Source organism: Burkholderia territorii (assembly GCF_902833055.1).
Classification (GTDB): domain Bacteria; phylum Pseudomonadota; class Gammaproteobacteria; order Burkholderiales; family Burkholderiaceae; genus Burkholderia; species Burkholderia territorii.
Genome location: NZ_CADFEJ010000021.1, coordinates 1 through 89011, shown reverse-complemented (window position 1 = coordinate 89011; position 89011 = coordinate 1). Strand labels below are relative to the sequence as shown.

61 protein-coding genes are annotated in these 89011 nt (G+C 67.0%); 39 read left to right on the top strand and 22 right to left on the bottom strand.

What is annotated here, in order from left to right:
• Positions 1 to 5892 (top strand): autotransporter domain-containing protein (locus HW466_RS26430; RefSeq protein ID WP_176316114.1); only part of this gene is annotated, 5892 nt, incomplete at its 5' end.
• Between the two features lie 248 nt (positions 5893 to 6140).
• Here the strand turns inward: HW466_RS26430 and HW466_RS26425 are convergent.
• The gene (locus HW466_RS26425) at positions 6141 to 7154 is read right to left on the bottom strand and encodes a LacI family DNA-binding transcriptional regulator (protein ID WP_151003511.1); all 1014 of its coding nucleotides are present in this window, start codon (positions 7152 to 7154) and stop codon (positions 6141 to 6143) included.
• A 234-nt stretch (positions 7155 to 7388) separates the two neighbouring features.
• Between HW466_RS26425 and HW466_RS26420 the strand changes: the two genes are divergently transcribed.
• From HW466_RS26420 to HW466_RS26395, 6 genes are all read left to right on the top strand, one after another.
• Positions 7389 to 8543, top strand: coding sequence for an ABC transporter ATP-binding protein (locus tag HW466_RS26420; RefSeq protein WP_059769459.1), 1155 nt, complete (start codon positions 7389 to 7391; stop codon positions 8541 to 8543).
• A 61-nt stretch (positions 8544 to 8604) separates the two neighbouring features.
• Complete coding sequence (locus HW466_RS26415) at positions 8605 to 9843, top strand: ABC transporter substrate-binding protein (RefSeq protein ID WP_059502415.1); 1239 nt, start codon at positions 8605 to 8607, stop codon at positions 9841 to 9843.
• Positions 9844 to 9960: 117 nt separating this feature from the next.
• On the top strand, positions 9961 to 10878 hold the full coding sequence (locus HW466_RS26410) for a carbohydrate ABC transporter permease (RefSeq protein ID WP_151003514.1): 918 nt from the start codon (positions 9961 to 9963) through the stop codon (positions 10876 to 10878).
• 11 nt (positions 10879 to 10889) lie between these two features.
• Complete coding sequence (locus HW466_RS26405) at positions 10890 to 11741, top strand: carbohydrate ABC transporter permease (protein ID WP_059502410.1); 852 nt, start codon at positions 10890 to 10892, stop codon at positions 11739 to 11741.
• A 33-nt stretch (positions 11742 to 11774) separates the two neighbouring features.
• Positions 11775 to 13745 carry a beta-galactosidase gene (locus HW466_RS26400; protein ID WP_151003516.1) on the top strand — a complete coding sequence of 657 codons (1971 nt, stop codon included), beginning with the start codon at positions 11775 to 11777 and terminating at the stop codon, positions 13743 to 13745.
• A gap of 4 nt (positions 13746 to 13749) precedes the next feature.
• A complete protein-coding gene (locus HW466_RS26395; protein ID WP_151003518.1) occupies positions 13750 to 15048 on the top strand; it encodes a sugar efflux transporter in 1299 nt (432 codons plus the stop codon).
• Between the two features lie 44 nt (positions 15049 to 15092).
• Here HW466_RS26395 and HW466_RS26390 read toward each other — a convergent pair whose 3' ends face one another.
• On the bottom strand, positions 15093 to 16250 hold the full coding sequence (locus tag HW466_RS26390; RefSeq protein ID WP_059868148.1) for a glycoside hydrolase family 53 protein: 1158 nt from the start codon (positions 16248 to 16250) through the stop codon (positions 15093 to 15095).
• Positions 16251 to 16805: 555 nt separating this feature from the next.
• Here HW466_RS26390 and HW466_RS26385 point away from each other — a divergent pair.
• A complete protein-coding gene (locus HW466_RS26385; protein WP_059502406.1) occupies positions 16806 to 17084 on the top strand; it encodes a hypothetical protein in 279 nt (92 codons plus the stop codon).
• Between the two features lie 98 nt (positions 17085 to 17182).
• Positions 17183 to 18187 carry an SDR family oxidoreductase gene (locus tag HW466_RS26380; RefSeq protein WP_059868116.1) on the top strand — a complete coding sequence of 335 codons (1005 nt, stop codon included), beginning with the start codon at positions 17183 to 17185 and terminating at the stop codon, positions 18185 to 18187.
• Positions 18188 to 18327: 140 nt separating this feature from the next.
• On the opposite strand, the gene idi is transcribed toward HW466_RS26380, so the two are convergent.
• Together idi and dxs are read right to left on the bottom strand one after the other, a co-directional pair.
• Positions 18328 to 18906, bottom strand: coding sequence for an isopentenyl-diphosphate Delta-isomerase (gene idi, locus HW466_RS26375; protein WP_244138238.1), 579 nt, complete (start codon positions 18904 to 18906; stop codon positions 18328 to 18330).
• Entirely contained in the window at positions 18903 to 20885 is a 1983-nt protein-coding gene (gene dxs, locus HW466_RS26370; protein ID WP_151003520.1) for a 1-deoxy-D-xylulose-5-phosphate synthase, read from the bottom strand. The genes idi and dxs overlap by 4 nt, the downstream gene beginning before the upstream one ends.
• A gap of 650 nt (positions 20886 to 21535) precedes the next feature.
• Between dxs and HW466_RS26365 the strand changes: the two genes are divergently transcribed.
• From HW466_RS26365 to HW466_RS26340, 6 genes are all read left to right on the top strand, one after another.
• Entirely contained in the window at positions 21536 to 22423 is an 888-nt protein-coding gene (locus HW466_RS26365) for an SAM-dependent methyltransferase (RefSeq protein ID WP_230938182.1), read from the top strand.
• 52 nt (positions 22424 to 22475) lie between these two features.
• Entirely contained in the window at positions 22476 to 24509 is a 2034-nt protein-coding gene (locus HW466_RS26360) for a terpene synthase family protein (protein ID WP_151003522.1), read from the top strand.
• Between the two features lie 185 nt (positions 24510 to 24694).
• Positions 24695 to 25720 (top strand): Rieske 2Fe-2S domain-containing protein, encoded by a 1026-nt coding sequence (locus tag HW466_RS26355; RefSeq protein WP_239006100.1) that lies wholly within the window; start codon positions 24695 to 24697, stop codon positions 25718 to 25720.
• 63 nt (positions 25721 to 25783) lie between these two features.
• Positions 25784 to 27349 carry a prenyltransferase/squalene oxidase repeat-containing protein gene (locus HW466_RS26350; RefSeq protein ID WP_151003524.1) on the top strand — a complete coding sequence of 522 codons (1566 nt, stop codon included), beginning with the start codon at positions 25784 to 25786 and terminating at the stop codon, positions 27347 to 27349.
• Positions 27340 to 28713 carry a cytochrome P450 gene (locus HW466_RS26345; protein WP_151003526.1) on the top strand — a complete coding sequence of 458 codons (1374 nt, stop codon included), beginning with the start codon at positions 27340 to 27342 and terminating at the stop codon, positions 28711 to 28713. The genes HW466_RS26350 and HW466_RS26345 overlap by 10 nt, the downstream gene beginning before the upstream one ends.
• 50 nt (positions 28714 to 28763) lie before the next feature.
• Positions 28764 to 29738: a Rieske 2Fe-2S domain-containing protein gene (locus tag HW466_RS26340; RefSeq protein WP_151003532.1), complete on the top strand. Its 975-nt coding sequence runs from the start codon at positions 28764 to 28766 to the stop codon at positions 29736 to 29738.
• A gap of 114 nt (positions 29739 to 29852) precedes the next feature.
• Here HW466_RS26340 and HW466_RS26335 read toward each other — a convergent pair whose 3' ends face one another.
• Positions 29853 to 30941: an aldose epimerase family protein gene (locus tag HW466_RS26335; protein ID WP_151003528.1), complete on the bottom strand. Its 1089-nt coding sequence runs from the start codon at positions 30939 to 30941 to the stop codon at positions 29853 to 29855.
• Positions 30942 to 30966: 25 nt separating this feature from the next.
• The gene (locus tag HW466_RS26330; RefSeq protein ID WP_059451815.1) at positions 30967 to 32160 is read right to left on the bottom strand and encodes a XylR family transcriptional regulator; all 1194 of its coding nucleotides are present in this window, start codon (positions 32158 to 32160) and stop codon (positions 30967 to 30969) included.
• A gap of 265 nt (positions 32161 to 32425) precedes the next feature.
• Between HW466_RS26330 and xylA the strand changes: the two genes are divergently transcribed.
• The 5 genes from xylA to HW466_RS26305 all read left to right on the top strand — a co-directional run bounded on the left by xylA (position 32426) and on the right by HW466_RS26305 (position 39197).
• Entirely contained in the window at positions 32426 to 33748 is a 1323-nt protein-coding gene (gene xylA, locus HW466_RS26325; RefSeq protein WP_059502383.1) for a xylose isomerase, read from the top strand.
• A gap of 4 nt (positions 33749 to 33752) precedes the next feature.
• Positions 33753 to 35231, top strand: a complete 1479-nt coding sequence (gene xylB, locus HW466_RS26320; protein ID WP_174905898.1) for a xylulokinase — start codon at positions 33753 to 33755, stop codon at positions 35229 to 35231.
• A gap of 108 nt (positions 35232 to 35339) precedes the next feature.
• Positions 35340 to 36368, top strand: a complete 1029-nt coding sequence (gene xylF, locus HW466_RS26315; RefSeq protein ID WP_059502380.1) for a D-xylose ABC transporter substrate-binding protein — start codon at positions 35340 to 35342, stop codon at positions 36366 to 36368.
• A gap of 73 nt (positions 36369 to 36441) precedes the next feature.
• Positions 36442 to 38001, top strand: coding sequence for a D-xylose ABC transporter ATP-binding protein (gene xylG, locus HW466_RS26310; RefSeq protein WP_059799419.1), 1560 nt, complete (start codon positions 36442 to 36444; stop codon positions 37999 to 38001).
• Positions 37998 to 39197: a sugar ABC transporter permease gene (locus HW466_RS26305; RefSeq protein ID WP_059502378.1), complete on the top strand. Its 1200-nt coding sequence runs from the start codon at positions 37998 to 38000 to the stop codon at positions 39195 to 39197. Before xylG ends, HW466_RS26305 begins: the two co-directional genes overlap by 4 nt.
• Positions 39198 to 39206: 9 nt before the next feature.
• On the opposite strand, the gene HW466_RS26300 is transcribed toward HW466_RS26305, so the two are convergent.
• Positions 39207 to 40109 (bottom strand): LysR family transcriptional regulator, encoded by a 903-nt coding sequence (locus HW466_RS26300; protein ID WP_151004700.1) that lies wholly within the window; start codon positions 40107 to 40109, stop codon positions 39207 to 39209.
• 100 nt (positions 40110 to 40209) lie between these two features.
• Here HW466_RS26300 and HW466_RS26295 point away from each other — a divergent pair, with 100 nt between their 5' ends.
• The gene (locus tag HW466_RS26295; protein ID WP_151004697.1) at positions 40210 to 41085 is read left to right on the top strand and encodes an aldo/keto reductase family oxidoreductase; all 876 of its coding nucleotides are present in this window, start codon (positions 40210 to 40212) and stop codon (positions 41083 to 41085) included.
• A 39-nt stretch (positions 41086 to 41124) separates the two neighbouring features.
• Here the strand turns inward: HW466_RS26295 and HW466_RS26290 are convergent, their stop codons facing one another.
• The 10 genes from HW466_RS26290 to HW466_RS26245 all read right to left on the bottom strand — a co-directional run bounded on the left by HW466_RS26290 (position 41125) and on the right by HW466_RS26245 (position 52277).
• On the bottom strand, positions 41125 to 41295 hold the full coding sequence (locus HW466_RS26290) for a hypothetical protein (protein ID WP_162999306.1): 171 nt from the start codon (positions 41293 to 41295) through the stop codon (positions 41125 to 41127).
• A 59-nt stretch (positions 41296 to 41354) separates the two neighbouring features.
• On the bottom strand, positions 41355 to 42266 hold the full coding sequence (locus tag HW466_RS26285; RefSeq protein WP_151004695.1) for a DUF72 domain-containing protein: 912 nt from the start codon (positions 42264 to 42266) through the stop codon (positions 41355 to 41357).
• A 199-nt stretch (positions 42267 to 42465) separates the two neighbouring features.
• Positions 42466 to 44424 carry a phosphatase PAP2 family protein gene (locus tag HW466_RS26280; protein ID WP_059945919.1) on the bottom strand — a complete coding sequence of 653 codons (1959 nt, stop codon included), beginning with the start codon at positions 44422 to 44424 and terminating at the stop codon, positions 42466 to 42468.
• A 214-nt stretch (positions 44425 to 44638) separates the two neighbouring features.
• Positions 44639 to 46159: a GGDEF domain-containing protein gene (locus HW466_RS26275; protein ID WP_151004693.1), complete on the bottom strand. Its 1521-nt coding sequence runs from the start codon at positions 46157 to 46159 to the stop codon at positions 44639 to 44641.
• Between the two features lie 180 nt (positions 46160 to 46339).
• Positions 46340 to 47812, bottom strand: a complete 1473-nt coding sequence (locus HW466_RS26270; protein ID WP_176316113.1) for an NAD-dependent succinate-semialdehyde dehydrogenase — start codon at positions 47810 to 47812, stop codon at positions 46340 to 46342.
• A 108-nt stretch (positions 47813 to 47920) separates the two neighbouring features.
• Positions 47921 to 48412: an Lrp/AsnC family transcriptional regulator gene (locus tag HW466_RS26265; protein ID WP_006749694.1), complete on the bottom strand. Its 492-nt coding sequence runs from the start codon at positions 48410 to 48412 to the stop codon at positions 47921 to 47923.
• An 85-nt stretch (positions 48413 to 48497) separates the two neighbouring features.
• On the bottom strand, positions 48498 to 49898 hold the full coding sequence (locus HW466_RS26260; protein ID WP_151006694.1) for an aspartate aminotransferase family protein: 1401 nt from the start codon (positions 49896 to 49898) through the stop codon (positions 48498 to 48500).
• Between the two features lie 160 nt (positions 49899 to 50058).
• The gene (locus tag HW466_RS26255) at positions 50059 to 50985 is read right to left on the bottom strand and encodes a 2-hydroxyacid dehydrogenase (RefSeq protein ID WP_059502358.1); all 927 of its coding nucleotides are present in this window, start codon (positions 50983 to 50985) and stop codon (positions 50059 to 50061) included.
• A 10-nt stretch (positions 50986 to 50995) separates the two neighbouring features.
• Positions 50996 to 51856 (bottom strand): GNAT family N-acetyltransferase, encoded by an 861-nt coding sequence (locus HW466_RS26250; RefSeq protein WP_174905754.1) that lies wholly within the window; start codon positions 51854 to 51856, stop codon positions 50996 to 50998.
• 148 nt (positions 51857 to 52004) lie between these two features.
• On the bottom strand, positions 52005 to 52277 hold the full coding sequence (locus HW466_RS26245) for a hypothetical protein (RefSeq protein WP_155640110.1): 273 nt from the start codon (positions 52275 to 52277) through the stop codon (positions 52005 to 52007).
• A 45-nt stretch (positions 52278 to 52322) separates the two neighbouring features.
• Between HW466_RS26245 and HW466_RS26240 the strand changes: the two genes are divergently transcribed.
• The 11 genes from HW466_RS26240 (at position 52323) to HW466_RS26190 (ending at position 66278) form a co-directional block, all read left to right on the top strand.
• Entirely contained in the window at positions 52323 to 52991 is a 669-nt protein-coding gene (locus HW466_RS26240; protein ID WP_059791731.1) for a haloacid dehalogenase type II, read from the top strand.
• 769 nt (positions 52992 to 53760) lie between these two features.
• On the top strand, positions 53761 to 55344 hold the full coding sequence (locus HW466_RS26235) for an ABC transporter substrate-binding protein (RefSeq protein WP_151006310.1): 1584 nt from the start codon (positions 53761 to 53763) through the stop codon (positions 55342 to 55344).
• Positions 55345 to 55423: 79 nt separating this feature from the next.
• Positions 55424 to 56377: an ABC transporter permease gene (locus tag HW466_RS26230; protein ID WP_059848926.1), complete on the top strand. Its 954-nt coding sequence runs from the start codon at positions 55424 to 55426 to the stop codon at positions 56375 to 56377.
• A 30-nt stretch (positions 56378 to 56407) separates the two neighbouring features.
• On the top strand, positions 56408 to 57367 hold the full coding sequence (locus HW466_RS26225; protein WP_059502349.1) for an ABC transporter permease: 960 nt from the start codon (positions 56408 to 56410) through the stop codon (positions 57365 to 57367).
• Positions 57367 to 59238, top strand: coding sequence for an ABC transporter ATP-binding protein (locus tag HW466_RS26220; RefSeq protein WP_151006009.1), 1872 nt, complete (start codon positions 57367 to 57369; stop codon positions 59236 to 59238). Before HW466_RS26225 ends, HW466_RS26220 begins: the two co-directional genes overlap by 1 nt.
• Positions 59239 to 59438: 200 nt before the next feature.
• Positions 59439 to 60716, top strand: a complete 1278-nt coding sequence (locus tag HW466_RS26215; protein WP_151006008.1) for an NAD(P)/FAD-dependent oxidoreductase — start codon at positions 59439 to 59441, stop codon at positions 60714 to 60716.
• Between the two features lie 183 nt (positions 60717 to 60899).
• Positions 60900 to 61355, top strand: a complete 456-nt coding sequence (locus HW466_RS26210; RefSeq protein ID WP_060119999.1) for a helix-turn-helix domain-containing protein — start codon at positions 60900 to 60902, stop codon at positions 61353 to 61355.
• A 91-nt stretch (positions 61356 to 61446) separates the two neighbouring features.
• A complete protein-coding gene (locus HW466_RS26205) occupies positions 61447 to 62181 on the top strand; it encodes a cupin domain-containing protein (protein WP_151006007.1) in 735 nt (244 codons plus the stop codon).
• A gap of 2 nt (positions 62182 to 62183) precedes the next feature.
• Entirely contained in the window at positions 62184 to 63509 is a 1326-nt protein-coding gene (locus HW466_RS26200) for an NAD(P)/FAD-dependent oxidoreductase (RefSeq protein WP_059502341.1), read from the top strand.
• 61 nt (positions 63510 to 63570) lie between these two features.
• The gene (locus HW466_RS26195; protein ID WP_151003751.1) at positions 63571 to 65040 is read left to right on the top strand and encodes an aldehyde dehydrogenase family protein; all 1470 of its coding nucleotides are present in this window, start codon (positions 63571 to 63573) and stop codon (positions 65038 to 65040) included.
• 50 nt (positions 65041 to 65090) lie between these two features.
• A complete protein-coding gene (locus HW466_RS26190; protein WP_151003753.1) occupies positions 65091 to 66278 on the top strand; it encodes a M20 aminoacylase family protein in 1188 nt (395 codons plus the stop codon).
• An 80-nt stretch (positions 66279 to 66358) separates the two neighbouring features.
• On the opposite strand, the gene HW466_RS26185 is transcribed toward HW466_RS26190, so the two are convergent.
• Entirely contained in the window at positions 66359 to 68572 is a 2214-nt protein-coding gene (locus HW466_RS26185; RefSeq protein WP_151003755.1) for a LamG-like jellyroll fold domain-containing protein, read from the bottom strand.
• A gap of 647 nt (positions 68573 to 69219) precedes the next feature.
• Here HW466_RS26185 and HW466_RS26180 point away from each other — a divergent pair.
• Positions 69220 to 71406, top strand: coding sequence for a TonB-dependent siderophore receptor (locus HW466_RS26180; RefSeq protein WP_151003757.1), 2187 nt, complete (start codon positions 69220 to 69222; stop codon positions 71404 to 71406).
• Between the two features lie 24 nt (positions 71407 to 71430).
• Here HW466_RS26180 and HW466_RS26175 read toward each other — a convergent pair whose 3' ends face one another.
• Positions 71431 to 72255, bottom strand: a complete 825-nt coding sequence (locus tag HW466_RS26175) for a response regulator transcription factor (RefSeq protein WP_151003759.1) — start codon at positions 72253 to 72255, stop codon at positions 71431 to 71433.
• A 208-nt stretch (positions 72256 to 72463) separates the two neighbouring features.
• Between HW466_RS26175 and HW466_RS26170 the strand changes: the two genes are divergently transcribed.
• Together HW466_RS26170 and HW466_RS26165 are read left to right on the top strand one after the other, a co-directional pair.
• Positions 72464 to 72733: a hypothetical protein gene (locus HW466_RS26170; protein ID WP_151003761.1), complete on the top strand. Its 270-nt coding sequence runs from the start codon at positions 72464 to 72466 to the stop codon at positions 72731 to 72733.
• A gap of 590 nt (positions 72734 to 73323) precedes the next feature.
• Positions 73324 to 76938, top strand: coding sequence for a YadA-like family protein (locus HW466_RS26165; protein ID WP_151003763.1), 3615 nt, complete (start codon positions 73324 to 73326; stop codon positions 76936 to 76938).
• Positions 76939 to 77027: 89 nt separating this feature from the next.
• Here HW466_RS26165 and HW466_RS26160 read toward each other — a convergent pair whose 3' ends face one another.
• Positions 77028 to 78146, bottom strand: coding sequence for a helix-turn-helix domain-containing protein (locus HW466_RS26160; protein WP_151003765.1), 1119 nt, complete (start codon positions 78144 to 78146; stop codon positions 77028 to 77030).
• Between the two features lie 232 nt (positions 78147 to 78378).
• Here HW466_RS26160 and HW466_RS26155 point away from each other — a divergent pair, with 232 nt between their 5' ends.
• The gene (locus HW466_RS26155) at positions 78379 to 80460 is read left to right on the top strand and encodes a hypothetical protein (protein WP_151003766.1); all 2082 of its coding nucleotides are present in this window, start codon (positions 78379 to 78381) and stop codon (positions 80458 to 80460) included.
• 158 nt (positions 80461 to 80618) lie between these two features.
• Here HW466_RS26155 and HW466_RS26150 read toward each other — a convergent pair whose 3' ends face one another.
• Positions 80619 to 80918 carry a hypothetical protein gene (locus HW466_RS26150; protein ID WP_059769561.1) on the bottom strand — a complete coding sequence of 100 codons (300 nt, stop codon included), beginning with the start codon at positions 80916 to 80918 and terminating at the stop codon, positions 80619 to 80621.
• 507 nt (positions 80919 to 81425) lie between these two features.
• The gene (locus HW466_RS26145; protein WP_081053198.1) at positions 81426 to 81572 is read right to left on the bottom strand and encodes a DUF3096 domain-containing protein; all 147 of its coding nucleotides are present in this window, start codon (positions 81570 to 81572) and stop codon (positions 81426 to 81428) included.
• A 1005-nt stretch (positions 81573 to 82577) separates the two neighbouring features.
• Between HW466_RS26145 and HW466_RS26140 the strand changes: the two genes are divergently transcribed.
• The 3 genes from HW466_RS26140 to HW466_RS26130 form a co-directional block, all read left to right on the top strand.
• Positions 82578 to 83360, top strand: a complete 783-nt coding sequence (locus tag HW466_RS26140) for a response regulator transcription factor (RefSeq protein ID WP_151003768.1) — start codon at positions 82578 to 82580, stop codon at positions 83358 to 83360.
• Between the two features lie 41 nt (positions 83361 to 83401).
• Positions 83402 to 85762: a CHASE2 domain-containing protein gene (locus HW466_RS26135; protein ID WP_151003770.1), complete on the top strand. Its 2361-nt coding sequence runs from the start codon at positions 83402 to 83404 to the stop codon at positions 85760 to 85762.
• 502 nt (positions 85763 to 86264) lie between these two features.
• Positions 86265 to 89011 (top strand): ESPR-type extended signal peptide-containing protein (locus tag HW466_RS26130; protein WP_151003772.1); only part of this gene is annotated, 2747 nt, incomplete at its 3' end.

Below are 89011 nucleotides of genomic sequence, written 5' to 3'. Positions count from 1 at the left end.
ACGCTGGACGTGAGCGCGGCCACGACGCCGCAGGCGACCGGCACGCTGTCGGGTACAGCCGGTTCGACGGTGAACCTGGGCGGCAATACGCTGACGCTCGGCGGTTCGGGTAACGGCACGTTCGGTGGTACCGTCGGCGGCACGGGCGGGCTGACGCTGTCGGGCACCGGCACGGAAACGCTGACGGGGGCGAACACGTACACCGGCGCGACGACGATCAACAGCGGCACGCTGGCGATCGGCGCAGGCGGCAGCCTGTCGGCGAGCAGCCCGGTGAATCTGGCCGGTGCGGGGGCGACCTTCGACGTGAGCGGCGCGACCACGCCGCAGACGACCGGCACGCTGTCGGGTGTCGCGGGTTCGACGGTGAATCTTGGCGGCAACAATCTGACGCTGGGCGGCACGGGCAACGGCACGTACGGCGGCACGATTGCCGGCACGGGCGGCAGCCTGACGCTGTCGGGTACCGGCACGGAAACGCTGACGGGCAACAACACGTACACGGGCGGCACGAGCCTGAGCGGAGGCGGCACGCTGATCGCGGGGAGCAATACGGCGCTGGGCACGGGCGCGCTGACCACAAGCGGCGCAGGCGGCACGCTGGCCGCAAGCACGCCGGGCACGACGTTGACCAACGCGGTGAATCTCGGCAGCGGCTCGACGCTGACGGTTGGCGGTACGAACGATCTCGGCCTCGGCGGTGCGATCTCCGGCAGCGGCAATCTGGCGGTCAACGGGCCGGCAACGACAACGCTCACCGGCACGAACACCTACACGGGCAGCACGACGATCGGCGGCGGCAGCACGCTGGCGGTCGGTGCGGGCGGCACGCTGTCGTCGGGCAGCACGATCGACTTGTCCGGCACGGGCGCGACGCTCGACCTGAGCGCGGCCACGTCGCCGCAGACGACCGGTGCATTGTCGGGCGGCACGGGCACCAACGTGAACCTCGGCGGCAATACGCTGACGCTCGGTGGCGCGGCCAGTGGCACGTATGGAGGCGTGATCGGCGGGACGGGCGGGCTGACGCTGTCGGGCACCGGCACGGAGACGCTGACGGGCGCCAATACATACACCGGCGCGACGACGATCAACAGCGGCACGCTGGCGATCAGCGGCAACGGCAGCCTGTCGTCGAGCAGCCCGGTCAACCTGACGGCGTCCGGCGCGACACTCGACCTGAGCGGCGCCGCGTCTCCGCAATCGACGGGCGCAATCTCGGGCGTGGCGGGCTCGACCGTGAACCTCGGGAACAACAACCTGACGCTCGGCGGCTCGGGCAGCGGCACCTATGCGGGCAACATCGCCGGCACCGGCGGCGTGACGATGTCGGGCACGGGGACGGAAACGCTCACGGGCGCCAACACGTACACCGGCGCGACGACGATCAACAGCGGCACGCTCGCGATCGGCGCGGGCGGCAGCCTGTCCGCGACGACGCCGGTCAGCCTGACGGGTGCGGGCGCAACCTTCGACGTGAGCGGCGCGACCACGCCGCAGACGACTGGCACGTTGTCGGGCGTCGCCGGTTCGACGGTGAACCTGGGCGGCAACAACCTGACGCTGGGCGGCACCGGCAGCGGTACCTATGACGGCACGATCGCAGGCACGGGCGGTAGCCTGACGTTGTCCGGCACGGGCACCGAGACGTTGACCGGGACGAACACGTACACGGGCGGCACGAGCCTGACGGGCGGCGGCACGCTGATCGCGGGCAACGGATCGGCACTCGGCACGGGCGCGCTGACCACGAGCGGCGCGGGCGGCACGCTCGGCACCAGCGTAGCCGGCACGACGCTGAACAACGCGGTGGATCTCGGCGCGGGTTCGACGCTGACAGTGGGTGGTGCGAACAACCTGGGCCTCGGTGGCGCGATCACCGGCAGCGGCAACCTGGCGGTGAACGGCCCGTCGACGACGACGCTTTCCGGCACGAATACGTACACCGGCAACACGACGATCGGCAACGGCAGCACGCTGGCGGTCGGCGCGGGTGGCAGCCTGTCGGCGGGCAGCGCAGTCGATCTGGCCGGTGCCGGTGCGACGCTCGATCTGAGCGCCGCACCGGCGCCGCAGTCGACGGGTGAGTTGTCGGGCGTCGCCGGTTCGATCGTGAACCTCGGTGGCAATGCGTTGACGCTCGGCGGCACGGGCAGCGGCACGTACGGCGGCACGATTGCCGGCACGGGCGGTAGCCTGACGCTGTCGGGTACCGGCACCGAAACGCTGACGGGCAACAACACGTACACGGGCGGCACGAGCCTGACGGGCGGCGGCACGCTGATCGCGGGAAGCGGCTCCGCACTCGGCACCGGTGCGCTGACCACGAGCGGCGCGGGCGGCACGCTCGGTACGAGCGTGGCCGGCACGACGCTGACCAACGCGATCGATCTCGGCGCGGGTTCGACGCTGACGGTCGGCGGCGCGAACAATCTCGGCCTGGGCGGCACGATCTCCGGCAGCGGCAATCTGGCGGTGAATGGTCCGTCGACGACGACGCTCACGGGCACGAACACGTACAGCGGCAACACGACGATCGGCGGCGGCAGCACGCTGGCGGTCGGCGCGGGCGGCAGCCTGTCGTCGGGCAGCGCGATCGATCTGGCCGGTGCGGGCGCGACGCTGGACGTGAGCGCGGCCACGACGCCGCAGGCGACCGGCACGCTGTCGGGTACAGCCGGTTCGACGGTGAACCTGGGCGGCAATACGCTGACGCTCGGCGGTTCGGGTAACGGCACGTTCGGCGGTACCGTCGGCGGCACGGGCGGGCTGACGCTGTCGGGCACGGGGACGGAAACGCTGACGGGGGCGAACACGTACACCGGTGCGACGACGATCAACAGCGGCACGCTGGCAATCGGCGCAGGCGGCAGCCTGTCGGCGAGCAGCCCGGTGAATCTGGCCGGTGCCGGTGCGACCTTCGACGTGAGCGGCGCGACCACGCCGCAGACAACCGGCACGCTGTCGGGTGTCGCGGGTTCGACGGTGAACCTTGGCGGTAACAACCTGACGCTGGGCGGCACGGGCAACGGCACGTACGGCGGCACGATCGCCGGCACGGGCGGCAGCCTGACGCTGTCGGGCACGGGGACGGAAACGCTGACGGGCAACAACACGTACACGGGCGGCACGAGCCTGAGCGGAGGCGGCACGCTGATCGCGGGGAGCAATACGGCGCTGGGCACGGGCGCGTTGACCACAAGCGGCGCAGGCGGCACGCTGGCCGCAAGCACGCCGGGCACGATGTTGACCAACGCGGTGAATCTCGGCAACGGCTCGACGCTGACGGTTGGCGGTACGAACGACCTCGGCCTCGGCGGGCCGATCTCGGGCAGCGGCACGCTCGCGTTCAGCGGCCCGGCGAAGACGACGCTTTCCGGTGCCAACACCTACACCGGCGGCACCAGCATCACGGGCGGCGGCACGCTGATCGCCGGCACGCCGACGGCACTGGGCAGCGGCACGCTGAGCGTCGGCGGCAGCGGCGGCACGCTCGGGACGAGCGTGGCCGGCACGACGCTCGGCAATGCGGTGAACCTCGGCACGGGCTCGACGCTGACGGTCGGTGGCGCGAACAACCTTGGCCTGGGCGGCCCGATCTCGGGTGGCGGCAATCTGGCGGTGAACGGCCCGTCGACGACGACACTGACCGGTGCGAACACGTACACCGGCGGCACGACGATCGGCACCGGCAGCACGCTGGCGGTCGGCGGCAATGGCAGCCTGTCGGCCGGCAGTGCGCTGACGCTGGCCGGCAATGGCGCCACGCTCGACGTCAGCGGTGCGACGACGCCGCAGACGGCGAGCGCGTTGTCCGGTGCGGCCGGTTCGATCGTGAACCTGGGCGGCGGCACGCTGACCGTGGCCGGCCCAGCGGGTGGCACGTTCGGCGGCACGATCGCCGGCACCGGCGGTTTCGCGGTGCAGGGCGGCGGCACGCAGACGCTGACCGGCGCCAACACGTACACCGGCGGCACGACGATCGGCAGCGGCAGCACGCTTGCGCTGTCCGGCGCAGGCAGTCTCGCGCCGACGAGCCCGATGGTCCTCGCGGGCAGCGGCGCGACGTTGAACCTCGCGGGCTCCGCCGCGCCGCAGTCGATCGGCGCGCTGTCGGGCACGACGGGCTCGAACGTGAACCTCGGCAGCACGCCGCTGACGGTGAACACCGCGGGCACGAGCACGTTCGCAGGTACGTTGTCGGGCACCGGCCCGCTGACGCTTGCCGGTACGGGCGCGCAACTGTTGAGCGGCACGAACACGCTGTCCGGGCCGACGAACGTGACCGGCGGCACGCTCGCCGTCACGGGTTCGCTGGCCAGCTCGCCGGTGACGGTGGGCAACGGCGCGACCGTCACCGGAACCGGCACGATCGGCGGCCTCACGGTGGCGGGCGGCGGCACCGCATCGGTGTTGCAGCCCGGGCAACCGCTGAAGGTTGCAGGCAATGCGACGTTCCAGCCGGGCTCGACGCTGCAGGTCGGCGCCACGCCTCAACAAAGCGGCGGCCTCGACGTCAGCGGCTCGGCCGCGCTCAACGGCGGGACGGTGCAGGTCGTCGCGGCGAGCGGGCAATACCAGCCGGGCAAGCTCTACACGATCGTGAATGCAGGCGCGGGCGTGCAAGGGCAATTCAGCGCGGTGAATTCGACGTATGCATTCCTCACGCCAACGCTCCAGTACGACCCGTCGCATGTGTTGTTGTCGCTCGCGCCGAACGGCACGCCGTTCGCATCGGTTGCGACGACGCCTGACGGCCAGGCGGTGGCAGGCGCGGTCGGCACGCTCGGCGCAGGCAACCCGCTGTTCGACACGGTACTGACAGCCGATGCGCCGACCGCGAATCGCGCGTTCACGCAGTTGGCCGGCGATCTGTATCCGAGCACGCGCAGCGTGCTGCTGTCGGACAGCCGTTACGTGCGTGACGCAGTGCTCGATCGCGCACGCCTCGGCTCGCAACCGGGCGGTGCGTTGTGCGGCTGCGAGGCGCCCGTGTCGGCGGACGATCATGCGGCGTCGCTCGACCGGCGGCTTGCGTCGGAGAACGGCTGCACGCCGGCGAAGTCGTTCAAGCCGGCGGTGTGGGGCCGCATCTACGGTGCGCACAGCCGGTTCGACGGCGACGACGTCGCGTCGATCGATCGCAACCTGTACGGCTTCGTCGTCGGTACGGACGCGGAAGTCAGCAGCCACTGGCGCATCGGTATCGCGGGCGGCGCGTCGCGCAGCCAGCTCAATACCGACCAGAACGAATCGGCGAAGGTGAACGGCGAGACGATCGCGCTGTATGCCAGCGGCCGATACGACGCGTGGAACGTGCGCGGCGGCCTGGCGCAGTCGTGGTACCGCGTGCACAGCGAGCGCAATCCGTCGTTCGGCGGCTTCTCGGATCACGACACCGCCAGCTACGACGCGAACGCGACGCAGGTGTTCACCGAGATCGGCTATTCCACCGCGATCCGCAACGTTGCGCTCGAGCCGTTCGTCGGCCTCGCCTACGCGAGCGTGCATACCGGCGGCTTCAAGGAGAACGGTGGCGCGGCCGCGCTGCAGGGCGAATCGAACACGAGCGGGCTCGGCTTCTCGACGCTCGGCGTGCGGGCTTCGACCGATGTGGCGATCACGACGAAGGGCAAGGTCACCGCGTATGGCACGGTCGGCTGGCGGCATGCGTTCGGCAATACGCAGCCGGGTTCGACGCTGTCGTTCGCGAGCGGCGGCTCGCCGTTCAGCGTCGTCGGCGTGCCGGTCGCGCGGGATGCCGCGGTGCTCGAGATCGGCGTCGATGCGGCCGTGACGAAGAACCTGTCGGTCGGGCTGTCGTATAGCGGCCAGGTTGGCGGCAACGTCAGCGACCACGCGCTGTACGGCAACCTGTTGTGGAAGTTCTGAGCGCGGGCCGGCCGCTTGCGATGCGGTTTTCGTGAGCGGCCGGTTTGTTGATCGATGGCGCGGTAGTCGATCGATCCGTTCGTCACACGCGTTTCGTGATCCGAAGCGATCGAGGCGGCGCGTTTCAATTGATGCCGGGCATTACGCGCGAGCAGGTTTCTGCCACCGTTCCCGCGCATTTGTCATATCGATCGATTCGTTCGTTGCGGCCGCCGCATTCCCGGGTGGCCGCGAACGCGCAACGTACGTCAATCCGGCGCCACCGCCGTCGATTCCCGCACCACGAGCTCCGGCGCGCCGATCGTATGCACGGCCGCGGCCGGCTCGACGCCGTCGATCATGTCGAGCGTCAGTGCGATCGCTCGCGCGGCGATCTGCGACGTCGGGAACCGCACCGTCGTCAGCGCGGGGCGGAACTGGTGCGCGAGCTGGATATCGGTCATGCCGACCACCGACAGATCGGCAGGCACGCGCTGCCCGAGGTCGGCCGCGGCCTGCATCGCGCCGATCGCCATCAGGTCGTTGGTTGCGAACAGTGCGGTGAGGCCACGCTTCGCCCGCAACAGCGCGGCGGCCGCTTCGTAGCCGCCTTCGATCGAATCGTGCGTCGACACCGTCGTCAGCGCCTTCGCTGGATGGCCGCGTGCCGCGAGTTCGTCGGCGAACCCGCGCAGCCGCACCGACTGCGGGCCGCCCGAGCCTTTGCCGACGAGCGCGCCGAACCTGCGATGTCGCAGCCCGGAGAGGTGCGCGGCGGCCAGCGCGCCCGCGGCCGCGAAATCGACGGTGACGCACGGCAGCGTGCGCGACGCATGCACGTGTTCCCACATGCACAGCACGATCGATGCGCCATGGCGCGCGATGTCGGCGAGTTCGGTTTCCGTGAGATCCGTGTTCATCACGATCGCGCCGGCGGCGAGCGTACCGGCGATGCGCTCGAGGTAGTTGCGCGTAATCGCGGGATCGTCGTCGGTATTGGACACCAGCAGGTAATGGCCGCGCTTGCGCGCCTCGCGTTCGGCGGCCAGCACGAATTCCGGATAGAACGGGTTGGTGATGTTCGACAGCATCAACGCGAGCGTGGACGTGCGGCCCTCGGCGAGCGCCCGCGCGGTCAGGTTCGGCCGATAGCCGAGCTCGCGGATCGCCGCCATCACACGCTCGACGGTCGCCGGCTTCACCTTCTGCGGATTGCGCAGCACGTTCGAGACCGTCGCCGCGGTGACGTTCGCGCGCTGCGCGACTTGCGCGAGCGTCACCATGCACGGCCTCGGCACGGGCGGGCAAGGCTGCACGACGGCAGCGAAGCGGGGGAATGTCTGCTCATATTCTGGGAGTGCGTCCCACAAGTTGCACAGGGACAGCCGATACGCTAATTTCTCGACACATCAGATCAAGGAGACGACATGGTACGGCGAACCGGGACAACTGCACCATCAAAATTTAAGCGTTTAAATTTTGTGACCCGAAGCGCCTGACCAGGAGAGGAGAGCGCGATGACCGCCATTTCATTGAAGGACGTCTCGAAGCGCTACGGCGAGCACGCGCCGGTGCTGCGCGACGTGAACCTCGAGATCGCATCGCATGAATTCTGCGTGTTTCTCGGTCCGTCGGGCTGCGGCAAGTCCACGTTGCTGCGGATGATCGCCGGGCTCGAGGACGTGACCGAAGGCGAGCTGCGGATCGGCGGCGCGCGCATGAACGACACGCCGCCCGCCGAGCGCGGCGTCGCGATGGTGTTCCAGAGCTATGCGCTGTTTCCGCACATGACCGTGTTCGACAACATCGGTTTCGGCTTGCGCATCGCCGGCACGCCGAAGGACGAGATCCGGCGCCGCGTGACCGAGGCCGCGCGCGTGCTGCAGCTCGACGCGCTGCTCGATCGCAAGCCGAAGGCGTTGTCGGGCGGCCAGCGGCAGCGCGTCGCGATCGGCCGCGCGATCGTGCGCGAGCCGCGCGTGTTCCTGTTCGACGAGCCGCTGTCGAATCTCGACGCGACGCTGCGCGGTCAGACACGTGTCGAAATCGCGCGGCTGCACGCGCGCTTCACGCAGTCGAGCTCGGTCTACGTCACGCACGACCAGATCGAGGCGATGACCCTGGCCGACCGCATCGTGCTGCTGCACGCGGGCGACGACGTCGCGCGCTTCGGCAGCATCGCGCAGGCCGGTGCGCCGCTCGAGCTGTATCACCGGCCGGCCAACCGCTTCGTCGCGGGCTTCATCGGCTCGCCGAGGATGAACTTCCTGCCGGCCGTCGTCGAAGCGGGCGATGCGCACGGCTGCCGACTGCGGCTGGACGGCACCGGCGAAACGGTGACGCTGCGCGATCGCCCGTTGCCGCGCCACGTCGGCAGCGGCGCGCGCGTGACGCTCGGGATTCGTCCCGAGCATCTGACGGTTGCGGCGTCCGGCGATGCCGAGCATCCGGCGATCGTCCGCGACATCGTGCTCGTCGAGCAACTCGGCGAAGCCGCCTACGTGCATCTCGACCAGCCCGGCGGCATGCCGCTGCTCGCGAAGCTGCCGGGTCAGGCCGCGTTGCGGCGCGGCGAGCGACATGCGTTTCGCGTGCCGCCGTCGCGCTGTCACCTGTTCGACGAGGCCGGCATTGCGTTGCCGGCCATCCACGCCGAAGCGGCGTTCGCATAGCGGCGCAACGCCGACTTGCCGCGCGACGCGGCACCCATCACACCAATACCAGGAGACAACGATGAGACTTCGTGCGAGCCGACTGCTGCTTGCGTTGACCATTGCCGCCGCGTTCACCGCGCAGACGGCCGACGCGGGCACGCTCAAGGTGAACGTCGCCGCGCGCGGCAACCAGCGCGCGACGTGGCAAGCGGTGTTCGACCAGTTCCACAAGGCGAATCCCGACATCGACCTGAAGATCAGCTACGTCGGCGAGGAAGCGTACAAGGTGCAGATGTCCGGCTGGCTCGCGACCGATCCGCCCGACGTGCTGAGCTGGAACAACGGCGAGCGGCTCGCGTATTTCGCGAAGCGCGGGCTGATCGAGGACCTCAGCGCGGACTGGCAGAAGAACGGCTGGAACGACACGTATGCGGCCGTCAGGCAGTCGTCGACCTACGGCGGCAAGCTTTACAGTTTGCCGCTCGGCTACGACGCCTACGGGTTGTTCTACCGCAAGGACCTGTTCGAGAAGGCCGGCATTCACGGCGAGCCGACCGACTGGCCGCAGTTCCTGGATGCGTGCCGCAAGCTGAAGGCGGCCGGCATCGCGCCGATCGCGGTGGCCGCGCGCGATGCGTGGACGCTGGCCGCGTGGTTCGACTACCTCGACTTGCGGATCAACGGCTACGCATTCCACCAGAAGCTGATGGCGGGCGACGTCGCGTATACCGATCCGCGCGTGAGGGCCGTGTACGCGGCCTGGAAGAAGCTGATCGACGACAAGTATTTCATCGACAACGCGTTGTCCTACGACGTCGATTCGCTCAGTCCGCTGATCGTCAACGGCCAGGCCGCGATGACGCTGATGGGCACCTGGTATTCGGCCGGCCTGCTGAGCGCGACGCGCAACCCGATCAGCTTCTTCCGCTTTCCGGTGATCGACGCATCGGTGCCGCTTGCCGAGGATGGCCCGGTCAACGTGATGATCGTGCCGGCGAAGGCGCACAACAAGGCGGATGCACGGCGCCTGCTCGCGTTCATGGGGCAACCGGCGGTCAACGGCGAATTCGCGAAGGGGATGGGGCAACTGCCGTCGAACAACAAGGCGCCCGAACCGCAGGACCCGATCTCGAAGATCGGCTTCCGCACGCTCGCGACGACGCCGGGCGGCATCGCGCAGTTCTACGACCGCGACATGACGAAGGAAATGGCGGACGAAGGGATGAAGGCGATGCAGCAGTTCCTGTCCGACCCGACGCAGCTCGACGCGATCCTGCAGCGGCTCGAGCAGACGCGCAAGCGCATCTATCGGAAGTGATGCACCGCGCGCCGGGGCGGCGACAACGCCGGTCCGGCGCGTCGGCGTCGCCGTCGCGCCCGTTTCGTCAGTCACGTCCGTCACGTCTGTTTCGTCTGTTTCGTCGAAGGTCACCTCATGTCAACCAGCTTGTCCGAAAGCACCGCGCGCCGTGAAGCCGGCCCGCGGCGGCATGCGCGCGCGTCGCTCGCCCGCCGGCGCAACCGTGCGGCTCTGCTGTTCGTGCTGCCCGGGTTCGCGCTCTTCACCGTATTCGTGCTGTATCCGATCGTCAGCAGCATCTGGCTGAGCTTCCACCACTGGGACGGGATGACGCCGATGACCTATGCAGGGCTCGACAATTATCGCGAGCTGCTGCAGTCCGATACGTTCTACGTCGCGCTGAAGAACAACGTGCTGTGGCTCGTGCTGTTCCTCGCCGCACCGCCGCTCGGCCTCGCACTCGCGCTGTACCTGAACCAGAACGTGGTCGGGATCCGGCTCGTGAAGTCGCTGTTCTTCGCGCCGTTCGTGTTGCCGGGCGTCGTCGTCGGGCTGGTGTTCTCGTGGTTCTACGATCCGACGTTCGGGCTGCTGAAGCTGATCGTCGGGCACGGCATCCCGGTGCTCGGCGATCCGCGTTATGCGACCTACGGCGTGATCGCCGCCGCGCTGTGGCCGCAGATTCCGTTCTGCATGATCCTCTATCTGACCGGGCTCACCGGCATCAACGGCGAGATCGTCGAGGCGGCGCGGATGGAAGGCGCGCGCGGCTTCACGCTGCTGTGGCACGTGATCCTGCCGCAGTTGCGGCCCGCGACCTTCATGGCGGTCGTGCTGACCGTGATCGGCGCGCTGCGCAGTTTCGACCTGATCTCCGTGATGACGGGCGGCGGCCCGTTCGACAGCTCGACCGTGCTCGCTTACTTCATGGTCGACCAGGCGATCAAGTACTACCGCGAAGGCTATTCCGCCGCGATCGCGGTCGTGCTGTTCGCGATCATGCTCGTCTACATCGTGTGGCAGCTGCGCAAGCTGGTGCGCGTCGAATCATAAGGATCGCGAAAATGTATCCGATGCCCGTGTCCCGCTGGGGACGTCCCGCCCGTTGGCTGTACCGGCTGTCGCTGCCGTGCGCGCTCGCGCTGTGGCTCGTGCCGCTGCTCGCGGTACTCGTCACGTCGATCCGCTCGACCGACGAGATCATCGCCGGCCATTACTGGGACTGGCCGAAACAGTTTGCGCTGCTGGACAACTACGGCGCCGCACTCGCGCAGACGCCGATGCTGCATTACTTCGCGAACAGCGTCCTGATCACGGTGCCGTCCGTCGCCGCATCGATCCTGCTCGCGTCGCTCGCGGGGCACGCGCTCGCGAACTACCGGTTCCGCGGCAACCTCGTGCTGCTCGGGCTGTTCGTCGCCGGCAATTTCGTGCCGATCCAGATCCTGATGATCCCGGTGCGGCAGATCATGCTCGGCGTCGGCCTCTACAACACCGTGTGGGCGCTCGTGCTGTTCCATACCGCGTTCCAGACCGGCTTCTGCACGCTGTTCCTGCGCAACTTCATCCGCGAGCTGCCGTTCGAGCTGATCGAGGCCGCGCGCGTCGAAGGCGCGTCCGAGTGGGCGATCTACTGGCGCGTCGTGCTGCCGCTCGTGCGGCCGGCGCTCGCCGCACTCGCGATTCTCGTGTTCACGTTCGTGTGGAACGACTACTTCTGGGCGTTGTGCCTCACGCAAGGCGACGATGCGGCGCCGATCACGGTCGGCGTCGCCGCGCTCAAGGGGCAGTGGACGACCGCGTGGAACATCGTGTCGGCCGGCTCGGTGCTCGCCGCGCTGCCGTCGGTGCTGATGTTCTTCGCGATGCAGAAGCATTTCGTCGCGGGGCTCACGTTCGGCGCGACGAAAGGCTGATCCGTCCAATTCTCATTCTTCAAGGAATCCACGATGCATCTCGGCGTTTGCTACTACCCCGAACATTGGCCGCGCGAACAATGGGCTCGCGACGCGAAGCGGATGGCCGAACTGGGCCTGACCCGCGTGCGGATCGCCGAATTCGCATGGAGCCGGATGGAGCCGGAGCCGGGCCGCTACGACTGGGCGTGGCTCGACGAAGCGATCGACACGCTCGCCGGCCAGCAGCTGAAGATCGTGCTCGGCACGCCGACGGCCGCGCCGCCGAAATGGCTCGTCGATCGCCATCCGGAGATCCTGCCGGTCGGCGTGGACGGTGCCGTATGGCAGTTCGGGTCGCGCCGCCATTACGACATCGCGAGCCCCGTGTATCGCGAGCATTGCGTGCGCATCGCGGACGCGATGGCACGGCGCTACGGCACGCATCCGGCAGTCATCGCATGGCAGACCGACAACGAGCTCGGCTGTCACAACACGCTGCCGAGCTATACGCGTGCGGCGCTCGAAGGGTTTCGCGCGTGGCTCGCCGTGCGCTATGGCGACATCGATGCGCTGAATCGTGCATGGGGCAACGTGTTCTGGAGCATGGAGTATCGCGGTTTCGACGAGATCGAATTGCCGCGCCATACGCCGACCGATGCGAATCCCGCGCATCTGCTCGACTTCCGCCGCTATCAGTCGGACGAGGTCGCGCGGTTCCACGCCGTGCAGGTCGATGCGATCCGTCCGCACGCGCCGGGCCGCGACGTGCTGCACAACTTCATGGGCTTTTTTACCGAGTTCGATCACCATGCGTTTGCGCGCGGCGGGCTCGACGTCGCTGCGTGGGACAGCTATCCGGTCCCGCGCACCGAAGTGCTGCCGCTCGACGAAGCGGACAAGCGGCGCTGGGCTCGTACCGGCCACCCTGACGTTTCGGCGTTCTCGCACGACCTGTATCGCGGCATCGGCAACGGGCGGATGTGGGTGATGGAGCAACAGGCCGGGCCGGTGAACTGGGGGCCGTACAACCCGGTGCCGCACGCAGGCGCGGTGCGGCTGTGGACGTGGGAAGCGTTCGCGCATGGCGCGGAACTCGTGTCGTATTTCCGCTGGCGGCAGTATCCGCATGCGCAGGAGCAACTGCACTCGGGGCTGAATGCGCCAGACGACCGGCTGTCGCCCGGTGGCCATGAAGTCGCGCGCGTCGCGCGCGAACTCGCCGCGCTCGATGTCGAGCTCGCCACTGGCGCGTGCGGGCCGGCTCGCGTCGCGCTGCTGTTCGACTACGAGGCCGACTGGATGATCCGGATCCAGCCGCATGGCGCCGACTTCGACTACCAGCAGCACGTATTCGACTGGTATCGCGCGTTGCGCGAACTGGGGCTCGACGTCGACTTCATCGCGGCCGATGCCGACGTGTCGCGTTATGCATTCGTCGTCGTGCCGACGCTACCGGTCGTCACGGAGCGCGTCGTCGAGCAGGCCGCGCGCGGCGATGCGCACTGGCTGTTCGGGCCGCGCACCGGCTCGCGCACGGCGCAATTCGCGATTGAGCCGGGGCTTGCGCCCGGCAAGCTGCGCGACGTGCTGCCGGTGCGGATCGGCCAGGTCGAGTCGCTGCGGCCGTCGCTCACGCCGCGCGTCACGTTCGACGGCGTCGACGGCCGCGCGCTGAAATGGCGCGATCACATCGACATGGAATCGGCGAGCGGCGTCGACGTGCTCGCGGCATGCGACGACGGCGTGCCCGCGCTCGTGCGGCGCGGCCGCGTGACGATGGCGACCGCCTGCTTCGACCACGCGCTGTTGCGTGCGATCGTCGCCCGCTGCGCGCGCGACGCCGGACTGCCGGTGCACGCGTTGCCGGAAGGCGTGCGCTTGCGGCGGCGCGGGCGTGTCGTATTCGCGCTCAACTATGGCGACGCGCCGTGCACGCTGCCGGCGCCGGACGGTGCGCGCTTCGTGCTCGGCGGCCCGGAACTCGGCGCGGTCGACGTCGCCGCATGGGTCGAGCCGGACTGACGCGATGCAATCGCTGCGGTCGCTACAGTCGCATTTCGCGCGCCTCGCCGCGATCGCGCATTTCCTGCCGCTGTCCGGCGCGGCGCTGATGCTCGGCGTCGCGATGTCGTTTACGGCGCCGTACCTGTCGCTGTTCGGCGTGGAGGCGGCGGGGATGTCGCCGTTTCTCGCGGGCATCTTCATGACGCTGATCGCGGCGAGCGGCGTCGTCGCCAGCACGTGGGCAGGGCGCTGGTCGGATCGCCGAGACCGCCACCGGCCGTTGCTCGTCGTCTCGCTCGTGGCCGCCGCGCTCGGTTTCGCGCTGTTGTGCGTGCTGCGTGCGCACGGGCCGGTGATCGCCGCCGGCACGATCCTGCTCGGGGCGGGGGCCGTGTCGCTGTCGCAGATCTTCTCGTTTGCCCGCGCGGCGCTGCCGGTCGATGACGATGCGCAGCGCGAGCTGGCGTCGGCGGCGCTGCGCACGATGCTGTCGGTTGCCTGGGTGTTCGGCCCCGCGCTCGGCGCGCTGATCCTCGCGCAGACGGGTTTTACAGGGCTTTTTCTCGCGGCATCCGCGGGTTTCGTCGGATGCGCGGCGATCGTCGCGCGGATTCCGGAACCGGCGCGGCGGCCGCCGGCGGCGCATGTGCGCGCGGCGGAGCGCGCCGCGTCGCTGCCCGCCAGTACGCGTGCGGAGATCGTCGTCGCACCGCGTGCAAGCGTGTGGCGCACCCTCGTCGCGCTTACGCTGACGGGGCTCGCGGCGAACGCGACGATGATCGTGCTGCCGCTGTACATCGTGCGCGCGCTCGGCGGATCGCCGGGTAACGTATCGGCCGCGCTGGGTCTCGCCGCATTGCTCGAGATTCCGATGATGCTTTGGCTCGGCATCCGGTCGACGCGGCTCGACAAGGCGCGCTGGCTGACGGCGTGCGCGGCCGTGCATGCCGTGTATTTCGTCGGGCTCGCGACGGTGACGCGCGTGAACATGATCCTGCCGCTGCAACTGCTGAGCGCTTGCGTGGTCGCGATCACGTCGTGCCTCGGAATGACGCGAGTGTGCGACCTGATGCCGACGCGTCCCGGCACCGCGACCGCGATGTTCTTCAGCACCGCGCGCGTCGGCTCGATCGCATCGGGCGTGCTGTCCGGCGCGTGCGTCGATCTGTTCGGCTATCGCGCGACGTTCGCCGGGTGCTGCGTGCTTGCGCTCGTCGCGTTCGCGCTGCTCTGCATGGACGCGCGCGGCGAACGGGGCGGTGCGAGTGGCGCAGGCAGCCGGCCCGCATCGGGCCGCCGCCGCTTCGATGCACCGCACTGACGCGTGATGCGTCGGTGCGGTGATGGCGTGACATTACGAATGCGTCAGCGCTGGCGATACGCGTCGAGCGACGACAGCGCGTTGCCGTGGAAATCGAACAACGTGTTGTTGTCCCATTGATCGCCCGCACCGAGCTTCCAGCCGACACCCGGTGTCGGGATCCATTCCGGCTCCCACCAGAACACGCCCTTGCCGCGATTGCCCGGCACGCCCTTCACGATATCGACGACCGCCGCGAGGAATTGCGCCTGGCCGGCCGGCGACGGCGGGAACGCGGTCGAACCGGTGTTCGTCATCGCGTTCGGTTCCGAATCGCCGTCGCTGGTGGTCCACGGATACGCGGTTTCGACGACGATCAATTCCTTGTCGTAGCGCACCGCGAGGTCGTTCGCATTGTTGCGCAGGTCGTCGAGCGCGCCTTGCCATTGCGGGTAGTACGACAGGCCGATCACGTCGAACGCGACGCCGCGCTGCGTCGCACTGTCGAACCACCAGCGGCTTTTCGCGTTGTCGCCGCCGCTGTCGATGTGCAGCATCACCTTGATGCGCGGATCGACCGCCTTCACCGCGTCGCGCCCCGTCTTCAGCAGCTGCGCCAGGTTGTCCCACTGGTCGTAGCGGCCGAGCGGCCACAGCATGCCGCCCGTGATCTCGTTGCCGATCTGCACCCACTCGGGACGCACGCCGGCACGCTGCAATTGCCGGAGCACGTCGGTCGTGTAGGCCGACAGCAGCGCGCACGTATCGGCGAGATTCTTGCCGGCCCACGCGTGCGGCGGGTATTGCTTGCCCGGGTCGGCCCACCAGTCGCTGTAGTGGAAATCGATCAGGATGCGCATGCCGAGCGCCGCCGCGCGCTGCGCGAGCGCGACGACATGGGCCGCGTTGTTGTAGCCGGCCGCGGCGCTCTGGTTGGCCGGGAAGAAGTCCGGATTGCCGGGATCGTTCCAGACCTTGATGCGGATCGAATCGACGCCGTGCGCGTGCAGGATCTTCAGGCAGTCGCGCGGATGCCCGCGGTCGAAGTATTGCGCACCGTGCGCCTCGAGCTCCGGCAGGGTCGACACGTCGGCACCCATCGCGAACGGGGCACCCGCGGCGCGCGCGGTGCCTTGCGCGATGGCCGGCAACGTACCGGCCAGGTCGACGCATGCGAGCGCCGCGGTCGAGAGACTCCAGCGCAACATCGATCGTCTGTTCATCGTCATCCTCCAGTATCGGGCCCGGTCGATCGATCTCGGGATCGCGGGCTTCGTCGGTTTAAGCGCTTAAATTTCAGCCTCGGTTCGAGGCGGAATCGAGCGTAGCGCAGCCATGGATGCCGATGCAAAGAACATGTGCGTTGCTACTATCTGGCGAAGATTTCGTCGGGGTTGCCGTCAATGAAACGCCGAAGAACGCCGTCCCTCGTAGTCCATCGGAACCAACGCGCGAAGGCCGAGCGGGCGGGACGCCTGCACCGTTGCGTGGTTCGCGACGTTCTTCGAGAGGCCTTGCCATATCGCCATCGATAGCCGCAAGTGCTGTGCCGCACGCCTTTGTCGGCCTGTCGGTCTGCAGAGGGGGCGACGCACAGGAGCGATGCAGGATGCCGCCGAATTTGTAAATTCTGCAGCGGGCCGGTCGGACGAGGGCATGTGGGCGGTGCGCGAGCGGCGGCATGTTGCTTGCTGGAATCCGGGTTAGCCGCGGCTGTTTCGACGCGCGTTGCGTCAGCCTTCAGCCACGCGGCCAAACCGCAGCGCAGGGAGGGCAGCATGACGAAATCCAGCCAACCGAAGGACACCGCGCCGCACGTCGAGCCGCGCGAATCCGCCGCTTCGCCGGAGCGGCGCGGCCCGATTCCGGGCGAGCCACCCGGGCGCCCGGGTCACGCGCCGGGCGGCGGCGAACTCGACTCGATTCCGGACGACCAGGCGCGCAAGGTCGTACCCGACGATCCGCGCCAGACAGAGGCGCGCGATCCGGCCGGCAAACCGTGGCCCGAAGGGCACGACTCGCCCGACGATTCGGGCAACCGGCCGCGGCCGCTCTAGCCGGGCGGCGGGCGCCGACATCACGTGCCGCCCGTTCGTCTTCATCCGTACACGCAGAACCGGGCCCGCCCCGGTTCACACACGCACCGGAGCCATTCATGTCATCAGATGAAGTATCCGAATCACGCCGCAAATGGATGCAGGGCACGACGGCGAGCCTCGTCGCCGGCGTCGCGCTTCCGGCGGTCGCCCAGGCAGGCGGCGCGTCCGATGCCGGCGACACCGCACCGCACGATCCGCGCACGCTGTATCCGCACGCGCCGTTTCCCGAACAGCACCAGCCGTGGCCGGGTCTCGCCGGCCGCATGACGCCGCGCCCCGATCACGGCGAGCGCAGCTACCGCGGCAGCGGCCGCCTCGACGGCCGCAAGGCGCTCGTCACCGGCGGCGATTCCGGTATCGGCCGCGCGGCGGCGATCGCATTCGCACGAGAGGGCGCGGACGTTGCGATCGCCTACCTGCCGGACGAGGAGCCCGACGCGCGCGAAGTCGTGCAATACATTCGCAGCGCGGGCCGCAAGGCCGTGCCGCTACCCGTCGACATCCGCACCGAAGGCGCGTGTAACGGGCTCGTCGAGCAAGCGCTCGCCGGTCTGGGCGGATTGGACATCCTCGTGAACAACGCGGCGCGGCAGCACAGCCACGATTCGATTCTCGACATCAGTACCGAAGATTTCGACTGGACGTTGCGCACCAACCTGTACGCGCTGTTCTGGATCACGCGCGCGGCGATTCCGCACATGCCGCCCGGCTCGGCGATCGTCAACACGACGTCGGTGAACGCGTACGAGCCGTCCGTGAACCTGCTCGACTATGCAATGACGAAGGCCGCGATCGCGAACTTCACCAAAGGCCTCGCGAAGCAGATGATCCAGCGCGGGATCCGCGTGAACGGCGTCGCGCCCGGGCCGTTCTGGACGCCGTTGCAGGTGAGCGGCGGCCAGACCGAGAAGAACGTAGAGACGTTCGGCCAGCAGGTGCCGATGGGGCGGCCCGGACAGCCGGCCGAACTCGCGTGGATCTACGTCGAACTGGCGTCGTCGCGGGCCAGTTACGTGACCGGACAGATCTACGGCGCGTCGGGCGGCGGCGGGCAGCCGTAGCGCGTTGGCCGGTGTGTCGGTTCGCGCATCGGGCGGAGGCGGCTTCATCGGTGCGGTATACCGGCTCGCGTGGCGTGCGATGTTGCCAAGCGAATGGCGCCAGACACAGTGAAGTATCGTCCTGTCCGGCACATGCCGGCTTAGCGCCGGAAGGGTGCCGATCCCTCGACGCCCGCCGCGTTCGACCATGCGTCAAGGCCGTCCGTCCCGGCGCGTTGGACCATATGGCGAAACCAGACAGTAAATGCATGCGGCTCGCGATCGATCCATCGGAACAGCACCGACACTTCGACCCAGCGCCAATCTTCGGCTTCCTCAGGATCCGGCATGACGAGGCCGTCGTACCTGCCCGCGTGGATATGGACCCACTCGTGTTCGACCAGCCCGTTCGTCAACGATGCACGATAGCGCAACGTATCGACCTTCCGCAGTTCGCAGACGAATCTCATTTCCTCGTCGAGTCGGCGGCGGGTGGCGTCCGCGAGCGTTTCGCCGGGTCGCGGGTGCCCGCAACAGGTATTGCTCCATAGTCCGCCCGAGTGGTATTTGCCATGTGCCCGTCGTTGCAGCAGCAGACTTCCTGCCGCGTTGAACACGAAGATGGAAAACGCGCGGTGCAGCAAGCCGTCGCGATGCGCGCGCATCTTTCCGCACACGCCGACGGGATTGTCGTCCACATCGACCAGAATCAGTTGGTCGTCCATTTCGGGATCGCTCACGGTGCGGTGCCTGGATGGGCGCGCAGCGCGGTGCGATGCGCCGTCGCATGCTGTAACGAAGCCGTGTCGAATGAAGGCGCAGCCTCCGCTCGCATATCGCCGTCGTGCCACGTCGAGCCGGCCTCGACAAAGTGTTCGACCGACGCGCGAATGCCGGCCGCGTCAAGCCCGTGCATGCTGAGAAGCTTTGCTGGCTCGCCGTGCTCGATGAACGCGTCGGGTAATCCGAGTCTCAGCACCGGCCGCGAAAGCCGGAGATCGGCCAGCGCTTCGATGCATGCGGCGCCCGCCCCGCCGTGGAGACAACCCTCCTCGACGGTGACGAGCACGTCATGGGTGCGCGCGATCTCGCTCAGCCGTTTGATATCGATCGGTTTCACAAACCGCATGTCGACGACCGTCGCATCCAGTTCGTCGGCGGCTGCGAGGCTCGGCGCGACCATCGTTCCGAACGCAAGGAACGCGATGCGTCGGCCTGTCGACGCCGCGCTCGCACGCCGCATTACCGACACACCGACGGGCAACGCCGTCAGCTCGGCCTCGATCGTGGCGCCGGGACCGGTGCCGCGCGGATAACGCACCGCGCACGGCCCGGGATGGTGCAGTGCGGTGTGCAGCATCTGCCGGCATTCGTTCTCGTCGGAGGGCGCCATCACCACGAGATTCGGCACGCAGCGCAGGTAGGCCAGATCGAACGCGCCCATGTGCGTCGCACCGTCGGCGCCGACGATGCCGGCGCGATCGATCGCGAACGTGACGGGCAGGCGCTGCAGCGCGACATCGTGGATCAGCTGGTCGTAGCCGCGCTGAAGGAACGTCGAGTAGATCGCGACCACGGGACGCATGCCCTCCGCTGCGAGCCCCGCCGCGAACGTGACCGCATGCTGTTCGGCGATCGCGACGTCGAAGTAGCGCTCGGGAAAGCGACGTTCGAAGTCGACGAGCCCGGAACCGTCGCGCATCGCGGGCGTGATCGCGACGACGCGTTCGTCACGGGCCGCTTCGTCGCACAGCCAGTCGGAGAACACGCGTGCGTAGGTCGGCCGCCCGGGCTTGCCAGGTACGAGACCAACGGCGGGATCGAACTTTCCCGGGCCGTGATATCCGACGGGGTCGCGTTCCGCATGTGCATAGCCATGCCCTTTCTGCGTGACGACGTGCAGCAGATGCGGTCCGGGCACGCGCTTGAGATTCATGAGCGCATCGATCAACGCATGCACGTCGTGCCCGTCGATCGGCCCCGCATAGTTCAGCCCGAATTCCTCGAACAGCGTGGCCGGCGCGAGCCATCCCTTGACCTGGGTTTCCATCCGGTTCGCGAGCTGGCGCATCGGCGGCGCGAGATCCAGCACGTGCTGCATGTGCCGCTTCGCCTGCGTGCAAGTGCGACCGGCGGTCAGTCGGGCGAGCGCATGACGTAGCGCGCCCACGGGCGGCGAGATCGACATGTCGTTGTCGTTGAGCAGAACGATCAGCGGTAACTCTCCGGCAACGCCCGCGTTGTTGAGTGCCTCGAATGCCATGCCCGCCGACAGCGCGCCGTCGCCTATCACCGCGACGCAATGGCGTGTCTCGCCCTTCAGGCGCGCCGCATGCGCCATTCCGAGCGCGGCGGAAATGGACGTGCTCGAATGCGCTGTGCCGAACGCGTCGTATTCCGATTCGGCCCGACACGGAAAGCCCGAGATGCCGCCGTTCTGGCGGATGCCGGACATTGCGTCGCGGCGGCCGGTCAGAATCTTGTGCGGATACGACTGGTGGCCGACGTCCCAGACGATCCGGTCGTACGGGGTATCGAAAGCGTAATGCAGCGCGATCGCCACTTCGACGCTGCCGAGATTCGACGCCAGATGGCCGCCCGTCTTCGCCACGCTGTCGAGCACGAACGCGCGCAATTCGTCGGCGAGCGGCCGCAACGCGTTCGCCGGAAGCCGCCGGAGATCGGCGGGAAACCGTATGTCCTGCAGGGTAGTTTTCATGGTGTCCCCGGAACGCGACGAGACCGGTCGAAAGCGATTTCAATGACTTCGATAATTTCGAAAATCTAAATCAACGCCCGACCCGCCAGCCTTTTCGTTTCTTCTTCATTACACGCACTGTGCCTTGGGCGGCTTGTGGCTCGAATAAAAAACAATTCCTTGAAAATATCAACGCGCATGCATATAAATGACTTGCGCTGGACGATGCTGCGGGAATGATAGTCGCCGGTTATTTTAATTGCGAGGTTTAAATCAGCGGGGTCAAATCAACAATCGATTTTCCCTTCCCATAACAAAGGTTTCGCGTCTCAGGATCGGAGCGGCCGCTTCGCCGTACCGGTCGTGCCGGCGTGCGCCCGTCATTTGCGTCGAGGCCATGGAACGGTTCGTTCGATGGCCGGACGGCGGGAATTGCCTTGTTGTAGTTTCGAGAGCGAAAGCGGCCGAAAGCGGCCCGTAATGGACGGCACGATCGTGTCCGGCCGAGATTTTGTTTATTCCCGATTTATTTCATATCGGGTGCGTAACGGTTGCGCATTGTCATTTTTCGACGATTGGAATGAACGGGGAATAATATGGATCGGATCAGCGAACAGGCCATCACGGATACTCACGCGCGACGAAGCGTCCGGCGGTTGCCGATTCGTCAATTGCAGGGAAAATCGGTCAGTGATTATCAGCGCAAGATCGAGACGACTTACGAAGGCGATCCGGCGGACTGGCGCAAGGCGATCGGCGAATATCTGTTGTTTCAGTTCGGCGTATACGACGACCCGCGCTCGACACCGCCGATTTCGCTCGACGAGTCGGGCATCCGGTATTTCGAACGGCAATTGCATCTCGCCGGTTTCGACGAGCCCGACCACCCGTCCGTCGAGCGGATTCTCGACATCGGTTGCGGTTGGGGTTACATCCTGAAGTACCTGGCTGACCGCTTCCCGCATTGCATGCGACTCGATGGCGTCAACGTGAGCCGCGAGCAACTCGAATACTGTGCGCAGCTGCATGCGAAGCACGGCCTCGAGGACCGGATCAATCTGTATCAATGCAACGCGCAGGACGTCGACCTGCTGCCCGACGCTGCGACGCCGTACGACCTGGTGATCATTCGCGGCGTGATCTCGCACTTTCCGAACGCGCTGTACGAAAAGGCGATGAAGGCGCTGTATCCGCGTGTACGGCCGGGCGGCTCGGTGGTGATTTCGGACAATCTGTACAACGTCGCGCTCGACGACTACCGTTCCGACACGCCCGATGACGTCGACCGGATCGCATGCAAGCACCGCAAGACCCCCGACTATTTCGCGAAGGTGCTCACCGATGCCGGCTTCACGTTGCACGACATGCGCGTACTGCCGTCGAATATTGACGTCGCGCGCTGGCTGATGGACTCGAAGGCGAACATCGAAAAGCACTTCCCGCAGGGAGCGACCGGGACGCTCGAGGAATTGCGGGTGCTGGCGGAGAACTGGTCGGTCGCGCTGATCAAGAACAAGGTGTCGACCTACAGCGTGATCGTGACGCGGCCCGCGGCATAACCGACGGCGAACGCCGGATACTCATGACAGGCGATTCAATCGGGGAGCGGCTATGTCGGCCACGCAAAACGTCCTGACCTCCGGCGCGCTGCGCTTCGGGGACACGCTGCGCTTTCCGCCATTCGGATTCCGGGCGCGGCACCGTCGCCAGCCTGACGCCGACGCCCTGCTCGGGCGGGTCGATGCCGACGACTGGCCATACATCGTCGCGTTCTACCGCAGCGAGGAGGCCGCCGACGCGAACCGGCGGCATCTGCTGCCGCTGTTCGGGTCGCTGATCTGCCCAAGTGCGTCGGCCGAGCGCAGTTACTGGATCATGCGGCAGGTGGAACTGATCGCGGTGATGGACGATCACTTCACGCTGCCCGATGTCATCGACGACCCGGTTCAGCTGGCCGCATTGGGCGACGTCTATGGCCGCGCGGTGGACGGGGTCCGGCCGTCGGACGCGCATCCGCTCGCGCAACTGCTGCACGACACGGTGCGGCCGGTGCTCGCGATGCTCGCGCCGGACGCGTCGCTGCCGCACCGCCTGACGCGCGCAATTCACGACGTGATCGACTATCTGTCGCATCCGGTCGTTCACCGGATGGATGCACTCGGCTTCGACGAATACCTGCGCATACGGCGATGCGAAACCACTGCCGAGTGGTGCGCGCTGCTCGTCGAGTTCGGTATCGACGTGGACATGGCCGATGCGTTGGACGACAACGCGGATCTGCGCGAGGTACAGCGGGCGGCGGCCGATCTCATCGTGATCATCAACGATCTCGGGTCGTTCCGACGCGAGTTCTCGAACGACGACGCGCTGAACGGGATCTGGCTGCTGGTGCGTCAGCAACACCTGAGCGTGCAGCAGGCGCTCGACCGGTTCGCCGCGCTGGCCCGGGAGACGGAGGACAGGCTGCTGACCGCGCGCGACCGTGTGCTGGCGTCGCCGCTGGGCAGACGTGACGACGTGTGCCGATACATGGATGAACTCGTGTTTTTCTACGCGGGATGTGCGGAGTTTCATACGTTCTCCGAACGCTTCTTCGGCCGCGATTGCGCCCAGGCCTTTTATTCGGGCGAGGTGACGATCGAGCGGCTTCTGCTGCCGCAGGACATTGCCGGTTTTTCGACCCATGCCCAGTCTCTCGCCAAACCGAGGTGCGAAATGAGCTCGCTTCATGACGATGCTGCCCGGATCCATGTCATCGATGGCCATCATGCCGACCATTACCAGGACAGTATCGAGCGCGTCTATGCCGACCCGCCCGACGAATGGCGAAAGATCATCGGCGACGAGTTCTGGTTTCAGTACGGTGTGTTCGACGACAGGACGAGCCGGACCGGAACGCCGATGGACGCGTCCGGGCGGCGCCACATGGACCGCCAATTCGAACTTGCGGAGCAAAATGGCGCCGATCTGTCCGTCGGATCGGTACGGCGTGCGATCGATATCGGTTGCGGATGGGGGCCGGTGCTCAAATACATCGCCGAGCGATTTCCGGCGTGCACGCGCATCGATGCGGTAAACGTCAGCCCGGTGCAAATGGACTACGTGCGCAAGTCGGTCGAGCGCGACGGGCTGGCCGATCGCGTCAATCTGTATCTCTGCAATGCGAAGGATATCGGCGCGTTGCCCGAACCGGACGTGCCGTTCGATCTGGCGATTCTGCGCGGCAGCATCTGTCAGTTCACGCCGGAGGTGATGGAGGACACGATGGCCGCCTTGGCCGAGCGCATGCGCGCCGGCGGGACCGTGATCATCTCGGAGACGCTCTACAAGACCGATTTGGCGACCTACCGGCCGTTCATTCCCGACGAGGTCGATCGTGGCGCGGCCGGTCACCGCAAGACGCCGGAAGGGGTCCGGAAGGCGCTGGAAAGTCACGGATTCGCCGTCCTCGACGAAAGGATCCTTCCGACCAACGACGAGGTCGTGCGCTGGTACGCGATCCTGCGCGAAAACATCGAAGCGCATTATCCGTCGGCGCGCAGCGAGGTGTTCCAGCAGTTGCACGACATGTCGATCAGCTTGTCGGATGCACTGGAGAAGGACAAGGTATCGTCCGTCAGCTTCATCGCGCGGCGACTCACATGAGCGGCGCCGGGCAACCGTGCCACGCGGGATCGGTGCCGAGGGCGCCCACGGTCGTCGTGTCGCGACGGAGATCGTGCGGATCGTCGGCGGACGATCGTTCCGGATTCGCCGGATAGCACCGGAACACGCCGGGTGTGGTTCCGTTTCATCTCATCGAACGCTTACTGTCTGTCGGAGATTCCGTCATGAACATTCGGGACGTGCGCCCAGTCGCTTCGTTTACCGTTGCACGTACCGAGAACGATACCGACGCTTCACCTGTTCCGGTGATCAAGCCGCGCCGCCCGATGCCTTATCCGAATGGCTGGTTCGCGCTGTGTCATAGCGACGAACTCAAACGAGGCGATGTTCGTATCGCGCCGTTCATGGGGCATGAACTGGTCGTGTATCGAACTGCCCAGGGTGAAGCGCACGCCGTCGAGCCTTACTGCCCCCACTTGGGCGCGCACTTGGGACACGGTGGAAAAGTTGACGGAGAAGTGTTGGTGTGCCCGTTTCACGGGCTTGCGTTCGGCCCGGATGGAGGCTGTGTCCACGCGCCCAACGGCCGCCCTCCACATGCCGCGCTGACCAAATGGATAACCCGTGAGCGCAACCGTCTGGTCCTGGTCTGGCGCGACAGTGCCGGACGGCCGCCGAGCTGGGAAATACCGGAAGTGCTGGCAGGAAACGGATTCGGGTCACCCAGTCAGATTGTCGACACGCTCGATGGATACGCGCACGACCCCATCGAGAACAGCACCGACGTCGTGCATTTTGCGTATCTGCACGGGTTCACCGAGGTATCAATGGCCCACGAACTGCGCGAGTCGGCGATTGCGATCGACTTCAGCGCCCGATACCGCGGCGTGCCGCTCTCGATTCGTTTCGTCAACTACAGTCCGAACTGCCTGACAGCGACCGCGACTGCGCCGAGCCTTGGCGTCAGCATTTTCAGCACGATCTTCACCACGCCGACGGCGCCGTTGAAGTACGCAAGGAGAATATCGAATTCCGTGCGTGTCTCGCGGTTCTCGTCCTTGCCTGACTGGCTGCTCAAACCGGTCTATTCGATCCTGACGCCGCTCGCGGATCGCTGGATCATGGGAAATGCCCGACAAGATCACCCGATCTGGACGAATCGAAATTATCTGACCCATCCCAAGCTGATGGAGGGCGAAGCGTCAATGGCAGCGTTTCGACGTTGGATGAAACAATTCTATCCAGAGTGAATCGCCCCCCCGGGCCATCTTCACATCGACGGCGATACGACTCGGTAACTTGAGAACTCTGTCATGATCGACGAACGTTCCGAACCGGCTGGACAAGACCGTCTCGCGGACGAGCTTGTGTCGGAGCTCCGCGAGCTGGTCACCGGTTTGCCCGACGACGCACGGACGGCCGCGTCGGTCTACGAAACCGCGCTGGTCTTGTTTCATCAGCCCGCGACGGGTGATCGCCGAACGGTGCAGGACTGGCTGCGCGACGCGCAACACGCCGACGGCGGGTGGTGCGATCCGGGCTTTCCGAAGTTTCGCGTCGCGTCGACGCTGGCCGCGATGCTTGCGCTTCAACGAGCCGACAACCGGCGATACCACGCCGCGATCGATGCCGGATGCGCGTTCCTCGATCGGCAGGCTCCTTACTGGCGCACCGCGACGCTCGACGACATTCCGGTTGGGTTGGAGATCATCTGGCCACGCCTGCACGCAGAAGCGCAACGGGCCGGCTTGCGGTTTTCGTTGAGTCCGCCTGCGACGTTGAACGTCATCGGGCAGGCGCGCCTCGCGAAGCTGGGCGGTGCGGCAGCGTTGCCCGCCGGCCATCCGGCATTGCACTGCTGGGAAGCATGGGGAAGCGTGCCCGTCGCCGCGTCGCTCGGGCCGGAGGGTAGCCTTGCGATCAGCCCGTCGGCGACGGCGGCCTGGCTGCGGGCCGCTCACGACCATGGGCTGGCCCCCGCGTTGATGGAGCGCGCCGCGAATTACCTCCAGCAAGCATGGCGGGGAAGCGAGGCTGCGGTGCCCGGCGTGTTTCCCTACGTGTGGCCGCTCGACGTTTTCGAATGCGCGTACGTACTGTACTCGCTCGGCCTTGGCGGGTTGAACGCTCATCCCGCGCTGATCGAACCGATGACGCGCGCTGCTTCCTTCCTGAGCGCCCGGATCGGCGAACGCGGGGCAAGCTTCGCGGCCGGCTTCGATCCCGACGGCGATACGACGTCCGTTGCGATCGCCGCGCTGTCGATGGCGGGGGCCGCCACGTCCTGCCGTTCGCTCGCGCACTTCGCCAACGGCGACGTCTATGCGACCTGCCCGGGCGAGCGCAATCCGTCGCTGTCTACCACGGTGCATGCCATGCACGCACTTCGGCTGCAGCACGAGCCGCGCGCTGCGGTGAGCGCGTACGTGCTCGCGCAGCGCGACATCGACGGCTTGTGGCGCGGCGACAAATGGCATGCTTCGCCGTTTTTCCTGACCTGCCACGCGTTCGCCGCGCTCGATCACGACGAGGTCGAGCGACACGGCGCACGGACGCTCGAAAGCTTGCTGGCCTGCCAGCACGCGAATGGCGGATGGGCCGGAACGGGCACGCCGAATTTCGAGGAGACCGCGTATGCCGTACTGACGATCGACAGGCTGTGTACGTGTACGCGCGGGCCGGTGCCGCCGGTAGCCCGCGACAGCCTGCTGAAGGCGTTCCGCTGGATGCGCGATGCCTACTACCGATCGTCGCGGGCGCCGGCGCTCTGGATCAACAAGGAGCTGTCGCGTCCGACCCGTGTGGTGCGCGCGGTCGAACTGGCCGGACTGTGGGCGGCCCATCGGCGCGTCGACGCACGGGAGGCCGCATGCTGTTAAATCCATTGAGTCGCCGGGTGCGCATGCTGCAGGGGATGCCGGTACTGCCCGGGGCCTTTCCGGTGGTCGGCCATCTGCCCGCCGTCGCGCGCGCGTTGCCGGACCTGCTTGCTTACGGCGAACGCCACTGGGGAACACACTTCTGGCTCGATATGGGCGCGATGGGCCGAATGCTGGTCTGCACGCGCCCGGACGCCTTCGATCTGTTCAACAACAAGGACGTGCTCGCGGACTTGCTGGGCGACGTCGCACCGGCGATGCGCGACACGATGGCCACGCAGGACGGCGAGCTTCACCGGCGCACGCGCGCATGGGCGAATCCGTCGTTCCAGCCGCAAGGGCTGTCCGCCGCGAAGGTGGGCGAGCTGTTCGCCGACGTGATGATGTCGTGGATCCGTGAGTGGCCGGCGCGCGGGCCGATCGACCTGGTCGACGAGACGAGTGCGCTTACGCTGACGATGATATTTCGCATGCTCGGGATCGCGGAAGACGATATCGCGACCTGGGAGACGCACTACCGGCACTATGCGCTGGTTTCGCTGCTGCCGGTCGACCTACCCGGCACGCCGCAACGGCGCAGTCGCCGCGCGCAGGCGTGGATCGATGCGCGTCTGCGTGCGCTCGTCGACGAACTCCGACGAAACGCCGGTGACAGCGGCCTGCTCGCAACACTGGTCCGCTCGCCGGCTGCGCCGGACGCGTCGTCCCCGGAGTCGAATTTGCTGGGCAATCTGCGCGCGCTGATTCACGCGGCGCACAAGACCACGGCGGTCACGATGGCGCATCTGGTGATCCGGCTGACCGAGTACCCTGATCACTGGGATGCGCTCGTCGCCGAAGCCCGCGCGGCGGGTGCCGTGCCGCGGAATCCGTCGGAGCTGGCACGCTTCCCGTTTGCCGAAGCGCTGTTTCTGGAAACGCTGCGCACCGAACCCGCGTTTCCGCTGGTGTTTCGCCGAACGCGGGAACGGATCGAGTTGGGCGGACGCGAACTCGAGGCCGGAACGCGGCTGATCATCCCGCTGATTCTGCTGTCCCGCGCGCCGTCGCTCTATCCGCAGCCGGATGCGTTCCTGCCGCAGCGCTGGCTCGAACATCACGGCACACACAAGCCAATTCAGACACTGCAATTCGGCAGCGGGCCGCACCGCTGCCTCGGATTTCATACGGCATGCATGCAACTGGTGCAGTTCGCCGTGACGCTGGCGCTGGTACTCGACGAACGGAACCTGCGCCCGCAGCTCGTGCCGCCGCGAACCGGCGGGCGTCGCCGCTTCCCGATCAACTATCCGTCTCGGCAAACGCAGGTGGCATTTCGTTCCGTCTCGTCGAAGGACGACACCCTGCCGGAGATTCCGTCATGACCCCATCGGACGTCCATCAATTCGATCCGTTCGCGATTGCACGTGCCGACATGGGCGCCGCCACGTTGCCCGAACCGGTCATCAGGCGTCGGCGCCCGATGCCCTATCCGAATGGCTGGTTCGCGCTGTGCTACAGCGATGAACTCAAGCCTGGCGACGTGCGTATCGCTCCGTTCATGGGGCACGAATTGATCGTGTATCGCACGGCGCGAGGTGAAGCGCACGCGGCGGAGCCATATTGCCCGCACCTGGGTGCGCATCTCGGACACGGCGGGAAAGTCGATTGCGACCACCTGGTGTGTCCGTTTCACGGGCTGGCATTCGGGCCCGACGGAACCTGCGCCCGAGCACCCGGCGATCGCATGCCACCGCGTGCCGCGCTTGCCCGCTGGCTGACGTGCGAGCGCAACGGCGTCGTGCTGGTCTGGCGCGATAGCGAAGATGCGCAACCGGACTGGGAGATCGACGAAATCGACACGCGCGGCGGATTCAGTTCGCCGAAGACAAGCTGCGACCTGTTCGACGGTTACGTGCACGACGTCGGCGAGAACAGCGCCGACGTCCTGCATTTTGCGCATTTGCACGGGTTTACCGATACATCGATGACCCACGAAGTCGGGCAATCGTCGATCACTTTCGACATGACGGGGCGGTTTCGCGGCGTGCTGATCAACATGCGCTTCGTCAACTACGGCGTAGGATGCGTGATCGGGACCAGCACCGCGCCGAGCCTCGGCGCGACCGTTGTCACGAAGGTCTTCACCACGCCGACCGCGCCGTTGAAGTGGACGCTCAGAGTATCGAATGCCGTGCATGTGGCGCGGGTCGCCGCACTGCCACGATGGTTGCGCACCCCGATCAATTCGGTGCTGGTGGCATTCGCGCATCGTTGGGCGATCGGCGTGGCCAAGCACGATTTCCCCATCTGGAACCACAGGAATTTCATCGACCATCCGAAACTGATGGCTGGCGAGACGTCGATTGCCGTGTATCGACGCTGGATGAAGCGGTTCTATCCGGAGTGAGCGGGAAGGGCAACGGTTGTAGTTTGCGCCATGGATCAATCGGTATACCGGCATGCGTGATTGACTCCGTGGCCTCCGGAGCCGCCGTGCCGACGCGGTGCATACCCGCTCCCGCTACGCACGAATGCCGACCCGATACCGCGTCGTCTGGCGATAAGTGTCACCGGGATGAAGGATGGTTTCGTCGCGCAACGTGTCCATGTTGACCTGGTTCGGATAAAAACCGGCTTCGACGCACAGCGCCGCATGTCGTTGGCACCGGACGCCGCCGCCCACGCGCACATCGTCCAGATAGTTGCCCGTATAGAGCTGCAGCCCGCGCTGATCCGTCGCTACCACGAGCTCCCGCCCGCTTTCCGGATCGTAGATCGATGCGACGGGCCGCACGCCGCGCGCGGGGTCGCGCAGCACGTAGCAGTGGTCGAAGCCGCGCCCGCGCGCGAGCTGCGCATGCGGCCAGCCGAGGCGGGCGCCGATCGGCGCGCTTTGCCGGAAATCGAACGCCGTGCCCGTCACGTCGGCCGTGCCGGTCGGGATCAACGCGTCGTCGACTTCGACGAACGCGTCGGCGTCGATCTGCAGCAGGTGGCCGCGCACGTCGCTGCCCGCGCGCCCGCTGAGATTGAAGTAGCTGTGATTCGTGAGGTTCAGCGGCGTCGGTGCATCGGTGCGGGCCGAATAATCGATCGTCAGCGTGCCGTCATCGTCGAGCGCGTAGCGCACCTGCACGCTCACGTTGCCGGGAAATCCCGCATCGCCCTCCGGCGAGTCGAGCCGCAGCGTCAGCCCGCCCAGATCGTCGATCACGTCCCAGCGCGCGCGATGAAAGCCGCTCGCGCCGCCGTGCAGCAGATTGCCGTTCTCGTTGCGGTCGAGCGTGTAGTCGATGCCGTCGAGCGTGAAGCGCGCACCCGCGATCCGGTTCGCCCAGCGGCCGACCGTCGCGCCGAGGTACGCGCCCGACTCGAGGTACTCGGCCGGCGTGTCGTGGGCCAGCACGATATCGGCGAAGCGCCCGGTGCGGTCGGGGGCGAGCCACGACACGACGGTCGCGCCGAGATCGCTGACGACGACGCGCATCCCGTGCGCGTTGCGCAGCGTATAGCGCCGCACCGGGTCGCCGCCGGGCAGCGTGCCCCACGGTTCGGACGGAATGCGGCCGACGTCGGATGCCGGGCGGGGGGAGTCGGTGTCGATATGCATGAGTGGTCGCTCGTGGGCGGTGAATTCAGTGGGCCGATGCCGCGCGTTCCTGGTATTCGCGCGGCGTGCAGCCGAGTTCGCGGCGGAACACCGCGTACATGTATTGCAGCGACGTGAAGCCGCAGCGGATCGCGACTTCCGCGCTCGATGCATTGCGGCTGGCGAGCAGCGCCTGCGCCGCCTCGATCTTGTGACGCAGGATCTCCTGGTGCACGGTGCGTTGCAGCTCGCGCCGGAAGTGTTCTTCGAGCAGCGAGCGCGACACGCCGACATAGTCGGCGACCTGCTCGGTCTTGATCCCCTGGCACGCGTACTGCCGGATGAAATGCCGCGCGCGCATCACGTGCGGGCTCGCGAGCGGCTGGTGGCGCGTCGATTCGAGCACGTTGATGCCGACCGGCGGCACGAGGATCCGTTGCCCGGGAAACCTTGCGCCGCGCAGCATCCGGTGCAGCAGGTGCGCGGCGGTGCGGCCCATTTCCTCGGTGCCCTGGATCACGGACGACAGCGGAATGCGCGTCAGCGTGCGCGTGAGCGGATCGTTGTCGATGCCGATGATCGCGACCTGTTCCGGCACCGCGATGCCGGCCAGCAGGCATGCCTGCAGCAGATGCCGCGCGCGCGCATCCGTGACCGCGATCACGCCGACGGGCTTCGGCAGCGCATGCAGCCAGTCGATCAGCTGCTCGATCGCATGGTTCCACCCCGACGCGCTCGTCGACACGCCGCGGTAGATCGGCGCGTCGAGCCCGTCCGCGCGTGCGAGCCGGTCGAACGCGAGCTCGCGCTGCTGCGCCCAGCGGTTCTCCTGCGCGGCCGGCAGGCTGTACATCGCGAAATGCGCGAGCCCCGCGCCGATCAGGTGCGTATAGGCGAGCGACACGAGCTTCGGGTTGTCCGTCGCAATATATGGGACGCCGTCCGGGTACTGCGCCGGATCCTCGTACGACGAGCCGACCGCGACGATCGGCAGCGGCGAACCGGCGAGCGCGTCGGCGACGGCTGGATCGTCGAAGTCCGCGATGATGCCGTCGCCGTCGAAGCGTTCGATGCCGGCGAGCCGGCAGCGGAAGTCGTCTTCGAGGAACAGGTCCCACACGACGCGCGTCGTGTGCAGGTACTGGCCGATGCCGCTGATGATCTCGCGGTCGTAGACCTTGTTCGCATTGAACAGCAGCGCGATGCGGTGCGGCGTCTGGGCGGAAGGGGCACGGGTCATGTCGGTCTCGAGGCGGGTGCCGCAAGGGCGGCTCGCCGTTGTCTCCGGGGCGCACGGGCGATGTCGCGCGGTTCTCTGGTGTCCGGCGATTGTAGGACGGAACGCGGGCCGCGCGCAGCGGCTGGCAAGAAACGTTAAGCGTGCTGCGCAATTTCGCAATTGCCGGCCGGCAGGCGCGCGGGCACGATCCAGCCAACCGGATTCGGCCGCGTGCGTCGCCGTCGCGACGCGCGTTGCGCTGCAACAAGACCAGCACGGAGACGCCATGTCGTATTTCGAACACATTCCCGCGATTCGCTACGAAGGTCCGCAGTCGGACAACCCGCTGGCTTACCACTATTACGACCCCGAGAAGCGTGTGCTCGGCAAGACGCTCGCCGAGCATCTGCGGATTGCGGTCTGCTACTGGCACACGTTCGTCTGGCCGGGGCACGACATCTTCGGGCAGGGCGCGTTCCAGCGGCCGTGGCAGCAGCCTGGCGACGCGCTCGAACGTGCGCGCATGAAGGCCGATGCGGCATTCGAGTTCTTCACGAAGCTCGGCACGCCTTTCTATACGTTCCACGACACCGACGTCGCGCCGGAAGGCGACAGCCTGCGCGAGTACGCGGCCAATTTCGCGCGGATGGTCGACTATCTCGGCGAGCGCCAGCAGGCAAGCGGCGTGCGGCTGCTGTGGGGCACGGCGAACCTGTTCTCGCACCCGCGCTTCGCGGCGGGCGCCGCGACGAACCCGAACCCCGACGTGTTCGCGTGGGCTGCGACCCAGGTGTGCCACGCGCTCGATGCGACGCATCGGCTCGGCGGCGAGAACTACGTACTGTGGGGCGGCCGCGAAGGCTACGAGACGCTGCTCAATACCGACCTGAAGCGCGAGCGCGAGCAATTCGCGCGCTTCCTGTCGATGGTCGTCGAGCACAAGCATCGAATCGGCTTCAACGGCGCGCTGCTGATCGAGCCGAAACCGCAGGAGCCGACCAAGCACCAGTACGACTACGACGTCGCGACCGTGCACGGTTTTCTCGTGCAATACGGACTGCAGAACGAGATTCGCGTGAACATCGAGGCGAACCATGCGACGCTCGCCGGCCACTCGTTCCATCACGAGATTGCCAACGCGTTCGCACTCGGCGTGTTCGGCAGCGTCGACGCGAACCGGGGCGATCCGCAGAACGGTTGGGATACCGATCAGTTCCCGAACAGCGTCGAGGAACTGACGCTCGCGTTCTACGAGATCCTGCGGCACGGCGGCTTCACGACCGGCGGGATGAACTTCGACGCGAAGGTGCGGCGCCAGAGCGTCGATCCGGAAGATCTCTTCCACGGCCACGTCGGTGCGATCGACGTGCTCGCGCTCGCGCTCGAACGCGCGGCCGTACTGGTCGAGAACGACCGGCTCGACGCGCTGCGCCGGCAGCGCTACGCGCAGTGGGACGACGCGTTCGGCCGCAAGATCCTGTCGGGCGGCTATACGCTGCAGTCGCTCGCGGACGACGCGCTCGCGCGCGGCGTGGACCCGCGACATGTGAGCGGCGCGCAGGAGCGGCTCGAGAACATCGTGAACCAGGCGATCTACGGGCTGCGCTGACGCCATGTACATCGGACTCGATCTCGGCACGTCGGGCGTGAAGGCGGTGCTGCTCGACCGCGACGGTGCGGTGCGGGCGAGCGCGAGTCGCACGCTGACGGTGAGCCGGCCGCGGCCGCGCTGGTCCGAACAGGCGCCGCGCGACTGGTGGGACGCCGCGTGCGGCGCGCTGGCCGCGCTCGTCGATGCGGCACGCGCGAGCGGCATCGATCCGCGCGACATCGACGCGCTGGGCCTGACCGGGCAGATGCACGGCGCGACGCTGCTCGACGCGCACGGCGACGTGCTGCGCCCCGCGATCCTGTGGAACGATGGCCGTGCGGATGCGGAATGCGCGGAACTCGAGCGGCTCGCCCCTGCGCTGCGCGCGGTGACGGGCAACGTCGCGATGCCGGGCTTCACCGCGCCGAAGCTTCTCTGGGTGCGTCGCCACGAACCCGACGTGTTCGCGCGCATCGCGCACGTGCTGCTGCCGAAGGATTACCTGCGCTACCGGCTGACCGGCACGTTCGCGACCGATCCGTCGGACGCGGCCGGCACGTTGTGGCTCGACGTCGCGAAGCGCGACTACGACGACACGCTGCTCGCCGCATGCGGTCTCTCGCACGCGCAGATGCCGGCAGTGTTCGAGGGCAACCGCGTGACCGGCACGCTGCTGCCTGCCGTCGCGCGCGCGCTTGGCCTGCGCGAGATTCCGGTCGTCGCCGGCGGTGGCGACAACGCGGCCGGCGCGGTCGGCGTCGGCATCGTGCGGCCCGGCGACGCGCTGCTGTCGCTCGGCACGTCGGGCGTGTATTTCGCGGTGTCGGACGGGTTTCGCGCAAACCCGGAATCGGCGGTGCACAGCTTCTGTCATGCGCTGCCCGACACGTGGCACCTGATGTCGGTGATGCTGAACGCGGCCGGCTGCATCGACTTCACCGCGCAACTGGCCGGTTATGACGGTGTGGCGACGCTGCTCGCCGATGCCGAGACGAACGCGCGTGCCGAGCGTCCGTGGTTCCTGCCTTACCTGAGCGGCGAGCGTACGCCGTACAACGACGTGAATGCGAAGGGCGTGTTCTACGGGCTCACGCCCGACACGCAGCGCGCGGATCTCGCGAACGCGACGCTCGAAGGCGTCGGCTTCGCGCTGCTCGATGGCATCGAAGCGCTGCATGCGGCCGGACTGGTGCCCGACGGCATCACGGTGATCGGCGGCGGCTCGCGCAGCGCTTACTGGACGCAGATGCTCGCCGACCTGAGCGGACGCGCGCTGACGCTGCGCGCGGGCGGCGAGGTCGGCCCGGCGCTCGGTGCCGCGCGGCTCGCGCATCTCGCGCTCGAACCGGACGCATCGCTCGACGACGTGTGCCCGCAACCGCCGGTCGTCGCGGTGCGCGAGCCCGATCCGGCGCGGCACGCGTGGTATCGCGACGCGCGGCGGCCGACGTTCCGCGCGCTTTACCGCGCGCTCGAGCCGGTGTTTGCAGCGGGCGCGTGACGGCGTTTCGCCGGCACGATGCCGTGCCGTGCAGTGATTCGATGCGGGCGGCGCATTCCCGCGGCCGCCCGGCGTTCGTGAGGTGGTTCCATAACAAGGAGTGGAGACATGAAATCCGTGACGCGTCGTACCGTATTGAGTTCCCTTGCCGGCGCCGCTGCGCTGGCGCTCTTCGTGCTTGGCGCACCGCTCGCGCATGCGAGCAAGGACAAGCCCGAGATCGGCTTCTGCATCGACGACCTGCGCGTCGAGCGCTGGTCGCGCGATCGCGACTATTTCGTTGCAGCCGCAACCAGGCTCGGCGCGAAGGTGTCGGTGCAGTCGGCCGATGCGAGCGAGGCGCGGCAGATTTCGCAGATCGAGAACCTGATCTCGCGCGGAGTCGACGTGATCGTGATCGTGCCGTTCAATTCGAAGACGCTCGGCAACGTCGTCGCCGAAGCGAGGAAGGCCGGCATCAAGGTCGTGTCGTACGACCGTCTGATCCTCGATGCGGACGTCGACGCGTACATCTCGTTCGACAACGAGAAGGTCGGCGAGCTGCAGGCGCAGGGCGTGTTCGATGCGAAGCCGAAGGGCAACTATTTCCTGCTCGGCGGCGCGCCGACCGACAACAACGCGAAGATGCTGCGCGAGGGCCAGTTGAAGGTGCTGAAGCCGGCGATCGATCGCGGCGACATCAAGGTCGTCGGCCAGCAGTGGGTGCCCGAATGGAGTGCATCGACCGCGCTGCGCATCGTCGAGGACGCGCTCACCGCGAACAACAACAAGATCGACGCGATCGTCGCATCGAACGACGGCACGGCGGGCGGCGCGATCCAGGCGCTCGCCGCGCAGCACCTGGCCGGCAAGGTGCCGGTGTCGGGGCAGGATGCGGACCTCGCGGCGGTCAAGCGCGTGATCGCGGGCACGCAGACCATGACCGTCTACAAGCCGCTGAAGCTGATCGCGAGCGAAGCCGCGAAGCTGGCGGTCGATCTCGCGAAGGGCACGAAGCCTGCGTTCAACGCGCAGTACGACAACGGGAAGAAGAAGGTCGACACGGTGCTGCTGCAGCCGACGCTGCTGACCAAGCGCAACGTCGACGTCGTCGTGAAAGACGGCTTCTATACCCAGGCGCAGCTCGCGAGCCAGTAACGGCACGAGGGGCAGCATGTGCGCGGCCGGCCAGGTGCGGCCGGCCGCGTACTCACTGCGAGGCAATGAACGTATGACCGAACCCTTGCTGACGATGCGCGGCATCGTCAAGGCATTCGACGGCGTGAAGGCGCTCGACGGCATCGACCTGACCGTGCGCCCCGGCGAATGCGTCGGGCTGTGCGGCGAGAACGGCGCCGGCAAGTCGACGCTGATGAAGGTGCTGTCGGGTGTCTACCCGCACGGCACGTGGGACGGCGAGATCCGTTGGGAAGGTGCGCCGCTCGTCGCGTCCGGCGTGCGCGACACCGAGCGCGCGGGCATCGTCATCATTCACCAGGAACTGATGCTCGTGCCCGAGCTGTCGGTCGCCGAGAACATCTTCCTCGGCAACGAGATCACGCTGCCCGGCGGGCGCATGCACTACGCGGAGATGGTGCGGCGTTCCGAGGCACTGCTGCGCGAGCTGCGCATCGACTCGATAAACGTTGCGCAGCCGGTGATGAACTACGGCGGCGGCCACCAGCAACTGATCGAGATCGCGAAGGCGCTGAACAAGCGCGCGAAGCTGCTGATTCTCGACGAACCGTCGTCGTCGCTGAGCGCGGCCGAGACGCGCATCCTGCTCGACATCGTGCGCGACCTGAAGCGGCGCGGCGTCGCGTGCGTGTACATCTCGCACAAGCTCGACGAAGTCGATGCGGTGTGCGACACCGTGACCGTGATCCGCGACGGCCGGCACGTCGCGACCGAGCCGATGCGCGGGATGACCACCGACCGGATCATCGCGATGATGGTCGGCCGCGAGATCCGCAACCTGTATCCGCGCGAGCCGCACGAGATCGGCGACGTCGTGCTGGACGTGCGCAACGTCACCTGTCACGACGTGGCGAACCCGCGCCGCAAGCGTGTCGACGACGTGTCGTTCAGCGTGCGGCGCGGCGAGATCCTCGGCGTCGCCGGGCTCGTCGGCGCGGGGCGCACCGAGCTGATGCAGGCGATTTTCGGTGCGTATCCGGGCGCGAGCACCGCCACCGTGCGCATGAACGGCCGGCCCCTCGCGATCCGCGCGCCTGCCGATGCGATCCGCGCGGGCATCGCGATGGTGCCCGAGGACCGCAAGCGTCACGGGATCGTGCCGCAGCTCGGTGTCGGCCACAACATCACGCTGTCGGTGCTGCGCCGTTTCGCCGCGCGCGGGCGGATCGACGCGGCCGCCGAGCTCGACGCGATCCGCACCGAGATGCAGCGGCTGTCGGTGCGTGCGGCGCACCCGTTTCTGCCGATCGCGAGCCTGTCGGGCGGCAACCAGCAGAAGGCGGTGCTCGCCAGGATGCTGCTGGCCGACCCGCAGGTGCTGATCCTCGACGAGCCGACGCGCGGTGTCGACGTGGGCGCCAAGGCCGAGATCTATCGGCTGATCTTCGCGCTCGCGAAGCGCGGCGTCGCGCTCATCGTCGTGTCGTCGGAATTGCCGGAAGTGCTCGGGCTGGCCGATCGCGTGCTCGTGATCGGCGAAGGCGAGCTGCGCGGCGATTTCGTCAACGACGGCCTGACGCAGGAACAGATACTCGGCGCCGCGCTGACACCCGCGCGGCGGCCGGCCGAACCCATTGCAGCGAGTGCGACATGAATACCGAACTTTCTTCCTCTTCCGCCGTGCCGCCGGACGCCGACGCGCGTCGCGCGCACCGTCATCCGCTGCGCCAGATCTTCGTGCGCTACAAGGTGCTCGCGCTGCTGTTCGCGGTCGCGGCGATCTGGGCGTTCTTCTCCGTGCTGACCGACGGCGCGTTCGTCACGCCGCGCAACGTGTCGAACCTGCTGCGTCAGATGTCGATCACCGGGATGCTCGCGTGCGGGATGGTGTTCGTGATCATCGCGGGCGAGATCGACCTGTCCGTCGGATCGCTGCTCGGATTGCTCGGCGGCGTCGCGGCGATCCTCGACGTCAACCGCCACTGGCCCGTTGCCGCGACGGTGCCGGCCGTGCTCGCGCTCGGCGTGCTGGTCGGGCTGTTCAACGGCTGGTGGTCGACCTATCGGCGCGTGCCGTCGTTCATCGTCGGGCTGGGCGGGATGCTGGCGTTTCGCGGCATCCTGCTCGGCGTGACGGGCGGCTCGACGATCGCGCCCGTGTCCGACGGTTTCGTGTTCATCGGGCAGGGCTATCTGCCGCGCGCGGCCGGCGACGGGCTCGCGGTGCTGCTGTTCGCGCTCGTCGCGCTGCTGGTCGTGCGGCAGCGCGGTACGCGCCATCGCTACCGCCTCGCGGTCGCACCGCTGTGGCAGGACGTCGCGAAGGTCGTCGGCGCCGGCGTGGTGCTGTTCGCGTTCGTCGCGACGCTCGACCGCTACGGCGGCATTCCCGTGCCCGTGCTGCTGCTGCTCGCGCTGCTCGGCGCGTTTTCGTGGATCGCGACGCAGACCGTGTTCGGCCGGCGCATCTACGCGGTGGGCTCGAACCTGGAGGCGACGCGCCTGTCGGGCGTCGACACCGATCGCGTGAAGCTCGCGATCTTCGCGCTGATGGGCCTGATGTGCGCGTTCGCGGGGATCGTCAACACCGCGCGGCTCGCGGCCGGTTCGCCGTCGGCCGGCACGATGGGCGAACTCGACGCGATCGCCGCCTGCTTCATCGGCGGCACGTCGATGCGCGGCGGATCGGGTACCGTCTACGGCGCGCTGATCGGCGCACTCGTGATGGCGAGCCTCGACAACGGGATGTCGATGCTCGACGTCGACGCGTACTGGCAGATGATCGTCAAGGGCGCGGTGCTGGTGCTGGCCGTCTGGATCGACGTGGTATCGCGATCGAACCGGCGGTGACGCGGCATCCTACTGTGCCGCCGCCTTGATGAAATCGACGAACGCGCGCAGCGGCGCCGGCACGAAGCGTCGCCCCGGATAGTACAGATACGGGCCCGAGAACGGCCGCCACCAGCCGTCGAGCACGGGCTCGAGCGCGCCGCTCGCGAGATGCGGGCGCAGCCAGTCTTCGTACAGGTGCACGATGCCGAGCCCCGCGCGCGCGGCATCCACGACGAGATCGACCGCGCCGCCGATTTGCACGACCAGCGGTCCCGACGGCTCCACGCGCACGACTTCGCCGTCGCGTTCGTATTCCCACACCGGCATCGCGCCGCTCGCGAAGCGACCGCGCAGGCATGCGTGATCGAGCAGGTCGCGCGGGTGGGCCGGGCGGCCGCGACGGTCGAGATACGCGGGCGCGGCGGCCGTCGCGAAACGTTGCGAGCGCGGGCCGATCGGCACGGCGATCATGTCCTGTTCGAGGCGCTCGTCGTAGCGAATGCCCGCGTCGCAACCGGCCGCGAGGATATCGACGAAGCTCTCGTCGGCCACGACCTCCAGCCGGATCTCCGGATACGCGTCGAGAAAGCGCGGAACGATCGACGGCAGTACGAGCCGCGCGGCGCTCATCGGAACGTTGAGCTTGAGCGTGCCGACCGGCTTCTCGCGGAACGTGTTCACCACGTCGAGCGCCGCTTCCACCTCGCTCAGCGCGGGCGTGAGCCGGGCGAGCAGGCGCTCGCCAGCTTCGGTCGGCGACACGCTGCGCGTCGTGCGGTGCAGCAGTCGCACGCCGAGTTGCGCCTCCAGCCGCCGCACCGCCTCGCTCAGGCCCGATGCGCTTGCGCCCATCGTACGCGCGCCTTCGCGGAAGCCCTTCGCGCGTGCCACCGCCACGAATGCGTTCAGATCGCCGAGATCGACTTGCATTGTTCGCCTTTTCGTACAGGTTGTGCGGATTATGGGCGATTATCGCGCAGCCCGACGCGGCGTAACCTGCGGTTCATTCACTCGATACAGGAGCACGATCATGTCCGCTGTCGTTCAATCCGGCACGTTTCCCATCGCGGGCCGCCGCGTTCACCGCCTCGGCTATGGCGCGATGCAGTTGGCCGGCCCCGGCGTGTTCGGCCCGCCGAAAGATCGCGACGCGGCGCTCGCCGTGCTGCGCGAAGCCGTCGAATCGGGGGTCGATCACATCGACACCAGCGACTTTTACGGCCCGCACGTGACGAACCAGTTGATCCGCGAGGCGTTGCATCCATATCGCGATGAGCTGCTGATCGTGACCAAGATCGGCGCGACGCGCGGCGCGGACGGTTCATGGCTGCCGGCTTTCTCCGCCGACGCGCTGGCCGCCGCCGTGCACGACAATCTGCGCAATCTGGGCCTCGACGTGCTCGACGTCGTCAATCTGCGCATCATGTTCGACGTGCACGCACCGGCCGAGGGCTCGATCGAGGCGCCGTTGACGGCACTGGCCGAGTTGCAGCGCCAGGGTCTCGTGCGGCATATCGGGCTCAGCAACGTGACGGCCGCCCAGATCGCCGAAGGCCGGCGGATCTGCGACATCGTCTGCGTGCAGAATCATTACAACCTCGCGTACCGCGACGATGACGCTCTGATCGACGCGTTGGCGCACGACGGCGTCGCGTACGTACCGTATTTTCCGCTCGGCGGGTTCAATCCGTTGCAGTCGTCGACGCTCGATGCGGTCGCCGCGCGGCTCGGCGCGACACCGATGCAGACCGCGCTCGCATGGCTGCTACGCCGCGCGCCGAACATCCTGCTGATTCCGGGGACGTCGTCGGTTGCGCATCTGCGCGAGAATCTGGCGGCCGGTGCGCTGACGTTGCCGGACGACGCGCTGCGCGAACTCGACGGCATCGCGGGTGCGCGTGGGTGAGTGCAGCAGGGCGGGCGGCCACACGGCGGCGCGATCGCGCTATGTCCGGTCGCGATTGCGTGCGCGCGTCGCGCCGGTGATGACCGCGATGCCGAACAGAATGACGGCGACGATCTCGATGATGTGCTGCGAGACGTGCAGCGTCATCAATCCCCATGCGACGCCGGCGATGAAAATGATCCAGCCGAGCAGATAGATAAGCAGCGTCATCGTTTTTCTCCTTGCGGTTCGGGTTCGTCGTGCGCGGGGCCGTTGCGCGGCATGCCGTTCTATCCGGCCACCGCTTCGCGCACCTGCACGCCGAGACGTCCCATCAAGCGTTGCGCGTCGAACGGTGCGTGCGTTTTCGCATCGTTGTCGAAGTAGCAGTACACGTCGCGCGTTCGCGCGCGCGGCGGCGGCAACGCCGGCGCGGCGAGATGCGCATCCGCGGGCTGCGCACCGCGGCACCATGAATCGATCCGCGCTGCCCAGCGGTCGAGTGCGGCATCCGAGTATTCGCCCGAGTATTTCGTTTCAGTGCCGTGCAGCCGCATGTAGACGAAGTCCGCGCTCAAGTCCTCGAATTGCGGCCACGGTTCGGTCGAATCGGAGATCACGAGCGCGACCTTGTGCCGGCGCAGCAACTGCACGAACGCCGGATCGACAAAGCTCGCGTGGCGTACTTCGATCGCGTGCCGCAACGCGCGCTTGCGATCGATCTGCAGATGGGGCGTCCTCACGCGCGCGTCGTGCCGCTTCGCAAGGGCGAGGGCGGCTTCGGTATCGTGCGGCAGCATGCCGAGGAAGCGCGCGATGTGGTCGGGGTCGAATCGCAGCGACGGCGGAAATTGCCAGAGTATCGGCCCGAGCTTGTCCCGCAGCGCGAGCAGACCCTGCGCGAAAAAGTTCGCGCACGCGACCGTCGCGGTTTCATCGCGAAAGCGCAGCATGTGGGTCAGATAGCGCGCGCCTTTCACGCTGAACGTAAAACCGGGCGGCGTTTCGTCGTACCAGCGTCGCCAGCTGGCGAGCGATTGCAGGCTGTAGTGTGTGCCGTTGATTTCGATCGTCTGCATCCGGGTCGACGCGTATCGCAGTTCGGCGGCCTGCTTCAGCCCTTCCGGATAGAAGGTGCCCCGCCAGCCGTCGTAGCGCCAGCCCGAAATGCCGATGTGAATGTCGCCCGGTTTGCTTGTCACGTCGCTGCCCGTCGGTCCGTTGAATCCGCGTTGCGGCGAGCAAGATGCGTGCCGCGGCCGGGGCAGGAAGCCGCGTGCGTCGTGTCGGACGCGGTGCTGGCCGACGGCAGCGAATCGTTTCTTTCGACTGCTTGCTACGTGCTACCCGGCGTTCGGAACGCTAAGCGGCCGGGCTGGCCGGCCGCACGCGACACGGACATTACGATGCCGATAACCGCACCGACACGCCGGTCGCCGTATAAACCGGCGTCGCGTTGAATCCGTCGACGGTCACCGTTGCGAACTTCGCGGAAGCCGCCGCGCCGTCGATCAGTGCGATCGTGTCGCCCGCCTTCGGCGCATAGCCGTTCACGAACTTCACGTGCAGCGTGCCGCCGGCGACGGTGAGCGGGCCGCCCACGCGCAGACGGCCGCCGCCGTTGCCGTCGATGTCGAGTTCGAGCGTCGTGTTGTCGAGCTGCGTGTAGCGCGTCGCGATCGTGACCGGCGCGGCGGCGGCGATCTTCACGCTGCCGCCTGCACCGACGTATACGTCGCCGTTGCCGAACGCAGTGGCCGATGCCGCGGCGAGCGTGCCGCCGCTCACCTGCGTGCCGCCCGTGTAGCTGTTGTTGCCCGCGAGCGTCAGCGTGCCGGTGCCTTGCAGCGTCAGCTTGCCGGCGCCCGCGATGTCGTTGCGCCACAGGTCGGCCGCATTCAGCCCGCCTTGCGACGCATCCATCGACACGATCACGTTGCCGTTGAATGCGCCATAACCGTCGGCGGCGGCGAACAGGTTCAGGCGGCCCCAGCCTTCCGCGTCATCCATCACCGGATAGCCGGACGATATCTCGGTCGTCTTCAGCACGACGCGCCGCTGGTCGGCGCTCAGGTACGGGAAGCGCGTCTGCAGCAGGATCTCCGCGCCCTTCGGCACGACGGGCGGCGCGCCGGTCGATTCGATCGCGCCGAAGCCGAACGTCATGCGGCGCGCGAAGGCGGCCTTGTTCGTCGCGTAATCGGCGAAGCGGTCGGTCGCCGTCGTGCCCGAATGCGCGAAGGCGGCGAACGTCGTGCCGGTCGTCCCCGTGAGCTGCTGCAGGGCCTGGTGCGCCTGGGCGTACGCGGCCTGCGCATCGCTTGCATACACGGCCAGGTTCGCCGCGCTGACGGCCAGCGCGAGCATGCGCCCGCCGATCACGTCGAGCGGCGAGTGCATGCCGGCGAGGATCCGGTTCTCGCCGAGTTCGAGGCCGCGGCTGACCATCTCCTGGAAGCGTTCCGGCACGAGCCACGCCATCGTCATCGCGTCGCGCATCGCTTCGGCCGTGTGGCCGCTGATGAAGCCGCCGTCGGTCGCGGGCGTCGTGCTTTCCGCCGGCACCAGCGTCGGTGCGACGACGACACTCGTGCTCCAGCGATACGGGCGCGCGTATTTGTAGAAGCGCTTCGTCGGTTCCGTCGACGCGTTGTTGCCCATTTCGTTGAGCAGGTCGACCACCTTGCCGAAATTCGTGTTGGTGCTGCCGCCGACACCGGTGTTGTTGCCGCTGTCGTTGTACAGCACCGTGGTTGCGTCGGCGGGCACGCTCGTGATGCTGGTCGTTTGCTGGGCGGCCGTGCGCCACGCGTCGGTGAGCGGGCCCATGCCGTCGGTCACGCTGTAGCCCTTGCCGCGCCGGTCGTCGAAGTAGGCCGCATCGGCCTGCTGTTGCGTGCGCGCGGTCGTCGCGTTGACGACATATTGAACGTTGGCCGCCAGCACCGTGTCGTTCAGGATCGTGCCGCACGGCGTGCCGCTGCCGGGCAGGCCCGAGCAGGTCGACGGCGAGATCGCCGGAAACGCGCCGTTGGCGGGCGCGCTCACGCCGGCATCGACGAGCATCGTTGCCGGTTGCCACAGGTCCAGGAAGCGGCTCACCACGCGCACGGCCGCGTTGGTCGACAGCGTCGCATAGCGCGCGTCGCCGCGCTGGTTGGTCGCGATGTTGTCGACGAAGGCCGGCACGCTCGGCACGGGCGCGCTGTCGACGAAGCCTGGATCGGCCGGCGGGGCCGGCATGGCCGCGCTGGTCGTGGCGGTCGACGCGACATCGTCGCCGCCGCCGCATGCGGCGAGCACGATCGCGCTCGACAATGCTGCGACGTGCAGCGGGAAACGGCTTCGTGACGCAAACATGCAATGCTCCATCCTGAGTGTCGAAGATGGCGGATTGTCGTGGGCGATCGTGACGCAGCCGTTACGGATTTGTTTCGGGTCGCGGTCGATGCGCCCGATTTCTCACTATTTGGTGAATTCGGGATGCTGAACATGGCGGCACGGGGAAATCGGGCCGTTGGCGATGTCGGATCGCGCGTGCGCGCGTGGTCGAAAAGACGGGCCGCCGGAACGGTCAGGCCGGTTGGGCGACCGATTCCGCATCGGCCCGGCACACGCGGTTTCTGCCCTGGCGCTTCGCCGCGTAGAGCGCGAGGTCGGCCTGATGCGACAGCGCGTGCACGGAGCGCGGGTGCGCACGGTGCGCGGTCGCGTAGCCGATGCTGACCGTGAACGCCGGAATCGTCGCGTCGAACCCGTCGAGCCGGTTGCGCTCCACGGCGAGGCGAATCGCTTCGGCGACTTTCGCGGCGCCGCTTTCATCGGTATCGGGCAATACGACGACGAATTCCTCGCCGCCGTAGCGCGCGGCAAGATCGCCGCGCCGCCGCGTATGCGTGCGAATGCACTCCGCGAGAAAGCGCAGCGCCGTGTCGCCTTGCGCGTGACCGAAGCGGTCGTTGTACTGCTTGAAGTGATCGGCGTCGATGAACAGCACCGACAGGCTGCCGTCGCTGCCGCGTTGCAGCCGCGCCCATTCGTCGGCGAGCGCGGCATCGAGCGCGCGACGATTGTGCAGGCCCGTGAGCGGATCGATGCGCGTCAGGTCGGTGAGCAGCGTCTGCTTGCGCAGGTTGTCCCGCAGCGCGAACGCGAGCAGCCACACCACCGCGCAGAACAGCGCGCCGATGACGGACGCGGATACGCCGACCGTCCACATCAGGTGCGTGGTGCCGGCCAGCACGTCGTGCTCGGCCGGTGCGACGACCGCGATCAGCGGCGTGCCGGGCACCCGCTGGAACGTGTAAAGCCGCATGATGCCGTCGATGCTCGAGCGCGCGGCATAGAAGCCCGATTCGCGGCTCACCATCCGCTCGAACGCCTTCGAGCGGCGCAGGCGGACCATCTGGTGATCGGTCAGCGGCGGGTTTCGCGCGAGGATCGTGCCGTCCGCGCGCAGGATCGCGCTGACGCCGTGCGGACCGACGTTCAGGCGGGACAGCAGCCGATCGAAGTACGCGAGGTCGACGGCAACCACCGCGATCCCGTCGAACGTGTGATCCGCCCGCTCGATGCGCCGCGACAGCGCGATCGATTCCGTGCCGCCGCGCGAACGCGCGCGATACGCCTCGGACACGTAGAGGCCGACGTCGTCCGCATCGCGATGGACCTTGAAGTAGTCGCGATCGCTGAAGTCCCAGTTGTGGGTCGAGCTGCAACAGCCGTCGATCAAACGGCCGTAGCGGTCCGTCACGCCCATGCCGGTCACGTATTGCGCGGCCGTGCGTTCGAACAGCACGTCGTGACGCAGCCCGGCGTCCATGCGTGCGACGGCGGGATTGCCGAGATTGGTGGCGAGCGCGACGAGCGCATTGTTGGACGTCTCGACGGTGCGCGCGATCTCGCTGACGAGCACGGCCGCGATGTTGCGCGACGTCTCGTGCGCATGTCCGACGACCTCGGTGCGCGCGGCCCACAGCGTCGCCGCGCTGATGCCGAGCGCCGCGAGCGACATGAGCGTGCCCAGCACACCGACGATCAGGTGGTTGCGGCCGGCCCAGTCGGCAATTTTCTCGATCGAAATGGATGCAGGCATTGCTCGCGCTTGTGCTCGTGCGGGAAGCCGGCTGCGATCGCAGCGGCGCTGGTCAAATCCGGGTTAACGGCACGGTTACCCGGAAATCGAGGCCGGCAGTCGAAGCAACGAGCGTACGGAACGGCGCAAACGTGTGCGACCTGCGCGCGCCGCGAGCGCAACGGCGGCCGCAGCGCGGAATCAGTCGAGCCCGCCCTGGCACAGGTACTTGATCGTCAGGTAGTCGTCGAGGCCGTAGCGCGAGCCTTCGCGGCCGTAGCCCGATTCCTTCACGCCGCCGAACGGCGCGGCCTCGCTCGCGAGCGCGCCTTCGTTGATGCCGACGATGCCCGTCTCGAGCCGCGCCGACACGCGCGCGATGCGGCGCACGTCCTGCGAGTAGAAATATGCGGCGAGGCCGAACGGCGTGTCGTTCGCGGCGTCGACGGCCTCGTCCTCGGTATCGAAGCGGAACAGCGCGGCGACCGGCCCGAAGGTTTCCTCGCAGGTCAGTTGCATGTCGGCGGTGGCGTCGGCGAGCACCGTCGGCGCGTAATAGTTCGGGCCGAGTTCGGCCAGGCGTTTGCCGCCGGTGAGCACGCGCGCGCCGCGCTCGATGGCATCGCCGACGTGGCGTGCGATCTTGTCGACTGCGCGCGCGTTGATCATCGGCCCGATCTGCGCGGCAGGGTCGGTCGCGGGCGCGACCTTCAGCGCGGCGACGCGCGCGGCGAGCTTCGCGGCGAACGCGTCGTAGACGCCGGCCTGCACGTACACGCGATTCGGCGACACGCAGGTCTGGCCGCCGTTGCGGAATTTGGCGGCCATCAGCCCGTCGATCGCGGCGTCGAGTTCCGCATCGTCGAACACGATGAACGGTGCATTCCCGCCGAGCTCCAGCGACAGCTTCTTCAGCGTTGCCGCGGATTCGCGCGCCAGCAGCTTGCCGACGAGCGTCGAACCGGTGAACGTGATCTTGCGCACGCGGGCGTCGGCGAGCCAGTCGGCCACCGCATCGATGCCGCGTTCGCGTGACGCCGCGATCAGGTTCAGCACGCCGGGCGGCACGCCCGCTTCCTGCGCGAGGAAGGCGAGCGCCAGCGCGGTGAGCGGCGTGTCCTCCGCCGGCTTCGCGACGACCGTGCAGCCGGCGGCGAGCGCGGGTGCGATCTTGCGCGCGATCATCGCGAGCGGGAAATTCCACGGCGTGATCGCGGCGACGATGCCGATCGGCTCCTTTACCGCACTGAGCCGCTTGCCGCGCTGCTGCTGCGGAATCAGATCGCCGTAAGTGCGCGTGGCTTCCTCGGCGAACCAGAGAACGTACGACGCGCCGTACGCGACTTCGCCGCGCGCTTCGGCGAGCGGCTTGCCCTGTTCTCGCGACATCAGCTTCGCGAGATCGTCGGTGTGCGCGACGATCGACGCATGCCATGCGCGCAGGATCGCGGCCCGTTCGCGGGCGGGTGTCGCGCGCCATGCGGGCAGCGCGCGCGCGGCCGCATCGGTCGCGGCGCGCGCGTCGGCCGCGCCGCTGTCGGGCGCGTGCGCAACGGTCTCGAGCGTCGCCGGATCGGTGACGTCGAAGCGGCGGCCGTCGAGCGCGTCGCGCCAGGCGCCGTCGATCAGGTTGGCGGTGCGAACGAGTTCGGTTCGGGCGAGCGTAAGCGGCATGACAGGTCCTTGGATGGAGCGGTTCGGTGACGACGGCCGCGGCGCGGGCGCGCGACTATCCGGCGCGGGCGGCAGGCCGCCGCGTTCGTGGATGCCGCGCGCCGGCCGTCAGTGACGTTCGCCGAACAGCGATTCGAGCGGGTAATGCCGTTTGACGAACGGCGACTTGATGATCACGTAACTGAAATACTTCTCGATGCCGATGTTCTGCTCGAGCAGCCCTTCGACGATCGTCTGGTAATGGCTCACGCTGCGCGTGATGAACTTGAGCAGGTAGTCGTAGCCGCCGCTCGCGAGGTGGCATTCGACGATCTCGTCGACGTTGCGGATCGCCGCGACGAAACGGTCGAAGTCCTCGCGCCGGTGGTCGGCCAGCGTGACCTCGGTAAACACCACCTGCACGTCGCCCAGTTTCTCGAGCTGGATGTGCGCGCCGTATCCGCCGATATAGCCGGCCTTCTCGAGCCGCTTCACGCGGATCAGGCAAGGACTGGGCGACAGCCCGACCGCATCGGCCAGTTCGACGTTGGTCATGCGGCCGCGCTTTTGCAACTGGGAGAGGATGCGCAGGTCGATGCGATCCAGCTTGCTGTCCGTCATGTTCGCGTGAGAGGGAAAAAATGGAATGTCCGGTTACTTTAGAGTCGAAAGATGGCCGCCACAAGCCCGGCTTTCCCTTGGCCGCTCAGGCCGGTTGCGCGTGCGCGGCGTCGAGCGCGCGCTGCACGCCCGGGTCGGCCAGCACGTCGTCGAGCGTCTTGCGCACGCGCTCGAACATCAGGTCGAATTCGCCTGCCGTGAAGCTCAGCGCCGGCGCGAATCCGAGCACGCCGTCGCCGAACGCGCGAAACACCACGCCGTTCGCATACGCGGCGGCCGCGATCCTGTCGGGCACGTTGAGCGCAGGGTCGAAGCGCGTCTTGCGGGTCTTGTCGGCCACCAGTTCGAGCGCGCCGAGCAGGCCGGCCGAACGCGCGTCGCCGACGAGCGGATGCGCGCGCAGCGCATCGAGCCCGGCGGCGAACCGCGGTGCCATCGCCTGGCCGTTCGCGAGCAGGCCGCCTTCGTGATAGAGCTTCAGCACTTCGAGGCCGATCGCCGCGCTCACCGGGTGTGCGGAATACGTATGGCCGTGGCCGACCGCGGCCGATTCCGCGCGGCTGCCCGCAATGCCTTCATAGATTTCGTCGGACATCAGCACCGCGCCCATCGGCGCATAGCCGGCGGTCAGCCCTTTCGCGACGGTCATCAGGTCCGGGTCGACCTGCTCGGTCTCGCATGCGAACAACGGGCCCGTGCGGCCGAAGCCGGTGATCACCTCGTCGGCGACGAACAGGATGCCGAGGCGCCGGCACGCGTCGCGCATCGCCTTCAGCCAGCCGGCCGGCGGCACGATCACGCCGCCGGAACCCTGCACGGGCTCGCAGAAGAAGGCCGCGACGTTGTCCGCGCCGAGTTCGGCGACCTTCGCATCGAGCGCGGCGACCGATGCGGCGATCAGCGCCTGCGGATCGTCGCCGAGCGGGTGGCGATACGGGTAGGGCGACGGGATGTGATGCTGGTCCGCGCGCGGCAGATCGAAGTGACGGTGGAACGCGGGCAGCGCGGTGAGACCGGCGCCGATCGACGACGAGCCGTGATAGCCGCGCTCGAGCGCGATCATGTGCTTTTTCGTCGGGCGGCCGGTCGCGTTGAAATAGTGCGTGATGAAACGCACGGCGGAGTCGATCGCATCCGAGCCGCCGAGCGTGAAGTACACGCGGTTCAGCGACGGCGGCGCGAGCGCCGCGAGCCGTTCGGCAAGCTCGATCGCGGGTTGCGAACCGAAATGGAAATAGCCGGTCGCGTACGGCAGCTTCGCCATCTGTTCGGCGGCGGCCTTCACGATGCTGTCGCGGCCGTAGCCGACGTTCACGCACCACAGGCCCGAGAACGCATCGAGCAGCGTATGGCCATCGGCGTCGCGCAGGAACACGCCTTCGGCGGATTCGAGCACGGTGACGCCGCGCGCCTCGTGCGCACGATAGTTGACGACAGGGTGGATCAGGTGTTGACGATCGGCTTCGATCAGCGCGGCTTGGTTCATGGCAGTGCGGGACTCTCGTCGGGTGTCAGCGTGAGGTCATGCTACCGGGCGACACATCCGCACGCGCCTTCAATTTGCGCGCTGAAACGTATGAAAGCAGTGTTTGCACGGGGCGCTTCGGCATTTTCTGCTGCGCGCTACGACGGGCCGGGCGAGCGCGTCAGTAGCCGCGTGCGCGATCGACGACGCCGATCATCGGCTGCCCCGCGCGATGGCGCGCGAGGTTCGCGAGCACAGCGTCGACCGCGCTGTCGGGCCGCGTCGCGCTGGCGATGTGCGGCGTGATGCGAATGCGCGGATGCGTCCAGAAAGGATGGCCGGCCGGCAACGGCTCGGGGTCCGTCACGTCGAGGATCGCGCTGTCGAGCCGGCCGCTGTCGAGTGCGGCGAGCAGCGCGGCCGCATCGAGCTGCGGGCCGCGCCCGACCTGCACGAGCGATGCGCCCGCCGGCAGCGCGTCGAACACGCGCGCGCCGAGCAGGCCGCGCGTGTCGTCGGTGAGCGGCAGCAGGCAGATCAGGATGTCGGTGCGGGCGAGGAACGCGTCGAGCGCCGCGTCGCCCGCATGACAGTCGATGCCGTCGAGCGTGCGCGGCGTGCGGCTCCAGCCGGCGCACGGGAAGCCGAAGCGCCGCAGCGTGTCGAGCACGGCCTGCCCGAGGGTGCCGAGCCCGAGCACGCCGACGCGTCGCGATGCGGCCGCGCGCACCGGCTTCTCGCGCCACACGTGCTCGCGCTGCTGCGCCGCGTAGTCGAACAGGTCGCGATGGATCGTCAGCACGGCCTGCGTCACGTATTCGACCATTCCCTCGACGATGCCCGGCTCGATCATCCGCACGACCGGGATGTGCGCGGGCACGCGCGACAGGTCGAATTGATCGATGCCGGCGCCGACGGAGAACACGATCTCCAGATTCGGCAGCAGCGCGCACGGATCGTCGGGCGGTTGCCACGCGGCGAGATATCGCACGGTTTCCGGATCGCCGAGATCCGGCCAGATCCGGAACGCGAGGTCGGGCGCCTGTTGTGCGAAGCGCTGCGCCCATTGCGCGCCGCGTACCGGGTCGGCCTTGTAGAGAAAGCTCATCGCGTGCCGCTCAACCGAGCGCCTGATTGACGATCGCGAACGCGCGCAATGCGGGATCGCGGGCGGGCGCCGCGCCGCGCGCCATCGCGACGACGGTGTCGACGCGCGGCAGGCCGAGCCCCTGCAGCCAGTCCGACAGCCCGCTGTCGCCCGGTACGTCGAGGCGCACGAACATCCCTTCGTGCAGCGCGAGCCAGTGGCTGATCAGCGCCTGCGCGCGCAGTGCGTCCGGCGCGATCACCGGGCCGATCACGTGGCCGCGGCCGAAACGGCGGAACAGCGCGAAGCCGAGCAACTCGCCGTCGCGATCGAGTGCGATCCCGTTGGCGACGTCGAGCAGCGCATCGATCACCGTGTCGCGCGGGTAGCCGGCCGCGCGCGACGCGAGTGTGGCCAGGCGCGGCCCGTCGTTGGTGCCGAGCGGCCGCAGGCGCTCGCCGGGCGGCAGCGAGATCAGCGGCGGCTGGAATGCGGCGCCCTGGTGCTGATCGATCGTGCCGATCGCGTCGAAACCGAACTTCACGTAGAGCGGCTCGCCCGACGGCGTCGCATGCAGGAAGATCGTGCGCGCGCCGAGGCTGTCGACGACGCGTGCGAGCAGCTCGCGGCCGATGCCGCGGCCCTGGCGCTCGGGCGACACGATCACCATGCCGAGCGAAGCGTGCGACTCGCCGAAATGCCAGCCGAGCGCGGTGCCGACGATGCCGGATGCGTCCTCGGCGACGAAGCCGCTGCCGAGCTGGAATGCGAAGCGCCAGTCCTCGAGCCGGTGCGGCCACTTGACTGCCTCCGACAGCCCGTGCGCGGCGGACAGGTCGGTTTCGGCGAACGGGCGATAGGTGAGCGTGCTGGAAGAATTGAGGTCGGCCACGCCGGGCTCCGGATGGGTAGGAATGACACATCGACTCTGCCAGCGCCGCCACGAATCGGATAGGACGATTCGCCTGTTTTGCGGCGTCGGGCGGCGGCCGTGCGAGATCGATGCAAACCGGGTCGACCGGTGCGCACGAACGCGTGCTTCATGCCGGCGCGGCCCGCCATTCCGACAGCTTCTGCTGTGGGAATGACACTACGATAAAAACGCGGCGGTGCTGCCGCTCCCGGGCGAGCCGTGCCGGGCGGTTGCCGCACGGCGTTTGCGTGAAGTCCGCCGGCCGGTGCGCGGCGCCGCGTGCGGCCGCGCCGCAGATCGTGCTGCCCGGGGCATGCAACACGCGGCGAATCTGCGTTTCGAGCGGCGTCGAACGACGTGCGACCGGCTTTTTGCCCTGATTCAATTCCGTTGAAGCCATCCCGTCCCCGGCGCTGCCGGGGTTTCATACCGACAGGACCCGACCATGATCCAATTTGAACCGAAGTACATCACGTTCGACTGCTACGGCACGCTGACCCGCTTCCGGATGGCGGAACTGGCGCGCGAGATCTACGCGGACCGGTTGTCGCCGGTCGCGATGGAGGAATTCGTGCGCGCGTTCGCCGCGTATCGGCTCGACGAGGTGCTCGGGGCGTGGAAGCCGTACCGCGACGTCGTCGTCAACGCGATTCGGCGCACCTGCGCGCGGGTGGGCGTGAAGTTCGACGAAGCCGAGGCCGAGCGCTTCTACCACGCGGTGCCGACCTGGGGCCCGCATCCGGACGTGCCGGCCGGGCTGTCGCGGCTGGCGTCGAAGTACAAGCTGGTGATCCTGTCGAACGCAATGGATGAACAGATCATGAGCAACGTCGACAAGCTCGGCGCGCCGTTTCATGCGGTGTTCACCGCGCAGCAGGCGCAATCGTACAAGCCGCGCATGCAGGGCTTCGAATACATGTTCGGCCAGCTCGGCTGCAAGCCCGAGGACGTGCTGCACGTGTCGTCGAGCCTGCGCTACGACCTGATGACGGCCGAGGATCTCGGCATCAAGCATAAGGCATTCGTCAATCGCGGCCACGAGCCCGGCACGCCGTTCTACAACTATTACGAAGTGTCGGACATCGGCCATCTCGCGACGCAGCTCGGGCTGTAAGCGCGAGGTTCGTTGCCGGCGAACCGCGACGCGCTGGAACACGCACACGCGGCATGCCGGCAGCGCTGCAGGATCGTCTCGACATACGTATCGCGCACGTCATCCGTCGTTGTGCTCGCCGACCTGCGCGACGCAGCGACCCGTTTCGCCCGCGCCGACCCGGTTCGCGCCTTCACCATCCCGGCAAGCCTCGCGCGCCGCATATCGAGGCTGCATCGTCTCCGACTCTCTCTCACGTCGCGCCGGCAAACACCCGGCGTGAATTCCAACACGCCGATCCCGAACGCGCGAGCGGCCGGATCGCGCGGCGGCAGGCCGATTTCGAAAGCACGACGCAATCATCTGAATTTTCGTACGAAGGCACGGGACGGAACCGCGAGGTCGCCCGGCCGTCGAGTCGACGCGAGCAGGCCGGCTGGACGCTCCGGGCACGTTTGAGTGCCGAGCGGGCCGTGTTGTCGGCTCGATTCGCAGCGGGCGTCGCTTGACGATTCCCCATCGCCCTGCCGCCGGTTGCCCGATCGGCGCGGCATCGCATCGCGCAAACGCCGGCAGGTGCGCTCGCGCAGCAAATCATGCTGCGCGGGTGGCCCAAAACGGTCGAATCGTGTGGTGCAGCCGCCCCGAATCGCGACAACCCGCATTTTGGCGATGCTTAAATGAACTCAATGCGCATGACGTCGCGCCCGCTACCAGCAGGCGGTCGCGACGGGTTTCTCGAACCACGCTGGACCCCAGGACCCACTTTCCACAGTCAGGAGCAGTTCGGATGAGCGACGATTTCGACAACGGCGGCACGGGCGGCTTCACGCGCCGCGACATGATGCGGGTCATGGCGGCGAGCGGCATGATGGCCGTCGGCGGCGGCGGGCTGCTGACGGGCGCGCGCTCGGCGTTCGCCGCGCCGGCACCGAAGCGCGGCGGCAAGATCCGGGTCGCGAACGAATCGAGTTCGACGGCCGATACGCTCGACCCTGCCAAGGGCTCGACGGGCGCCGACTACATTCGTTTCTTCATGTTCTACAGCGGGCTCACGCAGCTCGATGGGAGCCTCACGCCGCAGATGAACCTCGCCCAGTCGTTGCAGACGACCGACGCGAAGACGTGGATCATCAAGCTGCGCAAGGGCGTCACGTTCCACGACGGGAAGCCGGTCGGGCCGGCCGACGTGGTGTTCTCGCTGATGCGCCACAAGAACGCGGCCACCGCGTCGAAGGTCAAGCCGCTCGCCGATCAGTTCGCCGATGCGAAGGCGAGCGGCCCGGACGAGGTCACGCTCACGCTCGTCAGCGCGAACGCCGATCTGCCGGTGATCCTCGCGACGCCGCAGCTCGTGATCGTCAAGGACGGCACGACCGACTTCAGCACCGGCATCGGTTGCGGCCCGTACAAGCTGAAGTCGTTCAAGCCGGGCGTGTCGACCGTCGGCGTGCGCAACGACAGCTACTTCAAGCCGGGAATGCCGTACCTCGACGAAATCGAGCTGATCGGCATCAGCGACAGCGCCGCGCGCCTGAACGCGCTGCTGTCGGGCGACGTGCACCTGATCAACGCGATCGATCCGCGCTCGACGCAGCGGGTCGCGTCGACGCCGGGCTATGCGCTGCAGGAAACCAAGTCGGGGCTCTATACCGACCTGATCGTGCGCAGCGACAACCCGATCACCGCGAATCCCGATTTCGTCGAAGGGATGAAGTACCTGTTCGATCGCGAGCAGATCCGCTCGGCGGTGTTCCGCGGCTACGCGGTGATCGGCAACGACCAGCCGATCCCGCCGGGGCATCGCTACTTCAACGCGTCGCTGCCGCAGCGGCCGCACGATCCGGACAAGGCGAAGTTCCTGTTCCAGAAGGCGGGCGCGCTGGGCGCCACGCTGCCGCCGATCTATGCGACGTCCGACGCGAACGGATCGATCGAAATGGCCGTGCTGCTGCAGCAGGCCGGCCAGAAGATCGGGCTGAACCTGCAGGTGAACCGCGTGTCGCCCGACGGCTACTGGTCGAACCACTGGATGAAACACCCGCTCGGCTTCGGCAACATCAACCCGCGCTCGAGCGCCGACGTCGTGTTCACGCAGTTCTTCAAGTCGGATGCGCCGTGGAACGAGTCGGGCTGGAAGAACGCGAAGTTCGACCAGCTGCTGCTCGCCGCGCGTTCCGAAACCGACGACGCGAAGCGCAAGCAGATGTACGGCGACATGCAGGTGCTCGTCGCGCAGCAGTGCCGGGTCGGCATTCCGGCCTTCATCAGCTTCCTCGACGGCTACGACAAACGGCTCGCGGGCCTCGGCTCGATTCCGACCGGCGGGATGATGGGCTTCATGTTCGCCGAGCACGTGTGGTGGAACGCCTGAGCCAGGTGCGTGCCGCCGCCGCGCGGCCGGTGCGGGTGACTGCGCCGGTCGTGCACGGCCTTTTCCGGAGTGCCGCTTCATGAATCGAATCCTGCTCGGGCTGATCGGCCGGCGCATCGCGGTCACCGCGCTGACGCTGCTGATCGTGTCCGCGATCATCTTCACGATCACGAACCTGTTGCCGGGCGACGCCGCGCAGGCCGCGCTCGGCCAGTCCGCGACGCCGGAGACGGTCGCCGCGCTGCGTCAGCAGTTCGGCCTCGACATGCCGGCCCACGTGCGCTACCTGCACTGGCTCGCCGGGTTGCTGCACGGCGATTTCGGCCGCTCGCTGTCGGGCGACATGCCGGTGTCGGCGATGATCGGCGGACGCCTGCCGAAGTCGCTCGCGCTCGCGGCGATCACGACCGCCGTGTCGGTGCCGATCGCGCTGCTGCTCGGGATTCTCGCGGCGGTCAAGCGCGAGTCGGTGGTCGATCGCGTGATCAGCCTCGGCACGCTGTCGCTCGTCGCGACGCCGGAATTCCTGATCGCGACGGTCGCCGTGCTCGTGCTGGCCGTGAAGCTGCACTGGCTGTCCGCGCTGTCGTACGGCGGCCCGATCGAAAGCCTGCACGATTTCCTGCGAGCGTATGCGATGCCGGTGCTGACGCTGTGCGCGGTCGTGATCGCGCAGATGGCGCGGATGACGCGCGCCGCGGTGATCGAGCAGTTGAGCGCGTCGTATGTCGAGATGGCCGTGCTGAAGGGGGCGAGCCCGGCGCGCGTCGTGCTGCGTCATGCGCTGCCGAACGCGATCGGCCCGATCGCCAATGCGATCGCGTTGAGTCTGTCGTATCTGCTCGGCGGCGTGATCGTCGTCGAGACGATCTTCAACTATCCGGGCCTCGCGAGCCTGATGGTCGATGCCGTCGGCAACCGCGATTTCCCGCTGGTCCAGGCGTGCACGCTGATCTTCTGCGTCGCCTACCTGACGCTCGTGCTGTTCGCCGACCTGTGCTCGATCGTGTCGAACCCGAGACTGCGGACCTGAGCGTTCCGTCCTCCTTCCGAGATGCCACCCATGCACCCGACCGAACCCGTTCATCGCAGCAGCGCGCTGCCGCCGTCCGGCGATCAGCCGCCGCCGTGGAGCGGCGCGACGCCGCCCGCCGCACCCGCGCCCGACCACCCGCGCAAGCGCCGCGCCCCGCGCATGGCACTGACGACCGGCGGCCGTGTCGGCCTGTCGATGGTCGCGCTGATGCTGTTCATCGCGGCGTTCGCGCCGCTGCTCGCGCCGCACGACGTCGGCGCGATCGTCACGCCCGACGTGTTCGCGCCGTTCAGCGCGAAGCTGCCGTTCGGCTCCGACTTCCTCGGCCGCGACATGCTGAGCCGGATCCTGTACGGCACGCGCCTGACTGTGCTGCTCGCGCTCGCGGCGGTGCTGCTCGCCGCGCTGACCGGCACGACGCTCGGGCTGCTCGCGACCGTGTCGGGCCGCGCGGTCGACGAGACGATGAGCCGGCTGCTCGATGCGCTCACGTCGATTCCGTCGAAGATGTTCGCGTTGATGTTCGTCGCCGCGTTCGGCTCGTCGCTGCCGCTGCTGGTCCTGACCGCGGCGGTCAGCTACATGCCGGGCTCGTACCGGATCGCGCGCGCGCTGGCGGTCAACATCAGCACGCTCGAGTTCGTGCAGGTTGCACGCGCGCGCGGCGAAAGCGCGCTGTACATCGCGTGCGTCGAGATGCTGCCGAACATGATCCACCCGATGCTCGCCGATACCGGGCTGCGCTTCACGTTCGTCGTGCTGCTGCTGAGCGGCCTGAGTTTTCTCGGGCTCGGCGTGCAGCCGCCGTACGCGGACCTCGGCTCGCTCGTGCGCGAGAACATCGCGAGCCTCGGCGACGGCTCGGCCGTCGCGATCATGCCCGCGGTCGCGATCGCGATCCTCACGGTGGGCGTCAACCTGTTGATCGACGGCCTGCCGCATCGCGGCCGCCGCAAGGGCGCGGCCGCTGCCGCCGGAGGACACTGATGCGACACGATTCGACTCCGCTCGTCGAGGTGCGCGGGCTGCGCGTGGTCGGCGGACGGCCGGGCGGCGAGGAAACGACGATCGTCCACGGCGTCGACTTCGATATCGGGCGAGGCGAGGTGCTCGCGCTGATCGGCGAATCGGGCTCCGGCAAGACCACGATCGCGCTGTCGCTGATGGGCCATGCGCGTGCCGGCTGCCGGATCGCCGGCGGCTCGGTGAAGCTCGGCGGCGCCGATGTCTGCACGTTGCCCGCACCGGCGCTGGCCGCGCTGCGCGGCCGCAGGGTCGCGTACATCGCGCAGAGCGCGGCCGCCGCGTTCAACCCGTCGCGCACGATTCTCGACCAGGTGATCGAGAGCGCGCTGATCCACAAGACGCTGTCGAAGCGCGACGCGCAGGCGAAGGCGGTCGAATTGTTTCGCGCGCTCGCGCTGCCCGAGCCCGAGACGATCGGCAAACGCTATCCGCATCAGGTGTCGGGCGGGCAGCTGCAGCGGCTGATGGCCGCGATGGCGCTGATCACCGATCCGGAGCTGGTGATCCTCGACGAGCCGACCACCGCGCTCGACGTGACCACGCAGATCGACGTGCTGCAGGCCTTCAGGAGCGTGATCCGGCGCTATGGCATGAGCGCCGTCTACGTGTCGCACGACCTGGCCGTGGTCGCGCAGATGGCCGACCGCATCGTCGTGCTGAGCGACGGCGTGATCCGCGAAGCGGGCGATACCGAACAGATCCTGCATGCGCCGACGCATCCGTACACGCAGAGCCTGATCGCCGCGGTGACGCCGAACGATGCCGAACGCGAATCGACCGCGGCGCGCGCGGCGCCTGCGCCGCTGCTCGACGTGCGCGGCGCGGTCGCCGGCTACGGCGGTCGTACCGCGAAAGGCTGGCCGGCGAAGGTAATCCTGCACGAAGTGGACCTGCGCATCGGGCGCGGGCAGACGGTCGGCGTGATCGGCGAATCGGGCTCGGGCAAGACGACGCTCGCGAAGGTGATCGCGGGCCTCGTGCCGGCGACGGCCGGTCGGATCCTGCTCGACGGCGAGCCGCTCGCGCTCGATATCGCCCGGCGCACCAAGGAGCAGCACCGTCGCGTGCAGATCGTGTTCCAGAACGCCGACACCGCGCTCAACCCGGTGCATACCGTCGAGCGCACGCTCGCGCGGCCGCTCGCGTTCTATCACGGGATCAAGGGCGCGCGTGCGCGGCAGCGTGTCGCCGAGCTGCTCGAACTCGTGCGGTTGCCGCAGGCGGTGGCCGCGCGGCGCACCGGCGAGTTGTCCGGCGGGCAGAAGCAGCGCGTGAACCTCGCGCGTGCGCTTGCGGCCGAACCCGACCTGATCCTGTGCGACGAGGTCACGTCGGCACTCGACACCGTGGTCGGCGCCGCGATCATCGATTTGCTGCGCGACCTGCAGGCGAAGCTGGGCGTGTCGTACGTGTTCATCACGCACGACATCGCGAAAGTGCGCGCGATCAGCGACGACATCGTCGTGCTGTACGCGGGCCGTCGCGTTGAAACGGGCAGCCGCGACGCGCTGTGCGCGCCGCCTTATCACCCGTATTCGCATCTGCTCGTGTCGTCCGCGCCGGAGTTGCGCGCGGGCTGGCTCGACGATGCGGCCGAGCGCTGTCACCGCCCGCTCGTGCCGATCGGCGCGAACGCCGACGATGCCGATCTGTGCCCGTTCCTGTCGCGTTGCGCGATGCGGGTGGACGGCGTGTGCAACCGGAGCGCGCCCGCGCTGCGCACGCTCGAGAACGGCGCACAGGTGCTGTGCCATCGCAGCGAGGAGGATCTCGCACGCTTCCAGGCCGAACCGGCGAAGCACGTCGCGTCGGTGCAGCCGGTACGTCCGTAGCATGCCGAAGCGTGCGTCCATCGCAGGCGCCGATGCGGCGCGCAGCCGTGCCGCATAGTGTGCTGCGGCGGTCGTGCAAAACGGTGGAACGTGCGCGTGCCGTGCGCGAATACGCGGCAACCGCGCTTTTTGACGGTGATTAAATGGCTTTCAGCGGGCGATCACCGATCGCTGTCGACGCAATGCTCGAGAAGGATCCGATGAAATTCGAATCGTACTGGCTGGATACGCGCCCCGCGTTTCGCTCAGGCTGCGAAGGCCCCGTCGAAGGGCGCGCCGACGTGGCCGTGATCGGCGGCGGCTTCACCGGCCTGTCGGCGGCGCTCGCGCTGGCGCAGCGCGGCGTATCGGTGGTCGTGCTCGAAGCCGCGCAGATCGCGGGCGAAGCATCGGGCCGCAACGGCGGCCAGTGCAACACGGGCGTCGCGCAGGACTACGCGTCGCTGGCCGCGCGGATCGGCGCCGAACCGGCAACGCAGTTCTATCGCGCGTACGAAAGCGCGGTGAAGAGCGTCGAGGCGATCGTCGCCGAACATGCGATCGACTGCGATTTCCGCCGTGCCGGCAAGCTGAAGCTCGCCGCGAAGCCGCAGCATTTCGCGGGACTGGCGAAGACGTTCGACGCGCTGCGGCGCGACGTGGATCCCGACATCGAGCTGATCGAACCGTCGCGGATTCGCGATGAAATCGCGTCCGACGGCTTTTACGGCGGGCTGTTGCAGCGTAACGGCGTGCAGATGCACATGGGCAAGTTCGGCGTCGGCCTCGCGCAGGCAGCCGTCCGGGCGGGCGCACGCATCTACGAGCAGGCGGCCGTCACGCGGCTCGAGCGGATCGACGGCGAGCGCCACGCGATCACCAGCACGCGCGGCACGCTCGTCGCCGATCGCGTGCTGGTCGCGACCGGCGCGTCGCAGCACGGCCCGTTTTCATGGTTTCGGCGGCGCATCGCACCCGTCGGCAGTTTCATCGTCGTCACGGAACCATTGCCCGACGCGCAACTGAACCGGCTGTTCCCGCATCGCCGTGCGTACGTCACCTCGCGCCAGATCGGCAACTACTTCCGCGTGACGCCCGACAACCGGCTGCTGTTCGGCGGCCGCGCGCGCTTCGCGATGTCGGGCCCGCGCTCCGATGCGAAAAGCGGCGAGATCCTGCGCGCCGGCATGGCCGGCTATTTCCCGGAACTGGCGAACGTGCGGCTCGATTACTGCTGGGGCGGGCTGGTCGACATCACCGCCGACCGGCTGCCGCGCGCGGGCCAGCATGCCGGGCTCTATTACTCGATGGGCTATAGCGGCCACGGCGTGCAGATGGCCGTGCACATGGGCCGCGTGATGGCGGACGTGCTGTACGGCAAGGCCGCATCGAATCCGTGGCGCGAGCTCGACTGGCCGGCGATGCCCGGCCATTTCGGGCACGCGTGGTTCCTGCCGTTCGTCGGCGCGTATTACCGGATGCAGGATCTCCTGCACTGAACCGGCTGCCACGGGAGGATTCGATATGACCGCACGATGCACTTGCCTGCTTGCCGGGAACGAAGGCCGCCGAGACGGGGCGCGAGCCGGTGACGGGATGGCCGCGTCGATCGGGACGTGCCCGATCGCGCATTCCGTCGCACAACGCACTGCCGCCAAGGCGATCGCATGAGGACGGCGAGCATGGCCACCCTGTTCCACGAATCGCCCGAAGGCGCGATGCCGCGCGCACCGCGTGTTCCGCAGCCCGTCTCGCCGGCGATCGGCGACGTGCTGCGCACGATCGATGCATCGTTCGCGCAGCCGCTTAACCTCGACACGCTCGCGGCCGTGGCCGGATTGAGCGTGTCGCGTTTCACCGCGCGCTTTCGCGGCGAGGTCGGCGTGTCGCCGCACCGGTATCTGTGTCTCGTGCGAGTGCGGCGTGCGCAGGATTTGCTGCGCGCCGGCCTGGCGCCGTCGGTCGTCGCGACCGAGGTCGGCTTCTTCGATCAGAGTCATCTGTGCCGGCATTTTCGGCGGGTGCTCGGCATCACGCCGCGCGATTACGTGCGCGCCCGGCCCGGTGACGCGCCGGTGCGACCGTCGTCGATGCGTACGCGTGCCGAACGCCGCGACGCGTCGTGTCGCGTTGCGTAGGCGCGGTGCGGGCGACATCCGCCAACAACGATTTCCGATACCGCGCGACGAGGTCCCCGACGACATCGTCGCGCACAGGGCAGGAGCAGAAATGACCGCAGTGTTCGTGTTGCACCGTGCCGACGGCACGACCAATCCAACCGCCTTCCGCAAGCAGGCATTCGGCGAGCGCGATCCGTTCGCGCGACATCGGGAGATCGCGTGGGAAGGGCCCGACGCGATGGCCGCCGGGAGGATCCGGTTCGTCGGCGAATTCGACGTCACGCGTTATCCGCACATCGAGACCCTCATCGTCGTCGAAGGCGAACTGACGCTGGAAGCGGCGGGTGCGGCGGCGTTGGTGCTGGGCCCGGGGGAAGGGGCCGTCATCGGCGCCGGCACGGCGCTTCGCGTCGCGGCGGAATCGCGCGTGCTCGTCATGTTCTGCGCCGCCGCGTGCACTGAACCGACGAAGCGCGGCGTGTTCGCGCTGCGCGCCGACGCCGACTTCAAGCCGTCGGCGTCGCTGCCGGCCGAGGTGCTGCTCGGCCCCGCACCGCAATGCCGCAGCGACAACGTGTTCATCGACGACGGCGCCGCGTACTGCGCGGGCACATGGGATTCGACGCCCTATCACCGGATCGTGCGCCCGCATCGCGCGAACGAGTTCATGCTTCTGCTCGCCGGCAGCGTACGGTTCGCCGCGCCCGACGGCAGCGTGCTGGCGCTCGGCGCCGGTGACGCGCTCTTCGTGCCGCGCGGCGCATCGATCGGATGGGAAAGCAGCGAACGCGTGGCGAAATTCTACGTCGTGCAGAACGTCCACGTATCAACCGAAGGAGACTGAACATGTCCCCTCCGTTGCGCCAAATCGAAACGCCGTCCACGCCGCCGGCTTCGGCCGACGTCGTCGTGATCGGCGGCGGCATCATCGGCGTTTTCACCGCGTACTACCTGGCCCGGCGCGGCGTGTCGGTCGCGCTGGTCGAGAAGGGCCGAATCGGGGCCGAGCAGTCGAGCCGCAACTGGGGCTGGTGCCGGCAGCAGAACCGCGACGAACGCGAATTGCCGATGGCGAGCAAGAGCATCGATCTGTGGGAGCGCTTCGCCGCCGAATCCGGCGAAGACACGGGCTTTCATCGCTGCGGGCTGCTGTATCTGAGCAACGACGAGGCCGAGCTGGCGCGCTGGGCCAGCTGGGGCGAGTTCGCGAAGACGGCAGGCGTGACGACGTACATGCTCGACAGCAAGCAGGCCGGCGAGCGCGGGCGCGTGACCGGCCGGCCGTGGAAGGGCGGCGTGTTCTCGCCGAGCGACGGCACGGCCGACCCGGGAAAGGCCGCGCCGGCCGTGGCGGCCGCGTTCATGAAGCTCGGCGGCAGCGTCAATCAGCACTGCGCTGCGCGCGGCATCGAGCTGGAGGGCGGGCGCGTCAGCGGCGTCGTCACCGAAGCCGGCGTGATCAAGGCCAGGACGGTCGTGCTCGCCGGCGGCGCGTGGGCGTCGTCGTTTTGCCGGCAGCTCGGCATCCGCTTTCCGCAGGCGTCGATCCGCCAGTCGATCCTGAGCGTGTCGCCCATCGAGCAGCGCTTGCCGGATGCGCTGTACACGTCCGGCGTGTCCGTGACGCGTCGCGGCGACGGGCGCTACGCACTGGCCATCAGCGGCCGCGCACGCGTGGACGTGACGCCGCAGTTCCTGCGATTCGCGCCGCAGTTCGTGCCGATGTTCGCGAAGCGCTGGCGCAATCTGCTGCCGGGCGGCCTCGAAGGGATGCGCGGCGGACACGAAACGCTGAAGCGCTGGCGGCTCGATGCGCCGACGCCGATGGAGGCGGTGCGCATCCTCGATCCGAAGCCCGACATGCCGACCATCGCCGAAACGTACCGTCGCGCCGTCGAATTGCTCCCGGAACTTCGCGAATCGACGATCACGCATGCATGGGCAGGGTACGTCGACAGCACGCCGGACGGCGTGCCGGGGATCGGCGAAGTGCCGGGCGTGCCGGGATTGATCCTGGCCGCAGGCTTTTCCGGTCATGGCTTCGGCATCGGCCCCGGCGCCGGTCACCTGATCGCGGATCTCGCCACGGGTGCGCAACCGATCGTGGACCCGATCCCGTATCGGCCGAGCCGGTTCGGCGATTCCGCGTGGGGCAAGGTCGCCGATTTCTAGTCGGCACACGGCGGCTTCGCCCGTTCGCGGGCGCACGGCATCGACTCAAGGACATCGTGTAATGAATTCATCCATCGCTTCACCGGTTCGTCATCTGAGAGAAGCCGGCAGGCTCGATCGCTTCTTCATCGACGGCGACTGGGTTGTGCCGGACGGCGGCGACCGTTTCGCGGTCGTCTGCCCGTCCACCGAAGACGTGCTGTGCGACATCCCGCTCGGTAACGCGCGCGACGCCGACCGCGCGGTGCAGGCCGCACGCAGTGCGTTCGAGCGCTGGTCGGCGACGCCACCGCAAGAACGCGCGGCGTTCCTCGACCGCATTCACGCGCTGATCCTCGCGCGTGCCGAACAGTTCGCCATGGCACTCGCGCTGGAAATGGGCGCGCCGATCGGCTATGCACGCAGCGCGCATGTGCCGCTCGCGGCCGAACATATCCGCGTCGCGCGCGACAATCTCGCCAGCTATCCGTTTCGCACCCGGCGCGGGACGACCGCGATCGTGCGCGAGCCGATCGGTGTCTGCGCGTTGATCACGCCGTGGAACTGGCCGATCTACCAGATCACCGCGAAGGTCGGACCGGCGCTCGCGGCGGGCTGCACGGTGGTGTTGAAGCCCAGCGAGCTGTCGCCGCTCAGCGCGTTGCTGTTCGCGGAAGTGATCGCCGATGCGGGCGTGCCCGCGGGTGTGTTCAACCTCGTAAGCGGCAGCGGAACGGAAGTGGGCGCGGCGCTCGCGTCGCACGCCGAAGTCGACATGGTGTCGATCACCGGGTCGACGCGTGCCGGCGTGCTGGTCGCGCAGGCGGCGGCGCCGACCGTCAAGCGCGTCGCACAGGAGCTTGGCGGCAAGTCGCCGAACATCGTGTTGCCCGATGCGGACCTGTCGCGCGCCATCGCGCCGGGCGTTGCCGCCGCGTTCCGGAACATGGGCCAGTCGTGCAGCGCGCCGACCCGGCTGATCGTGCCGCGCGGCGCGCTGGCCGACGTCGAGGCGCTGGCCGTCGCGGCAATCGAGCGAATGGTCGTCGGCGATCCGTTCGCCGAGGCGACCACGCACGGCCCGCTGGCCAATCGCGCGCAGTTCGGCCGGGTCGCGCACATGATCGATGCGGGCATCGACGAACGGGCGAAGCTGATCGCCGGCGGCCCGGGGCGGCCGGCGGGATTCGACCGCGGGTTCTACGTGCGGCCGACCATCTTTTCCGACGTCCGCACCGACATGGCGATCGCGCAGCAGGAGATCTTCGGCCCGGTCCTCGCGATCCTGCCTTACGATACCGTCGACGAAGCCCTCGCCATCGCGAACGATACGGTCTACGGGCTTGGCGCGCACGTGCAGGGCACGGACATGGAGCGCGTGCGTGCGGTGGCTGCGCGCATTCGGTCGGGGCAGGTGCACCTGAACTACCCGGCATGGGATCCTCAGGCGCCGTTCGGCGGATACAAGCAGTCGGGCAACGGTCGTGAATACGGGATCGAAGGGATGGAAGAGTACATGGAGGTCAAGTCGATCGTGGGATTTCATGATTGACGCGGCCGCAGCCCCGACTTGAACCGGTTTGCCTTGCGAGAGGGTCGAAATTGGAAAACGCCATCATCCCCGAGACGTCGTTGGACACGCATCACGCGCACTGGGCGACCTTGCGTCGCGACCTGCATGCGCATCCGGAGTTGCGATTCGAGGAACACCGGACGGCCGACGTCGTCGCCCGCGAGCTCGAAGATATGGGTTATGCGGTGACGCGCGGGCTGGGCGGCACGGGCGTCGTCGCGAGCCTGCCCGGTGCGGACCGGGGCCGTGGAATCGTGCTGCGCGCCGATCTGGATGCGCTGCCGATCCAGGAAGCCAACGACTTCGCGCATGCATCCAGCGTGCAAGGGATCATGCACGCGTGCGGGCATGACGGGCATACCGTCATGCTGCTCGGCGCGGCGCGCGTGCTGAAGGCGCTGCCGCAGTTGGCGGGCACGGTTCATTTCGTGTTCCAGCCCGGCGAAGAGGGCGGCGCGGGCGCGCGGAAGATGATCGACGACGGGCTGTTCGAGCAATGCCCGACGGAGGCGGTATTCGGCATGCACAACTGGCCGGGCTTGCCGGCCGGGCATTTCGGTTTGCGCACGGGGGCCATCATGGCCGCGGGCTCGCGGTTCAGGATCACGGTTACCGGCAAGGGCGCGCATGCGGCGCAGCCGCACCTGGGCATCGATCCCGTTCCGCTTGCCTGTTCGATGGTGCTGCAGTGCCAGACCATCGCCGCACGGCACAAGGATCCCGTGGATCCGGCCGTCATTTCCGTCTGCATGTTCCATGCTGGCACGACGGACAACGTCATTCCGGACAGCGCCGAACTGCGGGGGACGATTCGCACGCTGTCGTCGACATTGCAGCAACAGTTGCAGCGCGACGTGCGGCTCGTCTGCGAGGCGCTCGCCCGCGCGCATGGCGCGCAAGTCGACGTCGAATTCTTTCAGTATTACCCGGCGACGGTCAACACGCCGGCCGAGACCGCGCTCTGCGAAGCGGTGATTCGCGACACCTTCGGCGACGAACGCCTTCACGCCGACGTGCCGCCGAACATGACCTCCGAAGACTTCGGCTTCATGCTCGAGGCGCGCCCCGGTGCTTATGTGCTGATCGGCAATGCGCCGACGGGAGCGGCCGCGCCGGCGCTGCATCACCCGAAGTACGATTTCAACGACGACATCATTCCGGCCGGGGTCCGGTATTGGGTCGCGTTGGCGCAGCGTTACTTCAGCCGGTCGCCGTGAACGCGCGCGATGTCGCGGCGGCGGGCGGTGGAGGCACGGCGCGCCGCGGCGCGCATTCGCGAGCGGGCACGCGGCACCTGTTACGCGCGTTGAGCGAGCGCCTTCACCTGCGCGGCCGACATCGCGCAGCGATGGATGCGAAACTCGTCGATCGCGCCGTTGAAGAACGGATCGCCCGGATACTGCGAGCGTCCGATCCAGTTCTGCGCGGTCTTGCCGATTCGCCAAGGCGCGAAGATGACGTCGGCCGCCGAGCCGATTGCATTGCCGTCCAGATAGAGCGTCGCGGTCGTCGCAGAGAGCGTGACCGCGACGTGCGCCCACTGCCCGGCCGGCAGTGCGGTGTTGCCGTCGATCGTGCGTTCGCCGTGCCCGCCGTTGGTCGTGATCGCGAAACGCATCGTCCCGCGCGCGCTTTTCGGCGTGACGAACAGATAGCGTCCGGTGCCCGAACCGAAATCGAAGATGCGCGCCCACGTCTGTGCGCCGCGCCAGTTCACCCACGCCGCGATCGTGAAGTCCGATACGTCGGCGACGATGTCGTTCGGCAGCGCGACGTAGCCGCTGGCGCCGTCGAGCGACACCGCGTTGCCGATCTTCCCCGGTACGCGCGATGCGCCGCCGACGAGCGTACCTGCATGACCGTTGCCGGATGTGTCCGCGGCGGTCGTGCCGTCAATTTCGTCGAAGGGCAGCATGGTATGCAGTTGCAGTGCCGTCGACGCGGCGACTTCGACCGAATTTGCTGATTCGCCCGATGCGGTTTGCGCACTGATGACGTAGTACCAGACGCCTTGCGCGGGCGTGTCCGTGTAGGTGAGCGGGTCGACGATGCCGCTTGCCACGGTCTTGTACGGGCCGCCCGCCGTGGCGGCGCGCTTCACGTCGTAGCTGATGGCGTTCGCGATGCCCCACCACGACAACACGACCCGTCCGGCGGCCGGCCACGCGGTCAGCCCGCTCGGCGCGAGTGCGGGCGCAACGGGGTCGCGCGTGCATGTCAGCGTGCCGTAGCCGAGCTGATCGTAGCCGCCGCTCGCCTCGCCGTAGTTGCCGCCGCCGCCTTCGGGCTGGATCGCGTGCGCGAACTTCGCGGACCACGGCGCGGACAGCCCCCTGCGGTTCACGTAATGGTTGTAGACGAGCGCCCAGCACGGACGGATCGCGCCCTGGCTGGCCTTCGAGAATTGCGCTTGCGTGACATCGACGTTCGCATACGGTACGTACGGCACCGGAAGGAACGTGCCGTCCGGCTGCACGAGATTCGCCTTCGCGACATATTCGGCACCCGCGAGGAAACGGTTGTTGTCGTGTCCGTACAAGTCGATGCCCTGGTTCCACGCCATTTCGCAGATCGCACCGCCGAGCGCGATGCCGAGCGTGTTGTGCCCCTGGTCGCGGCCCGACTCCTGCCATTGACCCAGATGGCCCGGGTGCAGGTAGTAGACGGCCTGCGCGATCGCGCCGTTGCCGGGCCCGTCGATGAAATAGTTGACGGCTTCGTCGAACTTCGCGTGGTCGTCGCACAGCACGCCGATCGCCATCATCGACGCGATATTGCACAAATCCCAGTTTGCCCAGTAGTGCGTGATGTCGGTGTTGTTGTGGCGGTTCAGGAAATCGGCGTTGATCGGGTAGAACTTGCCGGCCATCATCGCCTGGAACGCGGCGAAGTCGGCGGCGGCCCAGCCGCGGTAGGTGCGCATGATCTCGCCGGCGTTCGCGAACTCGTAGCCGTAGATGCCGGCAGCGAGGTCGACGTTCGAATCGCCGGCAAGGTTCTGCAGCGTCGACGACCACGCATTCATGATCTGCACGGCCTTGTCCGCATACGCGGTGTCGCCGGAGATCTTCCAGCGCAGCGCGCACGCATACGCGGCCGCGATGTCCTTGTACAGCACCGGGTAGTTCTGCGAGCCGGTGCCGCCGCGCGTGACGACGGCCTGCGGGCGCGGCGACCACGACAACTGCGCATGCGCGTTCGCGATCAGCGTGTTCCAGCCCTCGCGCCACGGCGATGCGGCGGCCGCCACTTTCTGCGCGATTCGCTGGAAGTCGGCCTGGGTGTGCAGCAGGCCGGGATGCGCGAACGCGTGGTTCGTGGCGATGGGGGCGGTACCGGTGGCCACGCGCGCGAGTGCACGATTGCCGGTCGCGGCCGCCATGGCGCCGGTGACGCTTTCGCTCGCTTTCGTGTCGCCGCACGCGGAAAGTGCCAGCGCGCCGATGCTGTAAAGGAAGGTGCGCCGGGAAATGCGCGCGCCGGATTCAGGCCGAAACTGCGGGTCGTTCATGTGCGTGTGTCCTTCCTTGTGGGGACTCGGCTGAAAAGAAGCGGCGCCGTTCGAAATCAGTCATCGCATGACGATGCGAATTGTACCGGAAGGATCAGACTTTTCGACCACTGGTTGCCCGATCGGGCGGATGTATTTTATGGATATCGATTGCGATGCATTTGTTGATTAACATGCTAAGAATGTGGAAACAAATGGCGATTGATACGTTTGCGAGATATGATCGTCGCCGGCCGGCGCGCTGCGGGCTTTTCAGGTCTCCCAAGCGATCGATGCTCACTCTTTCATCGTGTTGTCACACGACATATGACGTGATGCCGGTTGCGTCGCACCGCGCAGGGCGGCACTGACGGGCGTCGCGTCGACATCGCGAACATGACCGAGCAGGCTTGCGCGACAGGCGACCCGGGTTGCGTGGCGCGCGGCGGTCGCGTTTTCCGTTGAACACGCGCGGCACCGGCGGACGGTACGGAGTCCGCGTCACAGGGAACGCGGGCGCGTGCATCTTCATGAAACCGCGCAATCCTCGGCCGATATCATGCACGCGCTCGAAGATCACGCAATCGAACGACGCGCACCGATGCGTGCGCGGCAGGCAGCACACGAGGCGGCAGGGCCGCGACGGCACGACGGAGAAAATCGAAACGATGGGAATTGCGACAGGGTCGGTGCGACGCGCAATCGCGATCGCGGCCGGGGGGACGTTGTGCGCGGCGGCGGGCGGCGCATACGCGCAGGCATTCGATACGGCGCCGACGGGGCCAGCCGACGCGCCGGCGATGCTGCCGAAGATCGACGTGACAAGCGAGGCCGAGCGTGCGTCGCGCGGGCTGGTCGGGTTGCGCACGGCGACCGCGACCAGAACCGACACGCCAATCGCCGAGATCCCGCAGACGACCAACCTCGTGACCGCGCAACAGATCGAGATGACGGGCGCGACCGACCTGAACCAGGCATTGCGCTATGTGCCGGGCTTCGCGACGTTCGGCGCCGACACGCGCACCGACTGGTATGCGGCGCTGCGCGGCTTCACGCCGACGCTGTATGTCGATGGCGTGCCGGCGCCGAATACGGCGGTCATTGCGAACTGGCGCGTCGATCCTTACACGATCGACTCGATCGCCGTGCTGCGCGGGCCAACGTCGGTGCTCTACGGCGCCGGTGAGCCGGGCGCGATCGTCGATGCGCATACCAAGCTCGCCGACGGCGAGCGCATTCGCGAAGCCGGCGTGCAGATCGGCAACGATGCGCGCAAGCAGACCATGCTCGATATCGGCGACACGCTGGATCCGGGCGGCAAGGTTGCATATCGCTTCGTCGGTGTCGCACGCGACGGCAACGCGGCGACCGGCCCGCGCGCCGACCGGCGCGTCGCGGTGGCGCCGTCGTTGCGCTGGCGGCCGACGGCCGACACGTCGCTGACGGTGTCCGCATCGTTCCTGCAGGATCACGGCGACATTTCATCGAACTTCCTGCCGGCGTCGGGCACGGTGCTGTCGAACCCGAACGGGCGCCTGTCGCAGGACATCTACATGGGCGACCCGGCGTTCAACGATTATCGGAAGAAGCAGTGGTCGCTCGGCTACGCGCTCGAGCATCGCATCGATGCGATGTGGACGCTGCAACAGGACGTGCGCTGGTCGCGGCTGTCGCTCGACGACGCGACGGTATTCGGCAACGGGTTCGCGCCCGGCAGTACGACCGACATGCTGCGCACCGCCGGGCTGTTCCAGCTGAACTACAGTCGGCTGGACATCGACAACCGCGCACAGGCGCGCTTCGCCACCGGCCCGCTCGAACACACGTTGTTGCTCGGCCTGCAATTCGACCGGCAGACGACGACCAACAGCGTGTGGCTCGCGCTGGCGCCGTCGCTGAACCTGTACCACCCGGTCTATCTGCCGGTGACGGCCGCGATCTTTTCAGGCCGGACGTCGCTCGGGCGTTTCGATCAGTACACGGCCATGAATACGCTCGGCGCGTATGCGCAGGATCAGATCCGCTGGAACCGCTGGACGCTCACGCTCGGCGGCCGCGAGGATCGCGTGAGCGCGCGGTTCGACGATCGGGTGGCCAGAACCGGCACGCAGCAGGACATCAGTGCATTTTCCGGACGCGTCGGGCTCACCTGGCAGGGCGACGCAGGGCTCGCGCCGTATGTCAGCTACTCGACGTCGTTCGATCCTGTGATCGGCGTGCGCATGTACGGCGGCGGCTTGCCGAAACCGACGCGCGGCGCGCAGACCGAGGCCGGGCTGCGCTGGCAGCCGCCGGGCCGGAACCTGATGCTCACCGCCGCGGTTTATCGGATCGATCAGACCAACGTCGTCACGCCGGCGCCGCAGCATCTCGATCCCACCGGCACGTCGTCCGTGCAGACGGGAAAAGTGCGTTCGCGCGGCATCGAGCTGAGTGCGGTCGGGAAGGTGACGCGTGAATTGTCGATCGTCGCGTCGTACGCTTACCAGGACGTCAAGAACGTGCAGGCGAACGATGCGTCGCTGAACAACTGGCCGGTGTCGGTCCCGCTGCCGAGGCAGATGGCGTCGCTGTGGGCGGACTGGACCTGGCACGGCGGCGCGCTCGCGGGCGTCGGGATCGGGGCGGGCGTGCGCTATCAGAGTGCGTTGGCCGGTGCGCCGGACAACTTGCTGACGGTGCCGAGCGCCACCTTGTACGACCTGGCGATGCACTACGAACTGCGTCACTGGCGGTTCGCGTTGAACGTCGCGAACCTGTTCGACCGGCGCTACGTCAGCGGCTGCCAGTCGTATGCGGTGTGCGTGTTCGGCAACGAGCGAACGGTGCTGGCGAGCGCGAAATACAACTGGTAGTCGTGATCGTCCGCGTGGGCGCGGCTACGCGTCGCGCTGCGGCTCGCGGGTGGCCGCGCGTTCGGCTGCATGGCGCTGCCGCCGCCATTCGGTCGGCGTGATGCCGAACCGTTCGCGGAACGCGGTGGCGAAATTCGCCGGCGTGGAAAAACCGATCTCCTTCGCGATGCTCGCAATGCTGAGCGATGTCGAATCGAGCAGGCCCTGCGCGATGCGCAGCCGCTCGTGCCGCAGATACTCGAACACCGTCTGCCCGAGATTGTCGCGAAACGCGCGCGACAAGCGCTTCTCGTGCGTGCCGACCGCGCGCGCCAGTTGCTCGACCGTCGGCGGATCGTTCAGCGAGCGCGACAGATGGCGAATCGCCGCGCGCACGATGATGTCGTCGTCCTTGCCGGTCGCGAACGGGGCGGGCGCCGCCTCGATGTCCTCCGTATCCGCCGGCAGCTGGCGGATCGTCCGCATCAGCTGTACACGAATCCGTGCGATGACTTCCGCCGGCTCGAACGGCTTCAACACATAGTCGACGCCGCCGATCTCGAGCCCCTCGATGCGTTCGTGCAACTCGCCGGCCACCGTCAGGAAGATTACCGGGATCGCGCGCGTCAGCGGATCGGCGGCAAGCCGGCGGCATGCGGTGAAGCCGTCCATGCGCGGCATGCGCACGTCCATCAGGATCAGATCGGGCACGAGCGCCTGCGCGCGCTCGCACGCTTGCAATCCGTCGAATGCGACGCTGATTCGGCACCCGGTGCCGCGCAGGATATCGATCAGCAAGCGCAGTTGCTCGGGCTGATCGTCGACGATCAGGACATGGGCGCGGCTCAATGCGGAGCTCGGTCGAGGCATCGTGCACCTGTTCGGGAAAGGCTGCGGAGAGCGTTCCGGCACGGCGGCTATTCCGTTCGGGAAAATCGCCGAAAGCCGCGATGCGACTTCGCGAAAGCGCATCGCACGCTCGCACCGACAAGCGGACGCCTCCGGACTGCACGGCAGGCAGCGGGTGGCGCAATACCCGGCGTTCGTTGTTCTGATCACCGGCCGATAAAAGGCGCGGATGATTGCCGGTACCGGAATCGATGCGAGCGGAATTGTAGGAGGTTATTCGGATTCGCGCCAGATGACGGGCTTCCATTCTTCATTCGTCGTTTCCGGGTTCTGTCGTAGCGCCGTCTTTTCCGTGTTTTTATCCCGTATCGGTTCTCGCGGATGCCCGAATTCACGTGCCGTCCGGGGCGCCGGCGGTCATTCGGCGTATTTCTTTGAAAATTTTAAAAACTCTCGTGTTATTTCGATCCGCTCCGGCAAAGTATTTGTCCGTCCGTGAAAACATTTTTATTAAGTGTAAATGTAGTAAATCGTTTGCGAGCACGGTGGATTTTGCGTAAACGTTTGAAAATATTGGGTTTTACAATCTATAAAGAATGTCGTCTTCTCTGATGTCGAGTGGTGTCTCATAATTCGTCCGACTTTTGAATGACGAGTGGATCGGGCGGCGCGAAAATGGCGCCGCTCTGGCAAATGAAAAGAGCGGTCGCGAAAAGGTCCACTCAGCAGCACGCGATGAAATAAATGGACGGGGTTGGTCGCGCTTAGCGCGGCATCGAATTCGGAATGCTCGGCGTAACGGGTTGAATCGCAAGAATCGATCGGGAGTGAACGCGTCCAGATCGAGTGATCTGCATTCCTTATGTATTTATCGAATGAACGAGACGGGCCGGCGATCATCCGGCGGCCCGGGGCTGCGTGCGCGCTGTCGACACGAGCGGTAGCTGCATATCGCCATCGGCCTGACGCGGCGGTGCAGCGCACGCAGTACGTATCGCACTGAAGTCGGAGTTGGAGTCGAGCTGGAAGCTGTGAATAAACGTAAGTAGTCCGTATTCAAATCGAACGCTATAAACGGAGCACAAGAAAATGAAGAGGAACCAGATCCCGGCGCTCGTCGCCGCCATGTTCGCAGGCGCAGGTGTGCTGGTCGCGGGGGCCGCACATGCAGACAATTTCGTCGATCGCGGCAACCCGGACAATGCGCTGAACGGGCAATGCATCGACGGGACCAACACGGCCTGTATCGCGACGAAGAGCGGGACTTACGTCGCCACCAGCAGCACGAATTTCACATCGGGCACGAATGCAAAGGCCGGTTCCAGCGGCATCGCGATCGGCGACCAGTCGAACGCCGGCAGCAAGAGCGGCACGAGCAGCGGCGGCGGAATTGCGATCGGCGTCGGCGCGCAGGCGCTCGCGAATTCGGCCACGGCGATCGGCACGGTCGCCCTCGCGCAAGGCAACACGGCACTCGCGATGGGCCGCCAGTCCGCCGCGATCGGCGACTACTCGATGGCGCTCGGCAACGTCGCGGATGCGCACGGCACGAGCTCGATCGCGCTCGGTCATTCGGCACTGGCGAGCGGCGATCGCTCGATTGCGATCGGCGGCGCGAATCCGACCACGAGCGACGGCGTATCGAACGGCGCCGCGTACGACGCGGCTACGCAAACACGTGCGGGCGGCACGCAGTCCGTCGCGATCGGCGCCGGCGCGCAGACGAACGACGACAACCAGGTGGCGATCGGTTCGGGCAGCGCCGGCGCGAACAACGGCGGCACACCCGTGTTCGGCGGCACGGCTGCACCGGTCGGCGGCGCCGTCTCGTTCGGCTCGATCGGCCACGAGCGTCAGCTCAAGAACGTCGCGGCCGGCGCGGCAGATACGGATGCCGTCAACGTCCAGCAACTGAAGAACGTCAACAGCGCGCTCAGTACCGGCATCGGCAACGTCGACGCTCGCGTGACCTCCGTCGGCAATGCGCTGTCGACGTCGATCGCGAACGTCGACCAGCGCATGACCAGCGTCGGCAACAGCCTCAGCACGAGCATCGTGACCGCGACGCAGAACGTCGTCAAATACACCGACGATTCGCATGCCGCGATCGCACTCGACGGCAGCAACGGCACGACCATCAGCGGTGTCGCCGCCGGTGCCGCCGATACGGACGCGGTCAACGTCGGGCAGTTGAAGGGCAGCGTCGCACCACTGCAGACGTCGTTGTCGACGGTTGCCACGAACATCACGAACCTGCAGAACAACGTGTCCGTCATCAATGCGTCGCTCAGCACGGCTGCATCGAACATCGGCGGCCTGCAGGCAGCCGATGCGCGCAACGTGAAATACGACGGCCAGAGCGGCTTCGACTCGGTCACGTTCGCCGGCCCGAACGGCACGACGCTGCACAACGTCGCGGACGGCAAGGATGCGCACGACGCCGTGAACGTCGGCCAGCTGGGCGGCGGTCTCGCATCGCTCAGCACGAGCGTGGCCAACAGCGTCAGCACGACGGTCGGCAACCTGAGCACGTCGATCACGAGCCAGATCGGCAACGCGGCGAAGAACGCGGTGCAGTACGACGACGATGCGCATGGCGGCGTGACGCTCGGTGGCCAGGGCGCGCCGGCACCGGTTGGCGTGCACAACGTCGCGGATGGCGTGGCAGCGAACGATGCGGTGAACGTCGGCCAGCTCGGCAAGGCGACCGACACGCTGAATCAGTCGATCGCCAACGTCGGCAACAGCGTGACGAAGCTCGGCGACCAGGTCGCGACGAACACCGGCAACATCGCGGCGCTGCAGCAGGATGCGCTGCAATGGAACGCGAGCCTCGGCACTTACGATGCGAGCCACGGCGGCAACGGCCCGCAGCGCATCGGCAACCTCGCGGCCGGCCGTAACGGCACCGACGCGGTCAACGTCGACCAGTTGAACGCGGCGATCCACGACGGCACGAGCCAGCTCGACGCGCTCGCCGTGAAATACGACGATGCCGGCAAGCGGCAGGTTTCGCTCGGCGCCGGTAACGGCGGGGTGCCGGTGCGCGTGACCAATGTCGCGCAAGGCGACGTGTCGGCCGGCAGCACCGATGCGGTGAACGGTGCGCAATTGCGCAGGGCGATCGACGGCACGGCGGCCGCGCTCGGCGGCGGCGCGACGGCGAATCCTGACGGCTCGATCACGGCGCCTTCGTACAAGGTCGGCGGCGATTCGTTCAACAATGTCGGCGACGCGCTGACGAACCTCGATGGCCGCGTCGCCGGCAACACCACGACGCTCGACAATCACGAGACGCGCATCGGCAACGCCGAAACCAGCATCGCCGGCAATACGACCGCGATCGCGGGGCTGCAGAAGGATGCGTTGCAGTTCGATCCGGCGCTCGGCGCATACAGTGCCGCCCGTGGAGGCGCGCCGACGAAACTGACCAACGTCGCCGACGGCAACGTCGCCGCCGGCAGCACCGATGCGGTGAACGGCGGCCAGTTGTACGGCGTGAAGTCCGACCTCGAGCAACGCATCACGCAGGTGTCGAACCAGGCCGGCGACGCCGTGAAGAATGTCGTCAAGTACGACGTCGACGGCAACGGCAACCGGCTGAACTCGGTGTCGCTGATCGGCGGCAACGCGAACGCGGCAGTCGTGCTGAAGAACGTCGCGGCCGGCACCGACGATACCGACGCCGTGAACGTGAAGCAGTTGAAGTCGGTGCAGTCGAATCTCGACCAGCTCGGCGCGCTCGCGGTGCAGTACGACGACAGCTCGAAGGGCGCGATCACGCTCGGCGGTGCGGGCGGCACACGCATCACCAACGTGAAGGCCGGCACGCTCGGCGCGACCAGCACCGATGCCGTGAACGGCTCGCAGCTCTACGCGACGAACCAGCAGGTATCGAAGAACACGACCGATATCGCCAACCTCCAGAACAACGTGACCGACATCGCGAACGGCAAGGCGGGCCTCGTGCAGCAGCAGGATCCGAACGGCCAGATCACGGTCGGCAAGGATTCGGGCGGCACCAGCGTCAACTTTTCCGGCACGGCGGGCGACCGCGTGCTGAGCGGGGTCGCGGCCGGTGTGAACGCCAACGATGCGGTCAACATGGCGCAGTTCAACGACGCGCTGAAGACCGCGGCGATCAACGACAAGGTCCGCGCGGCGGCGACGGATGCGAACACGTCGTGGATCGCGCGCGCCGATGCGGGCTCGATCGGCTCGACGGCGACCGCCACGGGCAAGAATGCAGTGGCGGTCGGCCAGGGCTCGATTGCCGATCGCGACAACTCGTTCTCGGTCGGCGCGAAGGGCAGCGAGCGCCAGGTCACGAACGTGGCGGCCGGCACGGCACCGACCGACGCCGTGAACGTGCAGCAGCTGAACGACAATCTCGGCGCCGCGTCGGCGCAGGCGAAAGGCTACACCGACCAGCGGATCGGGCAGGTGTACAACGCGTTCAACGACCTGAAGAAGGACATGTACGGTGGCGTGGCTTCGGCGATGGCGGTGGCCGGGTTGCCGCAGCCGACGGGGGCGGGGCGTTCGATGGTGTCGGCGGCGACTTCGAATTATCACGGGCAGCAAGGATTCGCGGCCGGGTATTCGTACGTGACTGAGAACAATCGTTGGGTCGTCAAGGCGTCGGTGACGGGGAATGCGCGGTCGGACTTCGGTGCGGTGGTCGGGGCCGGTTACCAGTTCTGATCGGGGCTGAACGGCGTTGAAAGGCGAACGCGGCGGGCACGGGGATGTCCGCCGCGTTCGATACGCCGATGGTGCGCGGTTTCGATAGATCACTCTTCACGCGCGTGCCGGGGGAGGATCCAGAGCATCCGCCCGACCGCTTCGGCCTGGTTTCGGGAATGTGTCTTCTCGTAGATCGCACGCAGTTGCGTGCGAACGGTCGAGAGCGACACGCCCGCGATGGCCGCGCATTCCTCGGGAGTCTTGCCGCCGATCAATGCTTCGGCGACGGCGGCTTCGGCGCTCGTCAAGCCGAATGCCTGCCGCAACTGTTGCGCAACGACGAGCGGTGCGGCGCTGCGGCGTCTCGCGGTGATCAGGATCGCCGCGTCGCCGAGTGCGCCATCGCGTATTTGTCCGGATAACGAAGCAATGCAGAGAAAGACTTCGTGTGCGGCGCTGACGGTGCCGGCCAGAGCAAGGTTCTCGCTTTTGCGGGTCCTGGCGACACGTGTTACCGCTGCCTTGAGTGCGTCGTTCTGCGGCGCGCTCGTCGCGCTCAGATGGCCATGCTCGAGCTTGAGGCACGTGGTGGCGCGCAACAACGCTTCTGCCGCCGCGTTGACGTATACGACGCGCGAATGCCGGTCGAGCGTGAAGATGGACAAGCCCAGTTCTTCCATCAATTCGTTGCCGAGCGCGGCGTCCCGACGCAGCACGCGTGCATCCTGCCAAAGGTTGATTGCGCGTTGCAGATGCCCGGCCATGCCCGTCAGATTCGCGCGCTCCTCCGACGAATAAGGCGGTCGACCGTACGCTCGCAGCAAGCCGAGCAGGATGTCGTCGCTGCCGGGGCGCGCGAAGCGCATTCCCATCAGATAGCGAATGCCCGACGGAATCTGATAGTCCTGAAAGAATTCGCTGCGCTCGACATCGCGTTCGGTCAGATGATCCTGGCAGCAAACAAATTCGCCGAGCGGCGCATTCTCGACGAAGCCGCGGCGCGGATCGAGTGCGCCGTAATACTGGTCGTAGAGTGCGACGATCGAATCCAATTCAGCGCGCGGCGAATAGATCGAGAATTTCGGGGCGTTGCGCACGGCGTCCCAGCTGAACATATGAAAGACGTTTGCGCCGAGCGATTCGGATACCCGATGGAATACTTCGAGAAAACCATCCGGGCACAGGGCGGCCTCGTAGAGGTCCCCGATGAGCTGGTCCCGTTCCATGCTGCCCCCGCCGCGTAATGATTTCGTATGCGGATTTTGTCTGACGATACTGATTCGAACGCCTGAATTGTTTTCAGGCTAGCACAGGTCATTTGCTTTTCGTACCGCATTGTTACGGACTTTCATTCACCTGAACGATGATCGAAGAAATCGACTTTGCGAGAATTCCAGTCAGCGTGCATGCGCGTTGCGTATCGCGCCTGATATCCAGAAGACTCTCGGGGGGAAAACAATGAAACTCAAACCTGTCGCATGGGGTATCGCAGTGCTGGCGCTGTCTGCTTGCGGAGGCGGCGGCGGTTCTTCTTCATCGCCATCCGAGCCCGGCGCACAGACGGTCAGCGGCGTCGCGGCAGCCGGTGCGGCCATGCAGGCCGCGACGATCAAACTGGTCGACGCCACCGGCAAATCGGTCGACTGTCCCGCCGATGCCGCGACCGGCGCGTTTCATTGCACCGTGACCGGGCTGACTGCGCCTTTCGCGTTGTCCGCTTACGGCAACGTCGCGGATTCGCAGGCCACGCTGGTCGCACTCAGCGCCACGGCCGGCACGCAGACGATCAACATCACGCCGATCACGAATGCGATCGCCGCCACGATCATCGGCGACAACCCGACGAAGCTGCTTGCCGACACCGCGCTGCTGCAGAGCAAGGTCACGGCTCAGACGGTGACCAGCACCGTGCAGGCTTACTCGTCGGCACTTGCCGACCTGCTGACCGCAACCGGCAATACGGGTGTCGACCTGATTTCCGGCCCGCTGATCGCAGGCGGCCCGGGCCTCGACCGGCTGCTCGATCAGGTGAAGATCAACGTGCTGCCGGATGGCGGCGTTCAGATCAGCTCCGTGGCGGGCGCGTCCAGCGATACGCCGGTGCAGCTTCAGCTCGCGCCCGGTGTCACGCCGCAGCCCGGCGACAAGGCCAGCCTGCCGGCCTCCGCGACGCTCAACGGCACGGTGGTGACGAACCTGCCGAGCGCGAGCGACCTCGCGGGATTGCGAGACGCGCTCAATCAGTGTTTTGCCGGTTCGACCGGCGCGGCGCGCGCGGCCGGCAACGTATCGGCGTGCGGCCGGATCTTCGTCGATGGCGTCGCGTCGGGTGCGCTGAACGCAGGCGTGCCCGCCGCGTACCTCAACAACGGCATGTCGGTCGACCAGGAGTTCGGCGCGCATGCCGGCGGCACGCCGGGCATCGTGGCCGACGATGCAATGAACAATGCCAGCTTCAGCTTGCCGGAAGTCATCCGCGTCGTCGCCAGCGACACGATGTGGGTCAAGCTCGCGTGGACGCGCACCGACGGCATTCGCGATGGCATGCAGCAGCATGTGCAGCTCGCGGTGATGGCGAGCAGCCGCGCGAGCGGCGATACCGGCTGGCGAGTGGTCGGCAATCAGCGCGCGGTGCTGAGCAAGGTCAACGCGAACGCGCAGAAATGGGACTGGCTGAATCCGGCCAATCCGTCGACGGGGACCAATGCGTTCGTCGATTCGCTCAACCTGCAGGTGGGCACCGTCGATGCGTCCGGCACTCCGGTGGATTTCGCGATCGTCAATGGCCCGGGATTGCGCAACGGCGTGTTCCTTCAGCCGTCGAGCGGCACGTGCGACACGCTGAACATCCGCGCGCAGATCGCGAGCGGACAGACGCCGGCACAGCTTGCCGCGCTGACGAAGAATGCACTGTGCCGCAACAATTTCCGCCTGGCCGGCGTCGCGCAGGACGCGGCCAACCAGGGCCTGTTCACGTGGCCCGGCGATGCGCCACGAAACAACACCGCGTGGGCGAAGCCGCGATTGAGCGCTATGGAGCTGGCCGACATCAAGCCATTCAGCGCCTATACGATCGACATCTACCAGAACGGCGACACTTCGGCGCCGGCCAGGCATTACACGGTCCGGCTGCGCACGCCTTCGCCATCGCCCGACGCGCTGCGCCAGTATGCATGGCACGATCTCGCGCAGTCCACGCGCGACAGCCTGACACCGGGCACCGCCGGCACGTTCGCGGGCGGCCGGACATTCCCGCTGAGCTGGACGTCGAAGGCGGGGTTGCCGGTCGCCAAGCGCGGCAACGTGCAGATTCGCGCGACCGCGTCGGGGCAGAGCGCGGCGACGTTCGTCAGCGGTTCGGCCCAGGCCGCGCCGGCCGTGCCGGGAGCGGCGGTGACGCTCAATGTGCCAAGCGATCAGGGCGTCGCGTTCCCGTCCGTGGCCGGTTGGACGGGCGTTACCGACTTCTCGTTCGTGAGCCTGAGTTGGTCGGACACGGTCGACACGGTCTTTACCGAGTCCTTCGAGTACGACCGGTGACGAGTGGCGGGCAGATAGGCGCGGTGTGAAGGGCCGGCGGGGAGATTCTTGATCCCGCCGGCTCGTTTTGCGTCACGGCATAGCGAGATGGTGCACGCCATCTCCTGAACGGTCTTCAGGCAACAGCGGTTTGCGTGGTATCTCGCGATGAGTTTGCACTACTCACGATAGTCGTGTTCGTGCATGTGTTCGCGTTCGTGCTCATGCTCGCGCCACGGGTCATGTTCGTGCGGATGGCGATGCATCCACGCGTCGTGTTCCCAATAGCGATGGCCGTCCCAGTAGCGGTCGCCGTGCATGCCTATCGTGACCGATACATCTGGCGCCGGGGACGGCTCTTCATGCCTGGGCTGCGGTGCCACGTAGACTTGCGCGAAAGCCGCGCTGGCTGTGACGAGTGCGCTGCTTGCCACGAGTGTCGCCAGAATCCGGCGGTTTGCAATTGTCAGGGGTTTCATTGCGTTGTCCTCCATTCAATACCTGACGACGCGCATGATTCGTTCCCGTGCGGAGTGGCAGACACTTCGCTGGATGCATCAACGACGCTATCCGCGTCGCTTCTCAGCAGCGCCGATCCGATGGTCGAAGGTGGGATGTCATCGATCGCTCAATGGCATGCTCTGAAGAACAAATAGTAGGACTGCAGACCATTGAGATTCGGAGAGAGCATGCATGCAACAAGAGGCAACGATGCAATCGGGATTTGCGTTCCGATCAGAAAGGGAAAGACTTTCATTGAGTTGAAGTGAACTGGATGGACCCGGGGAAAAGTCAGACCCAATGGGAATTCAATCTTGTGATCAATGGAGTGAGAGCGCCCGTCCCTGTACCCGAAGGCGCGCTGCGGCACCTTGCGCAACAGTGCGGAAACTGCGCTGGCGGTGTTAGCCGGCGCCGGATCGGCGCGTGGCACCACGCATCTAACCGATGCGGTTGTAACCGGTTTATCTAGCGGTCGTACCAATTCAATGGAGACGTCCGCCGAACAGGCCAAGCAACCCGATGATGATCAGGTAGAGCGCGACGATGTAGTTCAGGAGGCGGGGTATCACGAGGATAAGAATGCCGGCGATCAGTGAAACCAGCGGGCCGGCGCTAGTGAGTGTGTTCATGCTTCCTCCGCAAGATTGAAAGCGAGCGGCAACGACCTGCCTTGCCTCCAGCGCCCGTCACAGGGCGGCCCCGAGGCACGCCTTCCACCGCCAACTCGCTGTCCACGAGCGCGAACGCATCAACGGTTGCAATCGGCGTGCCTGCACCGACGTTTCATCGTCATTCCAGGCACCGAACCGCTCGCTTGCATCGGCGCATCGTGCTTGTGCGTGGCCGAGGGTCTGCTTCACGAATTGAATAGCGGGAGTGGTCTGCGCAACCGACGAGCGACGGGGGCGGGGAGAACCGCTCGTTGACCCGAATCAATCGGCCGGCTTGCTAACATCGAACGCGAGCCGTCGATATGAACCGGCCGCCGTCATCGCATCCTGAAAACGTCTGTCGTCACATGACAAACGAATTCCCTTGTGCGAGAATCCGCCGAGAATTTGGCTTACCAACCGTTACACCCGCAGCGGATCGTCGGATCGGAAAAATTTGCGTATCAAGATTCCGAACGAAAGATATTCACTGCCAGAAGCGTCTGCGCCATGCGGCCGGACCATTAAACACAATCGCAATGTCTACAGCCTGACGAGGGCGCGGCAATCATGAGCATCGCGATCCTGAGAGTCCGGCGGAGCGCCATTAAACATGTACTATTGTTGCATCAATTTGCGCTTCCACGCGCCTCATGCCTCGGCGTCGCTCGACGCGGAGTTCCGACGGCGAACGCTCGCCGGCAATGGCCTTGAAGAGGGCGCACGCTTGCCGTGCGCACGTGGTCCATCCGTGTGCGCGTCGATTACAGCGGTTTGATATTTCCCCTTGGGGTATGGAGCCGGGCGCCGCACGGCTGTTCCTCTGCCGCAGGCATTGTGTCCGTGTGACGGGAATATGCGTGGGCGGTCCAGGTGCACCACGAAGACCCGGCCGCGCATTGCGCGTGTGCCGTGCGATGGCATGCCCGATGGCGACGTGACGATGTGGCCGCGCCCCCATGCCGATGACGAGGATGACCCCAGATGCGTGTGTTGATAGTCGAAGATGATCCCGTTCACGCGAAAGCCGCGGCGCGGGTCGTGGAACCGCTCGGACACGAAGTGGTTGAAGTGCGTGATGGCGCGGCGGCGCAGGCACTGTTGCGCGCGGAGCCCTTCGATCTCGTGATGCTGGACTGGCTGCTGCCCGGCATGAGCGGTTTCGAAGTGCTCTACTGGATTCGCCGCACGCTCGGCGTGTCGCCGGCCGTGCTCTTCGTGACGAGCAAGGCACTTGAAGACGACATCGTGCTGGCGATGGACGCCGGTGCCGACGACTACATCACGAAACCGTTCCGGGTCGCCGAACTCGCGAGCCGGGTCAATGCGCTGCTGAGGCGCTCGACGCGCGATATCGACCACTCCGGTCTGATCGGGGCGGGCCAATACGTGCTGAATTCGCAGGAGCGCACGATCCTGCTGCGCGGTGTGCCGATCAAGCTCACTCCGAAAGAGTTTGATCTCGCCGAACTGTTCTTCACCAACATCGGCAAGTTGTTGTCGCGCAAGCTCGTCTGCATGAGCACGTGGGGACGCGAGCTCGATCCTGATTCCCGCACGCTCGATACCCACATCTACCGGATACGGCAAAAGCTGGAACTCGGGCCCGGGAACGGTTTGCGCCTGAGTTCCGCCTACACGCATGGTTATCGTCTCGAAGTGGTGCATCCCGCCCGCGATCACGCCGGCGCGTCGCCGCACCAGGTTTCGCTCGCGCAGCCCGCATCGCCGCCCCCGCTGACGCCTGCAGGATTCGAGTGTGAGTGAAACCGTCGTCAACCCGCGCGCCTTGCGATGAGTTGCATCTGATGCTTGCCGACAACTCACGTGTGCCCGGCGATTTCGTGCGCGAATGCGTCTTGACGGGGTCAGTCGTATTGCTGCTGTGCGCGGCGCTGACGATATCCGGCGTGCTGCGTCGCGCCGACCTGTTCTTCTTCGACGTCGTGCAGTCGCTGCTGCAGCGGCCGTCGCCGCAAAAGATCGTCCTGGTCGCCATCGACGGCGCAAGCGCAAAAGCGCTTGGCGGATGGCCCGTCAAGCGAGCGGATTACGCGACGCTGATCAACCGGCTGACCGCTGCGGGTGCAGCTGCCATCGGCCTCGACGTCGCATTGACCCATCCGGGCAGAATCCTGCCCGCCGGCGATGCGTGGCTGGCCAGCGCGATCGAGCGCAATGGCCGCGTGGTTCTGCCGGCAGTGGTGGACGACGACGACGGGGACGGCGTGCCGAACGTCGTGACGCCGCTCGAGCCGATTGCGCGCGGCGCATTCGCGATCGCGCAGGTCAACGCGGCGCCGAACGCGGACGGCGTGTCGCGCAGCTTCTATCTGCGCGAAGGTCCGCCGAACATCGACTACGAGCATATGAGCGCGTCGCTGCTCCGCGCGAGCGGCGCGCGGTTCACGGAGTGCGATGAGCCACCGGCACGACACGCGACTCGCTGGACGAGTGCATGCCGCCGCTATGTTCCGCTTGGTTCTGCCCCGTCGTATCACACCGTCCGTTTCGTCGATGCACTGGAAGGCCATATCGATCCTGGCTTGCTCAAGGACGCGATTGTGCTGATCGGCCCGACCGCGGGCACCGCGGACACGCACTTCATCACGCCGGGCTGGGAGCCACCGTCGCGTGCCGGCGTCGAATTCGTCGCGCAAGCCACTTATGCGCTCGCGAGCGGATCGCTCGTGCGCATCGCATCGTGGGCCGTCCAGTCCCTGTTCAACCTGTCCGTGTTGCCGTGGCTGTGCGCAGCGCTGTGCGCGCTGGGCCCACGCGCCGCGTTGCTTGCCTGCACGGCCGCCGCCGTTGCCGCATGCGCGATGTCGCTGCTGCTGCTGAAGACAGCGCATCTGTTCTGCTTTCCGGCCACTTCGGTCGCCACGTGCGTGCTTGCGTACGCGCTCAATGCGTGGCGGCGACAGGAAACATTGCTGCGCTATCTGACCCGCGAAGCGGAACGCGCGATCGCGGACCCGAGCCTGCCCGGAGACGTCCCCTCCCACACGAACGCAATCGATCCGTTTCGTCGACGGGTGATCGTGATGACCGCGATGATCGCGCGCCTGCGGCGCTCCGCGCATTTGATTTCCGAATGGATGAACAGCCTGCCGGAAGCCACGCTCGTCGCTTCCGGCTCGGGCGCGGTAATGCTGGCGAACCGTCGGGCACTCACGTTGTACGAGACGGGAGCGGCGCAGCGCCACGTGTCATCGCCCGCTACCGGCCGCCATGCGGCGCAGGTGCTGCGCGACATGACTGCTTCCGACGACGCAGCGCGATACGTGCAGCGCGCGCTGCAGACGCTGGCCAAATCCGCCGGCATTACGGCGTCGAGCGAACCTTCCGCACCGATGGACGGTCTCGAGATCGTCGACGAGAAACAGCGCTCGTTGCTGGTGAAATGCGCGATCGTGCCCGCGCACGAAGCAAGCGACGCGATGCTGATCTTTCACGTGGCGGACCTCACGCCGATGCGCGCCGCCGAACGCCAGCGCGATACCGCGTTGCGCTTTCTGTCGCACGACATGCGTTCGCCGCAGGCCGCGATCCTCGCACTGATCGAGCAGCGGCGCGAAGTGCCGGCTGCATTGTCCGAAGCACGGTTTACCGATCTCGTCGGTCATTACGCGCGGACGACGCTCACGCTCGCCGACCAGTTCCTGCTGCTCGCTCGCGCGCAGGCGCGCTCGCCGCAAGCGACGGAAGTCGATATCGTGCCGCTGCTCGGCGACGCGACCGATGATCTTTGGGCACATGCGAGCGCGAAACGAATCAAGATCCGGCTGATCGCGGAACCGGAGATGCTGATCATTGCCGATGCGTTGCTGCTGCGCCGCGCATTCGTGAATCTGATCGACAACGCGATCCGGTTCAGCCCGGAAGGAGCAACCGTGACCGTCGCGGCAGACGAAAGCGAAGAACGCTGGCGCGTGACGGTTGCCGATACGGGTATCGGCATCCCGGATCGTCAATTGCCCGACCTGTTCACCGAGTTTTTCCGCGTCGACGCGAGCGGGGCGACCGCCGGGCATGGCCTCGGACTCGCGTTCGTCAAACAGGTGGTCGACGCGCTGGGCGGAGAAATTCGCGTCGAAAGCGCCATCGGACGCGGGTCGGTATTCACGCTGCTGCTACCCCGAAATACCTCTTCCCGCAACGGTTGAAAATCGGCCGGGCTTCACGGCACGCGATCCGGCGATCTTGCAGCTTCATATCTTCAAGAATTTGCGCCATTTTCGATGTGGACGCTTATCCGCATCGACGGGTGGCCCGTTGTTTCTTCGTTGTGAAAAACGACAAAGACATCCGAAGCGATGTGTCCGATCGTCGGCCGAGAACCCCGGCATCCCCGCCAGAACGGCGCTCGCCGGCGATCGTTTGCTTTGTTTACATTTCCGTCACAATTATTCAGATTTACTCTCTCTCGCCCGCGAATACGTTTCCTTTATTCTATGGATCAACGGGTTCCTGCTCGTTTCGATTAATCAAATTCGGCTGTAAAAAGGCAAAAAAATTCGGTTGGCTTTATTAATTATTTGCGCCATTCGAATGGAATGCGTTGATCGAAATTTTCTCGTCGCAAGATCCGTTTCCCGATAAATACAGTTTCAGACGGCACGACAGACCTTCTGCGCACCCGGCGTTCCTGGCTGGCTCGGCGCGTGGATGGCGCGCGCCGCTTACCGGCAGAAATCCATGAATAGAACTTACCGCACTGTGTGGAATGCGGCACGCGGCGCAATCGTCGCGGTATCCGAACTCGATCGCGCCAACGGCAAGGGCAAAGCAGGCGAGCGAACGGTTGCGTGCTGCACCGGCGCGTCGGCCGCGCTCAAGTCCGTGACGCTTGCCGTGCTTGGCAGCATGGCGATGTGGTCGGGCGGCGCGGCGGCGCAGGTGGCGATTTCCGGTACGAATTGTCCGGGATCGGCGACTGCGACCACCAATAACGGCATCGCGATCGGCTGCGGGACGAACGCGGCGCTGGCGAGCGGCGAGATCGCGATTGGCGGAAACGTGACGGCGAGCGGCGTCAACAGCACGGCGGTCGGCATCTTTTCGCAGGCGTCCGCCCAGGCGGCATCGGCGTTCGGTACGTCGGCGAACGCGAGTGGTTCCAATTCCGCCGCGCTCGGGCCCGGCGCGAAGTCATCAGGGGCTTCGAGCGCGGCAGTCGGTCCTTTCGCGAATGCGTCCAATGCAGCGGCGTTTGCGGGCGGCAATGCAGCGTCCGCGTCCGGCTCGGCTTCCGTAGCGATCGGATCTCTGTCTTCGGCATCCGGCGACAATTCGGTCTCGGTGGGCCAAAGTGCGGTTGCGGACAGTCTTGGCAGTGCCGCGGTCGGCAGCGGCGCGCAGGCTACTGCATCGGGCGCCGTCGCGTTCGGTAGCAACTCCGCTGCGTCGAGCGCCAACGCGATTGCCGTCGGCTACCAGTCGACGGCCACCGGCACCAACTCGATGGGCCTGATGACGAACGCCATCGCCAGTGGCACGCAATCGATTGCGGTCGGCACCAACAGCCGGTCGTCCGGGACGTCCTCCGTTGCGCTCGGCCCTACGGCGCAAGCGACCAATGCAGCCGCGACCGCTGTCGGCAACGCCGCGAAGGCAACCGGCAACACGGCGCTCGCGATCGGCGGGCAGGCGCTCGCGAGCGGCGATGGCACCGTTGCGGCGGGGCAGGGCGCAGGCGCGGGCTCGACGACCGCCAACACCGGTTCTGTCGCAATCGGTGTCGCAACGGGCACGCTCGTGAGCGGTGCGCAGAACACCGCGATCGGCGGCGGTATCGCGAGTGCGATGCGCGGTGCGGGATCGGGCGTCACGGGCACGCGCAACGTCGCGCTGGGCAGCGGCGACGGCACCGTCACCTACGACGGCACGCTCGCGGCTTCCGCCGGCAGCCTCGTCTCCGGCAACGACAACGTCGCCATCGGCACCAATGCGGGCATCGGCGTCACTGCAAGTGGAACCACGTCGGTCGGTCTGAATGCGAATGCATCTGGTACGAACGCAATCGCAATGGGCGTAGGTGCTCAGGCGAGCGGCGCGAACAGCCTGAGCATCGGCACGGGCAACGTCGTCAGTGGTGCGAATTCCGCCGCAATCGGTGATCCGAGCACCGTCACCGGCTCGGGTTCGTATTCGCTCGGCAACAACAACACGATCAACTCGAACAACGCGTTCGTCGTCGGCAACGGCGTCTCCCTGCCCGCCGGCCTCGACGGCGCCGTCGTGCTCGGCAACGCGTCAACGGTGTCGGCCGCCGTGCAGACGCCCAACGCTGTCATCGGTGGGGCCACGTACAACTTTGCCGGCGGCACACCCGCGGCCGGCGACGTGGTGAGCGTCGGTTCGACCGCCGCGCCGCGTCAGATCCAGAACGTAGCCGCGGGCCGAGTCAGCGCAACGTCGACCGATGCGATCAACGGCAGCCAGCTCAATGCGTCGAATCTCGCGATCGAATCGTTGTCTACGTCGACGGCATCGAGCATCACGTCGTTGTCCACGTCGACTTCGACGGGGATCGGCTCGCTGTCCACTGGCCTGAGTTCGGCCAACAGCGCCATCGTGTCGTTGTCGACATCGACGTCGACGGTGGTCGGCTCCCTGTCCACGGGTATCGGTTCGTTGTCGACCGGCCTGAGCACGACGACCAGCACGATCACGTCGCTGTCCACCGCGACGTCGACCAGCATCGGCTCGTTGTCCACCGGCCTGAGTTCGACCAATAGCTCGATCACGTCGCTGTCGACCGGCCTGTCGAGCACCGATAGCAACCTGACGTCGCTGTCGACGGCCACGTCGACCGGCATCAGTTCGCTGTCGACGAGCCTGAGCTCGATCACGAACAACAACACGAACCTCGGCAACAGCACGGCCGGGGCGATCGGCGGCGGTGCCACCTACGATCCGACGACCGGCACGATCTCGGCACCGTCGTATGTGACGTACAACAGCGACGGCTCCACGACGATCAACAACAATGTCGGCTCCGCGATCGACAACATCAACGCGAACGGCATCAAGTACTTCCACGCGAACTCGACCGCGCCGGACAGCCAGGCGCTCGGCCTCGACAGCGTCGCGATCGGCCCGAACGCGATTTCGCGCGTGGGCGGCAGCATCGCGCTCGGCTCGGGCTCGGTGGCCGATCGCGCGACGGTGCCGGCGTCCGGGATCATCCGCAACGGCAGCGCGTCGATTCCTTACGATACGACCGATCAGACGCTGCTCGGCGCGGTGTCGGTCGGCGATGCGACGAGCAAGACATATCGCCAGATCACCAATGTCGCGGACGGCACCGGCCAGCAAGACGCGGTGACGGTGCGGCAGTTGACCGGCGCATTGCAGTCGTTCGCGGTCACGGGCCAGAAGTACTTCCACGCGAATTCGACGGCGGCGGATTC

Excerpts from the sequence above, each read along its gene's own strand:
- HW466_RS26425 (WP_151003511.1), bottom strand. The coding sequence starts at position 7,154 with ATGGTGACGCTCGCGCAAGTCGCGCAGCGCGCGAACGTCACCGCGGCG.
- HW466_RS26420 (WP_059769459.1), top strand. The coding sequence starts at position 7,389 with ATGACCGCCATTTCATTGAAGGACGTCTCGAAGCGCTACGGCGAGCAC.
- HW466_RS26415 (WP_059502415.1), top strand. The coding sequence starts at position 8,605 with ATGAGACTTCGTGCGAGCCGACTGCTGCTTGCGTTGACCATTGCCGCC.
- HW466_RS26410 (WP_151003514.1), top strand. The coding sequence starts at position 9,961 with ATGTCAACCAGCTTGTCCGAAAGCACCGCGCGCCGTGAAGCCGGCCCG.
- HW466_RS26405 (WP_059502410.1), top strand. The coding sequence starts at position 10,890 with ATGTATCCGATGCCCGTGTCCCGCTGGGGACGTCCCGCCCGTTGGCTG.
- HW466_RS26400 (WP_151003516.1), top strand. The coding sequence starts at position 11,775 with ATGCATCTCGGCGTTTGCTACTACCCCGAACATTGGCCGCGCGAACAA.
- HW466_RS26395 (WP_151003518.1), top strand. The coding sequence starts at position 13,750 with ATGCAATCGCTGCGGTCGCTACAGTCGCATTTCGCGCGCCTCGCCGCG.
- HW466_RS26390 (WP_059868148.1), bottom strand. The coding sequence starts at position 16,250 with ATGAACAGACGATCGATGTTGCGCTGGAGTCTCTCGACCGCGGCGCTC.
- HW466_RS26385 (WP_059502406.1), top strand. The coding sequence starts at position 16,806 with ATGACGAAATCCAGCCAACCGAAGGACACCGCGCCGCACGTCGAGCCG.
- HW466_RS26380 (WP_059868116.1), top strand. The coding sequence starts at position 17,183 with ATGTCATCAGATGAAGTATCCGAATCACGCCGCAAATGGATGCAGGGC.
- dxs (WP_151003520.1), bottom strand. The coding sequence starts at position 20,885 with ATGAAAACTACCCTGCAGGACATACGGTTTCCCGCCGATCTCCGGCGG.
- HW466_RS26360 (WP_151003522.1), top strand. The coding sequence starts at position 22,476 with ATGTCGGCCACGCAAAACGTCCTGACCTCCGGCGCGCTGCGCTTCGGG.
- HW466_RS26355 (WP_239006100.1), top strand. The coding sequence starts at position 24,695 with ATGAACATTCGGGACGTGCGCCCAGTCGCTTCGTTTACCGTTGCACGT.
- HW466_RS26350 (WP_151003524.1), top strand. The coding sequence starts at position 25,784 with ATGATCGACGAACGTTCCGAACCGGCTGGACAAGACCGTCTCGCGGAC.
- HW466_RS26345 (WP_151003526.1), top strand. The coding sequence starts at position 27,340 with ATGCTGTTAAATCCATTGAGTCGCCGGGTGCGCATGCTGCAGGGGATG.
- HW466_RS26340 (WP_151003532.1), top strand. The coding sequence starts at position 28,764 with ATGGGCGCCGCCACGTTGCCCGAACCGGTCATCAGGCGTCGGCGCCCG.
- HW466_RS26335 (WP_151003528.1), bottom strand. The coding sequence starts at position 30,941 with ATGCATATCGACACCGACTCCCCCCGCCCGGCATCCGACGTCGGCCGC.
- HW466_RS26330 (WP_059451815.1), bottom strand. The coding sequence starts at position 32,160 with ATGACCCGTGCCCCTTCCGCCCAGACGCCGCACCGCATCGCGCTGCTG.
- xylA (WP_059502383.1), top strand. The coding sequence starts at position 32,426 with ATGTCGTATTTCGAACACATTCCCGCGATTCGCTACGAAGGTCCGCAG.
- xylB (WP_174905898.1), top strand. The coding sequence starts at position 33,753 with ATGTACATCGGACTCGATCTCGGCACGTCGGGCGTGAAGGCGGTGCTG.
- xylF (WP_059502380.1), top strand. The coding sequence starts at position 35,340 with ATGAAATCCGTGACGCGTCGTACCGTATTGAGTTCCCTTGCCGGCGCC.
- xylG (WP_059799419.1), top strand. The coding sequence starts at position 36,442 with ATGACCGAACCCTTGCTGACGATGCGCGGCATCGTCAAGGCATTCGAC.
- HW466_RS26305 (WP_059502378.1), top strand. The coding sequence starts at position 37,998 with ATGAATACCGAACTTTCTTCCTCTTCCGCCGTGCCGCCGGACGCCGAC.
- HW466_RS26300 (WP_151004700.1), bottom strand. The coding sequence starts at position 40,109 with ATGCAAGTCGATCTCGGCGATCTGAACGCATTCGTGGCGGTGGCACGC.
- HW466_RS26295 (WP_151004697.1), top strand. The coding sequence starts at position 40,210 with ATGTCCGCTGTCGTTCAATCCGGCACGTTTCCCATCGCGGGCCGCCGC.
- HW466_RS26290 (WP_162999306.1), bottom strand. The coding sequence starts at position 41,295 with ATGACGCTGCTTATCTATCTGCTCGGCTGGATCATTTTCATCGCCGGC.
- HW466_RS26280 (WP_059945919.1), bottom strand. The coding sequence starts at position 44,424 with ATGTTTGCGTCACGAAGCCGTTTCCCGCTGCACGTCGCAGCATTGTCG.
- HW466_RS26275 (WP_151004693.1), bottom strand. The coding sequence starts at position 46,159 with ATGCCTGCATCCATTTCGATCGAGAAAATTGCCGACTGGGCCGGCCGC.
- HW466_RS26270 (WP_176316113.1), bottom strand. The coding sequence starts at position 47,812 with ATGCCGCTTACGCTCGCCCGAACCGAACTCGTTCGCACCGCCAACCTG.
- HW466_RS26265 (WP_006749694.1), bottom strand. The coding sequence starts at position 48,412 with ATGACGGACAGCAAGCTGGATCGCATCGACCTGCGCATCCTCTCCCAG.
- HW466_RS26260 (WP_151006694.1), bottom strand. The coding sequence starts at position 49,898 with ATGAACCAAGCCGCGCTGATCGAAGCCGATCGTCAACACCTGATCCAC.
- HW466_RS26255 (WP_059502358.1), bottom strand. The coding sequence starts at position 50,985 with ATGAGCTTTCTCTACAAGGCCGACCCGGTACGCGGCGCGCAATGGGCG.
- HW466_RS26245 (WP_155640110.1), bottom strand. The coding sequence starts at position 52,277 with ATGGCTTCAACGGAATTGAATCAGGGCAAAAAGCCGGTCGCACGTCGT.
- HW466_RS26240 (WP_059791731.1), top strand. The coding sequence starts at position 52,323 with ATGATCCAATTTGAACCGAAGTACATCACGTTCGACTGCTACGGCACG.
- HW466_RS26235 (WP_151006310.1), top strand. The coding sequence starts at position 53,761 with ATGAGCGACGATTTCGACAACGGCGGCACGGGCGGCTTCACGCGCCGC.
- HW466_RS26230 (WP_059848926.1), top strand. The coding sequence starts at position 55,424 with ATGAATCGAATCCTGCTCGGGCTGATCGGCCGGCGCATCGCGGTCACC.
- HW466_RS26225 (WP_059502349.1), top strand. The coding sequence starts at position 56,408 with ATGCACCCGACCGAACCCGTTCATCGCAGCAGCGCGCTGCCGCCGTCC.
- HW466_RS26220 (WP_151006009.1), top strand. The coding sequence starts at position 57,367 with ATGCGACACGATTCGACTCCGCTCGTCGAGGTGCGCGGGCTGCGCGTG.
- HW466_RS26215 (WP_151006008.1), top strand. The coding sequence starts at position 59,439 with ATGAAATTCGAATCGTACTGGCTGGATACGCGCCCCGCGTTTCGCTCA.
- HW466_RS26210 (WP_060119999.1), top strand. The coding sequence starts at position 60,900 with ATGGCCACCCTGTTCCACGAATCGCCCGAAGGCGCGATGCCGCGCGCA.
- HW466_RS26205 (WP_151006007.1), top strand. The coding sequence starts at position 61,447 with ATGACCGCAGTGTTCGTGTTGCACCGTGCCGACGGCACGACCAATCCA.
- HW466_RS26200 (WP_059502341.1), top strand. The coding sequence starts at position 62,184 with ATGTCCCCTCCGTTGCGCCAAATCGAAACGCCGTCCACGCCGCCGGCT.
- HW466_RS26195 (WP_151003751.1), top strand. The coding sequence starts at position 63,571 with ATGAATTCATCCATCGCTTCACCGGTTCGTCATCTGAGAGAAGCCGGC.
- HW466_RS26185 (WP_151003755.1), bottom strand. The coding sequence starts at position 68,572 with ATGAACGACCCGCAGTTTCGGCCTGAATCCGGCGCGCGCATTTCCCGG.
- HW466_RS26180 (WP_151003757.1), top strand. The coding sequence starts at position 69,220 with ATGGGAATTGCGACAGGGTCGGTGCGACGCGCAATCGCGATCGCGGCC.
- HW466_RS26175 (WP_151003759.1), bottom strand. The coding sequence starts at position 72,255 with ATGCCTCGACCGAGCTCCGCATTGAGCCGCGCCCATGTCCTGATCGTC.
- HW466_RS26170 (WP_151003761.1), top strand. The coding sequence starts at position 72,464 with ATGATTGCCGGTACCGGAATCGATGCGAGCGGAATTGTAGGAGGTTAT.
- HW466_RS26165 (WP_151003763.1), top strand. The coding sequence starts at position 73,324 with ATGAAGAGGAACCAGATCCCGGCGCTCGTCGCCGCCATGTTCGCAGGC.
- HW466_RS26160 (WP_151003765.1), bottom strand. The coding sequence starts at position 78,146 with ATGGAACGGGACCAGCTCATCGGGGACCTCTACGAGGCCGCCCTGTGC.
- HW466_RS26155 (WP_151003766.1), top strand. The coding sequence starts at position 78,379 with ATGAAACTCAAACCTGTCGCATGGGGTATCGCAGTGCTGGCGCTGTCT.
- HW466_RS26150 (WP_059769561.1), bottom strand. The coding sequence starts at position 80,918 with ATGAAACCCCTGACAATTGCAAACCGCCGGATTCTGGCGACACTCGTG.
- HW466_RS26145 (WP_081053198.1), bottom strand. The coding sequence starts at position 81,572 with ATGAACACACTCACTAGCGCCGGCCCGCTGGTTTCACTGATCGCCGGC.
- HW466_RS26140 (WP_151003768.1), top strand. The coding sequence starts at position 82,578 with ATGCGTGTGTTGATAGTCGAAGATGATCCCGTTCACGCGAAAGCCGCG.
- HW466_RS26135 (WP_151003770.1), top strand. The coding sequence starts at position 83,402 with ATGCTTGCCGACAACTCACGTGTGCCCGGCGATTTCGTGCGCGAATGC.